Here is a 112,209-nt window from a genome sequence, read left to right on the forward strand (position 1 = left end):
TAACATAGGCCCATGAGAACGCAGAGAAGATATAGCCGAGTCCGACTGAATCCAGGCCAATATCTTTAGACATCGCCGAACCGGCAATGGAAATGGTGGCGCGGTCACCGTAGTTGAATGAGGTGACGATAAACAACATCACCACAATCCAGTAACGGGCATTAGTGCGTTTCTGCACCGTTTCCGCGGTCTGGCTGAAACTATTCATGATGCACTCCTGAAATATAGCGTGAGCTACATTCGCTCTGACTGCATACACATCGCGTTGGGTATCAGAGAGAAGTTGGGTTAAACACGGCGATTTTTTGTTCTGGCAAACCTTTATTTATCCATCCGGAGTCTGGCGAATGCGGCGATTCAGGCACCCTGTCGCCTTTTCCGGATGAGTAATACGTCGTGACAGATAACCTGACTTTGGCTAACGGGACTCAGTATATGAACAGCCTGCGGCCAGCACATTGGCGCATTGCCCTGGAATAAAGAGGGTATAAGAGTGATTCTCTTGCGGATGCACAAAAGTCTGCGGGATAGCTCACGAAAGTGCGTTTTTCATCGTCTGTCGGTGCCTCGGGCGACGCTTTCACCCACGGTTTGTGAGGATCTTCGCTTGCTTTTGGATAACCGACTTAAAACGGCAGGATGAAGCGCCTTAATGGTGGACATTTGCACAATGCGCGCGCCGGCCCGGCTCCTTATACTGAAGCTGGCAAACCACGGTGTGACAGGTCAGATCACTACAGCGTGCCGCATAACGCTGGCGCGACAGAGGTAAAAGTAAGCGATGAATTCTAAAACAGATGAACAACCGCTCTATATCAAAGTCCATGAGCATGACAACGTGGCCATTGTGGTTAACAGCCAGGGTCTGCCCGCCGGAACCCGGTTTGCAGACGGGCTGACGCTGACCGAGCATGTTCCACAGGGCCACAAGGTGGCGCTGAGTGCGATTCGCCAGGGCGAGGCGATCCTGCGCTATGGCGAAGTGATTGGCTATGCGCTGCGGGATATCGCGCAGGGCAGCTGGATTGATGAGTCGCTGGTCGCGCTGCCGGACGCCCCGCCGCTGGCCAGCCTGCCGCTAGCCACGCAGGTGCCACCCGCGCTGCCGCCGCTGGAGGGCTATACCTTCGAAGGCTATCGCAATGCGGATGGCAGTGTCGGCACGCGCAATCTGCTCGGCATTACCACCAGTGTGCACTGCGTGGCGGGTGTGGTCGATTATGTCGTACAGATTATCGAGCGGGATCTGCTGCCGCGTTATCCTAATGTGGATGGCGTGGTCGCCCTGAATCATCTCTATGGCTGCGGCGTCGCGATCAATGCGCCTGCGGCGGTGGTGCCGATTCGCACTATTCACAACCTGGCGCTGAATGCCAATTTCGGCGGCGAAGTGATGGTCGTCGGTTTGGGCTGCGAGAAGTTACAGCCGGAGCGTCTGCTCACCGGCACCGCTGACGTGCAGGCGATCTCGCTGGATGACGGCGACATCGTGCGGTTGCAGGATGAAAAACTGGTGGGATTCGGCGCGATGGTGCAGGAGATTCTGCAGGTCGCGGAGCGGCATCTTCAGCGGCTGAATCAGCGCCAGCGCGAAACCTGCTCCGCAGCCGAGCTGATTGTCGGCATGCAGTGTGGCGGCAGTGATGCGTTCTCCGGCGTGACCGCCAATCCGGCGGTGGGCTTCGCCTCCGATCTGCTGGTGCGCTGTGGCGCGACGGTCATGTTCTCGGAAGTGACCGAGGTCCGCGATGCCATTCATCTGCTGACGCCGCGGGTGATTAATCAGGAGGTTGGTAAGCGTTTACTGGAGGAGATGGCCTGGTACGATGACTATCTCGACCAGGGCCAGACCGATCGCAGTGCCAACCCGTCGCCGGGGAATAAAAAAGGCGGGCTGGCCAACGTGGTGGAAAAGGCACTTGGCTCAATCGCCAAGTCGGGCCGCAGCGCCATTGTCGAAGTGCTCTCCCCCGGCCAGCGCCCCACGCGACGCGGGTTGATCTATGCGGCGACGCCCGCCAGCGATTTTGTCTGCGGCACGCAGCAGCTGGCCTCTGGCATCACTCTGCAGGTCTTTACCACGGGCCGCGGCACGCCCTATGGCCTGGCGGCGATCCCGGTGATCAAGATGGCGACACGAAATGCCCTGGCCGAGCGGTGGCACGATCTGATGGATATCAATGCCGGAACGATTGCCACTGGCGAAGAGAGTATTGAACAGGTGGGCTGGCGACTGTTTGAACTGATTCTGGATATCGCCAGCGGCCGGAAACAGACCTGGTCCGATCGCTGGGGGATCCGTAACCAGCTGGCCGTGTTTAATCCGGCCCCGGTCACCTGATCGTGCGGCGCCCGGGCCAGGCTTATCTTAAGATGGTTACGCCGCGATAAGCCTGGCGGCGGCGTCAGAGCTGTGCGCCCCAGGCTTCAACCCAGGGAGAGGTGACCGCTTCCGGCTCCGGATTCTCGGTGGCATCTACCAGCAGCGTCTCACCGACCCGCTGTGCACCCTGCTCCTGTAGCAGCGCATCAAAAGCTTTGCCCGCGCCACAAAAATGGTCGTAGCTGCTGTCACCCAATGCAATCACGCCATAGCGCAGCGCGGGCTGATGCCCCAGCTTATCTTTTATCGCATGGTACAGACCTGAAAGGGTGTCGGGAAAATCGCCCTGACCGGTCGTTGAGGTGATGATCAACGCCACATCGCTGGTAAACGCCTGCCAGTCGGCCAGCGTCGGATCGTCAAACAGCGTCACGCTGTGACCCTGCTGCTGCAGAATCGGCTCCGCCTCTTCTGCCGCCAGCAGCGCATTGCCGTATACCGTGCCTACAAAAATGCCAATCTTTGCCATCTGCTTTCTCCCTTATTCTGAAACCTTATCCTCGCCTGGCGCGGCAGCAAACTCAACCCGCGGCACCTCCGGCAGTGCATCCTGCCAGCCAAACTGACGCATCAGATTCTGCCAGACGCTATCCAGCCCGGCGCGTATCAGCAAAGGCTCACCGGTTACCGGATGGGTCAGCGCCAGACTGCTGGCGTGCAGCATCAGCCGGTTAGCACCAAAGTGCTGCGCGGCGCCCCGGTTCTGCCGCAGATCGCCGTGCGCCGAATCGCCAATAATCGGATGGCGCAGGTGTGACATGTGGCGACGCAACTGATGCTTGCGACCGGTACGGGGTGAGAGTTCGACCAGGCTGTAACGCGAAGTGGGATAACGGCCAATGCTGACCGGCATCTCGGCGGTCGCCAGCGCCTGATAATCCGTGATCGCCGACTGGGCGGTAAGCGGTTCGCTGGCGTGCTTATCCGCAATTTTATCCCGCTCTTCTACCAGCGGATAGTCGAGCGTCCCGCTGCTCTCCAGCCAGCCGCGCAGGACGGCGTGGTAGGTTTTCTGCATCTGATGCTGTTCAAACTGCTGGGACAGCAGACGACCGACTTCGCTGGAAAGTCCCATCAGCAGTACGCCTGAGGTCGGTTTATCCAGGCGATGCGCGGTAAAGACATGCTGGCCAATCTGATCGCGCACGGTCTGCATCACAAACACCGTTTCATGCCGATCCAGCCAGCTGCGATGAACCAGCCAGCCGCTGGGTTTGTTGACCGCCACCAGCCACTCATCCTGATAAACTATTTCCAGCATCAGTGATCCGCATCCTGCAGCAGTGCATCAAGCTGACGCAGGGTCCGCAGCAGGGGCGCAATACCCGGCTGATCAGGCACCAGCGCGATTTCGTAATAGGGAGCAACGGCAAAGTTCTGTGGTAACGGATGCCGGGCCGCAATCAGGGCGTGCATCCGCGGGACCAGCACCCACTGCAGCCACTGCAGCGGCGCCAGCGTATCCATGCAGAAAGGTTCACGACTGTCGAGCGCGCCTTCCGGCGGCGGCGTACTCTGCCAGAGTTGATGTTCACGCATCACCGCTTCCAGCTGTTCCAGCCTTTGCGTAATCAGTTGTTCGGGCGTCATACGCCACCTCCAGCGAGCCGTTAAAAATGGGCGGCAAGCATATCACTTGTTGGCACAGGCACAAAAAAAGGGAGCACTGTATAAACAGTGCTCCCGGTTCGTTTGCAGCCATCCCGCTACGTTAGTGCTCCCTGCTCTTCCATGACAACTTGTCCAGTGCGAACTCCTGTCGCGCATCGTCCTGATGTATCCTTAGCATCCAGGCCCGCCACCTCTTCTGAGGGGCTCTCATTCTCCATCCTGGAGGTGTCCCTTGCTCAATCCTGAGCGTTCCTGTTTCATCCTGAAACCTTCCGTGTGCCGTAAACTCCGTTACGTTCCTGCCTCATGGCTTATCATAGTCCTGACGATTCCGTTTCCTGAGCGTCCTGCAGCGAGAAACATTTTGACAGAATGCGTAAAGCGCACAAGGGACTTACAGCAAAACTTTACGAAATGTGCGGTGCAAATTCAGATAATCGCCATTAAGTTTATGATTCACAATATTTTTACATTCTGGTCTTCGGAATGTCTCAGAAATGATAGAGCGATCTCTCACAGAAGATGTAAGAGATCTCTTACAAGCGCAGCGGCAAATCACTGTAATTCAGTTGATAACCGGTTGTAATGACTTAAGAAATATCTCAAGGCTTTCAGCTAAAACCGTGCGCTGTTTCCGGCCCGGCTGCTCCAGGATCACCTCGCCTGTCAGATTAGAGATCGAAACGATCTCCTCCTCTGAATCCGTGGTGGCAATGAACAGCGTCGGCGACTGCCTGAGCCGACGCTGCATCACCAGATGCCCAATCAGATTCTCCTGCAACCGCAAAAAGTCCTCTTCACTCCAGACCTGCAGCAGGGTCAGCGACTGCTCGCCCAGCGTGGCCCGCATGTCGCCCGCTAACTGCGTGGTGTAGAACGCCGTCACTGACGGCTGAAGCTGAAGATCGATGGCGCGCTCAATAGCCTCCAGCGTCGGCGGCAGCGTAAAAGGCTGCGGCTGCCACAGTACCTGCTGGTCGCGATCTTCCCGCGCACAGGGCGACGGCACACCGTAAAGATCGCTGCTGGCCGGTGCGTGACCGGTCTGCTGAAGCCAGAGCTGGCAGTAGCGCTGGGTAAAGTCGCGCAACGCGGCGGCAGTTTGCTGCATCATTCATATTCTCACTTCTGATGGGTTACACTTAGCCACTTTGATTAATTTTGGTGGTAACCGCAATGACTACTCACGAACAGGATCAGGCGCTCAGCAACCTGACGCTGGGCAAACCCACAGCCTATCACGATCGCTATGACAAAGACCTGCTGCAGGCCGTGCCGCGCAGCCTGAACCGTGAACCTCTTGGCCTGTTTCCCGACAGCCTGCCCTTTTCCGGCGGCGATATCTGGACCCTGTATGAGCTGTCATGGCTTAACAGCAAAGGCCTGCCGCAGGTCGCCGTGGGTGAAGTGGTGCTGGACGCACAGAGCCGCAACCTTATCGAATCAAAGAGTTTCAAACTCTACCTGAACAGCTTTAATCAGACCCGCTTTGCCGACTGGGGCGACGTCCGGCAGACGCTGGAGCGTGATCTGAGCGCCTGCGCAGAAGGTGAGGTGCGGGTTGCCCTGTTCCGGCTCAGTGAGGTGGAAGGCCAGCCAATCGGACATTTCGGCGGCTGCTGTATTGATGAGCAGGACATCACCATTGAGGATTATCGCTTCAATGCTGACTATCTGGCCAATGCCGCAGGCAGCGAAATTGTTGAAGAGACGCTGGTCAGCCATCTGCTTAAGTCTAACTGCCTGATCACTAATCAGCCGGACTGGGGCTCAGTGATGATCCGCTATAAAGGCCCACGCATCGATCGTGAAGCTCTGCTGCGCTATCTGATCTCATTCCGCCAGCACAACGAGTTTCATGAGCAGTGTGTCGAGCGCATCTTTAATGATGTGATGCGTTTCTGTCATCCGGAGGCCCTGACGGTGTATGCGCGTTACACCCGGCGTGGCGGACTGGACATCAACCCGTGGCGCACCAATGTGCCCTTCACGCCCGGCTTTTCACGGCTGGTTCGTCAGTAGTTTGCGAGATTTCTCGCAGGCTGCATGCTGCGCACGCAGTTCCGCTTGAGCTGTACGGGCTGACAAGGCTACTCTGGTGCTGGCGGCAACGTATGGATGCCGCCCCGGGATTTTCGTCACTGCCGTTGCAGTGCCAACACGCACCCAGGCGGGTGTAAAGGAGCTCATTTGATTACCCACATCAGCCCTCTTGGCTCAATGGATCTGCTCTCGCAGCTGGAAGTCGATATGCTCAAGCGCACAGCCAGCAGCGACCTCTACCAGCTTTTTCGCAACTGCTCTCTGGCCGTACTGAATTCCGGCAGCCAGACCGACAGCAGCCACGAACTGCTCTCCCGCTTTGAAAATTTCGACATCAATGTGCTGCGCCAGGAGCGCGGCGTTAAACTGGAACTGATCAATCCGCCGGAAGAGGCGTTCGTGGATGGCCGCATTATCCGCTCGCTGCAGGCGAACCTGTTTGCCGTGTTGCGTGACATTCTGTTTGTCAGCGGACAGCTCAACTCACCAGGGCGGCTTACCGCAGCCGACGAAAACGATTCTGTCACGATCACCAATACCGTGTTTTCTATTCTGCGCAATGCGCGGGCCCTGCATATCGGTGAAGACCCCAACACAGTGGTCTGCTGGGGTGGTCACTCCATCAACGCTGTTGAGTATCAATACTGCCGCAATGTCGGGACGCAGCTCGGACTGCGCGAGCTGAACATCTGTACCGGCTGCGGGCCGGGTGTGATGGAAGCGCCGATGAAAGGGGCGGCGGTCGGCCATGCGCAACAGCGCTACCGTGACAGCCGCTTTATTGGCCTGACCGAACCGTCAATCATTGCGGCAGAACCGCCGAACCCGCTGGTGAACGAGCTGATCATCATGCCGGATATCGAAAAACGTCTGGAAGCGTTCGTGCGCATCGCGCATGGCATCATCATTTTCCCGGGCGGCGTCGGCACCGCAGAGGAGCTGCTCTACCTGCTGGGCATTCTGATGAATCCGCAGAACAATGACCAGCTGCTGCCGCTGATTCTGACCGGCCCCGAAGAGAGTGCCGACTACTTCCGCGTGCTGGATGATTTCATCGTCAACACACTGGGCGAACAGGCGCGTAAGCATTATCAGATCATCATCAACGATGCGGCGGAAGTCGCCCGTCTGATGAAGAAAGCGATGCCGCAGGTCAAAGAGAATCGTCGTGAAACCGGTGACGCCTATAGTTTTAACTGGTCGATTCGCATTGAACCCGATCTGCAGGTGCCCTTCCTCCCGACCCATGAGAATATGGCTAACCTCAATCTCTATACGAATCAGTCACCTGAAAAACTGGCTGCCGACCTGCGTCGCGCCTTCTCAGGCATCGTCGCCGGTAACGTTAAAGAGATGGGGATCCGCGAGATCCGTGAGAAGGGCCGCTATAAGCTGCATGGCGATCCCGACATCATGCACCGGATGGATGAACTGCTGCAGGGATTTGTGGCGCAGCAACGTATGAAACTGCCTGGCACCGCCTACATCCCCTGCTACGAAATTATCAAATAAACAGGAGGCAGCCCCCGGGCTGCCCATACGCTCATGGCTTTTCATCTTGTTATTATCGATGCCCTGAACCTGATTCGACGCCTGCACGCGGTTCAGGGTTCACCCTGCGTGGAGGGTTGTGTGGTCGCGCTGCGTCAGGTACTGGGTCACACCCGACCGACGCACGCGGTGGCCGTGTTTGATGGTGAAGCGCGTCATCAGGGCTGGCGTCATCAGCTGCTGCCCGATTACAAAAGCGGCCGTCCTCCTATGCCGGATGACCTGCAGGCGGAAATACCGGCATTGCAGAACGCCTTTCGCGCGGCGGGCGTCAGCTGCTGGATCGCGGGTGAGGATGAAGCGGATGACCTTGCTGCCACGCTGGCGGTGAAAATGGCTCAGGCGGGGCACCAGGCCACGATTGTTTCCACTGACAAAGGATACTGTCAGTTGCTGGCTCCCGACATCCGTATCCGCGACTACTTTCAGAAACGATGGCTCGATCTGCCCTTCATCGACGCGGAATTTGGCGTGGCACCCGAGCGACTTCCCGACTACTGGGGATTGTGTGGGATCAGCAGCAGTAAAATCCCGGGCATAGCCGGCATCGGCCCAAAAAGCGCGAAACAGCTGCTGGCAGAGTTTCAGACGCTTGAGGGGATCTATCAGCAACTGGAGCAGGTTCCCGCAAAGTGGCGGGAAAAGCTCGCGGAAGGCCAGCGAATGGCGGAGATCAGCCGTGAGGTGGCCACGCTGAAGCGGGATCTGGTATTACAGGGGAACCTGAATACGCTGCGTTATACCGGCTGAGTGCGGCTGCACTCAGCCCGACAATTAGCGTTCGTCGCGACGACCGCCGATAGCCGCCCAGATCCGGCGTACATGAACCGTAACTTCTTCACGATCGTGATAGAGTTGACGGGCACGGATCTGCACGTTGATGCCCTCATTATCGAAACGTTCCTGCATCATCGCCAGATTCTGCGTCACCTCTTCGTAACGCTTCTTCATCGGCAACTTCAGGTTGAAGATCGCCTCACGGCACCAGCCGTTAACCAGCCAGTCGGTCATCAGGTTAGCCACGCGTACCGGCTTCTCCACCATGTCACACACCAGCCAGCTGATGTTGTTACGGGGCGGCCGGTATTTAAAGCCATCGGCTTTTTCGTGCATGACCTGACCAGTATCCATCAGGCTCGGCGCCATCGGCCCATTGTCCACCGCATAGACCATCATACTGCGCTGCACCAGCTGCCAGGTCCAGCCGCCCGGACAGGCGCCGAGATCCACCGCGTACATGCCACTGGCTAAACGCTCATCCCACTCATCTTCCGGGATAAAGACGTGAAACGCCTCTTCCAGCTTCAGCGTGGAGCGGCTCGGGGCATCGGCGGGGAACTTCAGCCGGGGGATCCCCATGTACAGCGGTGAGCTGTTTTCGCGGAGGGAGTAGCCGACGTAACAGGTGCCTGGCGCGATGAAAAACACATGCACCACCGGGCGTTTCAGACTCTCATAATTGAGCAGGATCTTACTTTCACGCAGTGCCGCGCGCAGCGGGACGGTGAACTTACGGCAGAATTTCGTCAGCTCTTTCGCTTCGTTGGTGTCCGGCACCTCAACACGCAGCTCACCGCCCTTCTCCACCACACCTGTCAGCATGCCGACAATCGGGGTAATGCGGTCTTCCTGCGGCAGGTCACGCAGCAGTTCGCCGACGACCAGCATCTGCCGGGCAAAAATCAGTTCATCAAACGGCAGCTCACGCGCCAGACGCTCGGCATCTTCAAACTGATAACACTCAAACAACACGTAGCCGGCGTTATCTTTAACCCGCGGGAAACCGTAGATCTCACGTTCAGCGGCTCTGGCGCTGATCTCTGCCGCGCACTCTTTTTCAAAACCGGGACGACAATAGAGTAAAACTTTATTCATGGCGTTCTGCCTTTCGTTTAAGACGCAGCGCGCCAATCAACATCAATACCCAACCGGCGAGGAAACAAACCCCGCCCACTGGCGTGATAAAAACCCAAAACTTCAGATGTGACAGCGCCAGACAATAGAGGCTGCCACTGAACAACACGGTGCCGAGCGCCATCAGCGCACTGCTCCAGTAAAACCAGATATTGGCGCGACGTAACATCGCGGCCCCCAGCCCCATCACCGCTAGGGTGTGATAAGCCTGATACTCCAGCCCGGTATGAATCCAGGCCATTTCAGCGGCGCCAAGTGACCGACTCAGCACGTGGGCACCAAATGCGCCAAACGCCACCAGCAGGAACCCGCTGATTGCGGCAAAAATAAACATGGCACGACTGGACATTCAACGATCCTCAGGATGCTTTTGCAATGTAATCCCATTAAATCAGGACGTTATTGTTGGTAACGAAAGCGGAATTTTTCTTGTTCTGTTGCGGCTTTTGCCAGTATCCACTGTCGGAAGGCGGCTATTTTACCCAGTTCTGCCTGACTGTCATGACAAACCAGATAAAAAGCATTTTTACTGACCAGTACATCATTAAACGGACAGATTAATCGTCCGGCCTCAATTTCGCTCTGCGCCATGACATTGTTCGCCAACGCCACCCCCTGCCCATGGATCGCCGCCTGCAGCACCATCGCGCTGTGGCTGAAGATCGGGCCCTGCTGCACATTGATATGCTGCACCCCCAGCTGACGGATATAGGATTGCCAGTCCCGCCGTGAGGCATCGTGCAGGAGGGTAAAGCGCGACAGATCCATTGGCGTTTTTAGCGGATTATCGCCGGTCATCAGCGACGGTGAGCAGACCGGCAGCAGGTATTCGGCATAGAGTTTTTCGACCCGCAGCCCTGGCCAGTTACCGCGCCCATAAAAAATCGCCACGTCAACATCATCGGCCAGCTTCTCTTCGTCACGGTCCACAGCCTGGATGCGCACATCAATCCCCGGATAAGCCACATTAAAGCTGGAGAGGCGCGGAACCAGCCACTGAATGGCGAAACTTGGCAGCAGACTGACGGTCAGTGCCCCTTTGGCACTGCGCGCCTGCAGTTTGCGGGTCGCTTCATTGATAGCAGAGAAGATCTCTTTGATATCGAGATAGTAACTTTGTCCTTCCTCAGTCAGTAACAGCGAACGATTCCTCCGCCGAAACAGCTTTAAACCCAGAAAATCTTCCAGAGATTTAATCTGATGGCTTACAGCAGCCTGGGTGACAAACAGCTCTTCAGCGGCTTTGGTAAAGCTTAAATGGCGTGCGGCTGCGTCAAAAACACGCAGTGCGTTGAGGGGAGGAAGGCGTTTCGACATGGTTTTCCGTATCCGGCGCGGCGAAAAATACGCGAGCTTATACAAAGCGTTTACGTATTAGAATTTTTAATCCGAGGCATTATAATTTGTCCGTTGAGGAACCACCAGCAAATACCTATAGTTGCCGCACTTCCAGAGCCGGAACGAAAAGTTTTTAGATTTGTGAGTGAGTTCGCAGATTTTCTGAAAGCTTTTGGCTTGTGGTCGTGATGTTGTGTTTGCAATTTTTGATCCGACGATTGCGGATCGAGCTCTTAATTCCTGTAGATTTACCCTGTCTGTCCATAGTGATTTTAAATAGCACCGCAAATTGCGGTGCTTTTTTTTTGCTCTTACTGGCCTGATTCAACCATCTCTTTCACATCAGAACGGTTGATCTGCTGCTCGTTGCCATTCGCATCTTTATAGCTGATCATACCGGTGTCACTATCGACCTTAGGCTTGCCAACCGCCACAATAGTGCGGCCGTCATTTGTGTGCATGACGTAGTTGCTTGAACAGGCGCTCAGGGTAAAAGCCAGAGTACACACGGCCAGTACTGCGGTAAGTTTATTCATCTGCTATCTCCTTGTAGATTGATTGCATTAAACCGCCCGCGTTACGCTAATCAGAGGCAGCCGAAAAGTGAGATCGACTACGAAATATTCCGTCGTTATGCGGGTCTGGTTCAAACCTTGCAATATTCAGCATAACGCGCTTTTTCAGCTTTGCCAGACGCAGACCATTCTTTCAGTTTGGTCCTAATTATTCTCATCACGGACCCGGCATGACCGCTTTTAATCCCACCGTTTTTCGCCAGCAGTTTCCCGCGCTCACTGACGCCGGGGTTTATCTCGACAGCGCAGCCACCACGCTGAAACCTCACGCAGTCATTGAGAGCACGCAGCAGTTCTACAGCCTTAGCGCCGGTACGGTGCATCGCAGCCAGTTTGCCGCCGCGCAGGCCCTGACGCACCGCTATGAGCAGGCGCGCAGTCAGGTGGCCCGCTGGCTTAACGCTGCTGACGATCGTGAAATTGTCTGGACACGCGGCACGACCGAAGCGATAAACCTGGTAGCCAACAGCTGGCTGCGTCCGCGCCTGCAGCCCGGTGATGAAATTGTCGTCAGCGAAGCAGAGCATCACGCTAATCTGGTTCCGTGGCTGATGGCTGCCAGGGCCTGCGGTGCTCGCGTCGTAAAATGGCCATTAGGTCCGGATCGCCTGCCAGATATCAGCCAGTTACCTGCCCTGCTCAATAGCCGGACGCGTCTGCTGGCTGTGAGTCAGATGTCAAACGTCACCGGCGGCTGTCCCGATCTCGGCCAGGCGATAACGCTGGCCCATGGCGTAGGCGCGAAGGTCATGGTCGATGGTGCGCAGGGCGTGGTGCATTGCCCGCCGGATCTCCAGGCGCTCGACATCGATTTTTACGCCTTTTCAGCGCACAAAATTTATGGCCCGATGGGGATTGGCGCGCTGTATGGCAAAGCGGCGCTGCTGGAGGCGATGGCACCGTGGCAGGGCGGCGGCAAAATGCTGACCCAGGTCGATTTCAGTGACTTCACACCGCAGCCGGTGCCCTGGCGTTTTGAGGCAGGCACGCCAAATGTAGCGGGCGTCGTCGGATTAAGTGCCGCGCTGAGCTGGCTGTCGCAGTACGACCTGCCGCAGGCGGAGCGCTGGAGTCAGCAGCTTGCCACCCGGGCTGAGGAGCAGCTAGCGGAACTGCCTGGCTTTCGCAGTTTCCGCTGTAGCAACGCCAGCCTGCTGGCGTTTGAGTTTGCCGGTCTGCACCACAGCGACCTGGTCACCCTGCTGGCGGAACAGGGTATCGCCCTGCGCGCCGGTCAGCACTGTGCGCAGCCGCTGATGGCTGCACTGGGCGTCAGTGGTACGCTGCGTGCCTCTTTTGCCCCCTATAATAATCTGCAGGATGTTGATGCGCTGGTGCGCGCCATGAAGAGCGCCATCTCGCTGTTATCGGAGTTTTAACTATGCATTCATCGCCGTTAGCGCCACACCCTTTTGGCGCAGAGATCACTGTCGCTACGCTGAAGGAGAACTTCGGTCGTTTTCATCAGTGGGAAGATCGTTATCGCCAGCTGATTCAGCTGAGCCGCCAGCTGCCCGCGATGCCGGAAGAACTGAAGCGCGCGGAGATTGAACTGAGCGGGTGTGAGAATCGGGTCTGGCTGGGCAGCCAGTTGCAGGATGCGGGAACGCTGCATTTCTATGGCGACAGCGAAGGACGGATTGTGCGTGGCCTGCTGGCGGTGCTGCTGACCGCCGTTGAGGGACAGACGCCACAGCAGCTGCTGGCCAGCGATCCTCTGCAACTCTTTGATGAACTGGGTCTGCGCGCCCAGCTCAGCGCATCGCGCAGCAGCGGCCTGCAGGCGCTGGCCGCTGCGGTAGAGCACGCCGCGCGTCAGGCGCTGGCGGCGTCCTGACGAACGGCGCGCGCCAGAAACTTCTTCAGCGCGTGCGAAACGGCCACAAAACCAAAGGTTGCCGTTACCATGGTGGCGGCACCAAAGCCGGATGCGCAGTCCATTCGCTTCGGCCCCTCCGCCGTGCTGCGTGAGGCACAGACGCTGCCATCAGCCTGCGGATAGACCAGCGCCTCGGTGGAAAAGACGCAGTCGATTCCCAGTTTACCCTTACTGTTTTTCACCACGCCCAGGCTTTTGAGCCGTTCGCGCAGTTTCGCCGCCAGGGGATCCTGGATAGTTTTCGCCAGATCGGCGATCTGGATCTGTGTCGGATCGATCTGCCCGCCGGCACCGCCGGTGGTAATCAGCGGGATCTTATTCCGGCGACACCAGGCGATCAGCGCCGCTTTAGGCCGCACGCTGTCGATGGCGTCGATCACATAATCGAAACCAGCGGCCATCAGGTCTGCGGTATTCTCTGGCGTGATAAAGTCATCGATGCAGATCACCTCACAGTCAGGGTTAATGGCACGCAACCGCTCTGCCATAACCTCCGTTTTAGCTTTGCCGACGTTGCCCTGCAGCGCGTGCAGCTGACGGTTGGTATTGGTGATACAGACATCATCCATATCAATCAGGGTGATTTTACCAATGCCGGTGCGCGCCAGCGCCTCCGCCGCCCAGGAGCCGACGCCGCCGATGCCGATGACGCAGAAATGGGCGTCAGCAAACCGTTGCAGCGCATCCTGACCATAGAGACGCGCCGTGCCGCCAAAGCGCTGATGCCAGGCGTCATTTAACACTTTCATAGTTGAACCTGTAACGTCGTGCGGGCCCGCAGGCCCGCAGAGAAGAAATTAGTTAGCGCCGAGAAGCAGTGAACCATTATTACCGTTTTGCGGACTGGAGAACAGCGGCTGTCCGGCACCCGGCGCGGCTTTCAATACCCAGACGCGGCCATAGTGATTATAGAAGCCCGCCAGATGCGCAGCGTCCGGACCGATACCCTGATAGATATCAAAGTGCTGTCCTTTAATCGCGCCGCCCACGTCAAGGGCGACCATCAGGCGCATCTCATATTTACCGTTGAACTTGCCCTTCTCATTGAGCTGCGGCACTTCCGCCAGTAGCACCGTACCCGGCGGAATGATCGAGCGGTCAGAGGCCACAGAAGCTTTCGCGACCAGCGGCACCGCGCTGGCGCCACGCACCGGCGTAAAAGGCTCGGCCTTAAAGAAAACGAATGATGGGTTGGTTTCCAGCAGCGCACGCACTTCCTGTGGCGAGTGCTCCTGCGCCCACTGCCGGATTGCCTGCATCGACATATCTTCGCGCTTCACTTCGCCGCGGTCGATTAGCTCTTTGCCGATGCTGTGGTAGCCCCAGCCATTCTTGCCGGCGTAACCAAAGAAGGTCATCGGACGGCCATCGCCAAAATCGACGTACCCACTGCCCTGCACATCCATCATGAAGTTATCGATCAGTGAGTTGCTGTAGGCAATGACGTAGCGGTCATCGAGCCCGCCACTGTAGATAGAGGCACGGCTCGGTAATTTCGCACCCCGTTTGCGTGGTGGCATACGATAGATCGGATACTGGAATTCGCCCTGACGGGTGTAACGCGCCTCCACTACCGGCGTGTAATATCCGGTAAACTGCACGTTACCGTAGTTATCTGTGCCCTCCATCTGCCAGGCATTCAGACCATACTGGCGAAGCTGTCGGGTATCGGCCCCCGCCATCAGCCAGCTCTCAATCGCACTATAAGTGCCACTCTGACGGCCATAGAGCGCCGATGAGGCGGACTGGATCTGGCGCACCTGCTCACCAAAGTCCCGGCCATTTACCGGTGCGCCTTTGGCGTTGGGCTGATTCACCAGCGCCAGCGGCTGTTCCAGTTTGCCATCTTTATATTGCTGACCGCGATCGGTCGGTTTAGAGCTACAGGCCGCCAGCAGCGTAATCAACGCGCCAGTGAGTGCATACTTCACCCAATGTGATTTCATTCTCTTCTCTTTTTATAACTGTTCGCCCCGCGACGATAGCAAAGCGCCCGACAGAATGAAATGCATCCGCTTTCACGCTGTGCGGATCAGTTCAATAATTAATCAGATGGGGGAATCCTTCAGCAACTGGCTGTTAATTTGGCTTTTATTTGTAAAAAGGGGTTGCATCAATCAGCGCGGAGAGTATAGTGCGCTTCCACGGACGCGGGGTGGAGCAGCTTGGTAGCTCGTCGGGCTCATAACCCGAAGGTCGTCGGTTCAAATCCGGCCCCCGCAACCAATACTTCTGACGCAGTTTTCAGAAGTCACAATGTGAAAAGTCGCAATGCGCAATACGGACGCGGGGTGGAGCAGCCTGGTAGCTCGTCGGGCTCATAACCCGAAGGTCGTCGGTTCAAATCCGGCCCCCGCAACCAATACTTCTGACGCAGTTTTCAGAAGTCACAATGTGAAAAGTCGCAATGCGCAATACGGACGCGGGGTGGAGCAGCCTGGTAGCTCGTCGGGCTCATAACCCGAAGGTCGTCGGTTCAAATCCGGCCCCCGCAACCAATCATTTAAACACCTGAAAGGGTGTTTTTTTGTTTCTGACATTCCTGATTTTCTTTTACGCCCTCTCCGGTTCGAAAAGTGTGCGGATAGCCCGGGCTACCCGCTCTGCGTTACCGATGTGCCAGCGCCGCCCCACTCTCGACATAGGCTTTAATGCCGTTCAGAATCGCCTCCGCGACCTGATGCTGATAGCGGGTGGTTCGCAGTTTACGCTCCTCCTCCACATTACTGATAAAGGCTGTCTCTACCAGGATAGAGGGGATATCGGGCGCTTTGAGAACCGCAAATCCGGCCTGATCCACCGTGCGTTTATGCAGATGGTTAATGCGCCCCATGCGATGCAGCACCTCTTTACCAAATTTCAGGCTGTCGTGAATCGTCTGCCGCTGCACCATATCGAACATGGTGTGATCGAGGTAACGGTCACCGCTTTTGCTGACGCCGCCTATCAGATCAGATTCGTTTTGTGTCTGTGCCAGGAAGCGGGCAGCCGCAGAGGTCGCGCCGCTGGTGGATAAGGCAAATACCGAGGATCCCCGTGCTGCCCGGCTGGTAAACGCATCTGCATGAATGGAGACAAAGAGATCGGCGCGCTGCTTGCGGGCTTTGGCGACCCTGACCCGCAGCGGAATAAAGACATCTTCGTTGCGTGTCATGTAGGCTTTCATGTTGGGCTGTTTGTCGATCAACGCTTTCAGTCGCCGGCCAATCTTCAGCACAATATCCTTCTCGCGGGTCTTATATTTGCCGTGCGCACCGGGATCTTCGCCGCCATGACCGGGATCGATCATAATGATAATCGGCCGGTCGCGTCCTGCTTTGCCCGGCAGCGGCGCCTGCACCCCTTCATCCTTTTCAAGTTCGCCCTGGTTATAATCTTTCAGCAGCGCCAGCAGTGGATCATCTTCGACATGATCCTGACTCGGGTAGAGGTCGACCACCAGCCGGTGATTGATCCCGGCGACCGGTGCCAGGTTAAAGATTTTCGGCGCGACGTTGCGCTTTAACTCCAGTACCACGCGCACCGTATTGCTGTCGAACTGGCCGACCCGGGCATTTTTGATAAAAGGATCGTCGACCCGGACCTGCTTGTTCACCCCTTTCAGGACCGGATTAAGGTGCAGGCCCTCAATATCGATCACCAGACGATCGGGATGGGTCAGGGCAAACTGTTTGTACTTCAGCGCGACGCTGGACTCCAGCGTCATCCTTGAATAGGTGGATGAGGGCCAGATCCGTACCGCCACAATGTGATTTTTAGCCGCCAGCCCTGTGCGGCTGACGCTTAACAGCAGTAAGGCGCCTGTCCCCTGTAAAAATCGTCTGCGTGAAAAATGGGAATTACCGTCTGACATGCCGCTCCAGCTGCTGTGTTATGTCTGAAAAAGCGCCAGTTAATAAAATGGCGGCGAAAACTTTATCCAATCCACAGGATGATGTCACCCCGGAAACCCTAAATAATGCAGGCTGTTAGCGGCTTTGACACCCGGAAAAACGTAAATTTTCGTCAGGATTAAGGCTTGCAAATTCGCCCGTAAAAGCATAAAAATACAAAAAATACGAATAAACATTCATTGAGGGTTGGCCGTGAAGGAACGTAGTACCGAGCTGGTTCAGGGTTTTCGCCATACCGTTCCCTATATCAATGCCCACCGTGGCAAAACCTTTGTCATCATGTTGGGTGGCGAAGCGATTGAGCATGAGAACTTCTCTGGCATCGTTAACGATATCGGCCTGCTACACAGTCTGGGCATCCGGCTGGTGGTCGTATATGGCGCACGGCCGCAGATTGATGCCAGCCTCGCTCAGCAGCAGCTGGAGCCGGTTTATCACAAGTTCACACGGGTCACCGATGCGCAGTCACTGGAACTGGTCAAGCAGGCGGCTGGCCGGTTGCAGCTGGATATCACCGCCCGCCTCTCAATGAGTCTCAACAATACGCCGCTGCAGGGCGCGCATATTAATGTTGTCAGCGGCAACTTTATTATTTCGCAGCCGCTGGGCGTGGATGATGGCGTCGATTACTGCCACAGCGGGCGTATCCGTCGTATTGATGAAGAGGCGATTCATCGTCAGCTGGATAACGACGCCATTGTGCTGCTGGGCCCGGTGGCGGTTTCCGTGACCGGCGAGAGCTTTAATCTGACGTCAGAAGAGGTGGCCACCCAGCTGGCGATCAAGCTTAAAGCGGAAAAGATGATCGGCTTCTGCTCTGAACAGGGCGTGCTGAACAGCGAAGGCGAGATTATCTCCGAGCTGTTCCCGAATGACGCCCAGGCCCGTATCGATGAAATTGAAAAAGAGGGCGACTACCTCTCCGGCACCGTCCGTTTCCTGCGTGGCGCCGTAAAAGCGTGCCGCAGTGGTGTGCGCCGCAGCCACCTGATTAGCTATCAGGAAGATGGTGCGCTGCTGCAGGAGCTTTTCTCTCGCGACGGTATCGGCACGCAGATCGTAATGGAGTCGGCAGAGCAGATCCGCCGCGCCAACATCAACGATATCGGCGGTATTCTTGAACTGATTCGCCCGCTGGAGCAGCAGGGCATTCTGGTGCGTCGCTCCCGCGAGCAGCTGGAGATGGAGATCGATAAATTCACCATTATTCAGCGCGATAATCTGACGATCGCCTGTGCCGCACTTTATCCATTTATGGACGAGAAGATCGGTGAAATGGCCTGTGTGGCGGTGCATCCGGACTATCGCAGCTCCTCACGCGGTGAGATGCTGTTGCAGCGTGTGGCGCTGCAGGCGAAGCAGATGGGACTGGAAAAGCTGTTTGTGTTAACCACCCGCAGCATCCACTGGTTCCAGGAGCGCGGCTTTACCCCGGTCGATATCGAATCGCTGCCGGAGAGTAAAAAAGAGATGTACAACTATCAGCGCCGCTCAAAAGTGCTGATGGCCGACCTGACCTGACGGACGCGGTAAGAAACAGGCGGCCTCCGGGCCCCCTGTCTCCTGCCCTCTTCAGCCGCCTGCGGCCAGTCGTTCGACCAGACCGCTGCGTCGCTGCGTCTGCTGCTGAACCGCGCGCTGAAACACCCCACGTTCGCTGTAGATCGTCAGCTGCTGCCGCGCACGGGTGATCGCGGTGTAGACCAGTTCCCGCGTCAGCACCGGCAGAAACTGCGTCGGCATGACCAGCGCAGTATGATCAAACTCCGACCCCTGCGATTTGTGCACTGTCATGACCCAGGCCGTTTCGTGTGACGGCAACCGGCTCGGCTGAATCGCCTTGATCGACCCATCGGGCAGCGGGAAGAAGACCCGGAGATTGCCCTCCTCATCGCGCAGCGTAATACCGATATCACCATTGAACAGGCCAAGCGCGCTGTCATTGCGGCTGATCATAACCGGCCGTCCGGCATACCAGCGGCTGCCGACGCCGGGACGCCGGATGCGCTGTAACTGCATCAGTCGCTGTTCGATGCGCTGATTCAGACCCTGCACGCCAAAGGGCCCTTCACGTAAGGCGCACAGCAGCTGATACCGTCCAAATGCGGCGATCACCTCCGCCGGGGGCGCCTGCTCTCTGATGAGCTGCAGAAACGGCTGATACCCCTGCGCGACCTCATCCAGCATCGTCTGATAAGCTTCGGCGCTGTTCAGCGTCTGATAGCTGACATCCGCGCAGGCCGAGGTGAACAGAGTATTGACCTGTGCAGCATCCCCCCGATTGATTGCTTTCGCGAGCTGACCAATGCCGGATGTGGCGTCAAAGCGGTAACTCTTCTGCAGCAGGCAGATGCTGTCGCGCACGGAGGGCGCCTGTGCATCCTCACTGCCCTCGAGGGCGCAGCCCGTCAGCCGTGCGAGCTGCTCTGCCCGGGCCAGACTGTAACCGCCCTCGGTGCAGCGGCAGATATCGCCCAGCACGGCTCCTGCCTCAACTGAGGCGAGCTGGTCGCGATCGCCCAGAAAGATCACACGTGCATGGCCAGGCAGTGCGGCAATCAGTTTTGCCATCATCGGCAGGTCAACCATCGATGCCTCATCCACGACCAGTACATCCAGATGCAGCGGATTCCCGGCGTGGTAGCGCATCCGCTGGGTATCGGGCTGGGCGCCCAGCAGACGATGCAGCGTGGTGGCTTCAGCCGGAAAACGCCGCCGCTCTTCGTCGCTGACGGCCAGATCCTGCAGGGCTTTGCCCAGTGATTCAGTCAGCCGCGCGGCAGCTTTGCCGGTTGGTGCGGCCAGCTGGATCCGCAGTGCGCCCGGATGCAGCCGGATCAGCGCAGCGAGGAGCTTCGCCACGGTGGTGGTTTTACCGGTGCCCGGCCCGCCAGAGATCACCGCCGTCTTACGGGTCAGCGCCACGGCCGCCGCAATCTTCTGCCAGTCCTCTGGCTGGTCACCAAACAGCGTGTTCAGCACCTCGCCTGCGGCCTGGATATCAAACGCGTTTTTTACCTCCTGGGCAGCAAAGAAGTCGGCGACCCGGCCTTCACTCTGCCACAGCCGGTGCAGATACAAACGCTGGTGGCTCAGCACCAGCGGGGTTACCCGACTGCCGTCGCTGACGGCCGGCCAGTCAGCCAGACGTGCAGGCCAGTCATCCGGCGCGCCCGCCGCCTGCCAGATCGCTTGGGCCAGCGCAGGCTGACGCCCGGCAAACAGGTTTGCTTCGCAGAGGTTGCTGAGTGGCAGACAGACATGTCCCTCACCGGCTTCCGCACTGACGCAGGCCGCCGCCAGCAGCAGTGCAGGCTGTGATTCCGGCGCGATCAGTCGCGCAAACTGAATATCCAGCGGTCGCAGGAGGCGCTTCTCTGCCGCCTGCAGCAGCAGGCTCAGCATCTCATTCATTCCCCCTCCCCGGGTTCACCAAACAGTGCATCAATCTCTTCCACAAAAGCGTCGTCAGGACGGGTGGCAAAGATGCCGTTGTCAGGCGAACTGCCATCCATCCCGCGTAAAAACAGATAAAAAACGCCGCCAAAATGGTTCTCATAGCGGTAGCCCGGCAGACGATGCTGCAGATAGCGATGCAGCGCCAGCGTATAGAGCTGATACTGCAGATCGTAGCGGTGGCCGATCATCGCCTGTGCCATCGCCTCTGGAGTGTAAGCGGCGTGACTCTCCCCGAGCCAGTTCGATTTATAGTCGAGCAGATAATATTTGCCCTGCCAGCGGAAGACCAGGTCGATAAAACCTTTCAGCATTCCGCGCACCTGGCGAAAATCCAGAGGCGCGGCCTGACGGGAAAGCGGATCGTGCCGCCGCAGCAGCGCGTCAAGATCGGCCGCCGTCAGCAGGTTGTTGATTGGCAGATAGAACTCCATCTCAATCAGGCGTTCGCTGCTCTTTATCGCCGACAGCGTCATCCCCTCCGCGTTAAGCGGTGTACGCAGGACGCGTTCGATCCACTGCTCCAGTACCGGTAACCAGCTGAGCGGATAGCCATTGTGCTGCAGCTGATCTTCAAGCCAGATGCGGTCCGGCGATTCGGTAAAGTCGATTGATTCAAACAGACCATGCAAAAACGTGCCGGGTGCCGCGCCGCGCGGAAAGTGGTGAGGCGTCAGAGCCGCCTCTTCGTTCGTCTCCTCCTCACCTGCCGCGTCAATATCGAAGCTGGGCAGCGCATCCAGCAGCGGCGAACTATGATGCTGTTGCAGGCCAGAGTAGCTGGTTACGCGCCAGAGATCGGTCAGCGTGCGCGTCATGTCGCGGCTGCTTAATGCCTCATCGCCCTGCCGTGCATCCTGCCACATCTCGCCTGGCAGCAGATCATCGTCTGTCAGCGCAATGCCCTCACCGCATAGGGCATTCAGCCGCTGGCTGAGCTGCCGGGCATCGGCCGCCTCGCCCTGCTGCACCAGATAGCCCAGCGCGCTCTTGTGCAGATCGCTTTCGCCCTCTTTTTTGCGGGTGCCTTTGATCAGCGGCGCAATACCGACGCTGCAGTGATAGACCGAACGGGTCAGCGCCACATACAGCAGTCGCAAATCTTCCGCCAGACGCTCCTCTTCGGCCAGCGCCAGGCTTTGTGCATCCCCCTGCACATCCAGCAGCGCCGTAAAGGTGTCGCGGTCGTGGTAGAGCGCGCTGGCGGCCTCGCGGAATCCGGCAGCAAACGGCAGCCAGACCAGCGGATACTGCAGCCCTTTCGATTTATGGATCGTGATGATCTGCACCAGATGCCGATCGCTTTCCAGACGCAACTGCTGGCTGGCGGCCTGGCTGTTTGGCCGGGCGATCTGCTGCGCCAGGAAGCGCACCAGCGCATGCGGACTCTCCAGCTGCACCGACGCCTCCTGCAGCAGTTCACCCAGATGCATCAGGTCCGTCAGCCGCCGCTCACCATTTTCCGAGGCCAGCATATTCTCCGCCAGCTGCCGTTTAATCATCACGTCCCGCAGCATTGGCAGCACACCGCGCTGATGCCACAGCTGCTGCCAGGTGGCGAACTGCTCTACCAGCGCATCCCATTCGCGTTCGTTCTGCGTCAGCGCGTCAAGCGTCGCCGCATCAATGGCAAAAATGGAGGTTGCCAGCGCGCTGCGTAGCAGACGTTCCTGTTCCGGTGCCTGTATCGCCTGCAGCAGCCAGAGTAACTCACGCGCTTCCGGCGTGGTGTAGACGCTGTCCCGGCTGGAAAGATAGACCGACGGAATGGCCAGCGCATTCAGCGCATCGCGGATTAAACCGGCCTCATTGCGGCTGCGCACCAGTACGGTGATGTCGGATGCCCGCACCGGCTGGAGAGCCTCACCTTTACCCAGCAGTGCGCGTCCCTGCTGACCTGCAACCAGCCAGCGGCTGATGTCGGCCGCGCACTGCTGCGCCATAAACTGCTGGTAGTCACTGCTGCCGACGCCCTCGCCAGGCTGCAGCCAGAAGCGCAGCGCCGGTTGCTGCTGCTGATCAAACGTCAGCGTCAGCGACTGATTTGATGTTGCAGGCTTCACCGGCTGGAAGGGGATCGCCGAAAAGAGAAAGGGCGAATCGACCTGGGAAAAAAGCCGGTTCACGCTCGCGACCATCTCGGGAGAGGAGCGCCAGTTGGTGTCCAGGGTGTAGTGAGCACTAACTTCGCTTCTGGCCCGCAGATAGGTAAAGATATCCGCGCCGCGAAACGCATAAATTGCCTGCTTGGGATCGCCAATCAGAAACAGTGCCTGTTCCGGCTGATTAATGTAGAGCGCGCGGAAGATACGATACTGCTGTGGATCGGTATCCTGAAACTCATCAATCAGGGCAACCGGGAAGCGTGCCCGGATGGTGTCGGCCAGCAGGACGCCGCCCGGCTGTTGCAACGCCTCATCCAGCTTACTGAGCAGATCGTCAAAGCCTAACAGCGCACGTAGCCGTTTCTCACGCTGCACCGTGGCACGCACATCGGACAGCGCCTGAGCAATGATCACATCGCGCAGCGACAGGGGTTCTGCCAGGAACTGATCGATCGCCTCAAACAGCGCATGACGGGGCGCTTCACCCTTTTTGGTTTTCTCCTCCAGCACCTGCTGCCCGAAACGCTCCAGCTCTTTAGGCAACTGATAATCCAGCGTCTCGCTGCTGGCCCACTGCGTGACGCGGACCACCCAGTTGGGCAGATGTTTACTGCTGTAGCTGCGTTTATCAACGCCTGATGCGCTGATAATCCCCTCTACATCTGCGCTCAGCGCCTGCCACTGCTGCTTGATAGCACTGATACGCGCCAGGTTACGGGCGTGGCGGTTCTCCAGTGTCTCACCGGCTTCGGGCGGACGTTTCAGCCCCGGCGACTCCCCCTGCAGCCAGGGGCGCAGCGTTGCCAGCAGACTGTCAGGCCCGTTCCACTCTGCGGCGATGATCCGTGCCACATCAAGACTCAGCGGGTAGCACTGGCGACGCCAGAAATCAGCGGTTGACTGTTTCAGCAGCGCCTGCTCATCTTCAATTAACTCCTGCTCGAACAGCATCCCCGATTCAAAAGCATTGAGATTGAGCATCCGCTGACAGAAGCCGTGAATGGTGAAGATGGCGGCTTCGTCCATCTGTCGTTCAGCCGCCAGCAGTTGTGCGGCTGCCTGACTCAGATCCGGCATCTGCGCCAGCAGTAACTGGTGCATCGGATTACTGCTTTTGCCGCGAATGCAGGCCAGACGCAGCTGATGAATATTGTCGCGGATACGTCCGCGCAGTTCAGCGGTAGCGGCCTCGGTAAAGGTCACGACTAAAATCTCTTCCACCGAGAGTGGCCGGCTGTAAGCATTTTCACCGCCCAGCCCCAGCAGCAGCCGCAGATAGAGCAGACCAATGGTAAAGGTTTTGCCGGTACCGGCGGACGCCTCAATCAGCCGCTCGCCCCTGAGCGGCAGTGTCAGAGGATTCAGCGAAATGGCAGGTAACAGTGTCATGGGGTTTCACTCTTTACCGGCAGCGACTGCTGCAGTTTTGCTACTTCAGCCCAGGTCTTCCAGCCCGGCTGCCGGGCAAAGTCGGTTTTGCCGCTGCCTGCAATCTGTGAAGTCATCACCATACCTTTGTGTTCAATCACGGCGCGACGGAAAAAGTCCGCCAGGCTGACCGGGGTCAGCTGCTGAACCTGCTCAATCATTTTCTGTCGGGTATCGAAGCGGTCGTTGTGACGATCGAAGTCGCGGCCGAAACGATCGGCTTCTTCATACAGCGTCTGAGGACGCTTCTGCAGATCGTTAATCATCGCCTGCTGATACTGCACAAAATCGGCCTGACTCATACTACGCAATCTTTTTTCTGCCTGAGAATAGAACGCCTGATACCGCTGCAACAGCCAGCCGGGCTGCTTACTGTTACTTTGCAACAGAAAGCCAACGCCCCACTGCCGTCCCACGGGCATCTGGAAGGCAAACACCGCATAGCCGAGCTGCTCTTTAGTACGCAGCTGATTGTAGAACCACGGCTGTACGATCTGGCTCAGCATCGCGCTGTTCGCCATGCTCTGATATTCACTGTATCCCAGTGGCACGTAGAGGGCGGCCAGCGCAGAGTCCGTGCTGCTGCCCTGCTGTTGCAGATTAGCTTTCAGCGGTTTGTTGATGGTGACGAACTTGCTGGGCCAGTGACGCGGTGCATGACTCTGCATCTGCTCCCTGAGCTCATGCCCGAGCCGGACCACACTGTCTGCACTGAGATTGCCCACCACCATCATCTCCGGCGTGGCATCACGAAACAGCGTATCGCGGTAGTCGGTAACATCCTGAAGTGAGATACCACTCACCAGCCTGCGACGGGTTTCGCGCTGGGTGTAGGGCAGCTGCGACAGCAGCTGCATCGGCTGAATAGCCTGCTCAAATGCCTTGCCTTTTTCCGCCGCGTCGAGCCGCTCCAGATACCAGGATTTGGCCTGCGCCAGCTGCTGTTCTGTTGGCCGGAAAGTCGCATACCCTTCCACCAGCTTTTTCAGCAGCATTGGCAGCCGCTGAGTAAATCCACTGGCGCTGAATACCAGCCCCTCATCTTCGCCGGTTGAGAAACTGATGCCGCCGACCGACGCCTGTGCGTTCAGTTCATCCAGCGCCAGGCTGGAAAGGTAATCATTCAGCCCGAACAGCACCTGCTGGCGGGCGTCACTGATGGCGTGCTGACTGCGCAGCGCCAGCGTTATTGCCGCTTTCGGCTCGCTGGCATAGTAACGGCTGGGCATCCAGTAAATACGCATCCCGTCTTTGTTTTCCAGCCTGACCGGGTGGGTGTAAGTTTTGCCATCTGACGGCAACAGGGTGAAATCATCCGGGATATAGGGATTCAGCACCGGCATCGCCAGGGTGATCTGGCTGGCGCGCTGCTGCCAGTCAGCGAAGGTGGCTGGCGTGATTTTCTCCACCTGATAGGGCGCTTCAACGAAATAGGCCTTTTTATCGTGTGGCTCCTGCGGGCTGATATACCAGATGCGCGCATGCTGCGGCGTCATCTCATCCAGCCGGGCGTGTATCGCGGCCGCGTCATACTCGTCCGCCAGATAGGGAGCATCCAGCGTATGTTCAACCGGGACGCGCAGCATGGTATCCACCAGCCACTCGATGTAATCCATGTCGCGGGTGATGGAGGGATAGCGGAAGTCCAGCGCCAGCACGTGCGATACCTCATCGAAGTAGCGCTTATCATCACTCTGCTGACGCAGCAGATTGATATAGCTGAAGATCGCCGCCACGACCTCGTCACGCTGCGCCAGACCTTTGTCGGTCAGGGAGGCGGTAATGGCAAAGACGCCGCTGTTACGCTCGGTCATCGGGTCAGCGCCCGCGTTGACGCCGTCGGCCAGCCCCTGTTTCTGCAGCCAGTCGGTAAGCGTATTTTTACTGCGGTTGCTGATCAGATAGCTGATGAGCGTGTCGGTTTTACTGCGGAAGCGATCGCTGTTGTTGGCAATGCGGAACTCAATTTTCAGCTGTTTGCGCGGCTGAGCCGGAACGTAGTGAATGATGATGCCCTGCTGCGCATCGGTCACTACCGGCACCGTTATCTCTGGCACGCTGGCATCATGATTCTGTACCCGGCCAAAGGTTCTCGCCGCAATCGCCGCCATCTCGGGTAACGGTTTGTTGCTGTAGATGACCGCCTTCATCAGGTTGGCGGAGTAATAGGTGTGGTAGAAATCCAGCAGCGCCTGATGCAGCTTGCTGCCCGGTTTATCTTTCAGGGTGTCGAGATTACCGCCTGAGAAGCGTGACGCCGGATGCGCCGGGTTCAGGGTTTCCGCGCCGACCTGCGCCATGCGCAGTCCGTCGCGCGAACGTGCCATTGTCAGCTCGGCATTGACGGCATGGCGTTCGCGATCGGCGTTAACCGGATCCAGCAGCGGCTCAGCCACCGCATCGGCCAGCCGATCAACCGCTGGCTCCAGCGAATCATTTTCCACTTCCAGATAGAAAGCGGTGCGATACGCCGCGGTACTGGCGTTATGGCTGCCGCCATGCTTTTTCAGGAATTCAGCCAGATTGTCCGGCTGCGGGTAGTGCTTTGAGCCCATCAGCACCATGTGTTCCAGATAGTGCGCCAGTCCTGCCTGCTGATCGGGATCGTCCAGCGATCCGATCGGCAGCGTCAGCGCGGCCAGGGATTCAGGCGCGTCTGGATCGGACACTAACAACACGGTCATGCCGTTATCCAGCCGGATTGCCTGATAATGGCGTGGATCCTGTTCACTCTTGCGAATGGTTTCATTCACCGGCTGCCAGCCTGATGAGGCCTCCGCCAGAGCCGTGCAGGCCGTCAGGCCGAACATCAGCGCCGCTATCCAGCGTGCGTATACCCGCATGTAAACTCCTCTCATTTCCCGATGAGCCGCCCGTTTCTGACCCGGCGGCTCAAAGCAGAGCAAAATTGCTGTGTAAAAATTCAACAGGCAAAAGCGCGTGCTGAGCGGTTATTCATCGTCCTGATGCGCTATCAGCACCGGCAGATACCAGTGCTGTGCTGCCTCAGTGATCTGCTGCAGCTGCGTCTCATCCAGCACCCGGCAAAGACGCTGCAGATAGGGGTCGCCCCCCTCACCTTCCACCTGATAGTTGCCCTGCCAGGCGGTCAGCAGGCGATTACGCGCTTTAAGCTGCGTCGTCTCATCGCTAAGCAGCTGCTGACTTTTTTTGTCGTAGCTGGCGGTAAGCCAGGCGCCTCCGCTTTTATTGAGCAGCATCAGCGGCTCGCGCATACCGGCCAGATAACCCGCGACATACTCATTCAGCGCCGCGATCGCCTCTGTCTGCGGCAGCGAAAGAAACGTCCAGCGGCTCTTCTGGCGGCCGAACATCCGGCTGCTGCCGGTGCCGCCCAGTGCGCAGTAGACCAGGTGCTCCAGCCAGAGTAACAGTCCGTCGTTCATGTTAAGCACGCCGGGCCGCCAGCGCAGCAGTCCATCATCCTGCACCTGCGTCAGCCAGCCGGTTAAACTGACCTGCTCCAGTTGCAGATTGACCTCCCAGCTCTCGCCGTCGCTGCGCTGCGTGATCACTTCCGTGGCCACTTCCTGCATCTCATCGCGCTGTGCCTGCCAGAACAGTTCACCGAACGCCCCATAGGGCAGATTGCCGGCCGCGCGATGATGCGCGTAGAGCCGCTGCGTATCTTCACCTTCGACCAGCGCATTCAGCAGCTGCGCATTAATCTGATAACGTTCGAGATTGTCGAGCGCAAAAGGCTCGCTGTCGGGCAGTTCGTTCTCCTCCAGCCAGAAGCTGACGCCGAGCCGCTGGTGGAACCAGGCACGCACCGGATGCCGCCAGAAGCGCAGAAACGCTTCCAGCGTCAGCGTCTCAATCACCGGGGCCGCCAGCGGCTGCACAAAGTCGGGCTGAGCCTGCCCCGCTTTCTGCGCGGCAGGCAGCCACTCACGGGCAAAACTCTGCACCCGGGCAGCCGGCTGAAAGTTCTCCGCATCAAACGGCATCCGGCTGTGCAGATGCTGCAGGTGCATCCGCACCCGTTCTGCACTTTCATCCAGCTCCAGATGGCCGTCCCCCTCCAGATAGAAACTCTGTCCGATGTAATCCAGCAACTCTGTGACCAGAACAGAGGGATAGCGTTCCGTATTATCCTGAATCGCCCGGCCGATGTAGCTGATATAGAGCTGCCGCTGCGCAGAGATCATCGCCTCCAGAAAGAGATAACGGTCATCATCGCGGCGACTGCGGTCGCCTTTGCGGGACTGCTGCTGCATTAAATCGAAACCCAGCGGGGCGAGCGTGCGCGGATAGACGCCATCGTTCATCCCTAGCAGGCAGACCAGCTGGAAAGGAATGGATCGCATCGGCATCAGGGTACAGAAGTTAATCTGCCCGGCCAGGAAACGCTGACTGATGCGCTGCTGGTCAAGCCGGCTGCGCAGATCGTCGCGCAACAGCGATACCGGAATCGCCTCGTCAAACCGCGCTGCCATGCCGTAGTCGATCAGCGTCTGCCACTGCTCTTCGACCAGCAGCAGTGCGGCCTCGGTTTCTGCATCGGGGCTGAAAAAGGCGTTCAGCAGTTCACGGCACAGTGGCAGCCATTCGGCCAGTGGCCTGGATTCAGCCAGCCGCTGTCGCCAGTCATTAAGCCGGGAGAGCAGCTCTGCCAGATGGCCCGCCAGTTCTCCCACCAGACCACTCGATTCGTCATAGGGCAGGATCCCTTCCCAGTCACCGTTGTGGCTCTCCATCGCATAACCCAGCAGCATACGCTGCAGGCCAAAACGCCAGGTGTGCTGGCCGGTAATCGGCAGGGAGAGCGCTTCCACGCTGGCATCATCCAGCCCCCAGCGTACCCCCGATTCGCTGACCCAGCGCCGCAGCAAACGCAGGCCGCTTTCATCAATTGAGAAGTGAGCAGCCAGCGCCGGGACATCCAGCAGCGCCAGCACATCCTCCGAGACAAACCGGCTGTCCGGCAGCGCCAGCAACTGCAAAAACGCCACAATGGCCGGATGCGCCTGACTGGCGCGACGGTCTGAAATGGCAAAAGGCAGATAGCGATCGGCTGGTGCATTGGCAAATACCGCCTGGATGAAAGGCGCATAGGCGTCGATATCGGCCACCATGACGATGATGTCACGTGCTTTTAAATCCGGATCGACCTCCATCATCGCCAGCAGATGATCCTGCAGAACTTCGACCTCACGCTGGGCGCTGTGGCAGACCTGAACGGCAATAGAGCGATCGTCCGGATCCAGACAACGCTTTCGATCGCTGTGTGCCAGTTCCGCAGCATTCAGACCAATAATGGCGTTGTCCTGCAGATTTAGAAGATCGTGTTGCATAGAGTGCAGCAGATTATCCGGCTCAACATCCACAAAGGCATCGATATCGTCGTTTGACTCCATCTGACTGAGCAGGAACAGATTGTCACGCCCCAGCTTGCCCCAGGAGGCGAGCAATGGATTCGTCAGCTGCTGCTCCCCGGCGTCGTTAAACAGCGCCGGAGCCTGCTCTGCATCACGGAAAAGCGCCCGTGTTTCATCCGCGCCGTGACGCCGGCGCTGACGACTCTGCAGTTTCGCCAGAAACGCGTAATCCTGAATATCGCCCCAGTAATCACGACAGGGGTTGGTGAACAGCAGGTGGATATCGATGTGACGGCCCAGGGCCTGCAGCGCCTGCAGATAGACCGGCGGCAGCGCCGAGATGCCACAGATGAACACCCGCTTTGGCAGATTCTCTGGTGTGCTTTTCGCCTGCTCCAGCGTCTGGATAAAGCGCGCATAGAGGTTGGCACGGTGCCATTCCGGCTGGCGCAGGGCCTGAGTATAACTCACCAGATCGCGCCAGAGGGCGGCCTGCCAGCGCTGCGCTTCCCCCAGCCCCTCGATCGTTTCACCACGCTCCCAGCTGTTAAGCCAGTCGGCACGATAAACCAGATACTGGTCAAAGAGGTCGGCTATACGGGTACTGAGCTGAAAAAGCTTACGTTTGTCGCCGTCGTCATGGAGGTAGTGCCGTAATGAGGTGAACTCCTCCTGCTCCAGCATGACCGGCAGCCGGTGCATCAGTTTCCAGCCCATGCTGGCCTTGCTGAAGGCACTTTCTACCGGGATATCCGGCAGGACGCGGACAAACATCTCCCAGATAAAACTGGCGGGCAGCGGAAAATCGATGTTGGCCGCGATACCAAAGGTTTGCGCCAGCTCCATCTGCAGCCATTGCGCCATGCCAGGGCTCTGCACCAGGATCATCTCGGCGGCAAACGGGTCATCAAGAGGATCATGTTTAATCACCGCAGCCGCCAGAATTTTCAGCACATCGAGCTGATTTGAGTGATAGACATGAAACATGAAAACTCCTGTGATAACTCAGAACATAACTGCGGTATTGCGGCCCTGTCACTTTACCGCGTATCGCCGTTGAAACCCATCAAAAGGGCGACCTGTTGCGCTTAACATCGCAGTCGCGTGAGCGTGGCACGGCGCTGCCAGGGGCCCGTGACGTCAGCCTGTTCAAAGGTACAGCCTGATGGACCGCTTTTTTGTTGCAGGCTGGATGCCCAGCCCGCCACGTCATGCCCGTTCAGTCGCTGCTCAGCGACCCGCCAGGCCTCGCGCTGCGCCCACTGCTGGCTGAAGTTCAGCGCCAGAGCGCGGTGATAGTGCAGCAGTGTGCTAGTGCTTAACGCCATAAGCAGCAGCGCAAACAGGAGTTCCGGCAGGCTGAATCCGTGACAGTTACAGGCAGGCGGCCGGAGGCGTGAGCGGACAATAGTCGATCCAGCCGTGCGGCAGCGCGATAACCTGACTACCCTGTAGCCTGACCCAGTGCCAGACGGCCATGCCGCTGTCGCTGGCCTCCCCTTTAAGCAGCGCATCATCTTTTTCACCTCGCTGTAAACAACTGCGCCAGCCCTGACGGTTGTCCTGCTGACAGCGCCCGGCCTCGCTGCCTGACCAGCGCAGGGAGAACCCCCACTGCAGCGCAGACTGTGCCCGCCAGAAATCGTTGATGTAGTGCTGCTCATCCGCCAGCAGCCGCATCCCCTGCTCAGACAGTTTGCGGCTGGCGTGCAGCGTGACGCTGCCGATCAGCAGCATCATCAGGACCATGCCCAGTGCGCTGCTGCCTCGCTGCTTCACAGATTCTCTCCTTCGACCCAGCTCTCGATCGTTTCAAGCCAGCGTCCGGCCCGCCCCTGCAGCACGATCCTGATCTGCGTACCCTGCCGACGGATACTGAACTGCTCCAGCGTCATAAAGGCGGGATCGGAGAGCCGCTCCCAGCCCGCGGACTGACACTCATCCACCCCTCGCTGCGTCTCAAGCTGCCGCTGTCGCAGGCGATAGCCGTAATAATCGCTGCCGGTATGGCCCACCGCCTCCCATCTCCCGTTGCTGTTCTCATCCCAGCGCAGCAGCAGGCAGTTCTCGCGGAGGGTCAGTGCGCCCGGCCCGCATTCGCCATGACAATAGCCAGCGCGCCGCACCGCTTTTTCCAGCGTGGCCATTATCTGCTGCAACTCCTGGCGCAGCTGCGCCCGCTGCAGCACGCTGGCACTCTCTGCCAGCAGGCGCGGCAGAAAACGTCCGACGCTGATCATTACAACGGCACTGATTGCCATTGCGATCAGCATCTCCAGCAGGCTGAATCCGGTCGCTTTCATGAACAGCTCTCCTCATCCGTCATGCAGAGACGAATACGGGCCCTGGCTGAGATAATCAGCCTTATGCGCCCGGCGCGGTTGTCCAGCCCGATGCTGCCCGCAGTGGCAACGTTGCGACGACCATAGAAACCCGGTTCGCCCCGGATGCCGGTGAGTGCAACATCCGGGTGCGGGGCCAGGAAATGCAGCGGGTTACCGGGATGACATTCCCCGACAGGGGGGCCGACACCGATGCACCAGGGCGTGCCAGGCCGCGACCAGAGAACCAGATCGCTGTTGTGCCGGTTCGCCCGGGCGCGTATCCGCAGCAGAAATCCCTGCAGTTGCTGCGCACTGTCGCGCAGTTGCTGTCGCTGCTGCCAGCGCTGCCAGCCGTGCAATGCCGTGAGGCTTAATGCGCCGGCAATCACCATCACCAGCAGCAGTTCCGGCAGGGTAAAACCCCGCATGTATGCTGTTTTCATAGGGTGAGAATGCGGTTTGCAAATAGGTGAAACAAGGGGGAATGAGGCACGCCGGAACGGGGGTGGCAGAAAATCAGCCTGACCAACAGTGGCGCTCAAAAGCGTGCGGGGGGTGCCGCAGATTCCGCGCTCCGGGGGCAAAAAAAAGCCCCGGCGGCAAGCCAGGGCTTTCTCGTTTTTATCGATCAGATGGCGACGGGGGCTTTGATCGCAGGATGCGGATCGTAGCCTTCAATCTCAAAGTCATCGAACTGATAGTCAAACAGTGATGCCGGCTTGCGTTTAATGACCAGCTTTGGCAGCGGACGCGGTTCGCGGGTCAGCTGCAGGCGCGCCTGCTCCAGATGGTTACTGTAGAGATGCGTATCGCCGCCGGTCCAGACAAAGTCGCCGACCTGCAGATCGCACTGCTGCGCCACGATATGCACCAGCAGCGCATAGCTGGCGATGTTGAACGGCAGGCCCAGGAAGATGTCGCACGAACGCTGATAGAGCTGGCAGGAGAGCTTGCCATCCGCCACGTAGAACTGGAAGAACGCGTGGCAGGGTGCCAGTGCCATCTCACTGAGTTCACCGACATTCCAGGCAGAGACGATAATCCGGCGAGAGTCGGGATCGCGCTTCAGCTGCTCCATCACCTGGCTCAACTGGTCAATCTCCTGACCGCTGGCGGTTCCCCAGCTGCGCCACTGCTTGCCATAGACCGGGCCAAGATCGCCGTTCTCATCTGCCCACTCATCCCAGATTGAGACCTTGTTCTCTTTGAGGTAGCCGATGTTGGTGTCACCCTTCAGGAACCACAGCAGCTCATGAATAATCGAGCGGATATGACATTTCTTGGTAGTGACCAGCGGAAACCCTTCCTGCAGATTGAAACGCATCTGGTGACCAAAAATTGAAAGCGTACCGGTGCCGGTACGGTCAGCTTTTGGTGTGCCTTCGTTCAGCACATGCTGCATTAAATCCAGATACTGTTTCATTTTTCCTCACGAAATTGGGGCTGCGGGCGACGACGATACGCCCAGATCATCATAATAATGCCGGCAACAATCATCGGCACAGAAAGAATCTGTCCCATGCTGATGCCGCCTTCAAACAGGCCAAGCTGGGCATCCGGCTGGCGGAAGAACTCCACGATAATGCGGAACGCGCCATAGCCAATCAGGAACAGGCCAGAGACGCTGCCCATCGGGCGTGGCTTGCGAATAAACAGGTTGAGGATGATAAAGAGTACGATACCTTCCAGCGCCAGTTCATAGAGCTGCGACGCGTGACGTGGCAGCACGCCGTAGGTGTTCAGCAGGGCCTGATACTGCGGATTGTTGGCGGCCAGCGCCACATCCTCGCTGCGTGAGCCCGGAAAGAGCATGGCATAGCGGAAGTTCGGATCGACACGGCCCCAGAGTTCGCCGTTGATGAAGTTACCGAGACGGCCGGCACCCAGACCAAACGGGATCAGCGGCGCAATAAAATCAGAGACCTGGAAGAAGGTACGTTTGGTGCGGCGGGCGAAGATCAGCATCACCACAATCACCCCAATCAGGCCACCGTGGAACGACATACCGCCATCCCAGACCTTGAAGAGATAGAGAGGGTTTTCCAGGAACAGCGGCAGGTTGTAGAACAGCACATAACCGATACGTCCGCCCAGGAATACCCCCAGGAAACCGGCGTACAGCAGGTTCTCAACTTCCTCTTTTTTCCAGCCGCTGCCAGGTTTATTTGCCCGGCGTACCGCCAGCCACATGGCGAAAACAAAGCCCACCAGATACATAAGACCGTACCAGTGAAGCGAAACCGGTCCGATCGAAAAGATCACCGGATCGAACTGCGGAAATGCAATATAGCCGTTATTCATCATTCACCGTCTATTTTTCAGCCCTGAAAAGGGGTGTTGTCAGGCACATAAATTAAGGCTGCGCATCATAGCACAGCCGGTTTTGTGAAATGTCCCGCAAATGTAAACGCGGATAACCCGTTTAGCCTGACCCGTCAGGCGTACATTGTTGCAGCCAGTCCGGCTAGGGACAGTGCGGAACAACCGGCGCATACCCAGAGTACGTGAGGATTGTGAGCACTGCCCGGGGCCGGCATGGCAAATAAAATAGCCTGACGGGTCTGGCGGTTAGCGACCGCCGCGGATTAACCCCCCCAGACCACGCCGCTCCATAAACGCTGAAACCAGATGGCGGACTTCCGTGGCGGTATGGGCATGCATCCCCTGTTCGCTGAGCGTCTGCGCCTCTTCATAATCCAGATGACGCAGCAGATATTTTACGCGCGGAACATTTCTGCCGTTCATGCTGAGGTGGTGATAACCCAGACCGACCAGCAGAGCGACACACATCGGATCGCCCGCCATTTCACCACACAGGCACAATTCCAGATTAGCCAGACGGGCTTCCTGCGCGATGGCATTCAGCGCGCGCAGCATCGCCGGATGCAGCGAATCATAGAGATTGGCGACGCGCGTATTATTGCGGTCCACTGCCAGCAGATACTGTGTCAGGTCGTTGGTGCCGACTGAAATGAAATCGACCCGCGCAGCCAGATGCGGGATCATAAACAGCATCGACGGCACTTCGATCATGATACCGATGCGCGGCGTGGGGATGGCGTAACCCAGCATCTCTTCCACTTCACGTCCGGCGCGATCGATTAGCTGTTTTGCATCGTCGATCTCATCGATATGACTGATCATGGGCAGCAGGATACTGAGGTTGCCGGAGGCGGCGTTGGCACGCAGCATCGCGCGCACCTGCACCAGAAAAATTTCCGGCTGGTCGAGTGTCAGGCGGATGCCGCGCCAGCCCAGGCAGGGATTCTCTTCACTGATCGGCATGTAAGGCAGCTGTTTGTCTGCCCCGACATCAAGGGTACGCAGCGTGACCGGCTTATCGTGAAACAGCTGCAACATGCCCTGATACTGCGCGACCTGCTCCTCTTCTGAAGGAAAGCCGTTCTGCAGCATAAAGGGAATTTCAGTGCGGTAAAGGCCGATGCCATCCACCCAGCTGCCCAGCGCCTGCTCATGTTCCGGGCTTAATCCGGCATTCAGCATGACCTGCACGCGCTCGCCACTTTTCAGCTCACCTGGCTGGTCGACAACCCCTTCCGCCATTTTGCTCAGCGCATTCTCTTCGCTGATCAGTCGCTGATACTCCTGCACCAGCACCGGCTCGGGATCGATCAGCAGCTCGCCGCGATAGCCATCGACGATCAGCAGGCGCTTATTGAGCTGATGAGGCTGAATGTCCGCCCCCATTACCGTCGGGATGCCCATGGCGCGTGTTAAAATCGCGGCGTGCGAGTTGGCCGCACCATCGCGCACGACGACGCCCGCCAGCCGCTCCTGCGGCAGCTCCGCCAGGGTGGTGGCGGTCAGCTCATCGGCCACCAGCACAAAACGCTCCGGCCAGGCGTTGGTGCCGACCAGCGTATCATCAAGATGAAACAGCAGGCGCTGGCCCAGTACCCGCAGGTCGCCTGCGCGTTCACGCAGATAGCTGTCACTCAGGCTGGCGAACTGCTTAGCAAACTTCCCGATCACCTGTTTTACCGCCCACTCGGCGACGGATCCGCGCTCGATCTCCGCGAACAGATCCTTTTTCAGCCGGGCATCCGTTAACAGGTGAGAGTAGAGATCGAAGATGGCCGCGCTCTCTTTCTGGGCGCTGGCGCTGAAACGTTTGCTGAAGCGACGAAATTCATTGGCTGCTTCGCTCATGGCGAGCGACAGACGTTCGCGCTCACGCTGTACATCCAGCGTTGAGGCGGCCGAAACCTGGTCGAGCAGGGGCTGAGTCTCATCGACCCAGCCTGGCGCCACGGCAACGCCCGGCGCTGCCGCAATGGCGCGCACCCGCGTCTGCCGGAACTGACCAAATAACTGTCCCATCTGAGACTGTGACAGGAGTGTCGCCATCTGCGTGGCCAGGGTGACCAGAAATGACTCTTCGCTTTCATCAAACTGACGGTGTTCGCGCTGCTGCACCACCAGTACGCCAAGCAGCTGGCGACGACTGATAATAGGAACGCCGAGGAAGGAGCGATACTGCTCCTCTTTCACTGAGGGAATATATTTAAAGCTGGGGTGACTCTGCGCATCAGCCAGGTTGATCGGCTCGGCCAGACGGCCCACTAAACCGACAATCCCTTCATCAAACGCCAGCGTCACCGTGCGACCACGCGGCTTTTTAAGTCCGCGCGTCGCCATCAGGTAATAGCAGCGACGATCGTGGTCGGCGAGGTAAACGGAACAGACTTCCGTTTCCATCGCCAGACAGATCTCATTGACCAGAATGTCGAGTGCTTCATTGAGACGCGGCGCACTCGCCACTTTTTCTACAATTTCGCGCAACTGAGTGAGCATAAAGGGCGTGGCCTATCCTCTCTTACGTCGATGGGCAGAATTGTTTCGCTGCCCCGCACTCTCCTGCATAGTCATTACCACGCCAGCGAATTCCTTCATCACCCGACGGTAAACGTCGCGCTTGAAGGAGACAACCTGACGCACCGGATACCAGAAACTGACCCAGCGCCAGCCGTCAAACTCCGGCGTGCTGCTGTGCTGCACGTTGATATCCGCGTCATTACACATTAACTGCAAGAGAAACCACTTCTGTTTCTGGCCGATACATACCGGCTTTGTGTCCCAACGCACCAAACGTTTTGGCAACTTGTAACGCAACCAGTTACGGGTAGAAGCAAGTATACGTACATCCTTCCGGTGTAATCCGACCTCTTCGAACAGTTCACGATACATCGCCTGTTCTGCGGTTTCACCGGGATTGATGCCTCCCTGAGGAAATTGCCAGGAGTGCTGTCCAAAACGCCTGGCCCATAATACTTGTCCCTGCCGGTTACAGATCACGATACCAACATTCGGGCGGTAGCCATCATCATCGATCACCGGACTACCTCAAAACAAAAATTTGAATGCGCTGATTGTTTCACACTCCTTACAGGCGGTAAACCACTGGATTCATGAGGGGTTGAGCGCTGTTTTCCGGGATAACTCACAGAAAAGCGGAAAGTTATAAACAAAAAACGCCAAAAAAATCGATCTTATTCACTATTTCTGTGGATAGCTTTGTGTAGAACGCGGGAGTTAACTGAATAACCTGGCTGTATGACGTTAAAGAGTCCTCGTACAGACCCGCAATATCTTTATGATTATATTGATATTAAATCCGCAACGCCCATCAGCACACTTTTTATAATCAGCGAATAATTTTGCGCCAGCTGACAAAAGACTAAAATTTAACCACTGGCTTTTTTATCCACAGATAATTGCTCACAGCCAGGTCAGAACGATGAAAATATGCGCAGAAGGGAAAAAGTCAAGGCTGTAAATGGAACCAGTACCCTGCATAAACGGGTGTTATCCCATTTTTCTGTGGATAACCGGACTGGAGATCCTGTTCATTGTTGCGGGTAAACCGGGATAACCCGGACGACCTGTGGATGAACGCAGGCAGCCATAGTAAAAAAAGCATGATCTATCATGTTATTATCGATCCTCGTAGCGGTTTATTATTGTCAGGCGCTCTGCCTGTCCACTTCTGTATGATTTTTAACCACCCTAAGTGAGCAACATGCGTAACCAGCCCGGACCACCCCAAGATGAAGCCAGCCTGCTGGCACGCGCCCAGGATTTAGCCGGATTCACTCTGGAGACGCTGGCTGCGCGCGCGGGCCTGCCGATGCCTGCCGATCTGAAACGCGATAAAGGCTGGGTCGGTATGCTGCTGGAGTGGCACCTTGGCGCCAGCGCCGGCAGCAAAGCGGAACAGGATTTTGCGCATCTCGGCATCGAACTGAAAACCATTCCGATTGATGCGCAGGGTAAACCGCTGGAAACCACCTTTGTCTGCGTCGCCCCGCTGACCGGCAACAGTGGTGTCACCTGGCTTACCAGTCATGTCCGCCATAAGCTGGCCCGTGTACTGTGGATCCCGGTAGAAGGCGAACGGACCATCCCGCTGCGGGAACGGCGTGTCGGCGCGCCGCTGCTGTGGAGCCCGGACGAGAAAGAAGATGAGATGCTGCGCCAGGACTGGGAAGAGCTGATGGATATGATCGTGCTGGGACGCGTCGAGCAGATCACGGCACGACACGGCGCCTGGCTGCAGATCCGTCCTAAAGCCGCCAACAGTAAAGCGCTGACCGAAGGGATCGGCGACCAGGGCCAGCCGATCCTGACCCTGCCGCGTGGGTTCTACCTCAAAAAGAGTTTCACCGGCCCGCTGCTGGCGCGCCATTTTCTTCTCTGAACCGCCTTCCACACCAACAGGGCCGCAATTTTGCGGGAGATCGGCCAACCGAATGCGTATAATCGCCGTTTACTTTTCGTTTAGGATTGAATGTCGGTATGTTTGAGTGGATTTCTGATCCCAACGCCTGGCTGGCGCTGGGTACCCTGACCATCCTTGAGGTGGTGCTGGGTATTGATAACATCATTTTCCTGTCACTGGTGGTCGCGAAACTGCCAAAACATCAGCAAGCCAGCGCACGCCGCATCGGTCTGATGGGCGCAATGTTAATGCGTCTGGGTCTGCTGGCTTCGATTGCGTGGGTCGCGCGTCTGACTAACCCGCTCTTTACGCTGATGGATCACCCCTTCTCTGCGCGCGATCTGATCCTGCTGTTCGGTGGCCTGTTCCTGCTGTGGAAATCGAGTATGGAGATCCATGAGACGATCGAGGGCAGCGAAGGCGAACACAACACCCGCGTACATTCTTTCCTGGGCGCGATTGTGCAGATCATGATGCTCGACATCATTTTCAGCCTTGACTCCGTTATCACCGCTATCGGCCTCTCCGATCATCTGTTCATTATGATGGCGGCGGTCGTGATTGCCGTGATGATGATGATGTTCGCCGCGCGCGCCATTGGCGAGTTCGTCGATCGCCATCCGTCTGTCAAAATGCTGGCGCTCTCTTTCCTGATTCTGGTCGGTTTTACCCTGATTCTGGAGAGTTTTGCGGTGCACGTACCAAAAGGTTACATTTATTTCGCCATGTTCTTCTCAATGGCGGTTGAGTGCCTTAATCTGATGCGCAGTAAGAAAAAGCACGCCTGAGAAAGTCAAGGGCGAGCCTGCTCGCCCGGTTATTTTCAGATTCCTTCGATTAACCCCGCCGGCAAAACCATTTATTACTACACTTTTTGCAATTGACGATTTGTGAGGATAAGGCGTGATGAGAGGGTTGGCTGGCGCAGCACTGATAGTAATGACCGCAGCATGTTTGAGTGGCTGCAGTTCTGATTATGTTATGGCGACCAAAGATGGCCGGATGATCATGACTGAAGGCAAACCCAGCATCGATAAAGAGACGGGCCTGGTGGAATACACCGATCAGACGGGCCACGCGGTACAGATTAACAGCGACGAGGTCTCAACGATCATTGAACGTTAAGTGCCTGATTTAACCACCTGTCATCGATTCCCCGCTGACAGGTGATTTCCCCGACTTTTCCCCCTTCCTTCCCCGCTGTTGCTCGCGCTATAGTCCCTGAGGACACAACATTCCGTTCCATAAAGAAAAGGACGCTGGCAATGCACTATCATCGTATTCCCCACAGCACGCTGGAAGTGAGTCAGCTGGGACTGGGCACTATGACGTTTGGCGAACAGAACAGCGAAGCCGACGCGCATGCTCAGCTGGATTTGGCTATCCGTTCCGGCATCAACCTGATTGATACTGCCGAAATGTATCCGGTGCCACCGCGCCCGGAAACTCAGGGTCTGACTGAACGCTATATTGGCAGCTGGCTTAAAGCGCGTGGCTGCCGCGATAAAATCATTCTGGCCAGCAAAGTCGCCGGGCCAACGCGCGGCAGCGATGCCTCCATTCGTCCGGATATGGCGCTGGATCGTAAAAATATCCGCGCCGCGCTCGACGCCAGCCTGAAACGTCTGAATACCGACTATCTGGATCTTTACCAGCTGCACTGGCCGCAGCGTCAGACTAACTTTTTTGGCAAGCTCGGCTATCAATACAGCGAAACCACTGCGCAGGTCACGCTGCTGGAAACGCTGGAAGCACTTACCGAACAGGTGCGCGCCGGTAAAATTCGCTATATCGGGGTGTCGAACGAAACCGCGTGGGGCGTTATGCGCTACCTGCAGCTGGCGGAGAAACATGAGCTGCCGCGTATCGTCAGCATCCAGAACCCCTACAGCCTGCTGAACCGCAGCTTTGAGGTGGGTCTGGCCGAGATCAGCCAGCATGAAGGGGTTGAGCTGCTCGCCTATTCCAGCCTGGCCTTTGGCACACTGAGCGGCAAATATCTTAATGGCGCACAGCCTGCGGGCGCGCGTAATACGCTGTTCAGCCGCTTTACCCGCTACAGCGGCGAGCAGTCCCAGCAGGCGATTGCCGAATATGTGGCCCTGGCACAGCAGCATCAGATCGATCCGTCGCAGATGGCGCTTGCTTATGTGCGACAGCAGCCGTTTGTGGCCAGCACGCTGCTGGGTGCCACCACGCCTGAGCAGCTGCAGATGAATATCGACAGTTTTAATCTGACCTTAAACGCAGAGATCCTGGAAGGTATTGAGGCGATCCACCGCCGTTATACCTATCCGGCGCCCTGATCGTGCCTGCCGGCTACCGCCATGGTAGCTGGCTTCTTTACAGGTCACGGCAGTAGAGCCTGACCGGCTTGTCAGGATACTCCAGCGCTTCTCCCTGCGGCAGCCAGCCAAACCGTTCGTAGTAGCCTGTAAAGGTGGACCATAACCACAATCGCGGATAGCCCTGTTCCTGTGCCCATGCAATGACATGCTGCTGCAGCGCCTCACTCACGCCTTTGCCCCGTGCCACGTCATCCACATAGAGAGCTGCCAGCCAGGGAAAGAGATCCTGACGGCTGATAAGGTCGCAGCGCCAGAAGCCGACGGTGCCAATCGGCCTGCCCGCCTCGATCGCGACAAACGTAATCGGAAATTCAGCACCGTTCAGGCTGCTGTTGACGACGCTTGCAAAAAACGCCCGGCTGCTGGCGTCACCAAATGCGCGCCACTGCCAGTCAGTTATCTGATCGGCAAACTGCGGGACTTCGCTAAGCGAAACGATCTTCATCACATTCACATCCTTTAAAGGCATCACTGTCCGGATAACGATATCGCTGTAACCCGCGCCAGAAAAGGCAATCTTTTCAGTCTCCGGACGCAAACGTGAAAGCGCCCGCTAAAGCAGAGCGGGCGTGTCTGAGGTGGCACAGAGGCGGCACGCTGGCCACTGGGGGAGATTAGCCGATTTCCAGTGCCAGCAATGACTGGATTGTCTGCGCACGGCGGATTTCGCGCGGCTGGCCCTGCTCAAACAGCACTTCAGGGATCAGCGGACGGCTGTTGTAGTTTGAGGACATTGAGGCGCCATAAGCTCCGGTGTCATGGAACACCAGATAATCGCCCACCTTTGCCGCCGGAAGCGCGCGTGGCTCGACCATGCCGCCTTCCAGCTGGGTGAAGACATCGCCCGATTCGCACAGTGGGCCTGCCACCACCGTATCGACAGTCTGCTGCTCATCAATCGCCCGTTCATCGCCCGTCATCAGCGAAATATGGTGATAGCTGCCGTACATTGAAGGACGCATCAGGTCACTGAAACCGGCGTCGACCAGCACGAAGTGACGGCTGCCCATCGACTTCACCGCCCGCACCTGCGATACCAGCACACCCGCCTCGGCCACCAGGAAGCGGCCCGGTTCGATCTCCAGCTTGATTGGGTGACCCAGATGCTGCGCAATGCGCTGCCGCGCCGCATCCCAGAGTCCGAAGTAGTGCGCGGTATCGATCGCCTCTTCGCCATAACGGTACGGCACAGAGAGGCCACCGCCTGCGGAGATGGCCGTCAGATCCTGACCTGATGCCATCACCAGTTCCACCATCGCATCGCACACCTGCTGCAGATGCCCATAGTCCACGCCTGAACCGATGTGTACATGAATGCCCACCAGCTTCAGACCATGCTGCGCAATCGCGGTCAGCGCCTCTTGCAGGTCGCCGTGCCAGATGCCGTGCTTGCTGTTTTCACCGCCGGTATTGGTTTTCTGGCTGTGACCGTGACCAAAGCCAGGATTAACCCGCAGCCACACCGCATGTCCCGGCGACACCGCGCCCAGCTGATGCAGCATATCGATCGATCCGGCATTCACCGGCACCTTCAGCGCCGCGACCCGTTCCAGCGTCGGCTGGTCAAACAGATCGGCGGTAAAGACAATTTCATCACCACCGGGCTGATAACCGGCGGCCAGCGCACGCTCGATCTCGCCCAGAGAGACTGAATCCACCTTTACGCCTGCCGCGCGCATCAGGCGCAGAATATGGGTATTCGAGCAGGCTTTCTGCGCGAAGCGCACCACATCAAACGCCTGCAGCTGGGCAATTCGCGCCTGAATAATCTGCGCATCGTAAGCCCAGAAAGGCCCGGCATAACGGCGTGCCAGTGGCAGCAGGTGCGCGGCGTTGAGCGCGGTTTCGGTATTCTGTAAAGGACGTGGCATAGCAATTCTCCTGTGGCGATACCCGCATTAAGCCAGAAACATGCCATAGCGAAAAATATCTGTTTTAATAGCATCTATGCAGAATGGATATAGACGGCGACTGTGGCAAACATAAACTGGCGGCATATTGAGGTCTTTCACGCGGTAATGACCAGCGGCAACCTGACCCAGGCGGCCACACTCCTGCACACGTCGCAGCCGACGGTCAGCCGGGAGCTGGCCCGTCTGGAGCAGCAGCTGGGACTGGCGCTGTTCGCCCGGGTGCGCGGTCGCCTGCAGCCTACGGTGCAGGGCCTGCGACTGTTTGAAGAGGTGCAGCGATCCTGGTATGGGCTGGACCGCATCATGGAGGCTGCAGAGGGGCTGCGCCAGTTTCGCCAGGGTGAGCTGTCGATCGCCTGCCTGCCCGTATTTTCGCAGTCACTACTGCCGCCGCTGTGTCAGCCTTTTTTACAGCGCTACCCGGATGTCAGCCTCAACGTCATTCCGCAGGAGTCGCCGCTGCTGGAAGAGTGGCTCTCCGCGCAGCGTTACGACATCGGCTTAACCGAGACGCAGCACGCCCCGGCCGGAACGGATCGCCTTGCCCTGCTGACCTGCGATGAGGTGTGTGTGTTGCCGCAGCATCATCCCCTCTGTGAGCGTGACGAGCTGACGCCACACGATTTTGCGGGCGAACAGTATGTCAGCCTGTCGCGCAGCGACAGCTATCGCCAGCTGCTGGATACGCTGTTTCAGGAACAGGGCGTCGAACGACGGCTGGTGATGGAGACGCACAGCGCGGCCTCTGTGTGCGCAATGGTCAGAGCGGGCGTAGGAATTTCGATCGTCAATCCGCTGACGGCGCTGGATTACGCTGACAGCGGTGTAGTGATGCGTAAGTTCAGCGTGGCGGTGCCGTTTACCGTCAGTCTGGTCAGGCCGTGTCACCGCCCCGCCTCGGCGCTGGTAGACGCTTTTGTCACTCACCTGCAGCAGCAGGTGAGTGACTTTCCGGCCCGTATCGCCGCACGCCTGACTTAAGCGCGGACGCTGGCGGTCGCACGATCCGATTTACGGAAGGTGAACAGGCAGATCAGCAGGCCGATAACGGCCAGCGCAGCCGCGGCAACCGGCACCGCCGTCAGGCCAAATCCTTCGCCAATCACGGCGCCGCCTACCCAGGCACCCAGCGCATTACCGACGTTAAATGCCGAAATGTTCAGGGTAGACACCAGATTAGGCGCCTCTTTCCCATGACGCACCACGTTGATTTGCAGACCGGGCACGGTAGCAAAGGTGGCCATCGCCCACAGGAACAGCGTAATCTCGGCCAGCCACAACGCTTGACTGGTCCAGCTGAACAGCAGCGAGAAGATGGCGATCAGGGAGAAGCTGAGGATCAGGCTGAAGGAGACTTTCCGGTCGGCCAGCCGGCCGCCGAGAATATTGCCGACCGTCAGGCCCGCGCCAATCAGGAACAGCGTCCAGCTTACCCCACGACCGCTGATGCCGGTTACCTCTGTCAGCAGCGGCGCAATGTAGCTGAACAGCGCGAACATCGCCGCAGCAAAAAACACCGTCATCAGCAGGGAGAGCCACAGTTTGCCGTTAGCCAGCGCGCCAATTTCACTCGCCAGGTGAACCGGTTTTTCCTGTCTGTTCTGCGGCAGACTCACGATCAGGGCGATAAATGCCAGTACACCAATTATTGCCACGCCCCAGAAGGTCGCGCGCCAGCCAAACATCTGTCCGAAGCTGGTACCCAGCGGCACGCCGAGCACGTTGGCTAAGGTAAGTCCGGTAAACATCAGCGCCACGGCGGAGGCCTGACGATCGGCTGGTACCAGACTGGCTGCGACCACCGCGCCGATACCAAAGAACGCACCGTGACAGAGCGCGGTAACGATCCGCGCCAGCATCAACAGATGATAGTTATAAGCCAGCGCGCACAGCAGGTTGCCGATGATGAAGATGACCATTAGCAGAATCAGCGTTTTTTTGCGCGGCAGCCGCGCGGTCAGCAGCGCCATAATCGGCGCACCGATCGCCACGCCCAGCGCATAGCCGCTGATCAGCCACCCCGCCGACGGAATCGACACCTGAAGGTCGCGCGCTACCTCCGGCAGCAGCCCCATAATAACAAACTCCGTGGTTCCGATGGCGAACGCACTCAGCGCCAGCGCCAGTAATGCTACAGGCATACCCCTCTCCCGGTCTTATTTGCAGGTGAACCGCGCTGTCGCGCAGTGCCACGACGCGCAATATTTGATCTGCGTCACACGATGTATTACAGCATAGCCCCGGCGCGCGACATAGCCTGCCCGTCGCAAAGGATTATTGCCTGCGCCGCAATAATCATGCTGACCCGCTGCCACCCGGCGCATTGCCCGGCTGGCTGGACCTGGTTGTGATTTTCCGGTAAGCGTTTACGCTTTTTAGTGCGGAACTTATTAATTAATCTGCAACCTTGCCGATATATCTCTTAGTAAATGCCAGCTGATGGTATCCGCTTATGACGCAGGGAGAGAGAATGCAACGACTTATAGCCTTGCTGGTTTTTGGCTTAACGGGGTGTTCAGTCGGTCATTATGAGTACAGTCGGGAAGCCGAAAAACGGGTAGATATGACGGTGACCGGTATTCCTACCATACTGGGATTAGGCACGCTTGGCACCACGATCCCGCTGACACCCGAATACAGCCTGACTGCCGCGCACGTCGCGAAATTTTCGCTCTACCGGGTCAAAGCCTGGCATCCGGAATGCGATCTGGCGGTGGTCTACCATAAAAACAGCGAAATGAATCTGCCCCCCAGCTTCCGCAACAGCCATATCGGTGACCAGGTGAATCTCTACGGCTACAGTTTTATTTCCGCAATGCCGGTCAGCTCCAGTGGACAGAACCTGATCAATACCACACTGGCGAACAGCTGGAATAAACCTGCGTGCGTCGTGGTCGCGGCGAATGCGGGGGTGGTAAAGGGCATGTCGGGCGGCGCGGTGTATAACGCTTCGGATGATACGCTGGCAGGTGTGATTATTGGCTACAGCAATAACATCGATGACAACGCGACCGGCAAAACGCTTTATAAAAATGTGGCGCTTTATGTGCCCTACGCGCGTTTCGAAACCTGGCTGCATCAGGCGATTAAATCCTGACATTGATGCATCCTGAGCAGCCGGTTGAATCAGAACGACCCGTTGTATCAGATTTCGGTCACGATAAGCGTGGCTGAAGCCGTGAAGTCACCGGTTGCAATATTGCTGGCAGGTATCGACGGGTTTTTTAACAGGCTGAAGACCAGATTAGCGACATCTGAGCCTCCCGCTGGCACGTTCATGATGAAAGCGGAACTGGAGTGTATGGGAACGCCATCTTTACTCATGCTGACGCCCAATGCCGGGTTACTGGTGACCATCTGGGAAGGTGACCAGGAGACAGGTGTCATATTCAGCGTCACCAGAAAATTATGCGCGCTGCCGCCTGTACAATTCAGTGTAAAGCTTTTGGTTTTGTCATAGATACCGCCAGCCTGAGTGGAGATTTCAGCGCGTTCAATCTCACCAAAAGCGACATCAATACTCGGGGTTGTTGCGCTACAGGTATCCGCCGCCACGCGATTGATGGGCACAGAACATCTGACGGTATTCATGGGAACGCCGTAATCCAGTCCCAGATATACCATGTCGTGGTGTAGTTAACTACGGTAATACTCAGACAAAGATTGGCATAATCCCAGTAGGTTGTCTGATCGAAAGCACTTGCTGGCGAAAAAGTGCCGCGAAGCCTGTTCACCCCGTCCAGAAACAGTTTTGAGGCGTTGCCCCACGTCCTAAGGCTGACATTTTGCACACCTAAAGGTTTTTGATAAATAATACCACTTGCTAATTCGCAACTGGTATCAGAAGTACAACTTGCCAGATACAGATAAAGGTAACTGCCACCCACATGGTAAGACAATGGCAGAGGAATTGTCACACCATCATGCGCATCTGAAGTTTTCGTCAGTACAAAATTCTGATTTTTTCCGCACTTACCCTCGTGTCCCCCATTCGGCCCATAACAGGTCAGAGTGAAATCATAGGCGCTGGCACTGGTGCTCCACAGCCAGATTAAAAAAACGGCCATCACTATTTTCTGCAAAAACAAGCACGCTAACTTTATTAACTTCATGATCACTTTCTCTCGCTGAACTTATTACATTCCTGTCAGAAATGGCTATCCGGATACAGATTCAGCCTGGCTGAGCCAGAAGGTCGATAGCCACTGACATGGCTGATGCGATAACCCGCCTGCTATTCATAATTAAGCGTGAAGTTCGCTACTGCATTAAATGGCCCTCTGACAATAGTGCGATTTTTTAAAGCCGTTGGTTTAGCCTGTACATAGCCTTTTAATATCAGTTCGGTGGTGCCTGACGTCAGCCTGAACGCTGGCGTGGCTTTTTTAAAAGGAATTGCCGTCCCCTCTATGGTTTCCAGACCGATTGCAATGCCGCTCGCTGTACCTGATACGGCTAACATATCGGTCAGCTCGCTGTCCGTGGAGCCGCTAAACGTCAGGGAGACTGTCGAACCCAGTGATAAATCGCAGTCAAGTAACCGCACGGTAAATGGCTGGCTGTGAATTCGCTGATTGATATAAAGATATTTATCAATAATGGTTCCAAAATCGAGTTCAATGCTTTCCGTCGCAGGGTCAAGCACGCAGGGTTCAGCAACAAGATTCCCCGAAAATGTCAGGTTATCTGTCACAGCAGCCGATTTGCCCTGAAAAAAGAGCGTTAAAAACAGGAGCAGAACTGGCACTGTTTTTTTTAATCTGTTTTGAAAAAGTACCCATCTATTTTTTACCATTATTCATACTCCGCCAGCAGTGTCGCTGTTGCGCTGAAAACACCTTCGGTCAATGCCTGCCCCGAGGTAACGGGAACAGCCTGCAGTACAGGAGGATGATGATAATCAATGATGAAAGGCTGATTAATTACGATAGCGGAGCCATTTTGCAAAACCTTAATACCCAGGCCACTGACATTAGTGGTAATTGCACCTGTGTTATAGAGCGTCTGAGTGCCTTTAATAGTCATCTTTAACGTCGCCGCGTCATCAGGACTTTCACATTCAAGCTGATAATCGATGGGTTGGATGTAACGCTGGCCATCCACTTTTTTCACACCAACATTACCAAAAGCAACCTCAATGATCTTATCGTTGCTGATATGACAGGGCTTGCGCTTCAATGTACCGTGAAGCGTTACCTTGAGCGTATCGCCTTTCTCAACGGCGCAGGCGAAGGAAGGAAATAAAAGCTGCAGGGCTGCCAAAGTCAGCAGCTTCAGGCTTAATAGCGTTTGCAGAGGGACTTTCATCGTTATTAATCCTTAATTATAGGCCACTTCCAGCGTTGCGGAGGCCGTAAACTCTTGTCCGTTAACCAAAGAGGCGCCTGCTTTTTTTACTATCACCAGATCGAGTTGCGGGGGTGAGGCGGCGTCAATTGTAAACCAGGTATTCGGTCTGACCTGTTTATTGTTCTGACGCAGTTCAATACCCAGACCTTTATTATCTGTTTTTAGCAGTGTCCAGTTAAAAATCGCTGAGGTTCCTACCCACCGCATCTGGATACTTTTCCCGTTCGCATCACCTTCACATTTTAATGTGTAAGGCAGCGTCCTCTTATAGTTATCGCCGGTAATTTCATCGATCCAGACCTCACCAAACTCGATATTAATCTCTTTGTCACTGTTGAACGTACAGGCAGCATTAGCCACTACCGTCCCCGTTATATTAATGGCAAGGGGATCCACATTAATGGCGCTGTTCGCATAAAAAGGCTGAAACGCAAGATAACTTAAAATAATGAAAAGTATTTTCATGAATCCAGACAGGCCAAAGCATTTCAGACAATGTGCGCTGGTTTTTACCGGCATAATCGTAGCCTCAGTCGTCGTTCAGGCGAAAATAAGTGACGCACTGCGATTGCCCAAACGGATATCACGCAAGCGGCTCTCCTGCATAGCGCATGCGAGGTCGGATCCTCTGACGTGCAGAGGAGTATTCGTCATGGCGGGTGCCAGAAAAGCCGCATAAATAACAGCCTGCCGCTTGTCCGGTACTTCCCGGTTGATGGAAGCATTCAGACGTCCGCCAGCAGGTACCTGTGAGCCTCTCTTCCTGCTTTCCAGGCGTTGCCGCATGCGAGCATCAGCCATCTTTATATTCACCCACTCTGCACTCTGCGCCGCTGCAGCGAAAAACCAGCTTTGGCCGTCCGCCATAATCATTGATAAAAGAAAGCTCTGGTGCGTTGCCCAATTTCTCAGCACTGACAGGCATCACTATGCTGCTTTGTGGCGCTATCATTACAGGCTTCATTTCAGCAATGTCTTTGTTAGCAACACTGACAGTCGCAATGGTAAAGAAATAGGGTGTAGGGTTGTTTACCCGGTATTTTCCCCCTTCCCGCGTCAGCGTGATGTTATCCTTCCATATATTTATCATTTCCACCGAATTTTTCATCAGGGCGTGAGGACGGTAAAACATTTTTATCCGCGTCTGCAGGGCAATCTGCAGGGTATTTGGCTTGTTACTTTTCGGTGGAATCTCACGCAGGTTAAAGTAAAAGAGCGTTTCTTTATCCTGCTTCAGCAGGTTTACGCCACCCACCGACTGAATTTTTAACTGACTTTTCGCTGAAGGCTCAATACGCTGCAAGGGTGGCAGCAGAATAAACGGGGAGTCAATTTTCTTCCCTTCCGCATCTTCTATCCATCCCTGTGCCAGATAAGGCAGCTCTTTATTTTTATTTGTGATGCTTACGCTCATTGATTTATTGCCGCCATCATAGACGATGCGTGTACGATCCAGTGCGATGGCAGCATTGGCCTGATGCATAAACGCCGTCCCGACAAACAGGCTGATAAAAAAAGAGGATACAAGTTTACATTTCATTCCAAACCTCACTCAATAATGCCAGAGGAAATCTCATTCCCGACGACTGTTTCACAGGGTAAAAGCAAAGCGTTAGTTAAAGAAGGCAAAGGTCTGGGCAAAACAATATTGCATTGTTCTTTCCCGTCCCACTTAACGTTCATTTTTTCACCCGCATTGATTCCGGTTAACCAGACACTGCCATCTTCATTAACAATACCGGTCTGGTAACCATGACTGTTTTCAATAATCGCGCCCAAAGGAGGAGATTTCCCATCTGAGAGCCTGACAATAGCCATTGCTTTTTCACCCGCAATAACACCCATTTTTCTGTAGCCAATTGCACCTTCTGTCAGCGAACTTTGTACCACTGAACGTGTTGCATCGACATTATCAGCCAGCCTGTCAAGATCGATGCGAACAGTGCTACGGTAATAATTATTTAAATCGCCAATTACCCCTTTACCCGCGAAATTACTGTGGCTCACCCCGCCATTACCGACGAGCGGAACGCCAGACACGCCGTCTGTGTCGATCATCATCCGGGTGCCTCCCAGTGTCGTAACACGGTGCAATGCCACGCCTTTTGCCGTCGCTGTAACCCCGCCCTGCAATGACAATCCGACCGCACTGTAATGACTGTCGTTATAGCTGGCAGTTGCCGTTACACTGCTTAAGTCGCCATCGCGTGTATAAAAACCGCCCGCGCCAGCTCTGCCATCAGAACCGATACTCGCACTGATCTGATAATTACTGTTGTTATCGATTCTCTGACTGTAATTAATATTATGAGAATCACGGCCTTTAAAGTATTGGTTACTGTAACTGACTGAAGCGTTATTTCCCCAGGGAACACTCAGCATCATATAAGCGCCGTCATCATGCGTACCGTTGTAGACTGAACGGTACGCAGTGACGTTTACGCTAAGATTCTTCAAGCGCATAAAATCAAAATACTTCGCCAGCGAGAACGTGTAGTTATCGTTTTCTGGCCGATCCCAATAGGTCTGATGACTGTAGTTTAAATAACTGCTCAGGCCTGCCGATTCAAATTGCTTATTTAAGGTTACGGTATAGAGTTCTTTACCCTGGCCAATATTGGTGCCCAGATAACGTAATTCCAGATACTGGGACATGCTGAGATAGTCTCGTTCTGAAAAGCGATAGCCGGCAAAAGTCACCTGACTGTTCAACTCCTCAAAACGCTTGGAATAACTCATTCTGTAAGATTCGCCTGCTTTACTGCTTCGGTCAGGAAAACGGGCGCGCGACTGCGTCACGTCAACTGAGAGTGCGCCAAGCGCCAGTAAGTCCCGCCCAATTCCCAGAGAGAGTGCATTGTAATTACCGCCCAGGATTGAGCCGCCATAGAGTGACCAGCCGTTATTGATACCCCATGAAAATTCACTACTCGCGAATCCCGGGCCACGGGTCTGCCGTAAATAATCAGATGGCTGGCCAATGGCCATTTTGTACCGTACAAGACCAGGCCGCGTCAGATAAGGGATATTGGACGTGTTGATCTGAAACGTACGAACAGTGCCGTCCTGCTCTTTAATCTGGACGTCTAACGTACCGGAGACGGCTGAACTTAAATCCTGTATGCGAAACGGGCCTGCGGCAACCTGAGTTTCATAAATGACCCGCCCCTCCTGCCTGACTGTCACTTTTGCATCTGTTTTGGCTACACCGCTGACTTCAGGCGCATAGCCACGCAGATTAGGCGGCAGCATACCGTCATCTGAAATCAGGCTGGCACCCATAAACCGAAAACTATCGAAGATATCAGAAAAGAAGTAGTTCTCACCCAGTGTCAGTCTGGCGCCCAGATCGCCAAGAGCACGATACATATAGTACCGGCTCATTCTCAGGCTATGCTGCGACGGTTTTCCAGACCCGGTGCGATGGTTATAATTTCCCTGCCAGTCACCACGTAATCGCCAGGGTCCGGCATTGATACCGACCACACCATTGCCGCTGAGATCCTGTTCGTTTGTATTGTTTTCACCATGCGTTTTGTTGAGTGCGTTCAGGCTATAGTCAAAAATCCCGCCAGCGATGCCCTGATCCCAGCGCGAAGGTGGATCCCAGCTGTCAGAAATGTATTCGATATAAACCTGCGGAATAGAAATATCCAGCGCGTTTTCAGCCAGATTTCCTTTTGCCTGCGCGCCAGGTAACGAAGCGAGGTCAACACATTGTCCGCCCCTTTGCCAGGCTAACTGTTTTTCCGCACTCTTTTTCAGGCCGATCTGCTCTGCAATCGCCGCAGTGATGCAGGGTTCACTGCCACTGGGATCATCCTCGGGAGCCTTAAATTCCACATCAATTTCATTTAACTGGTGATGGTTTACACGTAGCACCATGTGATATTTTCCTGGCATCAGATAGCCTGCCCGTGAAAAATGGCTCAGATCAATATGCTGACGATCCCGGACATCCAGCACGTCAGTGTTAAACTGAATATCCTGTTCGCTTAAAGACTCTGCTGCTTCGACATTAAAATTACTGCCTAAAACGAACAGTGCACTGATAAATAAAGGGTGAACTTTACTGTTTGCTTTTTGCAACTCTGTTTTTTTACGCTTTACATTCATCAGTAATAATCCATTTTAAACGAATGGTAATCTGAACAATCCCTGGTCAGAATTATCATCTGCTACCAATCGAAAATTAAATTAAAGAATCATACTGCCGGGTTCGGGATCCTGGTAAAAAATCATCTTTCGTGCTCTGACAGATTCCCTGTACTGCTGGATATCTGACTCGCATTATCTTCTTCTGGTATGCAAAAAAATCTGTTGGTTATAATTTCATTAAAATTCTTCAGACGGCGCATCCGTTAGCTGTATGACAGCTGTATCAAATACCTGATAACACCATTCTGAATGATTTTCACGTTTCCAGCTCATCATGGGTTACTGCGGTTAACGGAAGAGTTAAATGCTTTGACGTTTATAACGCCTGTTAATACCAATAATCCTGCTAAAATCCATGATCTGTCTGCAGACTGAACATGCCCCCTGTTCAGCGTCACTGGCAGACGAATAAACCAGAATGACTAAAAATCCCGCTGACAAGAAATATTTTCTTTTCACTGGTCACCGGATAACCGATGCGCATATTGCACGTTAAAAAAGCAGGCGACTTAACGCCTGCTTGCAAGGGTCAGATTTTACTCGTAGGCCAGCGTAAAGTTAGCGACGCTGGTGAACTGACCTGCAATGATAGGGTTCTGCGTATTATCAGCAGCCCCCTGCAGGTAGGCAGCATATTGCAGAGTAGCACTTTGCAGAGTATCGCTAGTGGACGCATTGTTGAACGTGAAAGGCGTGCTGGCCATGCCCAGCTTAATAGGTTTTTTGCCATCATCAGTGATAGCAATCCCTGCGCCTGAAGCCGTACCGCTCAGCGCCAGTAATGAAGAGGTAGAATCAAAACTTGCGGCTTTACCGGTAAAAGTCGCCGTGACCGTTTTTTTGGCCAGCGAAGAGACATCACAGTCCTGCAGTTTAATTGAGAAAGCTACCGGAGAAGATGATTTACCGCCTTTCAGCGTTGAACTTGTCACCTGACCCAGGTCAACGGTCTGCTCAACGGAGTCAGCAGAGATTGAGCAAGGCGCTTCAATAATTTCGCCTTTGAAGTTAACCACGCCGTGGCCCTGGTCGGCTGCAAATACGGTGCCGCTTGCCAGGGTCATACCCATAATCATCGCCAGTTTAATCTTTTTCATTTCTCTCATCCTTAAAGTAAATTCTGCCATTTGATAAAGCAGAGATTGCCACATAAAAAACTGACCCATTAATAATGGGTCGCTTTTTTATAGTTAATACTAAGATAAAGGCCCCCTGCCTTTATCGTCATACGGACGTGCTTATGACGGACGTATTTATACCTTCAGCCCGTGAAAAAATGAAACAGCATGTGAATAGGAATTATCCAGACAGGATGGCTCTGATAAGCCATTTTCATTGTCAAACTGGAATGAACAGGCGTCACTCTATTATTTCCGCCCTTTTAAACGTTAAGGATTTATTAAATCCGGCCAGGATAATTTAGGATATTTCCTGGGGTTTGATGCGCACAGAACGGGGTGGCAGGATAGACTCAACGTTACAGGTATCAGTAGGAAAGCTGTTCTGTTCCCAAAATGGACTGTGCTTCAGTGCGGATAAGAATGATTAACGCGCTGCATCAGGCTTATTCTGACCTCGCATCTCACATTAAGACGATAAAGGATGAAACATTTGCGTTTCTGTCTGCAGGGCTAACCCGGAGGGAAAACGCTGCGATTAGTGCCTTTGAGTGTTACTGAATGCTAATCGTTCCGTTCAGCCCGCTAAATAGCGGCAGCCCCTTCCCGATATCAATGATGTGAAGCCTGACAGCCTGAACCCGCTCATTAAGCTCTTCAGAATATCTTTTCCGCAGTCTGTCTCATTTTATGCTTCGCGACAGAAATAGCGCGTGAAGGCATCACAGGAAAGGCGAAAAGAGGTTGTCAGCCAGGCCCGGATAATGAAAAGGACGTAAACAGAGAGTGAAGTTCCTGTTTATCACGTTATGAGGGACAATAAATCAGCAATGAAAACGGGAGGGTTATTCTGAATGTACCAGGCTTTCATTCTGACTGATGTTGCAGGCGCAATCGATGATGTTAAGAAGTTTCTGGCAGTCCTGACCAGGCTTCGCCGTGGTTTTTCTTTGCAGATAAAAGATACCGACCGGCTGAACGCAGGATAATCCCCCCGTTGTCCAGCCGGATCTTTCAAAAAACTAACGAATTTACGCAATACCGGACTCACCATGCAGGCTGTCTTTATCGCTGTAAAAGTAGGTTACGGTTTTATAAAAATCCAGACTATTTTTGCATTGCCATTTTGACATAATTTTCCTTTTCAGATAGCTGACATTCTTCTCTGTGCACTGAAAATAACGGGCAATTTTTTTATTAGATATGCCTCTGAATACCATATAGCAGTAGCGCCTTTCTTTAGCAGTCAGGCAGAGCTGGTGACGGATATTTACCCAGCCCGAATGCGAACCTGAAATGGCAACATCATGAAGTAAAGCCGCCATTGTCGCTATACTGACACTGGCGGGCACCATTTTTATCTGTTCCATGCCTGCAAAGATGCTCAGTGTTTCGTATCGATTCTCAGGGACAATAGCAATACTGTGTTTTTTTAATGCTTTATATCTGCCATCAATATTCATCAACTCAATGAGGCTAACCTGCCTGATTAGTATGCTCTTATTACTGATTGAAAAATCAGCCTTCATAATCTCTCTTAATCCGTTTATTAAATAGATATCATTATCCAGAATAAAGATTTCGCTATTCATTATCAGCAACCCAATAGATTATTTTTCGTTTGAAGAGCTACAGCATGCACTTTGCCTCTCTGTTGAGTCGGCGAGCTATTTTATAATCAATACTTTCAAATTTTGAGCTAAAAATGCCAGGGAAAATTTAACACCAACTCCCAATTAATAACCTGTGTAATTAAAACTGAAATTATAAACAGCAGGCAGAGAAAAACGAGCCACAAAAAATACTAAATTCAAAGATTTATTTACAAAAGCAAAACGTTTAAATCAGAGTGTGAACATACTTTACATAACATTAAACATCATATTGCACTAAAATTCTGGCAGATGCCTGGATGGGAATCTTCCTTATTTTTTTAACCTGAGGTTTTTTGATGACTTTTTACTTATTATTTTTAATTAAACAATTAATCTATCAGCGCCAGAAAACAGGCACTTCATTTAATTCTGGCCACTCACTCTCATTTCAAATGTTGATCAATTCTCTTTTAATCTTTTAACCTGTGCCCTCACGTGTTATTACCGGTACGGGAGGCGTAACCTTAAGCGTTCTGACGTCACAGCTGCTTTTCAGAAAGGTACACGCGGGATGGAACAGCGGTATAAACAGACGCATTATCACCCGATTTAAGACAAAAAAAATGCACCCTAATCAGCCTTTGCAGGCCTTTCAGGTGCAGCGTTACGGGCGCCTGTGCGCTGAGTTTATTTGCTGCCTGGGCGCAGTGCCGGGAACAGAATGACGTCGCGGATAGTGTGGCTGTTGGTAAACAGCATTACCATGCGATCAATCCCGATACCCAGACCCGCCGTTGGCGGCAGACCATGTTCCAGTGCGGTCACATAGTCTTCATCATAGAACATCGCTTCATCGTCACCCGCATCTTTGGCATTCACCTGCTGCAGGAAACGTTCCGCCTGATCTTCAGCATCATTCAGCTCGGAGAAGCCGTTACCGATTTCGCGACCACCAATAAAGAACTCAAAGCGATCGGTAATTTCAGGGTTCACATCGTTACGACGCGCCAGCGGGGAGACTTCAGCCGGATATTCGGTGATAAAGGTCGGCTGGATCAGATGCGCTTCTGCGGTCTCTTCGAAGATCTCCGTGACGACGCGGCCCAGGCCCCAGCTCTTCTCGACTTTGATATGCAGTGATTGAGCAATCGCGACCGCTTTGTCGAAATCTTCCAGATCGGTCAGGTCCGTTTCCGGACGATATTTCTTGATCGCTTCGCGCATGGTCAGTTTTTCAAACGGCTTACCGAAGTCAAACACCTGCTCGCCATAAGGCACGACCGTGCTGCCCAGCACATCCTGCGCCAGGGTACGGAACAGGCTTTCGGTCAGCTCGATCAGATCTTTGTAATCCGCGTAGGCCATATAGAGTTCCATCATGGTGAACTCAGGGTTATGGCGCGGCGAAATGCCTTCGTTACGGAAGTTACGGTTGATCTCGAACACACGATCGAATCCGCCCACCACCAGACGCTTCAGGTAAAGCTCTGGCGCAATACGCAGATACATATCGATATCCAGCGCATTGTGATGGGTGATGAAAGGACGCGCAGACGCCCCGCCCGGGATCACCTGCATCATAGGCGTTTCCACTTCCATAAAGTCGCGGCCCACCATGAACTGACGAATGCCAGCCATGATCTGCGAACGAATTTTGAAAGTGTTGCGCGACTCATCATTGGCGATGAGATCGAGGTAACGCTGACGGTAACGGGTTTCCTGATCGGCCAGGCCGTGGAACTTGTCTGGCAGCGGACGCAGGGCTTTGGTCAGCAGGCGCAGTTCAGAACAGTGAATCGACAGTTCGCCGGTTTTCGTTTTGAACAGTTTACCGCGCGCGCCGAGAATATCGCCGAGATCCCACTTTTTGAACTGCTCGTTGTAGATGCCTTCGGCCAGATCGTCACGCGCAACGTAGAGCTGAATGCGGCCACCCACATCCTGCAGGGTCACGAACGAGGCTTTACCCATAATACGGCGGGTCATCATGCGCCCGGCAACACTGACTTCAATACCGAGATCGTCGAGCTCTTCATTGCTCTTCTCGTCATACTGCTCATGCAGCTGATTTGACAGGCTGTCGCGACGGAAGTCATTAGGGAACGCCACGCCATTAGCACGCAGTACGCCGAGCTTTTCGCGACGCGTTTTCAGTTCATTATTTAACTCTACGGCGGCATCAGCGCTCTGCGGTTCTTGTTCAGACATGTCGGTTCCTTATAACCCTGCTTTTAAACTAGCTTCAATGAATCGATCCAGATCGCCGTCCAGCACCGCCTGGGTGTTACGTGTTTCTACGCCAGTGCGCAGATCCTTGATGCGTGCATCATCAAGAACGTAAGAACGGATCTGACTTCCCCAACCGATGTCGGACTTATTGTCTTCCAGTGCCTGTTTCTCAGCGTTTTTCTTCTGCATCTCAAGCTCATACAGCTTCGCTTTCATCTGCTTCATTGCCTGATCTTTATTCTTGTGCTGAGAGCGGTCGTTCTGACACTGGGTCACTGTGCCGGTTGGAATATGGGTAATACGTACGGCGGACTCTGTCCGGTTTACGTGCTGGCCGCCCGCACCGGATGCGCGGTAGACGTCAATACGCAGGTCAGCAGGGTTGATATCGATGTCGATATCATCATCCACTTCCGGATAGATAAAGGCGGAGCTAAAAGAGGTGTGACGACGGCCGCCAGAGTCGAACGGGCTTTTACGCACCAAGCGATGCACGCCCGTTTCGGTCCGTAACCAGCCAAAGGCGTAGTCGCCTGACACGCGAATGGTCACAGATTTAATGCCCGCGACTTCACCTTCAGACTCTTCGATAATTTCGGTCTTGAAGCCTTTGGCTTCTGCCCAACGCAGATACATACGCATCAGCATGCTGGCCCAGTCCTGCGCTTCGGTGCCGCCGGAACCGGCCTGCAGATCGATGTAACAGTCGGCGCTGTCATACTGACCGGAGAACATGCGGCGGAATTCCAGCTCGCCCAGCTTGCTTTCAAGGCCATCCAGCTCGGCAACGGCTTCGTTGAAGGTCTCTTCATCTTCGGCTTCAACGGCCAGCTCAAGCAGGCCCTGCACATCTTCCAGACCCTGAGACATCTGCTCCAGCGTCTGTACGATCGCTTCCAGCGAGGATCGCTCTTTGCCCAGCGCCTGCGCTCGCTCAGGCTCGTTCCAGACATCGGGCTGTTCCAGCTCCGCGTTTACTTCTTCGAGGCGTTCTTTCTTGGCATCGTAGTCAAAGATACCCCCGAAGAACGTCGCTGCGCTCACTGAGGTCCTGAATACGGTTTTTGACCGGGTTGATTTCAAACATGGCTTTGGCGTCTTTCTTATGTTCGATGGGACAGGAAAATTAACCTGTAAGTTTACCCGAAACTGTCGGCAGATTGTAGCGTTGAGACAGCGGGCAGATGCCGTGGCTGCATGACCTGTTCCCGATGCCTGCAGGTCATGACGCCATTCTGGTTTTTGCTGGGGCTGAAGGAAGAGTCATCGCCCTGACGCGCGTCCGCCATTTCCGCTGACGCCGCGTCTGGCTGATTCAGTTCAGCGGCCTGAGATGGTCAATGATCAGCTGCACCGAGCGGTTGCCGCGATACTCATTGATATCCAGTTTGTAGGCCAGTTCGACCTGCCGGACGCTGCTGTCAGGCCACAGCGTCGTATCGACATTGAAAGCGATACCGTCGATCAGCGGCCCGCCCTCAAGCGGCTCGACCATCACTTTCAGATGCCGCTCGCCCACCAGCCGCTGTTGCAGCAGCTTAAATTTGCCGTCAAATGCGGGTTCCGGGAAGGCCTGGCCCCAGGGACCCGCTTCGCGCAGCATCTCCGCCGTCTGCAGTGAGAACTCCTGCGGCTGCAGCGCGCCATCTGACCAGATGATGCCCTGGAGGGATTCACCATCCAGCCACTCACCCACCAGTTCGGCAAAGCGCTGACGAAATTCCTCATAGCGTTCCGTCTCCAGCGACAGGCCTGCCGCCATCGCGTGGCCGCCAAACTTCAGCATCAGGCCCGGATTCAGCGTATCCAGCCGCTCCAGCGCATCGCGCAGATGCAGACCAGCAATCGAGCGGCCCGACCCTTTCAGTGTGCCATCGCCCGCTGGCGCAAAAGCAATCACCGGGCGGTGAAAACGCTCTTTCAGGCGTGACGCGAGGATCCCCACCACGCCCTGATGCCATTCGGGATGATAGAAAGCCAGCCCCAGCGGCAGGTCACGCTGTTCACGCTCCAGCGCCTGACAGAGCGCCAGTGCTTCGCTCTGCATGCCCTGCTCGATCTCTTTCCGGGTTTGATTGAGCGCATCCAGCTCGCTGGCCAGCATCCGCGCCTGGCTGAGATCGTCTGTCATGAGCAGCGCCACGCCTACCGACATATCGTCAAGGCGACCTGCAGCGTTGAGCCGGGGACCCAGCGCAAACCCGAGATCGCTGGCCGCTAACTGGCGGGCATCGCGATTGGCAATCTCCAGCAGCGCACGGATGCCTGGCCGGCATTTTCCGGCCCGAATCCGGCTGAGTCCCTGCCACACCAGAATGCGGTTATTCACGTCGAGCGGCACCACATCAGCGACCGTGCCGAGCGCCACCAGATCCAGCATCTCTGCCAGGTTGGGTTCCGCGCGGGTGGCCCCAAACCAGCCCTGAGTACGCAAGTGGGCGCGCAGGGCCAGCATCAGATAGAACGCGACACCAACACCGGCAAGGGCGCGTGAGGGGAAGTCGCAGTCAGGCAGATTGGGATTGACGATCGCCTCTGCGGCGGGCAGCGTTTCGCCCGGCAGATGGTGGTCGGTAATCAGAACCGGAATGCCGTACTGATGCGCGCACTCAACGCCTGCGTGGGAGGAGATGCCATTGTCGACCGTCAGGATCAGCGCGGCACCGCGCGCGCGCGCCTGTTCAACCACTTCCGGGCTGAGGCCATAGCCATCTTCAAAGCGATTGGGCACCAGATACTGCACATTGCTGCCGCCCATACTGCGCAGCGCCATTACCGTCAGCGCGGTACTGGTTGCGCCATCGGCATCGAAGTCGCCTACTACCATAATGCGACGGCCATCCAGCAGCGCCGCATGCAGCAGCGCCACCGCGTCATCAATCCCGCTCAGGGACTGAAACGGCAGCAGATTTCTGGCGCCGCGTTCCAGCTCAGCGGCGTCACGCACGCCGCGTTGCAGGTAGAGGCGTTTCAGCAACGGCGGCAGGCTGGCCGGAAGCGCATCGTCAACGGCCACCTCCCGGCGACGAAGTTCTACATCCTGTTTTACCACCGATTACCCACCACGTTTCTGATTGTCCAGCACCTGCTTCAGCTCCTGCGGCGACTGGTAGCCCGGGATCATCATGCCGGTGTCAGTGAGCATTGCAGGCGTGCCCTGAATACCGAACAGCACACCCAGTTTATAGTGCCGGGCAATGTCGATTTTGCAGCTGTCCGGCGCGGCCATTTTCGGCGCATTGCCTTTCATCGCCTCATCGAACGCTTTATTGCGATCGGCGCTACACCAGATCGCTTTCATTGCCGGCTCAGTCTGACCGTTCAGACCTTCACGCGGGAACGCCAGGTAGCGCACGGTAATGCCCAGCGCATTGTAGTCGGCCATCTGCTCGTGCAGCTTGTGGCAGTAGCCACAGGTGATATCGGTGAAGACCGTTATCACATGCTGCTCTTTCGGCGCTTTATAGACGATCATTTCCGGCACCAGCGCCTCAACCTTTTTGTCCAGTAGCTGGTTTGTAACGTTAACCGGCTGTTTGCCGCTGACATCATAGAGCGGCCCCTGAATCATGTGCTTGCCGTCATCGGTGACGTAAAGCACACCGCTTTCCGAGAGCACAGTTTTAAAACCAGGCAGCGGTGAGGGGCCGATCTCTGTCTGGTTCAGACCGAGCTTTTTAAGTGATTGCTGAATAGCGCTGTCATCGGCATGGGCCAGACCGGAAAAGGCGCTGGCTAACAGGGCCAGCATCGCGAAATGCTTGTTCATTTTTGTCCTTATGGCCGCGGTTCAGGCCCGCGGATGGTGTTGTTGATGCAACTGTCGCAGACGCTCAGTCGCAACGTGCGTATAAATCTGGGTAGTGGAGAGATCGCTGTGTCCCAGCAACATCTGTACGACACGCAGATCGGCACCATGGTTCAGCAGATGGGTCGCAAAGGCATGGCGCAACACATGCGGCGATAGCTTTTCGCCGTCGATGCCTGCCAGCGTGGCGTAATGCTTGATGCGATGCCAGAAGGTCTGCCGTGTCATCTGCTGTGCCCGATTGCTGGGAAACAGCACGTCCAGCGTCTGACCGTTAAGCAGCCAGGGCCGGCCATGTTCCATATATTGCTCCAGCCAGTAAACCGCTTCTTCACCTAAAGGCACCAGGCGCTCTTTATCCCCTTTACCGATGACGCGGACGACACCCTGGCGCAGGCTGATATCGCTGAGCGTCAGGCCGGTCAGCTCGGAGACGCGCAATCCGGTGGCGTAGAGCAGTTCCAGCATCGCCTTGTCGCGCAGCTCCAGCGGGATGTGTGTATCGGGAGCCTGCAATAGCCGCTCAACCTGCGCCTCAGTGAGATCTTTCGGCAGCCGCTGCGGCAGTTTAGGCGCGGAAAGCAGCGCGCTCGGGTCGTCCGGCCGCAGCTTTTCGCGGTAAAGATACTGAAACAGACGACGCATCGCGCTCAACAGCCGCGCTGAGCTGGTCGCCTTGTAGCCGCCCTCCAGCCGTTCGGCCAGAAACTGCTGCAGATCCAGCGGCGTCACGCTGAGTAATGTCAGCCCGTGATGCGTCAGCCAGCCGGTCAGCGTCTGCAGATCCTGACGATAGGAGGCGAGCGTGTTCTGCGCCAGATTGCGTTCAATCCAGAGCGCATCAAGAAACTGTTCTGTCAGTTCGCTGTCCTGCACGTTATCTCCGCCGTCTGGTGTAAAATCATGCTCATTATGCCTGATTCAGCAGCGCTTCTGGTACAATTGCGCCAGAGTCAGTATTTACAGAGTGTTATCTGCATGAAAATCGGTCTATTTTGAATGCAATTAAAAAAAACAAATAAATACATAAAGTTAAATGCAGGATTTTTTCTAAATGGCGGCAAGTTGGCGGCATAATTTATTATCTGCAGGCAAAAAAATACCCGCTTGAGCGGGTGATTTTTTTTTGCCTTCGCGGTCATAACCAAAGTAACTGCTGATGGTCACGGCCTGGATGTGGTGGCACTGGCTTCACCTCCCCAGGCATCATAATGATTGATGACACTGTTTCTAATGACTTAAAAGTACAACTGCAGTTGATGTTCTGGCACTGGTTGTAACGTTCTTTTGTCTCTTTGGAAATTTGAGTGCTGCTGCGAGTATGAGCCGCATTACCGCATATTGGACAATTCATCATTATTTTATACACCTCGCAGTTGAACTCTTTTACGAACTTTTCGATGAATTGTATCTCTTTTGAGAACTTTTGTAAGTCTTATTCCATTTCTAATGAGTCAATCTTCACTTCCAGTTCGATACTGGTAGTAAATCCATTATCAGCGCTCAGGCTGTGCGTCAGCGTTGTAATGATCCATTCCCCGGCATCTACCTGCTGTTTGAAGCCGCTGACCTTCACCGGCATTTCCGTGTATAGCTCCGCGCGCCCCTTTGCCAGCTGAATGGAAAATGTTGCCACACCGCGCTGCAGGCGTTCCCACTGCATTTTTGCCGCTCGTTCGGCGTTGCCACGGTTCGCGTAAGTGCGGCTAAGCACCAGTACGTTTTCATCCGTGCCGATCAGGTAATCCCCCTGCTTCGCCTCCGGCTCTTTCTTTTTCTTCGTCGTGGTTTTACGTCGCCTGCGCTTCACCTTCGCTACAGGCTTCTTTACCGGTTCGCGGGTGTGCAGCCAGCTGGCGATCACGCCGGTGTATGAGTCGCGGTCCGCCAGGGTGAAGCGGTGGCTGTCCCCGTCCCTGCGCTGAAGGGTAATCACCGGCAGCGCCTTACCGCTTGCCGTCTTCCCCTGTCCCTGGCGGATAAACAGCAAATTGCCGTCCTTGACACAGGCCACTGCGCCGCACTGTTTAGCCAGCCGCATCAGAAAGCTGGCGTCTGATTCGTTGGTTTGATCAAGGTGGTCAATTTCTGTGGCCGCCATGTCCTCACCCATTGCCGCCTTCAGCTTATGGCGCCCGGCAATATCCCGGACAATTTCGCCTGCTGTGGTTTTGTGCCAGGACTTCTCGCGCTTAGTGTTGAGCGTCTGCCGGAAGTCGGCGCTGCGCGCCCGCAGCGTCAGCCGGTCAGGTGTGCCGCTGTGCTCGATTTCGTCAACGGTATAACTGCCTTTCGGGAAAAGTGGCCCATCCTGCCAGCCCAGCGACAGCGACAGCACAACGCCCCGGCGCGGCAGCTGCAGCTGGCCGTCCGCGTCGTCCAGCTCGATATCCAGCTGATCCGCTTCAAAGCCCCGGTTATCAGTGAGCGTCAGGCTCAGCAGGCGCTTTTCCAGCTTCTGCGTGATGTCTGCACCGTCCATCGTCAGGCGGAACGCGGGGGAATTCTGCTGGCCGTTAATCCACGGGGTTGTCATCATGAGAATAATCCTCCCGCAGCGGCGCTGACCTTACCGGCGGTGGTAACTGCTGCGCCCTGCATGGCAGAAAGCTGATCGCTGAGGCTGCCGAACATCTCGCCCAGCGATTCATCGGTGCGCTTCAGCGTCAGCGTGAATTCAATGCGGCGGCACACGCCGCTGCTGAAGAACTCCGCTTTGGTCTGACTCAGGCTTTCAATCACGAACATGCCGTAAATTGTCCCGCTGCCCTCAATCAGCGGCCACGCGCGGCCCAGCTCTGCAATCTGCTCCAGCGCGAACAGGGACATCCTGCCGCCGGTAATCTCCGGCAGCAGCACGCCGGAAAGCGTCAGCGTGTCATTGTCAGGACCTAAGAACTGCAGCGATGGCCGCACGCCTACCCGGCTGTTAGACGGGAAACGCCAGCTGCGCTGATACTGCAGTTCCTGATAAGGCACCGTCCTCAGCATGAAAACAAATAAGCCCAGCGTCATCATCATCCCTCAAATCCTCCCCTGTCACTGTAACTACTGCGGGCACGGGCCTGCGCCTGCCGTTCTTTTGCTTCCAGCCTGCGCATCACCTCATCAACCAGATCCTGCTGGCTCTGTCCCGGCTGCTGCACGATGGTGAAGGAGGCATGAATTTGTGGCGCAGTTCCCTGTGTAGCATTGCCACTCATGCGCGGCGCTTCCTGCCGGTACGCCTGAACCGGCAGGCTGAGCGGGTGCAGCGGTTTCGCCTCTGCCGTCGCCCCGGCACCACCCAGCGTCAGCGCCGCCAGTGCTGCCAGCCGTGCAGTGCTCCGGCGGCTGGTCACGTTCGCCGGACCACTGACCAGTTCCGGCCCATTTTCACCGGCCACGCCGAACTGCCCGGATGGGATAAAGCCGCCACTGTCGTACATGCCAGCAAATCCGGGAAATCCGCCCGGCAGCAGGGATACACCGCCGCCCGTGTTTACTGTTGCCGGTCGCGGCAGCTGCGGCCCGCCGGACTTATCGCCACCCGGCTTGAGGAAATCCGGCAGGTAGTCGGTCAGGGACGACAGCTTGTTTTTAATCGCATCCCATTTCTGGCTGATACCCGCAATCAGGCCGTCAATCATCTGTGAACCTGCTTCCTGAAAACGCGCGGGCAGCGCCTTCGCGTCGGAAACAATCTCCCCCCACTTTGTGCTGATGTAGGTGCGGATCGCTGTCCAGATGCTGCTGATCTTTGTGCTGATAGCGTCCCACATGGCGGCAAGTTTCGGGCCCAGCGTGTCCCAGTTCTGCCAGATCAGCAGCGCCCCGGCGGCAATCAGCCCGATAATGGCCAGAATCGGGTTTGCGAACATCAGCCGCCCCAGCCACAGCACACTTTTCCCCACGATGCCGATGGCGCTTTTAATCAGCCCGAATGAGCTAAATGCTTTTATCCCCAGCACGTTAAAGCTGAGTCGTAGCAGCGCCATCGGCCCCAGCACAGCTGCAAGGCCGATCATGAGCGTACCCAGCGCCAGCACAATCACCGATATAACTGCTGCAGCTTTTACCAGTGTTCCCGCCAGCTCCTTGTTATTTTCCACCCAGCGGCGGGTCACGCCGGTGACTTTCTTCACCATATTCATGATGTCCATCAGCGGCGTGCGCAGGGAGTCGCCCAGGCCGCTCATGGTGTTAGATACGCCGGTTTTGGTCAGCATCCACTGTGCAGAAAGCGAGTCCTTATTGATGTCCGACTCTTTCTGCATGGAGCCTTTCGCCCCGTCGCCCTGCGTCAGCTGCAGCTGTCGCCTCAGCTCCGGCATGTTGTTAGCGAGTTTGGCCGCGTCCTTGCCGTACTCCTTGCCGAATACCATCGTCATAGCCGTCAGGCGTTTGTCTTTAGGCAGGTTGTTGACCTTTTCCAGCACGCGCTGGATGGTGCCCATTGCGTCCGTGGTCATCTGCTTTTCAATCTTCGCCGGGTCCAGTTTCAGCAGATCCATGCCGTCCATAAACCGGTCGCTCTGCATGGTGGCTACGGACAGCTCGCGCACCATTGCATTCGCTGCACTGGCGGCGGTTTCCGACGTCGCGCCCAGGCTGAGGAAGGTCGAACCAAGCGCGGCCGCTTTGCGGTAGTCCAGCCTGTCAGCCACGCCGCCCATGCGCTGCAGCACGTCGATGATGTCTGAACCTTTGGACATGGCGTTATCGTCCAGGTAGTTCAGCGCGTCGCCCAGCTGCTCGATGTTGCGGGTGGGGATTTTGTACAGCTGCGCAATCTTGCCCAGCCCTTCAGCCAGCTCACCGGCGGGCAGCTCAAACGCGGTCGAGGCCTTCGCCGCCGTGGTGGCAAAGGCCATCAGGTCGCGTTTCTGGTCCTCATAGGAGTCGTTCTGGTTCGTCACGCCCATGCGCGCGCCGCCCTCAACCAGCGCGGCGTAGTCAATCGCGCCGTTTTCCATCGGCAGCTGCTCACTGGCGGCCTTGATGGCGGCCTGCATGTCATAGAACTGTTTTGTGCGGTTTCCTTTGTCGTCGCGCAGTCCGTTAACCTGCTTTGCCACGCCCTTCATGGCGTCTTCCATTGCCGCTGAAGACTTCACGGCGGCCAGCACCGGCGCACCCATCGCCAGCCCGGCGGCAGACGTTGCCGCTCCGGCACCGGCTACGCGGTCGCGTACCTCAAGCGAACGGGAATATCGCTCACGAACCGCGCTCAGTTTTGCCTGCCGCTCTCCCAGCTTTTTAAGCGACAGCTGCTGCCGGTCAATGGCGGCGCGCGCCTCGTCAGCCTGACTTTTCAGCTCGCGCTGTGCCTGGCTCAGTTTCTTCGTGTCGATACCGGCAGCGCCCAGCGCCTCACGCTGACGCTGCACCGAAAGACGCAGCCCGTTGTAGGTCTGCTGCAGCTGGCTGGCGCGGTTTTTCGCCTGCTCCAGCACGCGGGCCTGCGCGGCGGTCGGTCTGTTGGTTTCCGTGAACTGCACGGCCAGCCGCGCCGCTTCTTCGCGGGCGGCCTTAAGATTGTTAGCGGTGATGGCAAGCTGTGAGCGGGTTTTACGGAAGCCGTCAATACGCCCGGCCTGTGCGTCCAGCTCTTTGAGGGTGTTACGGGTATCGCGCAGGGTGCCAGCCAGCTCGCGGGTGCTGTCCCGGGCGCTGCGGAAGGGGCGGGTCAGCTTATCGACCGCGCCCAGCACAACCTGCAGACGCAGATTTTTATCACTCATCGCTGGCCCTGTGTCGCAGGATTGCTTTGTGCCGCCACTCCAGAACCTCCGTCAGCGTCATGGACTCGGTAACGGAGGGCGGCCAGTGAAAGACGGTGGCGATGTCCGCCACCAGATCGTCTACCGTCAGGCCGTCGCTAAATCCGACAGCACCGACTTCTTCAGCAAAAAAGTGACCACCTCTACCGACAGGCTGACCAGATCGGCGGGGTCCATTTCGTTAATTTCCTGCGTGGTCAGTGCCGGGGTGGTAATGCGCGGCAGCACTGTCATCAGTGCGTTCACGTCCATGTCCAGCAGCGCCTGCAGGCGGATGCCGCGCAGCGCACCGGACTGCGGCTTGCGCACGGTGACGGAGGTGATTTCTGTTTTGCCGCGCAGGATTGGGGTGTCCAGTTCAACGGCCTTTTCGTTTGGTGCAGTTTTGTCTGTCATGATGTGATTCCGTTTAAAAAGCGAGATAAGCGGCAGGCTCAGCGCCTGCCGGTGTGATTACAGGCCCAGCGCGTTGCGGTGCTCTTCCATCAGGTCCTTGCCGTCCACAATGTGGATCATGTTCACGATGTCGATCTCGTAAACCACTTCACCATTGATGGTCAGCTTTGCGTAGCTGTTGGTTGCGGACACTTTGGTGGTACTGGATTCGCCGGTTTTCCATTCGCCGGAATCCAGCTCTTTATAGCGTCCGCGCGTGACCAGCTCGACCGCCTGCACTTCGCCGGTGTCGTCACGCTGAATGGAGCCGGTAAAGCGCAGCTGAATGCCGTCCACCGTGGTGGCACCCATCTGCTTAAACAGCTGCGATTCAGTGCCGCCCACGGTGAATTCCGTATCCAGCGCGCCATCGTCCAGGCCCATGTCGATATCCACCGCACCGGCCATGCCGCCGCCGCGATACTTCTCAAATTTGCGGGTAAATTTCGGCAGCGTCACGGACTCAACCAGCCCCTGCCAGTTGTTGCCTGCGTTGAACAGGTTCAGATGCTTGAGTTTGCGGGGTAATGCCATCTTTCCGTCTCCTTATGCGCTGACGCGGCTGCTGAAGTCGACCAGATACTGGTCAGTGATGCGCTGGCGCAGCAGCAGGTTTTCCAGTGGCGGCACCGGCGTATAGTCGTAATCGATCAGCAGCTTGCCCGCCTTGAGCGTGTCCTTGTCGTTCACGCTCTCGTCCAGCCAGCAGTCCGCGCCAATCAGATAGCCCTGATTCACCAGGCTGCGCAGCTTCGCGCGGATGCTCTCAATAATGTCGCGGGCCAGCGACGGGTTCAGCGCGCCGTCAACAGACCACATCTGCGCTTCTGCCATCGTGTCCATGAGCACCTGCGCGGTGCGGGTGTAGCACTCAAACTGAAACAGCGGGTCATCGCTCAGGCAGCGGGAACCCCAGAAGCGGAAGCCGTCTTTGCGGATCAGCGTGGTCACGTCGTTCTGGTTCAGCAGGCCCGCATCGGTGGCCGGGTCCTGCAGGTCCCAGAAAACGTCTTTTGAAATGCCGGTGACGCCGTTCACGCCAACGTTTGACAGGGACTTATGCCAGCCGGTCTGCTGGTCAATTTTGGCGCGCAGGCCCAGCGCGCGTGCGGTGGCGTAGGCCGTCGCGTCCGCCTTCAGCACAGTGTCAAAACTGATGAAGTCAGGCCAGATCAGCATCCCTTCCCGCTGGCTGAAGTTGGCGCGGTAGGCAATCGCCTCTTCAACGCTCTTACAGCCATACGCGGACAGGTAGGCAAAGCCGCGCAGGCTCTGCGCCACGCTCAGCAGTTCGGTGGCGACGGCTTTGTTATCGTGGCCTGGCACGCCCAGAATACGGGGGTTAACGCCGCACTGAGACTGCGCAGCCAGCAAAGCCTTCATGCCGGTGCGCTGGCCGTCGGTCACGCCGCCGATGATGTTGGCGGTGGTTTCCGCTTCGGTCTGGCCCTGCGGCACGCGCACAACGACGGTGACGGGCTTTGACTGGTCCGCGATGGCGTCCAGTGAGCGGGCCAGCGTGCCGGATTCCCCGGCTTTGCCGCTGGCGGTGAGTACGTCGGTTAACAACACCGGGCGGTTCAGCGGGAAGGTGGCCGCGTCGGCGTCGTCGCCGGTGCAGACAAGCCCCACAATCGCGGTGCTGATGGTGGTGATGGTTCGGGTGCCCTCGTTGATTTCCTCAACGCGCACGCCGTGGTGATAATCATCTGCCATGTGGCGGTTCTCCTGTGAAGGGGTTCCGCTATGGTGAAAGGTCGCGGGCGCGGGCGCACCCTGATGGCTTTGTGTGGAAAACCATACAATGAAAAAAGGCCCGTTATGGGCCTGATGGTTACTGCGGTTTTGCGGGCCAGCTTATATCCGGCGCACCCGACACGTCGGTGGCCTGTACCGCCTGCACGTACTTCATCCAGGCGGTAAGCATGGCCTTGTCCTCATCGGTGATGATGCCTAACAGCAACTGCGTCTGCCACGCCTGGGTGATGTCGTTTGCCTCGCTCACGCGCGCCGCCTTTTCGCTGGCCGCTGCGTCAGTCAGCGACTGCTGCTGCGCTGCGCTGTCAGTCACCCATTTTTCACCGTCCCACTTATCAAACGCGGTTGCCGGAGCCTGAGTTGTGGTGTCTGCGGGATAGTCACCCAGCGCCGAAATCTCTACCGGCATACCGCCGGAAACCGGATAAACCGTTTCGCCGCGATGGTCCGGCACGCTCAGCCAGCTGCCGTCCTGATATACGGCTGCAAAACCCGGCTGCGCGTCAGGCGGCGGCGACAGGCAGGCGCAGGCAGGCAGGCCAACCCCCTGAGCCAGAAACTCATCACTGGCGCCGGTAAATTCCCCGCTTACCGCGTCAAAATTATAAATCGTCAGTGTGCCGGCCGATTTAGCCAGGCCGTTTTTATCAAGCGTAACCTTTGCCATTAAGCAGCCCTCACGATGTAGTTAAACGCAATGTTGCGCGGGCGCGTCTCCGCTGCGGAGCGAAAAACAGAGCGCGAAACGGAGTCGCTTGTACCAAAACTATTCCCTTCACTAAGGCCGTTCAGCGCATCTGTTGCCGGATATGCAGCTGAACGGGCCGTGCTGACAAAAAGCGCCTGCACGTTTTTACCGTTTGTACCTGTATTAACCCCGATTGCATCCGCCTGCCCGGACAGCAGCGCGCGGCCTGAATCTACTCCGCGCGCGTCATCCCAGCCGCGAATAAACTCGCCGCGAAGGTCGGCCAGCTTCAGTCCCGGATAAGCCAGCGCCAGCTTTGGGTAGAGCGTGCTGCTGAACGTCGCGCCGTTACTTTTCAGAAAGACCATGCCTGACATTGATGCAAAGAGTTCATTCGGCATTTTCGCGTGCGGCCACGGGAACGGCGAACCGATAAGCGGCGCACCTTCGCCACAGCCGAGGTTTTTGAGAACGTCAGCAACCAGCGCGGCATCTTTAATTTCTGCCAGAGCATTGGCGATCTGCAGGTACTGGCTGTGCGGGTTTTTATCATCGGCGTGAGTTTTCATTACGCTGTCAGCGTAGGCTTTCACCTCGATCACAGCATCATCAACATATTTGCGCGTTGCCAGCACCACGGAAGGGTCAATCTTAAGGGTGATGGCGTCGGTGCTGTTGACGATCAGAATCATGCGCACAGTCTGCGTGCGCCCGCTGCCTTCCTGCAGCGCGGGCTTGTAAGTTTCCGGCGTGTTACACACGGCAATCAGCGTGCCGTCCGCATCAAACAGTCCCATTTCCCTGATCCAGAATCCTCCCGACGTTTCGGGGATCACCTGCTCGGCAATCATCTGGCTGGCGTTGGCCGGGTCAATGCTCAGCGTATTGATGGCTGCGCGGCGCACCTCGTTTACCAGCTTTGTCTGGCTGGCGTTCGGCGTTGGCAGCGTGCCGCCGCCATCACCCACGGCCATCTGCGTAATATTCAGTTTTGTGCCGAGCGCGGCAGCGTTGGCAATTTTCGCCGCGCCCAGGTTGGTTACGATTGCATAGTATTTTTGTGTCATGGTCCCACTTCCATCAGATCGATAACGTGAACCGCCGCGCCGCCATAAACTGCGCCACTGACGGAGATAAGTTCCGGGGTATACGGGTAAACGGTAAGATCGTCACCGTCGTAGCTGGCCGCCGCTATCCGCGTTTCGCCGCTGACCTGCAGGTTGATTGACATTCCCAAAAGGTGGCGGCTGCAGGGCTTCGCATCGCTTATCAGCCGCTCAAGTTCCTGATAGGTTTCTTCTGTAATGCCCTGGTCCTGCACGCCGATGTCCAGCCGGAACGTGCCAGGCGGCTCGCTGGTTTTCCACCACTCAATAACCCGGATCAAAAAGCCGAACGGCTCCACCACGCGGCGGATGGCGCTGATGGTGCCCTTGTGCTGATGGATGTAAAACGCATCGCTCACCACCTGCCGCTTGACGCTTTCCGCCCAGCTTTCGTCCCAGCGGTCCACCGAAAACGCCCAGGCCAGATACGGCAGAAAGCTCACCGGGCAGGTGGTCGGGTTCCACAGGTGACGCAGCGGTACGTCCAGCCCGGAAATACCGCTGCAGGCTTCTGCCAGTCGGCGCTCCAGTACAGACGAGCCGGGCGGCATCAGGCTGCTGTTGCTCATGTCACCCCCTGATCATTTGCCACGGAAATATCCGTGCCGGTGCAGTAACCCGCCTGCGTGCGGTCCATGATGATGTCCTGCGCCGGTTCAGTGATTTCCACCCAGTCCACACCGGCCACGCGCAGCACTGCCCCGTAGGACTCACGCCGCACGCTGCGCCCCAGCTTTTTCTGCTCGATCAGGTAAGCGGTCAGCTTCGCGTTTGCCGCCTCAAGGCAGGGACCGGCGGCCACGCCGTCAAACAGATGCAGCCTGGCCTTCACGCTGTAGCTGCGGATAGCCGCCCCCTGAACCGTCACGCGGTCGGCTACCGGGCGCACGCTTTCAGCACTCAGCGCGGTGTTCACTGTGGTCAGTAAATCTTCTGCTGCCGTGCCGTCACCCTCACGGCTCAGGACGGTGATCAGCACCGTCGCCGGTGACGGGCTGATGGCGGACACGTCCTGCACCCGGCCATCGGCGCTTTTTGCGTGAAACTCATAGGCGCCCGTCGGTCCGGCCACGCTCAGCCCCTCAAAAGCCTCCGGCACGCGCACGCGCAGCGCGTCGTCCGATTCCATCTCCGCATCCACCGGCGGCACCGCATCGGGATTAGCAGGCGTAATGGTCAGGCGCTCCACGTTGTTGCGGGCGGCCAGCTGCTCCAGATCGCTGCCGATGGCGTAGGCCACCATTACCGCCTGCGCCGCCTCGTTAATGCGCTGGCGCAGCAGGATTTCCCGGTAGACGTTCTCCTGAAGGCTTTTCACAATCGGCTCAGACTCCAGCGCCAGCACGCGGCGCATGGCGGCCTGTTCATCCGCCGGATAAAGCGCAATCAGTGCCTCTTTGCGCTCAGCCAGCAGGGCCTCAAAGTCAGGCACCTCAATAATCTGCGGCGCGGGCAGCTGGGAAAGGTCAATTACCGCCACTGTTCACCCCCACTGGCACAGACATAGCAACCGGCGAGCCGTCAGCGCGCTGGCCGGTCAGCTCAATCACCATAGAGCCGTCAAAGTCGCTGGTAAGGCTGACAGTGCTCAGCCTCACGCGCGGCTCCCAGCGGCTGATGGCGACATACACTGCCGCCATCACCTGCAGGCGGATCGCGTCGTTCTGGGTCTGGTCAATCAGCACTGACAGCAGCGAGCCGTAGTCACGCCGGGCAATGCGACTGCCTTCCGGGGTGATCAGGATGTCGCGTATGCTCTGGCGTATGTGGTCAATGTCGGTAATGGCCCTGCCGGTGTCGCGGTTCATGCCGAGATACATCATTTCGGTCCTCCTGACATATCGGTGCCGGTCTTCACTTTTTCGTGTAAGTGCTTGTCAGCAATCACGCCGTTTGAACTCATTGCGCCACCGCCGTGGGTCACGTCGCCGTTCATCGTGGTGTCACTGTTGATCCGCGTCTTGCTGGCTTCTATTCCCAGCGCGTCGGTTATCAGCTGAATGCCGTCCGATGCTTCAATGCGCACGCTTCTGATGTTCTTTATCAGCAGCTGGCCGTTTTCCGGTTCGTACTGAAACCAGCCGCCGTCTTTAAACACGGTCGTGGTGCCGTCTTCTGAATAGTCAGGCGGCGGAAAGGCTTCGGAATAAATGGCGGGCAGCGCAAAGGCGGTTTCAAGATTGCCGCCCAGGCTCAGCAGCACAACCTGTTCCCCGACGGTGGGCTGCCACCATGTGCGGGTGTTACCGGCACGAAGGGTGAGCCAGTTAATCCAGTTGGTTTCAAGGTCGCCCGTTTTCACCCGGCATAGCCAGTTCACCGGGTCCACTTCGGACACGGTGCCGGTGCGGATCAGGTTGGTGATAAGGCGCATAATTTCGGTGAGTTGAGTATTCATGTGCAGAGCGTGCCACGGCGGAGAAGCAGAGAGCAGAACTTGCGGTTGTGTAAGACATGATACAAACGATAACCAAATTCGCACTTGCGCACTGTGCAGCAGTGCATTACAATGTGTGCAGGTTAAAACGCGGAGGCACCGATGGAATGACATTAAGAAGCATCGAGAGTTTTCGGGACGATTGGCTTAAAGATTTTTTTCTGTATGGAAAAACACATAAAAAAATCCCGGCCACTATCGCATCAGCACTAGCCCGAAAGCTCGACATAATAAATGCGGCGATAAACTATAAGGATTTACGATCGCCACCTGGAAACCGTTACGAAGAATTAAACCCTCCTTTAGAGGAATACTCTTCGATTCGGGTTAACGAGCAATACCGACTAATATTTAAATGGATCGATGGTAAGGCTGTTGACCTATACTTAGATGCACATAGCTATAAAGCACATAAGTAAGTGATGAGGGTTTAGAGTTGCAGCTCTAAACCCTCTTAAAACAGGAAAGTGAAGTTAGTTTTTGGACCGTTAGAACTTAGACCTTAGAGAGTAGAGATATGACCCAAGCAACCCGCAAGCCGACTACTGTAGGAGACGTATTACTTTACGAATACCTGGAACCTCTTGGCCTGAAAATCTTGGACTTAGCTGAAATTTTGAATGTACACCGTAATACTGTCAGTGCGCTGGTTAACAACAACCGCAAGTTAACTCCAGATATGGCTTTTAGGCTTTCCGCTGCTTTTGAAACCAGCGTTGGGTTCTGGTTAAACCTTCAAAATAGTGTAGATATTTGGGAAGTAATGAACGATGCCCGCACGCAGGAAGAAATCAGCCGTGTGACACCTGTTGAAAATTTTCTGGCACAAAAAGAAAAGCAAGTAGCATAATTTTCCAATGAAAAACTAGTTTTTCCTTGAAAGAACGGCCCGCAATCGCGGGCCGTTCTCATTCTGCAATCCAGCGCAGCAAAGCCGCCTGTACAGTGTTTTCTACCTCACTATTTACGCCTAACAGAGGGCGTTCCGCATATTTAACCATCGGGCCGCGACGGCTTACCCGGTCCCGCAGGCCGTAGTGATGGACGCGGGCCAGCTTCTGTACCGCCGGAATAAAGGCAACCTCTGCGGCGTCTGCGTCTGCCTGCGCCTTCAGATACTTTGCCGTTTTCATTTTTGCGAACATGCCGCGACGGATGCGGCCCTTTTTGCTGCGGGCGGTTACGCGGCGCGGCTCCCATGCGGCCCCGTCCGGAGAACGTTGTGCTGTGATATTTGCCTGCTGAATGCGGCGCACGTCGCGCGCCACTTCGCGCAGCATCTTTTTCCGGGCCGCCGGTTCCAGTTGCGACAGCAGCGCCGCCAGCCAGGCATCCACTTCATGCAGTTCAGCCACGTTTCACCGTCCAGACTTCCTCCGGCCCGTCCGGTTCCGGCACCGCCTCAACGCTGATTTTCCCGTCCACCGTCGTTGCCACAATGCGCTCTGTCAGCTTCAGATCCATGCTGATGTCACAGCGGTCGTTTGCCAGAATATCCACCTCAAACGAAAACAGCTTTTCGCGCGCCTCACTGTTTTGCAGCGCGTCGGGCTGGTTTTCCCGCAGCCACAAAAGCACCGGGGCCATCAGCAGGTTCTGATCGCCGGTGAAGTCGGTGATCACCACGTTCAGCGTGTAGCGATATTCCCACGACAGGGACGGGGCAGACGTGGCAACCACCTGCCCGCTGTCCACGAACAGGTGCAGGCGATCCGGGTTGTCGGCCACGTAAGGGACCGACTTATTCAGGGCGCTGCGTAAGGACTGCGGCTTGTTCATCGTCTTTTTCCTGACAGCTGATGATGGTATCGACTTTACCGGCGCACGCCGCCCAGGCGGCCTCCGTTTCGTTCAGCAGGGCCAGAAGGTCGCCGTTAGTGCGCGGCGCTGCCGGGTCCAGCTGGCAGCGGGTGATTTTCGGACAGCCACTCACGGTAAGATTCACCTCCTGAGAGGGCCGGTCGCTGCCGCAGCCGGATAACAGGATCAGGCAGAGCGGCATCAGCCCAGCGGCGAAGGTCTTCATTTTCACGTTTCAGTTCCTCAATCTTTCGCTGCCGGTCGCGCAGCAGCTGGCCGTTGCGTTCGGCGGCGGCGTAAAGCTGCGTCTGCGCCTGGCTGCTGGTCTGCGTCAGGATATTCAGGGCAATCAGCTGGCTGTTTTTCTGGCTCAGCTTTTTGCCCTGGCCCGCAATGGTGGTCTGCTGCGCATCGATCCTGCCGTGGGCGCTGCTCAGCCGGTAAGACTGCACGCCAGCGAATACCAGCAGGATCAGCACGATGGCGGCCAGTGCGCGCGTCATGCCGCTATCCGCTTCAGCTCTGGCCTGATCATCCAGCGGTAAAACAGAGCATTCAGGCTCACAAGAACCACCAGGTGCCATCCTGCTGTCCACATCACCACGGCGATAATCACGCGGTGATACCATCTGAGCGGCACACGGTCAGCCAGCTGCGCAAACCTCAGCAACCAGGCAAACGCCCGCTTATGCTCTCCGCCGCTCAGCGTGACGGCGCAGCACAGCCCGGAAAAAACGATGAATGCCCAGGCAAAGAACTCTGCCCAGAGCAGCGCCGCCAGCGGATAGCCCGCAAAGCTGCCGTGACTGATACTGACCAGCGTCAGCAGGACAGTGAGTAACGCCGTAAACCACCAATTTTTAATCATCTGCATCTCAGACTCCTTTAAGGCACCATGCCAGTTCACGTCCGCGCCGGTTATCCAGCCCCTGATTAAATACGCCTTTCACATACACCCAGCGCGGCAGCTGATAACACGCATCGCGCCATTTACCCCGTTTCAGCAGCGCCACCATCGTGGAGCCGCACACGTTGCCGGTTCCCACGTTGAACGCCAGCGACACCAGCGCGTCATAAACCTGCTGCGGCATGGAAACCGCCACGCAGCGCGCCAGTGCCGCCTCAGTGCGCAACACGTTGGTGATGAAATTCCCCGCCGCCTGCCGTTCCGTGATGGAATTACCCGGCACCACGCCGGACGTATTGCCGATCCCGTCGGTCCACTTTCCCGCGCTGCACTGGTACGGCTGCAGGCGGCAGCCCTCGTAATCAGCAATCAGCCGCAGCCCCTCCACCGATGTGTGCAGCTGCTGAAAGCCGGGCATTGATGCGGCCAGCGCCAGCACCACGCCCACAGCGCAGCGTTTAACGGTCTGCAGATTCATACTCCCCCCGCGTGATGCGCCCGCTTGCCAGAAGCTGATAGGTTTTGTGCTTGTAGTACCAGCTGATAAGCGCCATCAGCAGGCCGATAAGCACACCGGCCACGGTGGACACGTCCTTCAGGTCCATGCCGCCCAGCCATGCCATCACCACCGCAATGCACCAGGTCACAAAGGTGCTGATTTTTTCCCACATGATTCAGTCCCAAAGCTGGACGGCCTGCACGGTGGCCGTCGCTGTCACGTCCGGCAGCTCCACCTCCAGCCCGTGCGGTAAGAGGGGGCCGTGCTCCGCCAGCCCCGGATTTGCCTGCAGCACCTGTTCCGTCATGCCCTGCGTGCGCCCGTAGTGACGCCAGCAGAGTGCGTCCACCGTGTCATACTGCTGCGCACGCACTTTCATCAGATAAGCTCCACGGTGCAGTGCGGCATGTCCTGCACGCGGCTGACGGCCCAGCGCGCGTCCCGCCACAGGTCGCCGCTGGCATCAGTCAGTTCTTCGCCGCGCTTAACCGCTATCGCGGTTGCGTCAAAGTCCTGATAACGCTCGTTCAGTACTGCGCGCGTCCAGCACCACACCGCGTTAACGTAGTGATGCAGCCGCACGCTCTCACCGGCCAGACGCTCCGCCGGAACGTCAGCCAGGCTGTTGTGCCCAGCCAGCTCCTGCCGCTCACGCCACGGATAGAGCTCTGCGTTAACCTCCGCCATCGCGGTCAGCACCACCTGACGCAGACGTTCCGGCGTCACGGTGCCGTCAACGCGCATGACGCTGCGGAACTTCGCCAGATCAACGTCGGGCCAGAATGAATTGTTGGGGATGATGTCCGGCGTTCCCGTCGCCTTCTGTGGCGCGATAAATTCCATTGCTCTGTTACTCCTGAATAGGTGGGCGGTGGACGGGGTTTTGATGCGGCGCTGCCTGTCGCCACCCCGTGCCGCCCCGCGCGTGGGCACGTCCGGTTATCAGCTGGCGTTACGGATTTTCCGCTCCAGCTGCTCAATGTCTTTTTTAACGCCGCACTTCTCGTCCAGCTGCAGGGCTCGCTTCAGATGGTTCAGCGCGGACGCCGGGCTGCTTTCCGTCAGCACCCAGCCGATGGACTTGTGCAGACGGGCGCGTGACTGATCGGGCATGTCGTGTGCATCCACCACCTCCAGCGCCTCAAGCAGCAGGACCGGATCAAAAGGCGTCTTCGCCAGCACGGCGGCCTTTGCCGCATCGGCAATTTCTTCAGCCAGCACCGTTGCGGTGGTGCGGTGTCCCAGCGGCATCGCCCAGCCGTGCTTCAGTGCGTGACGGCCAATCGCCAGCGCACCGGCATAATCACCGGCGTCAACGCGCCAGAGCATCACGTACATCAGTACGTCGTCCTGCTGCGCGCCGTCAGCACTCAGCACGCCCTCAGCCCAGGCGGCGTACTTCGGCAGCACCTCCACCTTGATTTCAGCTTTTCGGACGTTGGACTGAATGCCCTTGAGGCGGCGGCGGTCTTCGTTCAGCTGCAGCAGCATCAGGTCATAGCCCTTTGTGCTGCGGCCACTGCCGCCCGACCGGGCGGCCTCCTGTGCCTGAATAAAGCGCGTGTGCGCGCGGAAAGGGTTGGTCACGGGTTACGCTCCGCCTTTGCTGCCATCACCGGCATCACCGGTCTGCGTGGTGTCCGCGCTGGCGGCTGAACTGTCCGAGCCGCTCATGGACTTGACCACGCTGGCCGCCACGGCGGCGATACGTGCGATTTCCGCGTCGCTCATCTCACCCGGCGCTTTTTCCGGCTCCTGCTCCAGCAGCTCGATGTTTTCCACCAGGCAGGTGCAGTCGTAGTCCTCGACCACGTAGGCCTCGTTAACCGACTCAAGGTTTTCGATGCGGTCACGTTTCGGGTTATCGATGATGGAGCGGCGACGCGTCTCTTCCTGCCAGTAGATGGACAGGTTATCCAGGCGGGTGATCAACAGCGCATTCGCCGGGAAGTAAGGCGCGCGCACGGCCTGCAGGCCGCCGATGCGCTTCTGACTGATGATCAGATCAGCGGCCAGTGCTTCGGTGTTGGGCTGGCTCTGATTGACCAGCGGGAAATACTTGTCAGCCAGCAGCTGGCGTCCGCAGATCACCACCAGTTCGGTGTCGTCCTGGTACTGCACGCCGATTTTTTCTGACACCGCGCCCATCACCACGGCGTCCAGGTTACGGAACAGGCCGCCAATCCCGACGGTGATTTTGTCCGATACCACTTTGCCGTCGTCACCGATGTGCTGACCCAGCACCTGCGCCGGTTTTTCCTGGCGGATTTTCTCCAGCCAGCCGATATTCACGTCCTGCAGCAGCGGGTTCTGCACGCGGTTGGAGGTTTTCTCGCGCTTGATGCCGTTGAAGCCGATCATGATGCGGTCCAGCGCCTGACGCTTCACGATGGCGTCACGAATGCGCACCTGGAAATCGCTGAACTTCGCCCACATGTCCAGCTTTGAATAAGGCAGCGCCGTGTCAAAGTTGGTCTGCGTGCATTTGTAGCCGTCGCCGTCGATGTAAGTCGGGTCGGTCGGCTCACGCTCTTTCTGGGTGGTATCGGTGGTGCCCGCAATGGTGGTGCCGATCCCCAGCCCCAGCCGTTCGCCGCTCTGCTCACTGACCGGCATGATGTTGATGGCCTGCAGGAACGCGGAAGACTCCTGAATTTTGCTTTCCAGCGTCTGCGACACGGACGGCTCAATGGTGAATTTGCTGTTCAGCGCGGACAGGTCAATCTTGTTAATTTCTGCCAGCACCGACATGTAAGCATTCAGCTTAAAACGGGTAGTATTTTTCATCGCTCTGCTTTCTCTGTTCATTAAAAAGGTTTGCCGCCGCTGTATCAGCAGTCGGTGCGCACTTCGCCGCCGCTGCCGTTACCCGGCGTGCGCGGGCGGACCTGCTGGCGGCCATCTTCCCGGCTCAGCTGCTGCTGCAGTTCGCTGAAGTCCGCCTGCAGCTGTTCGCGCTTCAGCACTTCCTCACCCAGCGCACTGCTGAAATGTGATTTCAGGCTGTCAGCCTGTTCGCTCAGTGCCGTTTCAAGGCGCGCGCTCAGGTCCTGCTGCTCCGTGGCGATCAGCTCCACGGCCTGATGCACGTCGCTGAAGCGGGCCGCATCGGTCTGCTGCTGTCTGCTGAACATCGCCTTTATGCGGGCAAACAGGGCGGGCTTTTCGTCTGCCACGTCCTCAAACTCGATCAGGGTTTCTTCAGCGGCAGAGAAAAGGTTGTCAGGGTGCTGCTTGCGGTTTGCCAGCGGGTTCGTCCCGGCGCTGGCGCTGAACTGCAGCATTTCGGTGCCGAGGCTGGCCGGATCGTCGGTCACGGCCAGGCCAATCAGATAGGCCGCGCCGGTGTCCGCGAACTCCGGGCGGATTTCCATAGAGGTGAAGATTTTCTGCATGGCACCGGTCAGCGTGACCAGCTCATCCGTCGGGTTAATTACGGCATACAGCCCCAGCTTGCCCTTCAGCGGGCCGTCGCTGATTTCTTCTGCATCCAGCGCCTCTACTATGCCAAAGCGGCGAAACGGGCTGTCAGGCGTGTAGCCCTTGATGTGCTCCATGTTGATCAAGGCGGTGTACAGCTCAGGGCTGTAATTTGCCGCCATCTGTTCAAGCCAGCTGCGCTCGATGGTGCGCCCGTCCGTGGTGGCACCTTCCACCCCGATACGAAAACGCTTTGCTTTCTTTGCCATTGTCCAGGCTCCGGTCAGTAAAACTCTGTGAGGCCCTATGGTTGCGGCGGCAGGGGTATCGAAACAACGCGCGGACGTTGTGCGGGAAACCACACAATGAGGGATGGCGGAAAAGGCGGCGGCGGGGCCGTATTTTGGCTGCATGAACATGACACCCGCCCCCGACGACCTCGATCCCCGCAGGCAGGCTTTGCTGCTGTACTTTCAGGGATACCGCATCGCCCGCATTGCTGAAATGCTGGGAGAAAAACCCGCAACCGTTCACAGCTGGAAGAAGCGCGACAGGTGGGGCGACTACGGCCCGCTTGACCAGATGCAGCTGACCACCGCCGCACGTTACTGCCAGCTCATCATGAAGGAGCAGAAGGAAGGGAAAGACTTTAAGGAGATTGACCTGCTGGCGCGCCAGTCGGAGCGCCACGCCCGGATCGGCAAGTTCAGTAACGGCGGCAACGAAGCGGACCTGAACCCGAACGTGGAGAACCGGAATAAAGGCCCGCGTAAGCCTCCGGAAAAGAACCTGTTCAGCGACGAGCAGATTGAGAAGCTGCAGGAGGTTTTCCACGGCTCGATGTTCGGCTACCAGCGCCAGTGGTGGGAGGCCGGAAATAAATATTCGGTCCGTAACCTGCTGAAGTCGCGCCAGATCGGGGCGACCTTCTTTTTTGCCCGCGAGGCGCTGATCGATGCGCTGACCACCGGGCGAAATCAGATATTCCTGTCGGCCAGTAAGGCGCAGGCGCACGTCTTTAAGCAGTACATCATTGAGTTCGCAAAAGAGGCGGACGTTGAACTGAAGGGCGACCCGATGACGCTAAGTAACGGCGCGTGCCTGTACTTTTTAGGCACCAACGCCCGCACCGCACAGAGCTATCACGGCAATCTGTATCTGGATGAATATTTCTGGATCCCGAAATTTCAGGAACTGCGCAAGGTTGCATCCGGCATGGCGCTGCATAAAAAGTGGCGGCAGACCTATTTTTCCACACCGTCCAGCCTGACGCACAGCGCCTATCCGTTCTGGTCCGGCGCGCTTTTCAACCGGGGCCGTGCGAAGGCCGACCGCGTAGATATCGACCTGACGCACCCGAACTTGTCGCCGGGCCGCTTCTGCGATGACGGCCAGTTCCGCCAGATTGTGACCGTTGAGGACGCCGTGCGCGGCGGATGTAACCTGTTTGACCTCGATCAGCTGCGCCTGGAATACAGCCCGCCGGAATACCAGAACCTGCTGATGTGTGAATTTGTGGATGACCTCGCGTCCGTGTTCCCGCTGCAGCTGCTGCAGAAATGCATGGTGGACAGCTGGGAAGTGTGGAAAGACGATTTCGAAGCACTGGCGCTGCGTCCGTTCGGCTGGCGTGAAGTCTGGATCGGGTACGACCCGGCGAAGGGCACGCAGAACGGCGACAGCGCCGGGTGCGTAGTCATGGCTCCGCCCGCCGTGCCGGGCGGTAAGTTCCGCATCCTTGAGCGGCACCAGTGGCGCGGCATGGACTTCCGGGCGCAGGCTGAGTCCATCAAAAAACTGACGCAGCAGTATAACGTCACTTATATCGGCATCGACTCCACCGGCGTCGGCCTGGGCGTTTATGAGAACGTAAAAGCGTTTTTCCCCGCCGTGAAAGAGTTTGTCTACAACCCGACTGTGAAGAACGCCCTGGTGCTGAAAGCGTTCGACATCATCAGCGGTGGGCGGCTTGAGTTCGACGCCGGACACCTCGACATCGCGCAGTCATTTATGGCAATCCGCCGCGCCACCACGGCCAGCGGCAACCGCCCGACCTACGAAGCCAGCCGCAGTGAAGAAGCCAGCCACGCGGATTTAGCTTGGGCGGCCATGCACGCGCTGGCAAACGAACCGCTGCAGGGTGAATCTGCCCACACACGCAACATCATGGAGATTTTTTAAATGAGCAAACGCAGAAACCGCACGCGCACGCAGCCCGTACCGGAACAGATGACCGGCGGTCCGGCGGCGGAAGCGTTCACCTTTGGCGACCCGATCCCGGTACTGGATCGCCGCGAACTGCTGGACTATGTGGAATGCGTGGTGATGGACAGGTGGTATGAGCCGCCGGTGAGTTTTGACGGGCTGGCGCGCACGTTCCGCGCCGCCGTGCATCACAGCTCACCGCTGAACGTGAAGCGCAACATTCTGACCAGTACGTTTATCCCGCACCGGCTGCTGAGCGGGCAGGCGTTCAGCCGCTTTATCCAGGACTATCTGGTGTTCGGTAACGCCTACCTTGAGAAGCGGACCAACCGCCTTGGCGGCGTGATTGCACTGGAACCATCGCTGGCGAAATTCACCCGGCGCGGCACTGACCTGGACACCTACTGGTTTGCGCAGTACGGGCTGACCACGCAGCCTTACCAGTTCACGCCGGGCAGCGTATTTCATCTGATGGAGCCTGACCTTAATCAGGAGATTTACGGCCTGCCGGAGTACCTGTCCGCTATCCCGTCAACGCTGCTGAATGAGTCGGCGACGCTGTTCCGCCGCAAATATTACCTCAACGGCAGCCATGCCGGTTTCATCATGTACATGACCGACGCCGCGCAGAATCAGGAAGACGTGGACAACATCCGCAAAGCGATGAAAAGCGCGAAGGGCCCTGGCAACTTCCGCAACCTGTTTATGTATTCACCTAACGGAAAGAAAGACGGGATTCAGATCATCCCTCTGTCAGAGGTAGCAGCTAAGGATGAGTTCCTGAACATCAAGAACGTGAGCCGTGATGACATGATGGCGGCGCACCGCGTACCACCGCAGATGATGGGGATTATCCCGAACAACACCGGCGGATTCGGTGACGTGGAAAAGGCCAGCCGGGTATTTGTGCGCAACGAACTGATGCCATTGCAGAAGCGATTTGAAGAACTTAACAGTTGGCTGGGTGAGGATATAATTCAATTCTCTAAGTATGTGCTAGATTGATATCAAAAAAGCCTGCAACGCAGGCTTTTTTTCTTTTACTCTTCATCATTCTCTGTAGAGCTGTTTTTTTCTTTAGTTCCTACTTGTTCTGATTCCTGAGATAATTTTTCATTGTCTTTATTATTTTTTCTTTTCCAACCATACTTGTTCATGATCGCATCAACCGCATCATCACCTTTAGAGAAAATGTCCTTAAACTTATCTGATGAAAGCAATTCCATTAATGGGGAAGAGTGAGCGCTTTCCTCTACAAAACGTAGTGGTGGCTCTTCCAATCTAGTCAAAGCATTACCAAAAAGTCGTTGTGAAAAGTCACTATCTAAGCTCAATGCTTCTCTACGGTAACCCTCATAAGCTTTCGAAACTGAAGCCTTAAACTCGTAGTCTTCAGCCAACCTGAATCGCTGGCCAATTTGCTTAGTTGCTAACCACGCAAACCATAGTGGCGCACCCACACTAAATATTGATAAAGTAAGCTGAATAAATATTTTTACTCCAGATGAATTTGGATCTGCCAAAAATGCTTCTAATGCATGTAGGCGATAATATCCAACGCAAGCACCAGCTATCAAAGCGGCCACCAACCCCAAAACCCAACATTGTATACTACGATTTAATTTTTCTGCCTTATCTTGGAAAGCACCTGCTAAGCCTTTGGATGTAGTTGTTCGAAATGCCTCCTCACATTTATCAATATAATTTTGAGCAGCCAATTGATAATTTTTCATGTAGTCATCTATAGATTCCATCATGTTATCAGAGAGTTCTTTTAAATTCGTTGCTAATTTTTCAACTTCTTCTTTAGCAACTGATGATGCTTGAAGGTTTTTTACTACTGTTTCATTGCAAACCTGTGATTGTATTTTTAGTGTTTCAATCTCAGAGTTGGTATCTCTGAGACTTTGTAAGGTTGTTGGCAAAGTCTCTGCCGCATCATAGGCTTCAATTATAGTTGAGATTTTAGAATCGATATCCCCTGTTTTGCCTCCAATTTCATTGAGCTTACCCTCATAAAAGGAAAGTCTGTTAATAATTCTTTTTGGCAAAAGCTCTCTATTTGATAGCACTTCAAAAGAAAATAACCTGTTTAAACTATCACTTACAAAAAACATAGAAAGGAGATATGAATTTAAGGAGGCAACTGCTGCGGTAACATTACCGCTGGTTATTGATGACACGTGATCTTTTGTTTTTTCAATGATAGATATAATGGAATCAATAGTATAATTATCTTCAGTGCTGGGGACGTATTTATTTTGCAAACTCAATCTTTCCATTAACTCAGATGGAAAATAAACGATATCGTCTTTTGTTAAATACGGAAATTGATAACCACCCCAAGCCGTTAAATCTTCATATGGAAATACCAATTCTTCCATGATTTTATGTAGCTGATCTAATTTTTCCTTGATTGGTAAAAGCTTCTCATGCATAGGTCACCCAGCGATACAGTGTAGTTTTAGGATTTATCTCAATTTAACCCGGCATCAACAAAATGAAAAGCATTGCTTACTAGTCTGAGCGCGCGCTCGTACCCCCGCCACGCCTGCCCGCTTTATGCAATGGTTTTCATGCACCTGCATGACATAAGCAAAAGCCCGCCAGAACTGGCGGGCCGGAGGATAAACGATCCTATTGGGATCATGCGGATTCATGCAGCATAGTCATGCACTACCGGGTTTATCTTCTTTCGTAGGCTCAGGCGTTGAGAAATCATCGAAAGATTTGTAGGTTTCTGTGTCGAAAAGTGAAACGCCCTCAACCTGATCCATCGGCATTACGTGCCGGAAATGCCCGAAATTGAGTGGCACTGAATCAGCTGTAATGTCCTGGCTCAGGTAAAGCTCAAAATATCTGTGCTGTTCGTGATAGCGCAGCGTATCTTTATCACGGTAGCCGCTGATGTAAGGGATGATGGCAAGGTGCTGTGTATCGTGATGCTCCATGCGAGGCGCTGCTACATAACCGATATAAACTTTCCGTGATTTCAGAGTAACGAAAATCAGCTGTCCTTCATCAATCGCCTGGAGCAGCAATGACTCAATGCCATCCTGCGCTGCCATTTCCCGATATGCCCTTTGCCTCTCTTCATTGTTTTCCAGCGCACGCTTAGCGCTGTTTCCCTGCTCAACAGCAAGCCATACAGCCATTCCCATTGAAAGAACAAAGAAAAGTGGATAGGACATGACCTCAACATCCGTCAGCCATGAGTAATAATCAGCATGGAGGCTGGGCCATATCATGCCCAAGATGTTGACTACAGTACTGACCAGAAGGAGAAAAACGAAAAGAGCGGTGACAACAGCAAAACCCTGAATAGCGAACTTACATCCATGCATAGCCACATAAAAGTAAGCATTCCAGCCGTCACTTCGGGCTAATTTTATGCGGGATTGGTAATGATTTTGTGTGTACCAAAACCCGCATACCAGAACAACCATAATAATCAACGGACCCATCAACTATCCCTGACGTTTAGCAGCTAACTCTTCCATACGTGCACGCATTGAGTCGCGCACCTGCTGATTTTTCATGTTAACCGTCGCTGAGCCGTTCAGGTCGGTAATGATTTTACCGTTCGAATTGCTGACGTCATGACGGATAGCTTCCTGCATGATCTTACCCGGAGCGGATAACATCTTTCTGAGAAGTTCGGTCATATTACCTCCTGATGACACGAACGCCGCTGGCAGCGGCGTTTACAGTGTGCTGCCATGTAACTATAGGACAGCTGCAAAATAATAAAATTCGGTTGGAGCTACTTCTTAACCTACTTACCTGTAGCAATCAACAGATTTCAGGTGCAATGCTCATTACGGCCTAACGCCTCGGAATGCTCGTTGTTCAACCTTGCCAGCGCCAAAATTAAATTTTGCCGCCAGCAACGTTATCAATATGCTTGGCTGCGGACTCACGCTACTCCGCAGCGTAAAAAATCTCATCATCAGGGAATTTTTCGCAGCTCGAATGCGCTAGTTCAGCGATGATACTCATCGCCAACTTCATGTCAGTTTGCTTGCAATTTGCAATAAGCGATACCTCAGCAATGAACTGAACGCAAGCCATCTTACGGTTTATCGGTGCCAAATCTTGAGTGTCCATCTAACCCTCCCTTTACTCTAAAGACTGTATAACCATACAGTAGTAGATGCGTTGCGAAATGTGAAATGTTTTTTCATTCAATCGGACCTAATCTGAAAATGAAATGTAAGTCTATCAGTGGTTACAACCTGTTATTTTGATTAGATAAAACCTTGCTTTCTCCTGACTAACGACTTCGCTTATGGCAGCTGTCTTAGTTCAGATCCATTGACTCCATTTATCATCTTCCTGCAGCCGTCCGTTCTGGTAAAAAATGCGCATACCTGCACCAGAATCAAGGCTCCCACCGGACAGAAGCAGATTTGTTTCCCTTTCCTCCCCGGAAAACCCCCTCACCCGCAGTTCTGCAACCAAAAGCGCCCGCTGATCATCGTCAATTTCCTGCTTATAACTCTGTTTCTGGCGCAGCTTCACCACCCGGAGACGCGCCAGCAGATCACGGCGCTGTTTTCTGGTCATGTTGTTGAAATCTGCCGGACCATACACAGGCGTTCCGCCCGGCTCGACAGGTTCAACAGTTACCGGCTCACTTCCTGAAATGCTCAGTTTTTCATCAGGGGGACAGTTATTGCCACGAGTCCAAGGGGCGCTAGCGCCCTGGTCGGCTGTCGCCTCCTGAACGTCAACGGCCTTACGGACCATTTTCCACTTCGTTGCGTGCGTGCAGATGCGGCCCGCCACTAACGGGGACCAGATGCCATAAATGCGAGTGCCGTGATCACCGTAAGGGGTAGGCTCGTCGTTAAGCTCATAGGCCGTTCTAACGATGTGATGTTTGCGCGGAACCAGTACGCCGCCCTGCTTCATGATGTAGGTGGCAAAGCAGCCCACATCTGCAGCGGCCAGCACAGCGTCCAGCTGCGCGTTTTCAAGTACTGGCGCCCCGGCCTTTTTATCGCTCTGATTTCTCAGCGCCTGACCGGCAAGCAGGCGCAGTTCCCTGTAAGCCTGGCGGCCCGGAATGCCAAAGAAGCGGAACTGCTGGACACGATGAAGTGACGCCCACGCGCCCACGTTCTCCGCGCTGTCACGCAGTGATTTACCCGTTTCTGCGCTGATCTCATCCGACAGTCCGCGCCCGTCAATATTCTTGCTCACGTATTTAGCGATATAACTGGTCGGTGAACCTTTGCGCGGGTTGATCAGCTCAGCCTTAAAGCGCGGACCGGTATTGCTGCCAAGCTCTTCGCGGTCTTCACGAATGGCAAATTTCCGAAGCAGCGCAGTGACTGAACGGCGCTCTTTTTTGCGCATGAAGCACAGCAGGTGCCAGTGTACGGTTCCATCATGATGCGGCTCCGCAACCCGCACGCCATACCAGCGCATACCGGCTTTGTGCATGGCCTTGCGGAAGGCGGCAAACGTATCAACCAGATAATCACTGCTCTGGCGAACCGTGGCCGTGGTCCACTTAGGATTGGGCCTGCCGTTGTTCAGGGTAGCGTGGAAACGCGACGGGCAGGTGATGGTGTAAAACATGGCGCAGTCGCCGCGCATCTCCGCGATAAGCTCCAGCCCCTTAACGCAGGCCATCATTTCATTGCGGCGGTGTGCCGGATTGCTGTTACTGGAATTCACCACGTCTTCCATATCCAGCGTATCGCCGTCGTCGCTGACCAGCTCATGTGAGCGGAAGAACTCCAGAGACTTGCGGCGCTGTTCGCGCTTATGGATCACTGCCTCATAGCTGACGTAGGGGGAGGCTTTTTTGTTGACCAGGCACACAGCACGCAGCTGCTCTTCACGCCATTCACAACGCAGCTGCCATAACTTGCGATACCACCAATCCGCGCAGAGCATACGTGCCAGCGAGGGCGGGATCAGATCATAGGGCACTGGCTTGCGGCGGCGCTTTTTGCGGCGTAGCTGCTCAAAGGCCGGGGGGATTACGTCCAGACGCATCGCTTCCGCTGCAATAGCTTCCCATGCCTGGCGGACCTGCTCCGGCGTCACGTCGTCACTGACGAACAGATGACCGCTGGCTTTATCGAGACACACGCTCATGTGCGCAGCAACCAGCGTTGACAAACGCTTGACCTGATTCTGGTTCATTTCAGGCAAGGCCAGCAGGCCGTCCAGCCCGTCGTGACCGGCCATATACCGGAATGAGGCTGAAATCTGGCTATCACGCACGCGGGCCAGCCTTTCAAGGCAGGGGCGAATAGTTTCGCGCAGGTAACGGGAATAAGCGTGCGGCCTGCCTAGATTGTGGAAAAACTTAACGCGATCCATGAGAGGCTTGCTGATGTGCGAAGGCTGGGCGCTGACATCTGCCACGATGACCAGATCAGGATTGAACTGCTGCTGTTCTCGGGCCATCTTTGCCCGGCTGATGATTCTGTCCTGCAAAATTTCGCGCTGAACAGGATCGCGGGATTCGTTGAAAAAATAGCGGTCCCAGACCTGATCGCTCACTGCCTCACGGCGCAGCTGCTCCTGCTCGTTGTCCGCAGCATAGAGAGCGATCAGGTTTGAAAGCGCAGAAACCGGCGCAACTTCCGCCGGGTCCAGTTTTGGATTTATCGCCTTTTTAGCGGCATTCCACGGATATGCTAATAGCTCAGTCATAACGCTCAACTTCATGACCAGCCTCACGAATCGCATAAGCGATCATGTCTTTAGCAACGCGATATTTCACATTAGAGCCACAGTAGATACGGAAATCAGGGATTTTCACCGGTGCAGCAAGTGCTACTGGCGCGGCGAAAGTAAAAAGAGGCTGATAAACCGATTCATCCTCTGAGGCATTCGGCTGCTGCTCCAATGAAACACAGACATCGGAAAACTTATTCAGGTAACGCAGAGGCTCAGCCTCCAAAGCCGCCAGCGCAATTCTCTGAATCTGCAGTTCGCTTCTTACATCAACGATGAACTCCGCAAGCCCTTTTTCCCCGACATAAAAAAACTCTAGGCAATGCTCAAACTGAGCGATCTGCTTTTTGCAGCAGGCAATGAGCCTCTGCTTTTCCTCATGAGTCATGATGCAACCCTCTCCTGAAGTGTTGCGGGTGTACGGGTAGCGATGATTTCTGGCGCGCTCTTACCTTCCCCGGCGGCCACGCCAACAGAGCGGGCGGCAGTGATTTTGGTCAGGCCAAATTCGCGGTAGATACTGCGGGTAAACAGCGTGTCGCTGTTTGAAACAATGACCGGGTTACGCTCAGAGATACCCAGCAGAATGCAGGCCAGCGAGTGCTGATCGTCGTCGCTGAACCCTTCGGTGTGATAAGCGGAGAATGTGCCGTGGTACGGCGGATCGCAGTACACGACATCACCGGCACGGACCATGTTCAGGGTTTCGCTGTAGCCCAGGCATTCAAACGTTGCGCGCTGGGCCTTCAGGGCAAAAGCCTCAATTTCGGCCAGCGGGAAATATGGTTGTTTGTAATGCCCGTAAGGATTATTAAATTCGCCTTTCTTGTTATAGCGGCAAAGACCACGGTAGCCGTGGCGGTTCAGGTAGAGGAATTGCGCTGCACGTTCCAGCAGTGGCAGCGCCGCGTTGAAGTTAAAATCTTCGCGGACCTGATAATAACTCTCTTCCGTTTTGTTCTGATTAAAGAGCGACAACGCCACGATAATAAACGGGCGCGTATGCTCTTTAACCTGGCGATAGAGGTTAATCAGATCGGGATTCACGTCGGCCACCAGATAGGCCGGATAATCCGTATTCATCATGACTGCACAGGAACCGGCAAACGGCTCAACCAGACGATCACCGGCGGGCAGGTGCTTAGTCAGTTCAGGCATCAGTCCGGACTTGCTGCCGGCCCATTTCAGGATGGTTTTCATAATGCCGCCCCTTTGTAATGCACGCTTTTCAGCTCACTGATTTCTTTGCAGGTCACGCAGAGGGAAACGCCCGGCAGTGCGCGGCGCCGCTGCTCCGGGATTTCTTCGCCACACGACTGGCAGAAAAACTCACTCGCCCCTGCGGGGCGGTGAGTCGCGTTTGCCAGATTGCGCGCCAGCTCTTCATGCACGCGCTGCTGTACCATGTCCATTGAGTCAGCCATCAGTGCATCTCCTGCGCCTGGTTCTCAAAGCGATCAGCCTCTTTGTCCAGAAGTTCGATGATTTCCGCCGCAGACATTTCCTCTTTGCGTGCATGAATTGCCAGCGCGGCCAGGCGGATTGAAACTGACATAGCATCATCAGAACGCTGCTCTGATTTGGCCTTGCTCAGCAGGGCATTAAGCGCATCATCATCAGCTTTAAAATTACGGGTCTGGATATTTCGCATTTCTCATTCTCCTGAATTCGGGCAAAAGAATGCCCGGCGGGTTTACGCCATTTAATTTCTTAGGGTTAATTAATTAGGTAACGTCAGATTCTTTGGAAATAAACTCACGACTGCTTTTAAGTGATTCATCGCGCTAATCAGCGCCGTTTTTTCGTCACTCGTCAGTTCACTGAAATCAACGCCGTGACGTTCTTTGCTGATATTTGCCAGGAAGAAAATCGCGCTCAGTGCGCGGCCATTCCGTTCTGCCTGGTGATCGCGCTTATCACGCATGTCTGCGATAAAGCGTTTCAGTTCATTGCTGCAATCGCCGTACATCATGGTGCGTAGCGCAGAGATGTGATTAAGCGCACTGGCACGCTGCCCCGCGTTCATCTGAACAGTGATACTTTCAGCTTTGTAAGCCATGATTCTTTCCTCTTACCGGTTAATTCTGCCAGCAGTTCGGCCTGTGAAATTGCCGGATGCCAGAGATGGCCTGTCTTTGTCTCTAACCATCCATGCCCAGAAGCTGCTAACTGCTGTGGTGGTGACTGATTTTTTAAAAGCCTCACAAATACCGGCATAATTCGCTTTTTCCCTTTTTAATCTCTCTTACTTCTTCACCCCGAAAACGCTCACCATTTACAAGAGTAAAAAAACCACTACCGTCGCCAGATATTGACGGGTAATAGAGCGCGACATCCTTTGCATCCACCGACATATCGCTGCCGCGATAGCGAAAGTGATAAATAAACCCTTCGCCCATAGCCCTAGCTCATGCCTATTGATGAACCGATCGCGCCTGCAATATCAACCGTTGAGGCGATTGTGGGGTTTGCATGAATGCGGGCCTGTACAGTCAGAGCAGCCAGCATCATGCAGCGAATGCCGGTATTAGCTGCTTCAACGATCCCGCGACGGCATGAGGTTGTAATGCTGGCATGATTAGCAGCACTGGCAGCGAGTGTCCCCACCTGCGCGGAAGCACTGAGCACGTAATCGGAAAACTTTTCTGCCGCATGTTCATTTACAGGAACGCATGGCAGACAGTGCAGCTGCGCCAGCATCCCATCTATCAAAGTCGCGTCTTCGGTCAGGTCTGTGAGCAGCAGCACTTCAGGAACAGTCAGCTGATGGGCCTGTTCTGGGTTCAGCTTGTTGCGAAGGGTCTGCACTTTCACCCCCGCGCGCTGAGCCAGCTCAGTCATGTTATGAGTAAGCGCAAACTTGCGACACGCATCATCATATTCGTTATGTGTGGAAGTCTTAAAATCAAACATCGCTATATATATCCCTATTCCGATATTGTTTTTCAGGCGCTCTTTGAAGTTCTAGAACGCGAACCGGAATCCGAAATCGCGAACTTAACTTCATGTGACGCAATAGCATCGATCGCTAACGCAGCAACGTTGATAAGCACAAGTTCACGTTTGCCATCCTTGCGAAGACGATGGCGGTAGGAAGAAAGGCGACCATCCTTGAGCATGAGATCGATTGTTTCAGCATCAATCCCTGTCTCCTGGCTGTACCTCTCCTTAGTCATGTGCGGAACTGTGAGCGCAATTGAAATGTTTGGCTGCATAAGTCAGAATCCCCAGATTTGGCGGTGCAACGCCAATTAGCCCGATTTACCAGTAATGAACGGTATTGAACCCAATTTCGTACTTCTGCGGCGAACTTTAGATCCGAAATTGGGTACTTGTCAAAGGTATTTTAGAACCCGAGGGGAATCATGGAGTTTACAACTGGAGGCAAAGAGGTAGTCCATCGCTTGCTGGACGCCTATGGCTTCAAAACTAGGCAGGCGCTTTGTGACCAAATGGGTGTCTCAAAAAGCACCATGGCATCTCGCTATTCCAGAGACATTTTTCCGGCAGATTGGGTTATACAGGCTGTTATGGAAACGGGAGTGAATATTGAATGGCTTGCTTTTGGCAGAGGCGTTAAGTACTTAAATGAAAACCACGCCGCAAAAAAAATCCCAAGTATAAGCCTCGAAAATGGCGTTCTTTCCAATGGCGAACTTCTTTATATTGATGAAAAGTTATTCCCAGAAGCCTTACGTGATGCGCATGTTCTGTTTATTGGTAGTGGGCGCTATATCGTTGATTTAGAGCCTATCGATATTGTTGACGGCTTATGGCTTGTTGAAATCGATGACAAGGCATCATTACGCGAAATAATGCGTCTACCTCAGCAAAAGATCAGAGTAACCAACGAGAGCGGCACATTTGACTGTCACATAAATGACATCAAACTGAGGGGCCATGTGGCTCTCGTAATGCGCAAAGAGAGTGCTTAAGTAATGACCGTTCGTAAGTTAAACACCGGTAAATGGCTTTGTGAGTGCTACCCGCAAGGACGCGATAAAAAGCGAATCAGGAAGTCTTTCCCGACAAAGGGTGAGGCCGTTGCTTATGAACAATATGTAATGAATGAATCGGCAAGTAGGCCATGGATCATTGAAAAAACTGACAAGCGAACTCTTTTGGAATTAGCCCAGCTTTGGTACGACCTGCACGGGCAAACTTTATCTTCTGGCTTAATGATTTTTCGTAAACTTAAACTTATCTCTAACGCTGTGGGAAATCCCCGAGCCGCTGACTTTACAGCTAATGACTTTGCCCACTATCGCAAGATGCGTTTAAGTGGAGAAATTTATTTAGACAAACGCTTTCCATACGGGGCATCAAACACCACATTGAATATGGATCACTCTCATTTGAACAGCATGTTTAGGGAACTGATCAGGCTGGGTGAATGGTCCCTGCCAAATCCCCTTGAAAATCTGAGAAAGTTAAGCACGACTGAGCGAGAAATGGCCTGGTTAGACCTGGCTCAAATAGAACGGTTGCTAAAAAGCAGCCGCGCAGAAGCCGATTTGAATCGTGTTATCAGAATCTGCTTGTCTACCGGCGCAAGATGGAGTGAGGCCCAAAACCTACGCAAGTCACAATTGAGCCCAAACAAAATCACGTTCACCAATACTAAAAGCAAAAAGAATCGTACGGTGCCGATCACCAAAGAATTTTATAAAGAACTTAGCAGCATCAAGAAGGAAATCCTGTTTGACGACTGCCACTACAACTTTCTTAGGGCGATTAAAAATTCATCTATTCACCTACCCAAAGGCCAGATGACACACGTACTCAGACATACTTTTTCAGCACACTTTATGATGAACGGCGGCAACATTTTGGTGCTTCAAAAAATTTTAGGTCATCACGACATCAGCATGACAATGAAATATGCACACTTTGCGCCGGAACATTTAGAAACAGCAGTAAAACTAAACCCCATTGAAATGGGAAAGAGTGGCGGCAAACTGGCGGCAGAAGTTACCCCTTATTAACCCTCACTACCCTTCATCACGGGTTTAAGTTACTGTTAAACAAATAAATAACTGTTTTTAATGGGTGAATATGAAAATCGGTCTTTTTTACGGTTCAAGTACCTGTTACACCGAAATCGTAGCGGAGAAAATTCGCGATTTCATTGGCGAAGAGTTAGTGACGCTGCACAACGTTAAGGATGATGATCCACGCCTGATGGAGCAGTACGATTTGCTGATCATGGGTATCCCGACCTGGGATTTCGGTGAGTTGCAGGAGGACTGGGAAGCGATCTGGACGCAGCTGCCCTCGCTGAATCTGCAGAATAAGATCGTCGCGTTGTATGGCATGGGCGATCAGATTGGCTATGGCGAGTGGTTTTTAGATGCACTCGGTATGCTGCACGATCTGCTGAAACCGATGGGGGTGCGTTTTGTCGGTTACTGGCCGCTTGAAGGCTATGAGTTTACCAGTCCGAAACCGCTGAGTGCCGATGGCTCACAGTTTGTGGGTCTGGCGCTGGATGACGTCAATCAGTTTGAGATCACCGATGAGCGCGTGGAGCAGTGGTGCGAACAAGTGTTAACCGAGACCGCCGGACTGCTTTAGCGCCCTCTGCCGGACGCAGGCTGGTGAAAGATCTGAATCCTTTTTTCAGCCTGACTGCGTTCAGGGCTCCGCCCTGCTGAAGCAGCAGGCGCGTAACGCCCGCCATTCGCCAGGCTGCATACTGTCCTGCATCAGCCACCAGCGCAGTATCTCACCCTGTTCGCTCTTCGCCACCAGCAATACGCCGGTCGGCAGCCAGCGCAGTGGCTGCACTGGCCGGAAGCGTTTACCCTGCCAGACCCAGCAATGCGTGCTTTGCCGCTGCAGCACGCCGCGCCGCTGCGTCAGCCGCCGGTAACGTTGCCAGCCCTCCGCCAGCAACAGCAGTATTATTGCGCTTTTGAGAAGCCACGTTTCTGCAGGTAACCTCAGCAGCCCAACACCGGTAATCGCAGCCACCAGCCAGGCGCACAGTAATCCGTACGCCAGCCGGGAAGGTCGCAGTTCACATTGCCACGGGGCCGCGATCATGGTTGCGCTGCTGGATCAGATTAACCATTCGCTTAAACTCAGGATCTTTCGGCTCACCATGATTCATCAGCCAGTTGAACAGATCGGGATCGTCACTTTTCAGCAGAGCCACAAACACACGCTTATCGGTGTCGCTCAGCGTGTCATACTCAAATTTGAAGAACGGCATAATCGCCACATCCAGTTCCAGCATGCCGCGACGGCAGGCCCACTGAATACGTGATTTATCATTAATATCCATGCATCAGTTTCCACAGTTCACAACGTGGCGCTTAGTGTAACCTGGTTTAATACGGCTCGCAGGCGCGGCGTCTTATGCTGTGCAATCCGCCACATTTCAGCCCGGACCTTTTCAGGGTTATCACGCCTTTTGTGCGCCGTTTTCCGTAAACAGGTTGCATTGCCAGTCGGCTCTTTTAACATTGAAGAGACTGTTCCGGATGAACCTTCTTATACAGGATATCTCCATGCCCACTTTTACTTTACCGCCGCGCCAGCCTGCCGCGTCGTCACGTCTGCCGTTAACCCTGATGTCACTGGATAACTGGGCACTGGTTTCGATCACCGGTGCCGACAGCACCGCTTACCTGCAGGGTCAGCTGACACTGGATGTTGCGTCACTGGATGCCGATCACCATTCGCCCGCCGCGCACTGCGATGCTAAAGGCAAGATGTGGAGCAGCCTGCGCCTGTTCCATCGCGGAGAAGGCTATGCCTATCTGATTCGTCGTGCACTGCGCGATACCCAACTGACCGAGTTAAAGAAATATGCGGTCTTTTCAAAAGTCGCGATGGTCGCCGACGATGAGTCAGTCGTGCTGGGCGTGGCCGGTTTTCAGGCGCGCGCCGCGCTGACTAGTCTGTTTGACAGCCTGCCCGACAGCGAAAAGCCGGTGGTGCAGCAGGGCGAAACCACGCTGCTCTGGTTCGCGCATCCGGCCGAACGCTTCCTGATTGTCACCTCGCAGGCCGTGGCGGAGACGCTGAAGCAGAAGCTTAATGACGATGCACAATTCAATGACAGTCAGCAGTGGCTGGCACTGGATATCGAAGCGGGGATTCCGGTGATCGATCCGGCCACCAGCGTGCAGTTTATTCCGCAGGCCACAAACCTGCAGGCGCTGGATGCCATCAGCTTTAAAAAGGGCTGCTATGCAGGTCAGGAGATGGTGGCCCGGGCGAAATATCGCGGTGCCAACAAACGTGCTCTCTACTGGCTGGCGGGTCAGGCGAGTCATCTGCCCGACGCCAATGGCTCACTGGAGTTGCAGATGGGTGAGCGCTGGCGTCGTACCGGCAGCGTGCTGGCCGCGGTGCAGTTAGATGACGGCACCAGCTGGATCCAGGTGGTGCTGAATAACGATCTGGAGCCAGATAGCGTACTGCGGGTTGAAGGGGATGAAGCCGGACATCTGACGATTCAGCCGCTGCCCTACTCGCTGGATGAGAGCTGATTCCGCCTGCTGGCCCTGCCGTTCAGTGGACGGGCCAGCACCGCTTAACGGACCAGGCTGGAATCAGCGTACATAGAAGTAGATGGCGCAGAAATGGCAGAGGCTGCCACCCAGTACAAATCCATGCCAGATGGCGTGATTATAGGGAATGCGCCGGACCACATAGAAAATCACTCCCAGCGAATAGACAATTCCGCCCGCCGCCAGCAGCCAGACGCAGCCTGGCGGCAGGATCATCGCCAGCTGATAAACCACAATCAGCGACAGCCACCCCATGCAGAGATAGGTCACCAGTGAGAGCGCTTTGAAACGCCCGGCTATCATGAGTTTGAACAGCACCCCTGCCAGTGCCAGCAGCCAGATGACCGCCATCAATCCGTAGGCCAGCGGCGTCCGCAGAGCGACCAGCAGAAACGGCGTGTAGGTGCCGGCGATCAGCAGATAGATGGCGCAGTGATCCAGCTTTTTCAGCCAGGGCCTGACCGGGCCATCGGGGAACGCGTGATAAAGCGTCGAGGCAAGAAACAGCAGGATCATGCTGCCGCCATAGAGGCTGTAACTGATAAATGTCAGCGTGTCTGCCTGCCTTTCAGCGGCCTGATGCAGCATCAGCAGCAGCCCGACGATGCCGGAAAGGCAGCCAAGACCGTGACTGATACTGTTGGCGATTTCTTCTGCGAACCAGTCGCCCGCAGCGGTACGGCTTTTATGAGAGAGCGTCGTGGTCATTTCCATTTCCTGAGCAACAGTCGCGCGAGATCACGCTCTTCAGCGTAACCAACATTTTTTTCAGTGTGCAGTTGTACGCTAAAAATTTCTGATGCCATTCTCTGCGCCTGACCCGCACGCTAAATCTGATAAACTAGCCGCCGGTCAACTGTTCAATGAGTCATTCATGTTTTCGCATCGCGATCTCGCCCGCCTTAACGATCTGGAAATGCAGGTCTATCAGTTCATCATTAAGCACCGTGAAAGCGTCAGCTATATGACGATTCGCGAACTGGCTGAGCAGACGGGGGTATCTACCACCACCGTGCTGCGTTTCTGTCGCAGAATGGGCTGTGAAGGCTGGTCAGAATTCCGCATCCGTCTGCGCTTAAACGAGAAGAGTCCGCCTTTACTTAACACGGCGGGCGTCAGCGACATGCTGAGCTTCTTTAAAAGTATTAATAACCCGGAATTTGAGGAGCTCATTGCGCAGGTTGCACAGAAAATTAATCAGGCGGAGCAGGTTTTCTTTATTGGCGTTGGCACCTCGGGTAGCCTGGCAAAATATGGCGCGCGTTTCTTTTCTAATCTCGGTAAATTCAGCCACGCGATTGACGACCCTTATTATCCTGTCACCCCCGATCTTTATGAAAATGCGGTTGCGATTGTTCTTTCCGTTTCCGGCGAAACCGAAGAGATCCTGCGGATTGCCAGCCAGTTCAGCCTGAACAAGTGTAAGATCGTAGCCATTACCAACACGGAAAGCTGCTCGCTGGCAAAGCTGGGTGATTTTTCGCTCTGCTATCATGTGCCGATTATCCGCACGGCAGACCATTGTGACATCACGACCCAGGTGCCGGTCACCTATATTATTGAAGCCATTGGTCGCCAGCTGGGGAAATAAAACACCCTGTTTTTCAGATGTAACAAACGCAATATCCGGCGCACTGTTATATCGTGACTTTCTTTATTGCCTTGCTACACTCAGCTCAATTTCACTATCCGGAACGGAGTCGCGCATGAGTGCAGAATTGCAGTTACCAAAGGGCTTTCTCTGGGGCGGCGCCGTCGCCGCGCATCAGGTTGAAGGCGGCTGGGATCAGGGTGGCAAGGGCGTAAGCATTGCTGATGTCCTCACCGGCGGTTCACATGGCGTGGATCGGGTGATCACGGATGGCGTGCAGCCCGGCCACTTCTATCCTAACCATCAGGGCGTGGAGTTTTATTCCCATTACAGGGAGGATGTCGCGCTGTTTGCCGAGATGGGCTTCAAATGTTTCCGCACCTCCATCGCATGGACCCGCATCTTCCCCAACGGCGATGAACAGCAGCCCAACGAAGCCGGTCTGCAGTTTTATGACGATCTGTTTGATGAACTGCTGAAGTATGGCATTGAACCGGTCATCACCCTTTCGCACTTCGAGATGCCCTATCACCTGGTTAAAGAGTATGGCGGCTGGCACAACCGCAAAGTGGTCGACTTCTTTGTGCGCTTCAGCGAAGTCGTGCTGAACCGCTATAAGAACAAGGTGAAGTACTGGATGACCTTTAACGAGATCAATAACCAGCGCAACTGGCAGTATCCGCTGTTTGGCTACTGCTGTTCAGGCGTGATCTTCACCGAGCATGAGAAGCCGGAACAGGCGATGTATCAGGTCATGCATCATCAGTTTGTTGCCAGCGCCCGGGTGGTAAAGCTCGGCCACGCCATTAATCCTGAGTTTAAGATTGGCTGCATGATCGCCATGGTGCCGGTTTATCCTTTCTCCTGCCATCCGGACGATGTGGTGCTGGCTCAGGAAGCGATGCATCAGCGTTATGTCTTCAGTGACGTGCAGATGCGTGGTGCCTATCCGGCTTATACCCTGAAAGAGTGGGCGCGCAAAGGCTATGAGATTCAGATGGAAGCCGACGATGCCCGCACGCTGCGCGAGGGATGCGCAGATTATGTGGGCTTCAGCTACTACATGAGTAACGCCGTGAAGGCCGATGCCAGTGGTGTTGATGATCCTATTACCGGCTTTGAGGGTGTGGTGAAAAACCCACATGTGAAAGCCTCAGACTGGGGCTGGCAGATTGACCCGGCAGGTCTGCGCTATGTCCTGAACGATCTGTATGAACGCTATCAGAAACCGTTGTTTATTGTGGAGAATGGCTTTGGCGCTATCGATAAGCCCAACGCCGGGGGCGTGATCGAAGATGACTACCGCATCGACTACCTGCGTGCGCATATCGAAGAGATGAAGAAAGCCGTAGCCTGGGATGGCGTCGACCTGATGGGTTATACGCCGTGGGGCTGTCTGGACTGCGTCTCTTTCACCACCGGCCAGTACGACAAACGTTACGGTTTCATTCATGTGAATAAAAACGATGACGGCAGCGGCGATTTTTCCCGTGCAAAGAAAAAGAGCTTCGGCTGGTATCAGCAGGTTATCGCCAGCAACGGCGAAAACCTGTAACGCCCTGCGCCCGCTCCCGGGTAATGCAGATTAACGGCCACCGGCAGCGTCAATGATGCTGCCGGTGACGTAAGAGGCCGCCTCACTGGCCAGCCAGACGATGGCTTCCGCCACCTCTTCGGCTCTGCCGCCGCGTCCCATCGGGATCGCGCTGGCAAGCCGATCCACTCTGCCTGGCTCGCCACCATCGGCATGCATCTCTGTATAGATGAATCCCGGCCGGACACCGTTCACCCGAATCCCCTGCTGTGCCACTTCCAGTGACAGGCCTTTAGTCAGCGTATCCATCGCCCCTTTTGAGGCGGCGTAATCAACATATTCGCCTGGTGCACCGATACGGGACGCGGCTGATGAGACATTGACGATAGCCCCGCCCTGACCGCCATGATGGGTGCCCATCCGCTTCACCGCCTCACGGCAGCACAGAAAGGTGCCGATCACGTTAGTGGCAAAAACCCTTTGCAGGCGCGCCGCATCCAGATCTTCGGTGCGGCACTGCTGAAACAGAATGCCGGCATTATTCACCAGCACCGTCAGCGGTTCAGGCTGCTGGTCGAGCTGCGCAAACAGCGCCATCACCTCCGCTTCATCGCTGATGTCTGCCCGAATCGCAAAAGCGTCACCGCCCTGCTGCTGAATCTGTGCCACGACCTGTCGGGCTTCCTCTTCGCGCTGGCGATAGTTCACCGCGACCCGATACCCCTGCGCGGCCAGCAACCGCGCCGTGGCACGTCCGATACCGCGACTGCCGCCCGTGACCAGTGCCAGTTTCATGCCGCTTCTCCTGAAAAAAAGGGCCGATGAATCGGCCCTGTGGGGTGATGACGCTGCGCGTTACTGATAGTCGCTCATCGGTACGCAGGAACAGAACAGGTTACGGTCACCAAAGACATCATCCAGGCGCTTTACCGTCGGCCAGTATTTGTTGTGGCTGCCTGCCGGGAAGACCGCCAGTTCACGACTGTAAGGGTGCGACCACTCACTGACGATTTCCAGCTGGGTATGCGGCGCATTGACCAGCGGGTTATCATCCAGCGGCCACTCCCCTGCGGCTACCCGATCGATCTCCATGCGGATAGCCAGCATCGCGTCGATAAAGCGGTCCAGTTCAATCTTGCTCTCTGACTCTGTTGGCTCGACCATCAGGGTACCGGCAACCGGGAACGACATGGTCGGTGCGTGGAAGCCGTAATCGATCAGGCGTTTCGCAATATCCAGCTCACTGATGCCGGTCTGCTCTTTCAGCGGCCGGATGTCGAGAATACATTCGTGCGCCACACGCCCATCCCGACCGGTGTAGAGTACCGGATAGGCAGACTTCAGGCGGCTGGCGATATAGTTGGCGTTCAGAATCGCCACCGAACTGGCCTGTTTCAACCCTTCTGCGCCCATCATACGGATGTACATCCAGCTGATTGGCAGGATAGAGGCGCTGCCAAACGGCGCTGCGGAGACGGCCCCCTGCTGCGTCAGGATGTCGTCAATCTGCACGACGCTGTGTCCCGGAACAAAAGGCGCGAGGTGCGCTTTCACACCAATCGGCCCCATGCCCGGACCGCCGCCGCCGTGCGGGATGCAGAAGGTTTTATGCAGATTCAGGTGCGAGACATCCGCCCCGATATAGCCCGGCGTGGTGATGCCGACCTGCGCGTTCATGTTCGCGCCGTCCAGATAAACCTGGCCGCCATGCTGATGCACAATCTGGCACACTTCGCGGATCGTCTCTTCATAGACGCCGTGCGTAGACGGATACGTCACCATGATGCAGGAGAGCTTATCGCCCGCCTGCGCCGCTTTTTCACGCAGATCGTTGAGGTCAATGTTGCCCTGCTTATCACAGGCCACCACCACCACGTCCATGCCCGCCATCTGCGCGGAAGCCGGGTTGGTGCCATGCGCCGAACTCGGGATCAGGCAGAGATGGCGATCGCCCTCACCGCGGCTTTCGTGGTAACGACGGATGGCCAGCAGCCCGGCATATTCGCCCTGCGCGCCGGAGTTAGGCTGCATACAGAGCGCATCATAGCCGGTGAGCTGCACCAGCCACTGCGAAAGCTGGCCGATCATCTGCAGATAGCCGGTGGCCTGCTCAGCCGGGCAGAAGGGATGCAGTTCAGCAAATTCCGGCCAGGTGATTGGGATCATCTCGGCGGCGGCGTTGAGCTTCATGGTGCAGGAGCCGAGTGGGATCATCGCCTGGTTCAGCGCCAGATCCTTTTTCTCCAGGCTGTGCATATAACGCATCATCTCGGTTTCACTGTGATGACGGTTGAATACCGGATGGGTCAGAATCTCACTCTGACGCTGCAGCCCCGTCGGAATCGCCTGGCCTGCGTGGGCGACATCGCTGTCGAGCGCCTCCAGATCCTGACCGTGGTCATCGCCCAGCAGAATGGCGAACAGCGCCAGGATATCGTCGCGGCAGGTGGTTTCATCCAGCGTGATGCCGACCGCGTTGTGGATGTCGCTGCGCAGGTTCACGCCAAAACTCTGCGCGCGATTCAGCACGGCGGCTTTATCCGCCACATCGACCGTCAGCGTATCAAACCAGTGCTGATGACGCAGCGTCAGGCCGCCCTGCTGCAGTCCGGCCGCCAGAATGCTGGTGAAGCGGTGAATGCGCGTGGCGATGCGTTTCAGACCCGCCGGGCCATGAAACACCGCATAGAGACCGGCGATGTTAGCCAGCAGCACCTGCGAAGTACAGATGTTGGAATTAGCTTTTTCACGACGGATATGCTGTTCGCGGGTCTGCATCGCCATACGCAGCGCAGTGTTACCTGCGGCATCGCGCGACACGCCGATGATACGGCCAGGCATAGAACGCTTATGCTCATCGCGGCTGGCGAAGAACGCGGCGTGCGGACCGCCGTACCCCATTGGCACGCCAAAACGCTGGGCGGAACCAAAGACGATGTCTGCGCCCTGCCTGCCAGGTGCCTCCAGTAAGACCAGCGCCATAAAGTCCGCCGCCATGCTCACCACCACTTTGCGCGCTTTCAGGTCGCCGATCAGCGCGCTGTAATCGTGCGCGTCGCCGGTGGTACCGACCTGTTGCAGCAGCACACCAAACAGGTCGTCATGCTCAACCGCTTTTTCTGCACGATCGATAATCAGTTCAAAGCCAAAGGTCTCCGCACGGGTGCGGACCACATCCAGCGTCTGCGGATGAATATCATCAGCAATGAAGAATTTGTTGGCGTTTTTGAGCTTGCTGACACGTTTTGCCATCGCCATCGCTTCCGCCGCGGCGGTCGCCTCATCCAGCAAAGAGGCAGAGGCGATATCCATGCCGGTAAGGTCCAGCGTCAGCTGCTGGAAGTTCAGCAGTGCTTCCAGACGGCCCTGTGAAACTTCCGGCTGATAGGGAGTGTAGGCCGTGTACCAGCCTGGATTCTCCAGCATGTTACGCAGGATCACCGGTGGCGTGATCACCGCGCTGTATCCCATTCCAATCCAGGATTTATAGCGCAGGTTCTGGCTGGCAATCGCTTTCAGTTCCGCCAGCGCCTGCTGTTCTGTGACGGCATCGCCTACCGCGGGCGGGCCCGGAAGTTGAATGTCTGCCGGCACAATCGTACCGATCAGCGCCTCCAGCGAACGGGCGCCGATGGCTTCGAGCATTTGCGCCTGCTGCTCAGGTGAAGGACCAATATGGCGCTCAATGAAAGCACCGTTGTGTTCAAGCTGGCTGAGAGTCTGAGTCATTAGCAGTAAATCCTGAATCGGGCTGGGGGAACCGGAGATCAAACAGAAATCTGCGGCCTCGTGGCGAGGCCGCCTGACGACTACTCGTCGATAGAGGCTTTATACGCATCGGCATCCAGCAGCGCGTCGATTTCAGACTCGTCGCTGGCTTTGAGTTTAAATAACCAGCCGCCGTCATAGGGCTCGCTGTTGACCTGCTCAGGCGAGTCGGTCAGCGCGTCATTGACCGCGACCACTTCACCGCTGATCGGCGCATAGATATCTGAGGCGGCCTTAACGGACTCGGCAACCGCGCACTCTTCGCCGGCGGCAAAGGTCGCGCCCACTTCCGGCAGGTCGACGAACACCATATCGCCCAGTAACTCCTGCGCATGTTCCGTGATGCCCACGGTGTAACTGCCGTCAGCTTCTTTACGCACCCACTCGTGGCTGTCACGGTACTTCAACGTATTTGGCACATTGCTCATTGGCCATCTCTCCTGAATGAAATTTACTGAGCGACCGGTTTACCGGCGCGGACAAAAACGGGACGGGTTACCTGAACCGGCATCTCGCGGTTACGGATCTCAACGATGGCGCTGCTGCCGACGCTGGCGGGTACACGCGCCAGGGCGATGCTGCAGCCCAGAGTCGGTGAGAACGAGCCACTGGTGATGATCCCCTCCTGCAACTGCCCCTGACTATCGGTGAAGCGCACCGGCAGGCCGTTGCGCAGCACCCCTTTTTCCCTGAGGATCAGCCCCACCAGCTTGTCGGTACCCCGTTCGCGCTGCTCTTCCAGCGCTTCCCGGCCGATGAAATCGCGATCGGCGGGTTCCCAGCAGAGGGTCCAGCCCATATTCGCGGCCAGCGGTGACACGCTTTCATCCATCTCCTGACCATAGAGATTCATACCCGCTTCCAGGCGCAGCGTGTCACGCGCACCCAGTCCGGCGGGCTTCACACCTGCGGCCAGCAGACGCTGCCAGAACCCGGCCGCTTCCGTAGCGGGCAAGGCAATCTCATAGCCTGCTTCACCGGTATAGCCGGTGGTGGCGATAAACAGATTCTCCGACGCCACACCGAAGAAGGGTTTCATGCCCGCCACTGCCTCGCGTTGCGCCTCAGTAAACAGCGTCTGCGCTTTCTGCTGCGCCTGCGGCCCCTGCACGGCGATCAGTGCCAGGTCATCGCGTTCGGTCAGCGTGATGCCATAACCTTCGGCATGCTGCGCGATCCAGGCGAGATCCTTTTCACGGGTCGCGGAGTTAACCACCAGCCGGAAAAAATCCTCGCTCATAAAGTAAACAATTAAATCGTCAATGACGCCACCAGAGGCATTCAGCATGCCGGTGTAGAGTGCTTTGCCCGGCTGCGTCAGCTTTGCCACATCGTTTGCCAGCAGGTAACGCAGAAATTCGCGGGTGCGCGGGCCGGTCAGATCGATAATGGTCATGTGGGAGACGTCAAACATGCCGGCGTCAGTGCGCACCACATGATGCTCATCCATCTGTGAGCCATAGTGCAGCGGCATCATCCAGCCATGGAAATCTACCATGCGGGCACCGCAGGCTTGATGCTGTTCAAACAGAGGTGTTTGCTGAGTCATAACGATCCTGTGCAGAAGCGAGTGAGTGCAAAAGTGCGCCGGATTTCAGTGCCGACGCAAACGTTCTCTTACGGCTGACGTTACCACCGAATTTAAGGATTAACCATAAACAAAACGGGGGCGAAATCAGAAACTCAGCCTAACCAGAAAGGCGCAACCGCAGGATAAAAAACTGCAATTTTGTGATTTATCGCTCAATAAATGCAGGGCTTTTAAATATACGCAGCAAATTTATGCGGGACGGCGTCGAGGATGTTAAAAAAATGCCGACCGAAGAAATCTAAGAAATGAAAAAAACTAATGCGAAATGCGTGGCAAAATTAGAATAAATCAAATGAGGAACCCTGCTGGTGCAGCGTTGCCTTCTTGTGGTGCAGAGGAACTTTAGCGATAAAAAAAGCCAGCGCAGGCTGGCTTTCAGAGAGGGGTTTTAGCGGAGCCAGCCGGGCAAATCGTTCAGCCCCATCGCCTGCTTCAGCATCATCGGTTTGACGCCCGGCAGACGATCGGCCAGTTTCAGGCCCACGTCGCGCAGCAGTTTTTTGGCCGGATGATTGCCCGCAAACATTTCACGGAAGCCCTGCATGCCCGCCAGCATCATGGCCGCGCTGTGCTTGCGACTGCGCTCATAGCGGCGCAGATAGAGGTGCTGACCGATATCTTTGCCCTGCTGATGCAGGCGACGAATTTCACCGATCAGCTCGGCGGCATCCATGAAGCCCAGGTTCACGCCCTGACCGGCCAGCGGATGAATGGTGTGCGCCGCATCGCCCACTAATGCCAGACGATGTGCAGCGAACTGACGGGCATAGCGCGCCACCAGCGGGAACGATTTGCGTTCACTCTCCAGCTGACACAGACCAAGCCGCATATCAAACGCCACCGAGAGCTGCTGATTGAACAGCGCGTCCGGCATGGTTTCCAGACGAGTCGCCTCCTGCGGCGCGAGGGACCAGACAATCGAACTCAGGTGCGGGTCCTGCATCGGCAGGAAAGCCAGAATGCCGTCGCCGTGAAACACCTGGCGGGCCACCGCAGCATGCGGCTTTTCCGTGCGAATGTTGGCTACTAACGCGTGATGATCGTAATCCCAGAAGGTCAGCGGAATATCGGCCTTGTTGCGCAGCCAGGAGTGAGCCCCGTCCGCGGCAATCATCAGCCGCGCGCTCAGCATGGTGCCATCCTGCAGGGTAATAAAGGCTTCATTGTCACCAAAGGCCACCTGCTGCAACTGTGCAGGCGCCATGAGGGTGACGTCGCTGCAGCCGCTGGCACGCTGCCAGAGCGCATGATGAATAACCGGGTTTTCGATGATATGGCCCAGATGCGACAGGCCCTGCTGCTGATCATCAAAGGCGATGGTGCCAAAGCTGTCTCTGTCCCACACTTCCATGCCGTGATACGCGCTGGCACGCTGTGAGAGAATGGCCGACCAGACATCGAGCTTCTGCAACAGCCGTTCGCTGGCGGCATTGATGGCTGACACGCGAATGGAGGGTGACGTACTCAGCGCCATCGGCGGCTCCGGTGCTTTCTCCAGCACGGCGATACGCAGTCCGCTGCCCTGCAAGCCACAGGCCACCGCCAGTCCCACCATACCGCCACCGGCAATCACCACATCAAAAGTTTGCATCTGAGCCTCTTTATTAACGCTTAACCCAGCCTAGCGTGCGCTCGGCCAGTTGATTTCGTAGCCACGGCAGATGGTCCATCGCCAGCAGGCCCAGGTTACGTCCTGCCACCAGCGGTCCATAACGATTCGCGAAGACGCGTACCAGACCGTCGGTTATGCCGATGGTGGCGGCGCGGTCAGCCTGGCGACGCTGCTGATAGTGATGCAGCACCGGATAACTGCCGGGATCCTGCTGTTGCCGATGGGCGGCGGCCAGCGTTTCAGCCAGCGACATCACATCACGCAGCCCCAGGTTAAAGCCCTGCCCGGCAATCGGATGCAGCGTCTGGGCCGCATTGCCGACCACCGCCACGCGATGCGCGATCGGTGACACCGCCTGGTGCAGCGCCAGCGGATAATAGTCACGCCGGCCGGTGTAGGTAAACTTACCCAGTCGCCAGCCAAAGGCGCGCTGCAGCTGGCTGAGAAATTCGGCATCGCTCCACTGTGCAACCTGGTCGCGCTGCGTGTCCGGATGACACCAGACCAGCGACAGGCGGTTGTCAGACATCGGCAGCAGCGCCAGCGGGCCATGCTCGGTGAAACGCTCAAACGCCCGTCCCCGATGCGGTAGCGCCGCAGAGACATTCGCGATCACCGCAATCTGCTGATACGTCTCACTCTGCCACTGGATGCCGCACGAGGCGGCCAGCGCAGAGCGCGTCCCATCTGCCGCAATCAGCAGCTGACCGCTGAGACGCTCGTCATTATCCAGCGTTACCTCAACCTGCCGCGCAGTGCGCTCAGCCCGGACCACGCGGGCCGGACAGCGCAGGGTAACCCCCGGCGCTTTTTTCAGCTCCGCAAACAGCCGCTGCCCCACGTCGAACAGCCCGACCACCTGCCCCAGCGCCGGAATAGCGTAGTCCGCCGCCGTTAGCGAGACAAAACCAGCATGACCGCGATCGGAAACATGGATATCGCTAATCGGCGTGGCACAACCGGCAATAGTCTGCCAGAGGTTAATATCCGCCAGTTGCTTGCAGGTACCGGCAGAGAGCGCAATCGCGCGGCCATCAAAGCCCGGATGTGCACGGCTGCCCGGCTCACTGCTTTCAATCAGCGTAACCGGCAGTGTGCCCTGGGTCAGATGGGAGATCGCCAGCGCCAGCGTCGCCCCGGTCATGCCGCCACCGGCAATCAGAATCGTCATGCCTGTCGTGCCGCCGCCATCAGTGCTTCAATCTCATCGGCCTCTTTCACGACGCTGTCGGTGAGATTCTCAATGCCGGTTTCGGTGATCACGATATCATCTTCAATGCGGATACCAATACCGCGATAGCAGGCGGGCACATCCGCATCCGGCGCGATATAGAGACCAGGCTCAACGGTTAACACCATGCCCGGCTCCAGAATCCGGTCGCGGCTCGGCGTACCGTAGTGACCGACATCATGCACATCCAGGCCCAGCCAGTGGCTCAGGCCATGCATGAAGAATGCACGGTGCGCCTCTTCAGCAATCAGGGTATCAACATCACCCTCCAGGATCTCCAGCTCCACCAGCCCTGTGACCATGATGCGTACTACTTCATCATTCACTTCACGGATGCTGACGCCAGGCCGGAACAGCTCGAGTGAGCGATTCAGGGAGGCCAGAACGATGTCATAGATGGCGCGCTGGGCCGGGCTGAATTTGCCGTTCACCGGGAAGGTTCGGGTGATATCGCCTGCATAGCCCTGGAACTCGCAGCCTGCGTCAATCAGCACCAGATCGCCGTCGCGCATCTCGCTTTCGTTTTCGGTGTAGTGCAGGATGCAGCCGTTTTCGCCCGCGCCCACGATGGTGTTGTAGGAAGGATAACGTGCGCCGTGACGGGTAAATTCGTGATGAATTTCGCCTTCGAGTTGATACTCGAACATGCCTGGCTGACAGGCCTGCATCGCACGGGTATGCGCCAGCGCAGTGATTTCTCCGGCACGGCGTAACAGCGCGATCTCATCCTCATCTTTAAACAGGCGCATCTCATGCACCCAGGGACGCCAGTCTGTGACGGTAGCTGGCGCGCTAAGATTCTGGCGGAAACCGCGGCGCAGCTTATCCAGCGCGCCGGACACCAGCGCATCCGCATAGGTATATTCGCCCTGCGCATGGTAGATCACATCCAGGCCGTTGAGCAGCAGGTGAAGCTGTTCACCGATGTCATTCCAGGGTAACGCACGATCGACGCCCAGTTTTTCCGGTGCCGCCTGCTGGCCCAGCCGGCGGCCAGACCAGATTTCTGCATTGAGATCACGTACCCGGTTAAACAGCACACTGTGGTTATGATTTTCGTCGCTTTTAATCAAAACCAGCAGCGCCTGCGGTTCATTAAACCCGGTGAAATACCAGAAATCGCTGCTCTGGCGGAACGGATACTCGCTGTCATTACTGCGCGTAACTTCAGGCGCAGCAAAAATCAACGCTGCGCTTCCTGATGCCATCTTCGCCAGCAGCGCCTGACGACGCTTCTGGAAGCGTTCCAGTGAAATCATCTCTGCACTCCCTGTAAACTGACCGGTTAAACTTGTTGCCCTGAACTTAGTGTAGCGTTGGCTTCTGAACTTCGGGCGCAGTGGGCTGCGGGCGGGTAAAGGTGTCGTGACACAGCAGTGCTGCCACACGCACATATTCGATCACCTCTTCAAGCGACTGCTCCAGCTCCTCCTGGTCTTCATCTTCTTCATAACCAAGCTGTGCAATCGTACGCAAATCGTCAATCGCTTCGCCGGTTTCGCCCGTGACCTTATCCAGTTTAGGCTGTGTGACGCCCAGGCCGAGCAGAAAGTGGTTAACCCAGCCAGCCAGCGCGTCGGCGCGGTCAAAAACGGTGATGTCATCGTCAGCGGGCAGAAGCAACTGAAACAGAAAACCGTCATCTTCCAGCGTGGTCGCCGTCTGTTCGTGCAGCGCCGCCAGCGGCGCTGCAAGAGTGTGTGAAAACGCCATGCCTTCGTTAGCCAGATCGTGTACCAGCGTCTTCCAGCTGGTGTCCTGGTTACCGCCGCAGAGGATGCCGCTCAGAAGACCATGCATTTCTGCTGGCGTCATTCCCACACCCTGCTGTGAGAGTATGGCGGCAAGCGCGTTGTAATCGGGGGTTGCGTTCTGTAAGGACATAAGTTTTCATCGTCGTTGGCAGAATAAGTTCGTGTTATGCTACCACTAGCTGCCTCAAGGTTTCCAGAAAAGGGGTTGTATCTTATTTCGTGGGTCTATATAGTTGCCCGCCTCCCAGGCCATTGACCGCTAAGGGAGTGGCGAGCGAAGGAATCAGTCAGGAAGGTGGCATGTCTGCACAACCGGTAGATTTACAAATTTTTGGTCGTTCGTTGAGAGTGAATTGTCCGCCAGAGCAGCAAGATGCGCTCAATAGCGCGGCTGAAGATCTCAATCAGCGGTTGCAAGATCTGAAAGTTCGCACTAGAGTCACAAATACAGAACAACTGGTGTTCATCGCCGCGTTAAACGTCTGCCACGAGCTGGCGCAGGAGAAAGTGAAAACGCGCGATTATGCTGCTAATATGGAACAACGCATCCGTATGTTGCAGCAGACGATTGAACAGGCACTGGTTGAGCAGGGCCGCATCACCGAACGTGAGGGTGCGAAGTTCGAATAAAACTTCATGGTTGCTACACGTCAGGCAACGGTGAGGTAAACTTTCTCTGAGATGTTTGCAAGCGGGCCAGTCCCCTGAGCCGATATTTCGAAAAAACAGAATGTGACGCTCTGTAACCTGTGTGCATGCTCGGTTCGTCCGAGAAGCCTGATGGTTATGACGGCATGTTCACCTTGAACCAAGGGTTCAAGGGTTACAGCCTGCGGCGGCATCTCGGAGATCTCCCTTCTTTTCATCCTGCTTTTTTCCCCCGACTGCCATGTTATAGTGGCTGCTCAGCAGCTTATCCGGCGGAAAAATCATGTCAGAACCTTCCATGACGCAACGTCAGGCGATTCGTCAGCAGGTGCGCCATCTGCGACGTGCTCTGACCGATGAACAGCAGACCCAAGCGGCGGAACAGCTCGCTGACCTCGCTCTGAACTTTGCGCCACTCTCGGCGGCAGACACCGTAGCCCTGTTCCTCTCCGTAGATGGCGAACTTAATACCCGTCCCCTGATCGCACGGCTCTGGCACCTGAAAAAGACGGTCTGCCTGCCGGTTTTACACCCCTTCTCTCCCGGTCATTTACTGTTTTTACGCTATACGCCTGATACGCCCCTGATCACTAATAAACTGGGCATCCCGGAGCCGCCGCTGGATATCCGGCAGTTGATCACCCTGGATCAGCTGGATCTGATGCTGGTGCCGCTGGTCGCGTTTGATCACCACGGGCAGCGGCTGGGGATGGGCGGCGGCTTCTACGATCGCACGTTGCAGAACTGGCGGCAGCACGGCTTTCTGCCTGTGGGTGTGGCGCACGACTGTCAGCAGGTTGAGGGTTTACCGGTGGCAGAATGGGATGTGCCTCTGCCCGCGATCATCACGCCATCAAGGCTCTGGCAGTGGGAGTAGCAGCGCCCGGTGTCAGACGGCTGAAAAATCAGATTTGGCAGCAAAGAAGAGTGAAGCGTTAATGGAGCAGGCTCAGCCGCAAAGCAGCCCGAGCCTGACATTGCTGACAACAAGAAGTGGCGCGACCTGGCGCCACCTCCTGTCTGAAGTGCTTAGTAAAGCAGACGGGCGCGGATAGTGCCCGGAATGGCCTTCATCAGCTGCAGGGCTTTATCTGCCACTTCAGGCTCCGCATCAATGTCGATAACCACGTAACCCATAAATGGCGACGTCTGCAGATACTGAGCAGCAATGTTGATGCCCTGCTCCGCAAAAATCTGGTTAATGGCCGTCAGCACACCTGGACGGTTTTCATGGATGTGCAGCAGGCGGCTGGCGCTGATGCCGTGAATCGGCAACGAGACTTCCGGGAAATTCACTGCTGACAGTGTCGACCCGTTGTCGGAGTATTTCGCCAGCTTGCCCGCCACTTCAATGCCGATGTTCTCCTGCGCTTCTTCCGTTGAGCCGCCAATGTGTGGCGTCAGGATCACGTTATCGAACTCACTCAGTGGTGAAATAAAGGGATCGCTGTTGGTTGCCGGTTCTACCGGGAAGACGTCAATGGCTGCGCCACCGACCTGCTTACTGGCCAGCGCGTCGCACAGTGCCGGGATATCGACCACTGTACCGCGAGAGGCGTTAATCAGCAGTGCGCCAGGCTTCATCTGCGCCAGTTGCTCTGCACCGATCATATCCTGCGTCGAAACGGTTTCCGGTACGTGCAGGCTGACGACATCGCTCATATTGAGCAGCTCGTTCAGATGGCGAACCTGGGTAGCATTACCCAGCGGCAGTTTGTTTTCGATGTCGTAAAAGAAAACATGCATCCCCAGGCTTTCCGCCAGCACACCCAGCTGCATACCGATGTGGCCGTAACCGATGATTCCCAGTTTCTTGCCACGCGCTTCAAACGAGCCTTTGGCATTCTTGTTCCAGATGCCACGGTGAGCTTTCGCATTTGCTTCCGGGATGCCACGCAGCATCAGCAGCATCTCACCAATCACCAGCTCCGCTACCGAGCGGGTATTCGAGAACGGTGCGTTGAATACCGGAATACCCCGGCTGGCCGCAGCGTTCAGATCAACCTGGTTCGTACCGATACAGAAGCAGCCTACGGCAACCAGCTTTTCAGCCGCAGCAAAAATTTCTTCAGTGAGCTGGGAGCGGGAACGGATACCAATGAAATGTGCATCGCGGATCGATGCTTTTAATGCGTCAGAGTCCAG

118 protein-coding genes, 3 tRNA genes and 1 other RNA gene (2 of these 122 cut by a window edge) are annotated in these 112,209 nt (G+C 55.9%); 29 read left to right on the forward strand and 93 right to left on the reverse strand.

All coding sequences use genetic code 11. The annotated features are described in order from the left end of the window. Positions 1-208: the beginning of an MFS transporter gene (locus RT657_RS12005; RefSeq protein WP_313654720.1), read on the reverse strand. Its footprint begins 1,154 nt before the window's first position; 208 of the gene's 1,362 nt are visible here — the first part of the coding sequence; it begins with the start codon at positions 206-208; its stop codon lies off the left edge, out of view. Between the two features lie 573 nt (positions 209-781). Here RT657_RS12005 and garD point away from each other — a divergent pair. Beyond that, on the forward strand, positions 782-2,341 hold the full coding sequence (garD, locus tag RT657_RS12010; protein WP_313654721.1) for a galactarate dehydratase: 1,560 nt from the start codon (positions 782-784) through the stop codon (positions 2,339-2,341). Between the two features lie 64 nt (positions 2,342-2,405). Here the strand turns inward: garD and RT657_RS12015 are convergent, their stop codons facing one another. From RT657_RS12015 to syd, 4 genes are all read right to left on the reverse strand, one after another. Beyond that, complete coding sequence (locus tag RT657_RS12015; RefSeq protein ID WP_313654722.1) at positions 2,406-2,852, reverse strand: flavodoxin; 447 nt, start codon at positions 2,850-2,852, stop codon at positions 2,406-2,408. A 12-nt stretch (positions 2,853-2,864) separates the two neighbouring features. After that, complete coding sequence (gene truC / locus RT657_RS12020) at positions 2,865-3,644, reverse strand: tRNA pseudouridine(65) synthase TruC (protein ID WP_313654724.1); 780 nt, start codon at positions 3,642-3,644, stop codon at positions 2,865-2,867. Continuing rightward, positions 3,644-3,973, reverse strand: coding sequence for a YqcC family protein (locus RT657_RS12025; RefSeq protein WP_313654725.1), 330 nt, complete (start codon positions 3,971-3,973; stop codon positions 3,644-3,646). The genes truC and RT657_RS12025 overlap by 1 nt, the downstream gene beginning before the upstream one ends. A 586-nt stretch (positions 3,974-4,559) precedes the next feature. Further along, positions 4,560-5,108 carry a SecY-interacting protein gene (gene syd / locus RT657_RS12030; protein WP_313654727.1) on the reverse strand — a complete coding sequence of 183 codons (549 nt, stop codon included), beginning with the start codon at positions 5,106-5,108 and terminating at the stop codon, positions 4,560-4,562. A 62-nt stretch (positions 5,109-5,170) separates the two neighbouring features. Between syd and queF the strand changes: the two genes are divergently transcribed. From queF to xni, 3 genes are all read left to right on the forward strand, one after another. Beyond that, positions 5,171-6,016 carry an NADPH-dependent 7-cyano-7-deazaguanine reductase QueF gene (gene queF / locus RT657_RS12035; RefSeq protein WP_313654728.1) on the forward strand — a complete coding sequence of 282 codons (846 nt, stop codon included), beginning with the start codon at positions 5,171-5,173 and terminating at the stop codon, positions 6,014-6,016. Positions 6,017-6,184: 168 nt separating this feature from the next. Further along, positions 6,185-7,549 (forward strand): nucleotide 5'-monophosphate nucleosidase PpnN, encoded by a 1,365-nt coding sequence (ppnN, locus tag RT657_RS12040; protein ID WP_313654730.1) that lies wholly within the window; start codon positions 6,185-6,187, stop codon positions 7,547-7,549. 33 nt (positions 7,550-7,582) lie between these two features. Next, complete coding sequence (xni, locus tag RT657_RS12045; RefSeq protein WP_313654732.1) at positions 7,583-8,338, forward strand: flap endonuclease Xni; 756 nt, start codon at positions 7,583-7,585, stop codon at positions 8,336-8,338. A 24-nt stretch (positions 8,339-8,362) separates the two neighbouring features. Here the strand turns inward: xni and rlmM are convergent, their stop codons facing one another. From rlmM to RT657_RS12065, 4 genes are all read right to left on the reverse strand, one after another. Then, positions 8,363-9,463 (reverse strand): 23S rRNA (cytidine(2498)-2'-O)-methyltransferase RlmM, encoded by a 1,101-nt coding sequence (gene rlmM / locus RT657_RS12050; RefSeq protein WP_313654733.1) that lies wholly within the window; start codon positions 9,461-9,463, stop codon positions 8,363-8,365. Next, complete coding sequence (locus tag RT657_RS12055; RefSeq protein WP_111141923.1) at positions 9,456-9,851, reverse strand: DUF423 domain-containing protein; 396 nt, start codon at positions 9,849-9,851, stop codon at positions 9,456-9,458. The genes rlmM and RT657_RS12055 overlap by 8 nt, the downstream gene beginning before the upstream one ends. A 50-nt stretch (positions 9,852-9,901) precedes the next feature. Next, positions 9,902-10,819, reverse strand: coding sequence for a transcriptional regulator GcvA (locus RT657_RS12060; RefSeq protein ID WP_313654735.1), 918 nt, complete (start codon positions 10,817-10,819; stop codon positions 9,902-9,904). A 332-nt stretch (positions 10,820-11,151) separates the two neighbouring features. Then, positions 11,152-11,376, reverse strand: a complete 225-nt coding sequence (locus RT657_RS12065) for a YgdI/YgdR family lipoprotein (RefSeq protein ID WP_313654736.1) — start codon at positions 11,374-11,376, stop codon at positions 11,152-11,154. 209 nt (positions 11,377-11,585) lie between these two features. Here RT657_RS12065 and csdA point away from each other — a divergent pair, with 209 nt between their 5' ends. After that, entirely contained in the window at positions 11,586-12,794 is a 1,209-nt protein-coding gene (gene csdA / locus RT657_RS12070; RefSeq protein ID WP_313654737.1) for a cysteine desulfurase CsdA, read from the forward strand. Between the two features lie 2 nt (positions 12,795-12,796). Beyond that, entirely contained in the window at positions 12,797-13,252 is a 456-nt protein-coding gene (csdE, locus tag RT657_RS12075) for a cysteine desulfurase sulfur acceptor subunit CsdE (RefSeq protein ID WP_313654739.1), read from the forward strand. Here csdE and tcdA read toward each other — a convergent pair. Continuing rightward, on the reverse strand, positions 13,231-14,043 hold the full coding sequence (tcdA, locus tag RT657_RS12080) for a tRNA cyclic N6-threonylcarbamoyladenosine(37) synthase TcdA (RefSeq protein WP_313654740.1): 813 nt from the start codon (positions 14,041-14,043) through the stop codon (positions 13,231-13,233). The two genes, csdE and tcdA, sit on opposite strands and share 22 nt — an antisense overlap. 48 nt (positions 14,044-14,091) lie before the next feature. Beyond that, positions 14,092-15,240, reverse strand: coding sequence for a murein transglycosylase A (gene mltA / locus RT657_RS12085; protein ID WP_313654741.1), 1,149 nt, complete (start codon positions 15,238-15,240; stop codon positions 14,092-14,094). Positions 15,241-15,443: 203 nt separating this feature from the next. On the opposite strand from mltA, the gene RT657_RS12090 reads away from it, so the two are divergent. From RT657_RS12090 to RT657_RS12100, 3 genes are all read left to right on the forward strand, one after another. Further along, positions 15,444-15,520: transfer RNA gene (locus tag RT657_RS12090), tRNA-Met, on the forward strand. A gap of 59 nt (positions 15,521-15,579) precedes the next feature. Beyond that, positions 15,580-15,656: transfer RNA gene (locus tag RT657_RS12095), tRNA-Met, on the forward strand. A 59-nt stretch (positions 15,657-15,715) separates the two neighbouring features. Then, positions 15,716-15,792: transfer RNA gene (locus RT657_RS12100), tRNA-Met, on the forward strand. Positions 15,793-15,902: 110 nt separating this feature from the next. Here RT657_RS12100 and amiC read toward each other — a convergent pair. Beyond that, positions 15,903-17,147, reverse strand: coding sequence for an N-acetylmuramoyl-L-alanine amidase AmiC (amiC, locus tag RT657_RS12105; RefSeq protein ID WP_313654742.1), 1,245 nt, complete (start codon positions 17,145-17,147; stop codon positions 15,903-15,905). A 232-nt stretch (positions 17,148-17,379) separates the two neighbouring features. On the opposite strand from amiC, the gene argA reads away from it, so the two are divergent. Further along, positions 17,380-18,708 (forward strand): amino-acid N-acetyltransferase, encoded by a 1,329-nt coding sequence (gene argA / locus RT657_RS12110; RefSeq protein ID WP_313654743.1) that lies wholly within the window; start codon positions 17,380-17,382, stop codon positions 18,706-18,708. Between the two features lie 51 nt (positions 18,709-18,759). On the opposite strand, the gene recD is transcribed toward argA, so the two are convergent. From recD to rppH, 12 genes are all read right to left on the reverse strand, one after another. Continuing rightward, positions 18,760-20,601 carry an exodeoxyribonuclease V subunit alpha gene (gene recD / locus RT657_RS12115; protein WP_313654744.1) on the reverse strand — a complete coding sequence of 614 codons (1,842 nt, stop codon included), beginning with the start codon at positions 20,599-20,601 and terminating at the stop codon, positions 18,760-18,762. Then, positions 20,598-24,137, reverse strand: a complete 3,540-nt coding sequence (recB, locus tag RT657_RS12120; protein WP_313654745.1) for an exodeoxyribonuclease V subunit beta — start codon at positions 24,135-24,137, stop codon at positions 20,598-20,600. The genes recD and recB overlap by 4 nt, the downstream gene beginning before the upstream one ends. Then, positions 24,134-27,019: a pitrilysin gene (ptrA, locus tag RT657_RS12125; protein ID WP_313654746.1), complete on the reverse strand. Its 2,886-nt coding sequence runs from the start codon at positions 27,017-27,019 to the stop codon at positions 24,134-24,136. The genes recB and ptrA overlap by 4 nt, the downstream gene beginning before the upstream one ends. Before the next feature lie 108 nt (positions 27,020-27,127). After that, the gene (gene recC, locus RT657_RS12130; RefSeq protein WP_313654747.1) at positions 27,128-30,505 is read right to left on the reverse strand and encodes an exodeoxyribonuclease V subunit gamma; all 3,378 of its coding nucleotides are present in this window, start codon (positions 30,503-30,505) and stop codon (positions 27,128-27,130) included. Positions 30,506-30,606: 101 nt separating this feature from the next. Then, positions 30,607-30,846 (reverse strand): prepilin-type N-terminal cleavage/methylation domain-containing protein, encoded by a 240-nt coding sequence (locus RT657_RS12135; RefSeq protein ID WP_313654748.1) that lies wholly within the window; start codon positions 30,844-30,846, stop codon positions 30,607-30,609. A 46-nt stretch (positions 30,847-30,892) separates the two neighbouring features. After that, a complete protein-coding gene (locus RT657_RS12140; protein WP_313654749.1) occupies positions 30,893-31,297 on the reverse strand; it encodes a DUF2509 family protein in 405 nt (134 codons plus the stop codon). Continuing rightward, positions 31,294-31,821: a prepilin peptidase-dependent protein gene (locus RT657_RS12145; RefSeq protein WP_313654750.1), complete on the reverse strand. Its 528-nt coding sequence runs from the start codon at positions 31,819-31,821 to the stop codon at positions 31,294-31,296. The genes RT657_RS12140 and RT657_RS12145 overlap by 4 nt, the downstream gene beginning before the upstream one ends. Beyond that, the gene (locus tag RT657_RS12150; RefSeq protein WP_313654751.1) at positions 31,818-32,285 is read right to left on the reverse strand and encodes a prepilin-type N-terminal cleavage/methylation domain-containing protein; all 468 of its coding nucleotides are present in this window, start codon (positions 32,283-32,285) and stop codon (positions 31,818-31,820) included. The genes RT657_RS12145 and RT657_RS12150 overlap by 4 nt, the downstream gene beginning before the upstream one ends. A 185-nt stretch (positions 32,286-32,470) precedes the next feature. After that, positions 32,471-33,265: a thymidylate synthase gene (gene thyA / locus RT657_RS12155; RefSeq protein WP_313654752.1), complete on the reverse strand. Its 795-nt coding sequence runs from the start codon at positions 33,263-33,265 to the stop codon at positions 32,471-32,473. After that, positions 33,262-34,143 (reverse strand): prolipoprotein diacylglyceryl transferase, encoded by an 882-nt coding sequence (lgt, locus tag RT657_RS12160; RefSeq protein ID WP_313654753.1) that lies wholly within the window; start codon positions 34,141-34,143, stop codon positions 33,262-33,264. Before lgt ends, thyA begins: the two co-directional genes overlap by 4 nt. A gap of 267 nt (positions 34,144-34,410) precedes the next feature. After that, positions 34,411-36,657, reverse strand: a complete 2,247-nt coding sequence (gene ptsP / locus RT657_RS12165; RefSeq protein WP_313654755.1) for a phosphoenolpyruvate--protein phosphotransferase — start codon at positions 36,655-36,657, stop codon at positions 34,411-34,413. 12 nt (positions 36,658-36,669) lie between these two features. After that, positions 36,670-37,197 (reverse strand): RNA pyrophosphohydrolase, encoded by a 528-nt coding sequence (gene rppH / locus RT657_RS12170; protein ID WP_313654756.1) that lies wholly within the window; start codon positions 37,195-37,197, stop codon positions 36,670-36,672. A 685-nt stretch (positions 37,198-37,882) separates the two neighbouring features. On the opposite strand from rppH, the gene mutH reads away from it, so the two are divergent. The 4 genes from mutH to RT657_RS12190 all read left to right on the forward strand — a co-directional run bounded on the left by mutH (position 37,883) and on the right by RT657_RS12190 (position 40,887). Then, positions 37,883-38,560: a DNA mismatch repair endonuclease MutH gene (gene mutH / locus RT657_RS12175; protein WP_313654757.1), complete on the forward strand. Its 678-nt coding sequence runs from the start codon at positions 37,883-37,885 to the stop codon at positions 38,558-38,560. A gap of 98 nt (positions 38,561-38,658) precedes the next feature. Continuing rightward, positions 38,659-39,369: a TerC family protein gene (locus RT657_RS12180; protein WP_128083953.1), complete on the forward strand. Its 711-nt coding sequence runs from the start codon at positions 38,659-38,661 to the stop codon at positions 39,367-39,369. Positions 39,370-39,487: 118 nt separating this feature from the next. After that, positions 39,488-39,706, forward strand: coding sequence for a YgdI/YgdR family lipoprotein (locus RT657_RS12185; RefSeq protein WP_111141762.1), 219 nt, complete (start codon positions 39,488-39,490; stop codon positions 39,704-39,706). A 140-nt stretch (positions 39,707-39,846) separates the two neighbouring features. After that, on the forward strand, positions 39,847-40,887 hold the full coding sequence (locus RT657_RS12190) for an NADP(H)-dependent aldo-keto reductase (protein WP_313654758.1): 1,041 nt from the start codon (positions 39,847-39,849) through the stop codon (positions 40,885-40,887). Positions 40,888-40,924: 37 nt separating this feature from the next. Here the strand turns inward: RT657_RS12190 and RT657_RS12195 are convergent, their stop codons facing one another. Beyond that, positions 40,925-41,377 carry a GNAT family N-acetyltransferase gene (locus RT657_RS12195; RefSeq protein WP_313654759.1) on the reverse strand — a complete coding sequence of 151 codons (453 nt, stop codon included), beginning with the start codon at positions 41,375-41,377 and terminating at the stop codon, positions 40,925-40,927. 166 nt (positions 41,378-41,543) lie between these two features. Further along, entirely contained in the window at positions 41,544-42,800 is a 1,257-nt protein-coding gene (gene lysA / locus RT657_RS12200) for a diaminopimelate decarboxylase (protein ID WP_313654760.1), read from the reverse strand. A gap of 102 nt (positions 42,801-42,902) precedes the next feature. Between lysA and RT657_RS12205 the strand changes: the two genes are divergently transcribed. Next, the gene (locus RT657_RS12205; protein WP_313654761.1) at positions 42,903-43,823 is read left to right on the forward strand and encodes a LysR family transcriptional regulator; all 921 of its coding nucleotides are present in this window, start codon (positions 42,903-42,905) and stop codon (positions 43,821-43,823) included. Here RT657_RS12205 and RT657_RS12210 read toward each other — a convergent pair. Next, positions 43,820-44,983 (reverse strand): MFS transporter, encoded by a 1,164-nt coding sequence (locus tag RT657_RS12210; protein WP_313654763.1) that lies wholly within the window; start codon positions 44,981-44,983, stop codon positions 43,820-43,822. The genes RT657_RS12205 and RT657_RS12210 overlap by 4 nt on opposite strands. Positions 44,984-45,312: 329 nt before the next feature. On the opposite strand from RT657_RS12210, the gene RT657_RS12215 reads away from it, so the two are divergent. Further along, the gene (locus RT657_RS12215; RefSeq protein ID WP_313654764.1) at positions 45,313-45,939 is read left to right on the forward strand and encodes a serine protease; all 627 of its coding nucleotides are present in this window, start codon (positions 45,313-45,315) and stop codon (positions 45,937-45,939) included. Between the two features lie 47 nt (positions 45,940-45,986). Here RT657_RS12215 and RT657_RS12220 read toward each other — a convergent pair whose 3' ends face one another. From RT657_RS12220 to RT657_RS12355, 28 genes are all read right to left on the reverse strand, one after another. After that, the gene (locus RT657_RS12220; RefSeq protein ID WP_313654766.1) at positions 45,987-46,433 is read right to left on the reverse strand and encodes a fimbrial protein; all 447 of its coding nucleotides are present in this window, start codon (positions 46,431-46,433) and stop codon (positions 45,987-45,989) included. After that, positions 46,430-46,954 carry a hypothetical protein gene (locus RT657_RS12225; protein ID WP_313654768.1) on the reverse strand — a complete coding sequence of 175 codons (525 nt, stop codon included), beginning with the start codon at positions 46,952-46,954 and terminating at the stop codon, positions 46,430-46,432. The genes RT657_RS12220 and RT657_RS12225 overlap by 4 nt, the downstream gene beginning before the upstream one ends. 122 nt (positions 46,955-47,076) lie before the next feature. Then, the gene (locus RT657_RS12230; RefSeq protein ID WP_313654770.1) at positions 47,077-47,637 is read right to left on the reverse strand and encodes a fimbrial protein; all 561 of its coding nucleotides are present in this window, start codon (positions 47,635-47,637) and stop codon (positions 47,077-47,079) included. Further along, the gene (locus tag RT657_RS12235) at positions 47,637-48,149 is read right to left on the reverse strand and encodes a fimbrial protein (protein ID WP_313654772.1); all 513 of its coding nucleotides are present in this window, start codon (positions 48,147-48,149) and stop codon (positions 47,637-47,639) included. Before RT657_RS12235 ends, RT657_RS12230 begins: the two co-directional genes overlap by 1 nt. 12 nt (positions 48,150-48,161) lie before the next feature. Further along, complete coding sequence (locus tag RT657_RS12240; RefSeq protein ID WP_313654773.1) at positions 48,162-48,710, reverse strand: fimbrial protein; 549 nt, start codon at positions 48,708-48,710, stop codon at positions 48,162-48,164. A gap of 274 nt (positions 48,711-48,984) precedes the next feature. Further along, the gene (locus RT657_RS12245) at positions 48,985-49,731 is read right to left on the reverse strand and encodes a fimbria/pilus periplasmic chaperone (protein ID WP_409520997.1); all 747 of its coding nucleotides are present in this window, start codon (positions 49,729-49,731) and stop codon (positions 48,985-48,987) included. Positions 49,732-49,739: 8 nt separating this feature from the next. Continuing rightward, a complete protein-coding gene (locus RT657_RS12250) occupies positions 49,740-52,307 on the reverse strand; it encodes an outer membrane usher protein (protein WP_313654775.1) in 2,568 nt (855 codons plus the stop codon). Positions 52,308-52,885: 578 nt separating this feature from the next. Next, entirely contained in the window at positions 52,886-53,446 is a 561-nt protein-coding gene (locus RT657_RS12255; RefSeq protein ID WP_313654776.1) for a fimbrial protein, read from the reverse strand. A 1,052-nt stretch (positions 53,447-54,498) separates the two neighbouring features. After that, entirely contained in the window at positions 54,499-55,059 is a 561-nt protein-coding gene (locus RT657_RS12260) for a LuxR C-terminal-related transcriptional regulator (protein WP_313654777.1), read from the reverse strand. A 690-nt stretch (positions 55,060-55,749) separates the two neighbouring features. Continuing rightward, positions 55,750-57,270, reverse strand: coding sequence for a lysine--tRNA ligase (gene lysS / locus RT657_RS12265; protein WP_313654778.1), 1,521 nt, complete (start codon positions 57,268-57,270; stop codon positions 55,750-55,752). A 9-nt stretch (positions 57,271-57,279) separates the two neighbouring features. Beyond that, positions 57,280-58,378, reverse strand: a protein-coding gene (gene prfB / locus RT657_RS12270) for a peptide chain release factor 2 (RefSeq protein WP_111142219.1) whose coding sequence is annotated in 2 segments (ribosomal slippage) — positions 57,280-58,302 and positions 58,304-58,378 — 1,098 coding nt in all. Because the reading frame shifts where the segments join, the coding sequence is not laid out codon by codon here. Positions 58,379-58,606: 228 nt separating this feature from the next. Further along, positions 58,607-60,343 carry a single-stranded-DNA-specific exonuclease RecJ gene (recJ, locus tag RT657_RS12275; protein ID WP_313654779.1) on the reverse strand — a complete coding sequence of 579 codons (1,737 nt, stop codon included), beginning with the start codon at positions 60,341-60,343 and terminating at the stop codon, positions 58,607-58,609. Between the two features lie 3 nt (positions 60,344-60,346). Next, the gene (gene dsbC, locus RT657_RS12280; protein ID WP_313654780.1) at positions 60,347-61,060 is read right to left on the reverse strand and encodes a bifunctional protein-disulfide isomerase/oxidoreductase DsbC; all 714 of its coding nucleotides are present in this window, start codon (positions 61,058-61,060) and stop codon (positions 60,347-60,349) included. Positions 61,061-61,081: 21 nt separating this feature from the next. Continuing rightward, positions 61,082-61,975 (reverse strand): site-specific tyrosine recombinase XerD, encoded by an 894-nt coding sequence (xerD, locus tag RT657_RS12285; RefSeq protein ID WP_313654781.1) that lies wholly within the window; start codon positions 61,973-61,975, stop codon positions 61,082-61,084. 262 nt (positions 61,976-62,237) lie between these two features. After that, on the reverse strand, positions 62,238-62,456 hold the full coding sequence (locus RT657_RS12290) for an ogr/Delta-like zinc finger family protein (protein ID WP_313654782.1): 219 nt from the start codon (positions 62,454-62,456) through the stop codon (positions 62,238-62,240). Positions 62,457-62,534: 78 nt separating this feature from the next. Beyond that, positions 62,535-63,638 carry a phage late control D family protein gene (locus RT657_RS12295; protein WP_313654783.1) on the reverse strand — a complete coding sequence of 368 codons (1,104 nt, stop codon included), beginning with the start codon at positions 63,636-63,638 and terminating at the stop codon, positions 62,535-62,537. Further along, a complete protein-coding gene (locus RT657_RS12300) occupies positions 63,635-64,120 on the reverse strand; it encodes a phage tail protein (RefSeq protein WP_313654784.1) in 486 nt (161 codons plus the stop codon). The genes RT657_RS12295 and RT657_RS12300 overlap by 4 nt, the downstream gene beginning before the upstream one ends. Beyond that, positions 64,117-66,822 carry a phage tail tape measure protein gene (locus tag RT657_RS12305; protein ID WP_313654785.1) on the reverse strand — a complete coding sequence of 902 codons (2,706 nt, stop codon included), beginning with the start codon at positions 66,820-66,822 and terminating at the stop codon, positions 64,117-64,119. Before RT657_RS12305 ends, RT657_RS12300 begins: the two co-directional genes overlap by 4 nt. Continuing rightward, positions 66,815-66,934: a GpE family phage tail protein gene (locus tag RT657_RS12310; RefSeq protein ID WP_033786692.1), complete on the reverse strand. Its 120-nt coding sequence runs from the start codon at positions 66,932-66,934 to the stop codon at positions 66,815-66,817. The genes RT657_RS12305 and RT657_RS12310 overlap by 8 nt, the downstream gene beginning before the upstream one ends. Before the next feature lie 14 nt (positions 66,935-66,948). Then, positions 66,949-67,257, reverse strand: coding sequence for a phage tail assembly protein (locus tag RT657_RS12315; protein WP_313654786.1), 309 nt, complete (start codon positions 67,255-67,257; stop codon positions 66,949-66,951). Between the two features lie 57 nt (positions 67,258-67,314). Further along, positions 67,315-67,830: a phage major tail tube protein gene (locus RT657_RS12320; RefSeq protein ID WP_313654787.1), complete on the reverse strand. Its 516-nt coding sequence runs from the start codon at positions 67,828-67,830 to the stop codon at positions 67,315-67,317. Between the two features lie 12 nt (positions 67,831-67,842). Further along, on the reverse strand, positions 67,843-69,012 hold the full coding sequence (locus RT657_RS12325) for a phage tail sheath protein (protein ID WP_313654788.1): 1,170 nt from the start codon (positions 69,010-69,012) through the stop codon (positions 67,843-67,845). 118 nt (positions 69,013-69,130) lie between these two features. Continuing rightward, positions 69,131-69,721, reverse strand: a complete 591-nt coding sequence (locus RT657_RS12330) for a tail fiber assembly protein (RefSeq protein ID WP_313654789.1) — start codon at positions 69,719-69,721, stop codon at positions 69,131-69,133. After that, the gene (locus RT657_RS12335) at positions 69,721-70,809 is read right to left on the reverse strand and encodes a phage tail protein (RefSeq protein ID WP_313654790.1); all 1,089 of its coding nucleotides are present in this window, start codon (positions 70,807-70,809) and stop codon (positions 69,721-69,723) included. The genes RT657_RS12330 and RT657_RS12335 overlap by 1 nt, the downstream gene beginning before the upstream one ends. Then, on the reverse strand, positions 70,806-71,417 hold the full coding sequence (locus tag RT657_RS12340) for a phage tail protein I (RefSeq protein WP_313654791.1): 612 nt from the start codon (positions 71,415-71,417) through the stop codon (positions 70,806-70,808). Before RT657_RS12340 ends, RT657_RS12335 begins: the two co-directional genes overlap by 4 nt. After that, positions 71,414-72,328, reverse strand: coding sequence for a baseplate J/gp47 family protein (locus tag RT657_RS12345; RefSeq protein ID WP_313654793.1), 915 nt, complete (start codon positions 72,326-72,328; stop codon positions 71,414-71,416). The genes RT657_RS12340 and RT657_RS12345 overlap by 4 nt, the downstream gene beginning before the upstream one ends. Then, positions 72,315-72,671 (reverse strand): GPW/gp25 family protein, encoded by a 357-nt coding sequence (locus RT657_RS12350; protein ID WP_313654795.1) that lies wholly within the window; start codon positions 72,669-72,671, stop codon positions 72,315-72,317. The genes RT657_RS12345 and RT657_RS12350 overlap by 14 nt, the downstream gene beginning before the upstream one ends. Further along, a complete protein-coding gene (locus tag RT657_RS12355) occupies positions 72,668-73,246 on the reverse strand; it encodes a phage baseplate assembly protein V (protein ID WP_313654797.1) in 579 nt (192 codons plus the stop codon). Before RT657_RS12355 ends, RT657_RS12350 begins: the two co-directional genes overlap by 4 nt. Positions 73,247-73,392: 146 nt before the next feature. On the opposite strand from RT657_RS12355, the gene RT657_RS12360 reads away from it, so the two are divergent. Together RT657_RS12360 and RT657_RS12365 are read left to right on the forward strand one after the other, a co-directional pair. Next, positions 73,393-73,704, forward strand: a complete 312-nt coding sequence (locus RT657_RS12360) for a type II toxin-antitoxin system RelE/ParE family toxin (RefSeq protein WP_313654798.1) — start codon at positions 73,393-73,395, stop codon at positions 73,702-73,704. 98 nt (positions 73,705-73,802) lie between these two features. Further along, positions 73,803-74,135, forward strand: a complete 333-nt coding sequence (locus RT657_RS12365) for a HigA family addiction module antitoxin (protein ID WP_313654799.1) — start codon at positions 73,803-73,805, stop codon at positions 74,133-74,135. A 58-nt stretch (positions 74,136-74,193) separates the two neighbouring features. Here the strand turns inward: RT657_RS12365 and RT657_RS12370 are convergent, their stop codons facing one another. The 12 genes from RT657_RS12370 to RT657_RS12425 all read right to left on the reverse strand — a co-directional run bounded on the left by RT657_RS12370 (position 74,194) and on the right by RT657_RS12425 (position 80,180). Then, a complete protein-coding gene (locus RT657_RS12370; RefSeq protein ID WP_313654800.1) occupies positions 74,194-74,640 on the reverse strand; it encodes a phage virion morphogenesis protein in 447 nt (148 codons plus the stop codon). Next, positions 74,633-75,064 carry a phage tail protein gene (locus RT657_RS12375; protein ID WP_313654801.1) on the reverse strand — a complete coding sequence of 144 codons (432 nt, stop codon included), beginning with the start codon at positions 75,062-75,064 and terminating at the stop codon, positions 74,633-74,635. The genes RT657_RS12370 and RT657_RS12375 overlap by 8 nt, the downstream gene beginning before the upstream one ends. Beyond that, the gene (lysC, locus tag RT657_RS12380; RefSeq protein WP_313654898.1) at positions 75,027-75,275 is read right to left on the reverse strand and encodes an Rz1-like lysis system protein LysC; all 249 of its coding nucleotides are present in this window, start codon (positions 75,273-75,275) and stop codon (positions 75,027-75,029) included. The genes RT657_RS12375 and lysC overlap by 38 nt, the downstream gene beginning before the upstream one ends. Then, positions 75,160-75,588 (reverse strand): Rz-like lysis system protein LysB, encoded by a 429-nt coding sequence (gene lysB, locus RT657_RS12385; protein WP_313654803.1) that lies wholly within the window; start codon positions 75,586-75,588, stop codon positions 75,160-75,162. The genes lysC and lysB overlap by 116 nt, the downstream gene beginning before the upstream one ends. After that, positions 75,585-75,953, reverse strand: a complete 369-nt coding sequence (locus RT657_RS12390; RefSeq protein WP_313654805.1) for a DNZ54_00345 family protein — start codon at positions 75,951-75,953, stop codon at positions 75,585-75,587. The genes lysB and RT657_RS12390 overlap by 4 nt, the downstream gene beginning before the upstream one ends. Positions 75,954-75,960: 7 nt before the next feature. Next, positions 75,961-76,470, reverse strand: coding sequence for a lysozyme (locus RT657_RS12395; protein ID WP_313654807.1), 510 nt, complete (start codon positions 76,468-76,470; stop codon positions 75,961-75,963). Beyond that, positions 76,451-76,663, reverse strand: coding sequence for an HP1 family phage holin (locus RT657_RS12400; RefSeq protein ID WP_409520995.1), 213 nt, complete (start codon positions 76,661-76,663; stop codon positions 76,451-76,453). The genes RT657_RS12395 and RT657_RS12400 overlap by 20 nt, the downstream gene beginning before the upstream one ends. Positions 76,664-76,666: 3 nt before the next feature. After that, positions 76,667-76,870: a tail protein X gene (locus tag RT657_RS12405; protein ID WP_033786650.1), complete on the reverse strand. Its 204-nt coding sequence runs from the start codon at positions 76,868-76,870 to the stop codon at positions 76,667-76,669. Continuing rightward, the gene (locus RT657_RS12410; protein ID WP_313654809.1) at positions 76,870-77,334 is read right to left on the reverse strand and encodes a head completion/stabilization protein; all 465 of its coding nucleotides are present in this window, start codon (positions 77,332-77,334) and stop codon (positions 76,870-76,872) included. Before RT657_RS12410 ends, RT657_RS12405 begins: the two co-directional genes overlap by 1 nt. A 99-nt stretch (positions 77,335-77,433) precedes the next feature. Continuing rightward, the gene (gpM, locus tag RT657_RS12415; RefSeq protein ID WP_313654811.1) at positions 77,434-78,078 is read right to left on the reverse strand and encodes a phage terminase small subunit; all 645 of its coding nucleotides are present in this window, start codon (positions 78,076-78,078) and stop codon (positions 77,434-77,436) included. A gap of 3 nt (positions 78,079-78,081) precedes the next feature. Then, positions 78,082-79,278: a phage major capsid protein, P2 family gene (locus tag RT657_RS12420; RefSeq protein ID WP_313654813.1), complete on the reverse strand. Its 1,197-nt coding sequence runs from the start codon at positions 79,276-79,278 to the stop codon at positions 78,082-78,084. Positions 79,279-79,322: 44 nt separating this feature from the next. Continuing rightward, positions 79,323-80,180, reverse strand: a complete 858-nt coding sequence (locus RT657_RS12425) for a GPO family capsid scaffolding protein (RefSeq protein ID WP_313654815.1) — start codon at positions 80,178-80,180, stop codon at positions 79,323-79,325. Positions 80,181-80,322: 142 nt separating this feature from the next. Here RT657_RS12425 and RT657_RS12430 point away from each other — a divergent pair, with 142 nt between their 5' ends. Both RT657_RS12430 and RT657_RS12435 read left to right on the forward strand, forming a co-directional pair. Further along, positions 80,323-82,092: a terminase ATPase subunit family protein gene (locus RT657_RS12430; RefSeq protein ID WP_313654817.1), complete on the forward strand. Its 1,770-nt coding sequence runs from the start codon at positions 80,323-80,325 to the stop codon at positions 82,090-82,092. Next, positions 82,093-83,121 (forward strand): phage portal protein, encoded by a 1,029-nt coding sequence (locus RT657_RS12435; RefSeq protein ID WP_313654818.1) that lies wholly within the window; start codon positions 82,093-82,095, stop codon positions 83,119-83,121. A 35-nt stretch (positions 83,122-83,156) separates the two neighbouring features. Here RT657_RS12435 and RT657_RS12440 read toward each other — a convergent pair whose 3' ends face one another. The 14 genes from RT657_RS12440 to RT657_RS12505 form a co-directional block, all read right to left on the reverse strand. Next, positions 83,157-84,554 (reverse strand): hypothetical protein, encoded by a 1,398-nt coding sequence (locus tag RT657_RS12440; protein ID WP_313654819.1) that lies wholly within the window; start codon positions 84,552-84,554, stop codon positions 83,157-83,159. 231 nt (positions 84,555-84,785) lie between these two features. Beyond that, entirely contained in the window at positions 84,786-85,580 is a 795-nt protein-coding gene (locus tag RT657_RS12445) for a hypothetical protein (protein WP_313654820.1), read from the reverse strand. 3 nt (positions 85,581-85,583) lie between these two features. After that, positions 85,584-85,781, reverse strand: coding sequence for a hypothetical protein (locus RT657_RS12450; protein WP_022549167.1), 198 nt, complete (start codon positions 85,779-85,781; stop codon positions 85,584-85,586). A gap of 256 nt (positions 85,782-86,037) precedes the next feature. Beyond that, complete coding sequence (locus tag RT657_RS12455; protein ID WP_313654821.1) at positions 86,038-86,223, reverse strand: hypothetical protein; 186 nt, start codon at positions 86,221-86,223, stop codon at positions 86,038-86,040. 198 nt (positions 86,224-86,421) lie between these two features. Next, positions 86,422-88,791 (reverse strand): replication endonuclease, encoded by a 2,370-nt coding sequence (locus RT657_RS12460; protein WP_313654822.1) that lies wholly within the window; start codon positions 88,789-88,791, stop codon positions 86,422-86,424. Then, positions 88,784-89,203: a hypothetical protein gene (locus RT657_RS12465; protein WP_313654824.1), complete on the reverse strand. Its 420-nt coding sequence runs from the start codon at positions 89,201-89,203 to the stop codon at positions 88,784-88,786. Before RT657_RS12465 ends, RT657_RS12460 begins: the two co-directional genes overlap by 8 nt. Beyond that, positions 89,200-90,015: a DNA adenine methylase gene (locus RT657_RS12470; RefSeq protein ID WP_313654825.1), complete on the reverse strand. Its 816-nt coding sequence runs from the start codon at positions 90,013-90,015 to the stop codon at positions 89,200-89,202. Before RT657_RS12470 ends, RT657_RS12465 begins: the two co-directional genes overlap by 4 nt. Continuing rightward, complete coding sequence (locus RT657_RS12475; protein WP_313654826.1) at positions 90,012-90,239, reverse strand: TraR/DksA family transcriptional regulator; 228 nt, start codon at positions 90,237-90,239, stop codon at positions 90,012-90,014. The genes RT657_RS12470 and RT657_RS12475 overlap by 4 nt, the downstream gene beginning before the upstream one ends. Continuing rightward, positions 90,239-90,466, reverse strand: coding sequence for a DUF2732 family protein (locus tag RT657_RS12480; RefSeq protein WP_275102776.1), 228 nt, complete (start codon positions 90,464-90,466; stop codon positions 90,239-90,241). The genes RT657_RS12475 and RT657_RS12480 overlap by 1 nt, the downstream gene beginning before the upstream one ends. 69 nt (positions 90,467-90,535) lie before the next feature. Then, positions 90,536-90,874, reverse strand: coding sequence for a DUF5347 family protein (locus RT657_RS12485; protein WP_313654827.1), 339 nt, complete (start codon positions 90,872-90,874; stop codon positions 90,536-90,538). Beyond that, a complete protein-coding gene (locus tag RT657_RS12490) occupies positions 90,838-91,032 on the reverse strand; it encodes a phage filamentation protein Fil family protein (RefSeq protein ID WP_313654828.1) in 195 nt (64 codons plus the stop codon). The genes RT657_RS12485 and RT657_RS12490 overlap by 37 nt, the downstream gene beginning before the upstream one ends. Next, positions 91,017-91,214 (reverse strand): hypothetical protein, encoded by a 198-nt coding sequence (locus tag RT657_RS12495; RefSeq protein ID WP_313654830.1) that lies wholly within the window; start codon positions 91,212-91,214, stop codon positions 91,017-91,019. Before RT657_RS12495 ends, RT657_RS12490 begins: the two co-directional genes overlap by 16 nt. Before the next feature lie 4 nt (positions 91,215-91,218). Continuing rightward, entirely contained in the window at positions 91,219-91,728 is a 510-nt protein-coding gene (locus tag RT657_RS12500; RefSeq protein WP_313654831.1) for a phage regulatory CII family protein, read from the reverse strand. Positions 91,729-91,760: 32 nt separating this feature from the next. After that, positions 91,761-92,030 carry a hypothetical protein gene (locus RT657_RS12505; RefSeq protein ID WP_313654832.1) on the reverse strand — a complete coding sequence of 90 codons (270 nt, stop codon included), beginning with the start codon at positions 92,028-92,030 and terminating at the stop codon, positions 91,761-91,763. Between the two features lie 150 nt (positions 92,031-92,180). On the opposite strand from RT657_RS12505, the gene RT657_RS12510 reads away from it, so the two are divergent. The 3 genes from RT657_RS12510 to fldB all read left to right on the forward strand — a co-directional run bounded on the left by RT657_RS12510 (position 92,181) and on the right by fldB (position 94,389). Then, positions 92,181-92,750, forward strand: coding sequence for a phage repressor protein CI (locus RT657_RS12510; RefSeq protein ID WP_313654833.1), 570 nt, complete (start codon positions 92,181-92,183; stop codon positions 92,748-92,750). Positions 92,751-92,753: 3 nt separating this feature from the next. Next, the gene (locus tag RT657_RS12515; RefSeq protein WP_313654835.1) at positions 92,754-93,800 is read left to right on the forward strand and encodes a tyrosine-type recombinase/integrase; all 1,047 of its coding nucleotides are present in this window, start codon (positions 92,754-92,756) and stop codon (positions 93,798-93,800) included. A gap of 70 nt (positions 93,801-93,870) precedes the next feature. Then, a complete protein-coding gene (fldB, locus tag RT657_RS12520; RefSeq protein WP_313654836.1) occupies positions 93,871-94,389 on the forward strand; it encodes a flavodoxin FldB in 519 nt (172 codons plus the stop codon). Positions 94,390-94,449: 60 nt separating this feature from the next. Here the strand turns inward: fldB and RT657_RS12525 are convergent, their stop codons facing one another. Both RT657_RS12525 and sdhE read right to left on the reverse strand, forming a co-directional pair. Further along, on the reverse strand, positions 94,450-94,860 hold the full coding sequence (locus tag RT657_RS12525) for a protein YgfX (RefSeq protein WP_313654838.1): 411 nt from the start codon (positions 94,858-94,860) through the stop codon (positions 94,450-94,452). Continuing rightward, a complete protein-coding gene (sdhE, locus tag RT657_RS12530; protein WP_313654839.1) occupies positions 94,835-95,101 on the reverse strand; it encodes an FAD assembly factor SdhE in 267 nt (88 codons plus the stop codon). The genes RT657_RS12525 and sdhE overlap by 26 nt, the downstream gene beginning before the upstream one ends. Before the next feature lie 226 nt (positions 95,102-95,327). Between sdhE and ygfZ the strand changes: the two genes are divergently transcribed. Beyond that, positions 95,328-96,314, forward strand: coding sequence for a tRNA-modifying protein YgfZ (ygfZ, locus tag RT657_RS12535; RefSeq protein ID WP_313654840.1), 987 nt, complete (start codon positions 95,328-95,330; stop codon positions 96,312-96,314). A gap of 63 nt (positions 96,315-96,377) precedes the next feature. On the opposite strand, the gene trhA is transcribed toward ygfZ, so the two are convergent. Beyond that, complete coding sequence (gene trhA, locus RT657_RS12540) at positions 96,378-97,043, reverse strand: PAQR family membrane homeostasis protein TrhA (protein ID WP_313654841.1); 666 nt, start codon at positions 97,041-97,043, stop codon at positions 96,378-96,380. A 166-nt stretch (positions 97,044-97,209) separates the two neighbouring features. Between trhA and RT657_RS12545 the strand changes: the two genes are divergently transcribed. Further along, positions 97,210-97,926 (forward strand): MurR/RpiR family transcriptional regulator, encoded by a 717-nt coding sequence (locus tag RT657_RS12545; protein WP_313654842.1) that lies wholly within the window; start codon positions 97,210-97,212, stop codon positions 97,924-97,926. Positions 97,927-98,041: 115 nt separating this feature from the next. Continuing rightward, positions 98,042-99,481 carry a 6-phospho-beta-glucosidase gene (locus RT657_RS12550; RefSeq protein ID WP_313654843.1) on the forward strand — a complete coding sequence of 480 codons (1,440 nt, stop codon included), beginning with the start codon at positions 98,042-98,044 and terminating at the stop codon, positions 99,479-99,481. 30 nt (positions 99,482-99,511) lie between these two features. On the opposite strand, the gene RT657_RS12555 is transcribed toward RT657_RS12550, so the two are convergent. The 8 genes from RT657_RS12555 to RT657_RS12590 all read right to left on the reverse strand — a co-directional run bounded on the left by RT657_RS12555 (position 99,512) and on the right by RT657_RS12590 (position 109,546). Continuing rightward, positions 99,512-100,255: an SDR family oxidoreductase gene (locus RT657_RS12555; RefSeq protein WP_313654844.1), complete on the reverse strand. Its 744-nt coding sequence runs from the start codon at positions 100,253-100,255 to the stop codon at positions 99,512-99,514. Between the two features lie 60 nt (positions 100,256-100,315). Then, entirely contained in the window at positions 100,316-103,189 is a 2,874-nt protein-coding gene (gene gcvP, locus RT657_RS12560) for an aminomethyl-transferring glycine dehydrogenase (protein WP_313654845.1), read from the reverse strand. 80 nt (positions 103,190-103,269) lie between these two features. Further along, a complete protein-coding gene (gcvH, locus tag RT657_RS12565) occupies positions 103,270-103,656 on the reverse strand; it encodes a glycine cleavage system protein GcvH (RefSeq protein ID WP_128083932.1) in 387 nt (128 codons plus the stop codon). Positions 103,657-103,679: 23 nt separating this feature from the next. Then, positions 103,680-104,777: a glycine cleavage system aminomethyltransferase GcvT gene (gcvT, locus tag RT657_RS12570; RefSeq protein WP_313654846.1), complete on the reverse strand. Its 1,098-nt coding sequence runs from the start codon at positions 104,775-104,777 to the stop codon at positions 103,680-103,682. 430 nt (positions 104,778-105,207) lie between these two features. Further along, complete coding sequence (gene ubiI, locus RT657_RS12575) at positions 105,208-106,410, reverse strand: FAD-dependent 2-octaprenylphenol hydroxylase (RefSeq protein WP_313654847.1); 1,203 nt, start codon at positions 106,408-106,410, stop codon at positions 105,208-105,210. A gap of 13 nt (positions 106,411-106,423) precedes the next feature. Next, positions 106,424-107,602, reverse strand: coding sequence for a 2-octaprenyl-6-methoxyphenyl hydroxylase (ubiH, locus tag RT657_RS12580; RefSeq protein WP_313654848.1), 1,179 nt, complete (start codon positions 107,600-107,602; stop codon positions 106,424-106,426). Beyond that, positions 107,599-108,921 carry a Xaa-Pro aminopeptidase gene (gene pepP, locus RT657_RS12585; protein WP_313654849.1) on the reverse strand — a complete coding sequence of 441 codons (1,323 nt, stop codon included), beginning with the start codon at positions 108,919-108,921 and terminating at the stop codon, positions 107,599-107,601. The genes ubiH and pepP overlap by 4 nt, the downstream gene beginning before the upstream one ends. A gap of 46 nt (positions 108,922-108,967) precedes the next feature. After that, positions 108,968-109,546 (reverse strand): YecA family protein, encoded by a 579-nt coding sequence (locus RT657_RS12590; protein ID WP_313654850.1) that lies wholly within the window; start codon positions 109,544-109,546, stop codon positions 108,968-108,970. Positions 109,547-109,716: 170 nt separating this feature from the next. Between RT657_RS12590 and zapA the strand changes: the two genes are divergently transcribed. From zapA to RT657_RS12605, 3 genes are all read left to right on the forward strand, one after another. Continuing rightward, the gene (gene zapA / locus RT657_RS12595; protein WP_313654851.1) at positions 109,717-110,046 is read left to right on the forward strand and encodes a cell division protein ZapA; all 330 of its coding nucleotides are present in this window, start codon (positions 109,717-109,719) and stop codon (positions 110,044-110,046) included. A 40-nt stretch (positions 110,047-110,086) separates the two neighbouring features. Beyond that, a non-coding RNA gene (gene ssrS, locus RT657_RS12600) (6S RNA) lies at positions 110,087-110,270 on the forward strand. A 77-nt stretch (positions 110,271-110,347) separates the two neighbouring features. Continuing rightward, the gene (locus RT657_RS12605) at positions 110,348-110,941 is read left to right on the forward strand and encodes a 5-formyltetrahydrofolate cyclo-ligase (protein WP_313654852.1); all 594 of its coding nucleotides are present in this window, start codon (positions 110,348-110,350) and stop codon (positions 110,939-110,941) included. Between the two features lie 152 nt (positions 110,942-111,093). On the opposite strand, the gene serA is transcribed toward RT657_RS12605, so the two are convergent. Next, positions 111,094-112,209 carry the 3' portion of a phosphoglycerate dehydrogenase gene (gene serA / locus RT657_RS12610; RefSeq protein WP_313654853.1) on the reverse strand. Its footprint extends 123 nt past the window's final position, so 1,116 of the gene's 1,239 nt are visible here — the last part of the coding sequence; its start codon lies off the right edge, out of view; the stop codon is at positions 111,094-111,096.

It is taken from the genome of Pantoea sp. (assembly GCF_032114055.1).
GTDB lineage: Bacteria > Pseudomonadota > Gammaproteobacteria > Enterobacterales > Enterobacteriaceae > Pantoea.

Bases quoted from the DNA above. Each gene is read 5' to 3' on its own strand.
- RT657_RS12065 (WP_313654736.1), bottom strand. From the start codon at position 11,376: ATGAATAAACTTACCGCAGTACTGGCCGTGTGTACTCTGGCTTTTACC.
- RT657_RS12495 (WP_313654830.1), bottom strand. From the start codon at position 91,214: ATGGGCGAAGGGTTTATTTATCACTTTCGCTATCGCGGCAGCGATATG.
- ptrA (WP_313654746.1), bottom strand. From the start codon at position 27,019: ATGCGGGTATACGCACGCTGGATAGCGGCGCTGATGTTCGGCCTGACG.
- RT657_RS12390 (WP_313654805.1), bottom strand. From the start codon at position 75,953: ATGATTAAAAATTGGTGGTTTACGGCGTTACTCACTGTCCTGCTGACG.
- RT657_RS12500 (WP_313654831.1), bottom strand. From the start codon at position 91,728: ATGTTTGATTTTAAGACTTCCACACATAACGAATATGATGATGCGTGT.
- RT657_RS12215 (WP_313654764.1), top strand. From the start codon at position 45,313: ATGCAACGACTTATAGCCTTGCTGGTTTTTGGCTTAACGGGGTGTTCA.
- truC (WP_313654724.1), bottom strand. From the start codon at position 3,644: ATGCTGGAAATAGTTTATCAGGATGAGTGGCTGGTGGCGGTCAACAAA.
- csdE (WP_313654739.1), top strand. From the start codon at position 12,797: ATGCATTCATCGCCGTTAGCGCCACACCCTTTTGGCGCAGAGATCACT.
- gcvT (WP_313654846.1), bottom strand. From the start codon at position 104,777: ATGACTCAGCAAACACCTCTGTTTGAACAGCATCAAGCCTGCGGTGCC.
- RT657_RS12550 (WP_313654843.1), top strand. From the start codon at position 98,042: ATGAGTGCAGAATTGCAGTTACCAAAGGGCTTTCTCTGGGGCGGCGCC.
- RT657_RS12250 (WP_313654775.1), bottom strand. From the start codon at position 52,307: ATGAATGTAAAGCGTAAAAAAACAGAGTTGCAAAAAGCAAACAGTAAA.
- RT657_RS12505 (WP_313654832.1), bottom strand. From the start codon at position 92,030: ATGCAGCCAAACATTTCAATTGCGCTCACAGTTCCGCACATGACTAAG.
- RT657_RS12440 (WP_313654819.1), bottom strand. From the start codon at position 84,554: ATGCATGAGAAGCTTTTACCAATCAAGGAAAAATTAGATCAGCTACAT.
- RT657_RS12375 (WP_313654801.1), bottom strand. From the start codon at position 75,064: ATGAACAAGCCGCAGTCCTTACGCAGCGCCCTGAATAAGTCGGTCCCT.
- RT657_RS12465 (WP_313654824.1), bottom strand. From the start codon at position 89,203: ATGACTCATGAGGAAAAGCAGAGGCTCATTGCCTGCTGCAAAAAGCAG.
- thyA (WP_313654752.1), bottom strand. From the start codon at position 33,265: ATGAAACAGTATCTGGATTTAATGCAGCATGTGCTGAACGAAGGCACA.
- lysS (WP_313654778.1), bottom strand. From the start codon at position 57,270: ATGTCTGAACAAGAACCGCAGAGCGCTGATGCCGCCGTAGAGTTAAAT.
- RT657_RS12455 (WP_313654821.1), bottom strand. From the start codon at position 86,223: ATGGACACTCAAGATTTGGCACCGATAAACCGTAAGATGGCTTGCGTT.
- RT657_RS12590 (WP_313654850.1), bottom strand. From the start codon at position 109,546: ATGTCCTTACAGAACGCAACCCCCGATTACAACGCGCTTGCCGCCATA.
- RT657_RS12260 (WP_313654777.1), bottom strand. From the start codon at position 55,059: ATGAATAGCGAAATCTTTATTCTGGATAATGATATCTATTTAATAAAC.
- RT657_RS12185 (WP_111141762.1), top strand. From the start codon at position 39,488: ATGAGAGGGTTGGCTGGCGCAGCACTGATAGTAATGACCGCAGCATGT.
- RT657_RS12225 (WP_313654768.1), bottom strand. From the start codon at position 46,954: ATGAAGTTAATAAAGTTAGCGTGCTTGTTTTTGCAGAAAATAGTGATG.
- lgt (WP_313654753.1), bottom strand. From the start codon at position 34,143: ATGAATAACGGCTATATTGCATTTCCGCAGTTCGATCCGGTGATCTTT.
- lysB (WP_313654803.1), bottom strand. From the start codon at position 75,588: ATGACGCGCGCACTGGCCGCCATCGTGCTGATCCTGCTGGTATTCGCT.
- RT657_RS12150 (WP_313654751.1), bottom strand. From the start codon at position 32,285: ATGAAAACAGCATACATGCGGGGTTTTACCCTGCCGGAACTGCTGCTG.
- fldB (WP_313654836.1), top strand. From the start codon at position 93,871: ATGAAAATCGGTCTTTTTTACGGTTCAAGTACCTGTTACACCGAAATC.
- recB (WP_313654745.1), bottom strand. From the start codon at position 24,137: ATGACACTGTTACCTGCCATTTCGCTGAATCCTCTGACACTGCCGCTC.
- queF (WP_313654728.1), top strand. From the start codon at position 5,171: ATGACTACTCACGAACAGGATCAGGCGCTCAGCAACCTGACGCTGGGC.
- RT657_RS12055 (WP_111141923.1), bottom strand. From the start codon at position 9,851: ATGTCCAGTCGTGCCATGTTTATTTTTGCCGCAATCAGCGGGTTCCTG.
- RT657_RS12410 (WP_313654809.1), bottom strand. From the start codon at position 77,334: ATGGAATTTATCGCGCCACAGAAGGCGACGGGAACGCCGGACATCATC.
- mltA (WP_313654741.1), bottom strand. From the start codon at position 15,240: ATGAAATCACATTGGGTGAAGTATGCACTCACTGGCGCGTTGATTACG.
- RT657_RS12330 (WP_313654789.1), bottom strand. From the start codon at position 69,721: ATGGCAAAGGTTACGCTTGATAAAAACGGCCTGGCTAAATCGGCCGGC.
- RT657_RS12420 (WP_313654813.1), bottom strand. From the start codon at position 79,278: ATGAAAAATACTACCCGTTTTAAGCTGAATGCTTACATGTCGGTGCTG.
- recD (WP_313654744.1), bottom strand. From the start codon at position 20,601: ATGAATGAGATGCTGAGCCTGCTGCTGCAGGCGGCAGAGAAGCGCCTC.
- RT657_RS12425 (WP_313654815.1), bottom strand. From the start codon at position 80,180: ATGGCAAAGAAAGCAAAGCGTTTTCGTATCGGGGTGGAAGGTGCCACC.
- RT657_RS12305 (WP_313654785.1), bottom strand. From the start codon at position 66,822: ATGAGTGATAAAAATCTGCGTCTGCAGGTTGTGCTGGGCGCGGTCGAT.
- RT657_RS12360 (WP_313654798.1), top strand. From the start codon at position 73,393: ATGACATTAAGAAGCATCGAGAGTTTTCGGGACGATTGGCTTAAAGAT.
- RT657_RS12190 (WP_313654758.1), top strand. From the start codon at position 39,847: ATGCACTATCATCGTATTCCCCACAGCACGCTGGAAGTGAGTCAGCTG.
- RT657_RS12475 (WP_313654826.1), bottom strand. From the start codon at position 90,239: ATGGCTGACTCAATGGACATGGTACAGCAGCGCGTGCATGAAGAGCTG.
- amiC (WP_313654742.1), bottom strand. From the start codon at position 17,147: ATGTCAGACGGTAATTCCCATTTTTCACGCAGACGATTTTTACAGGGG.
- recC (WP_313654747.1), bottom strand. From the start codon at position 30,505: ATGTTTCATGTCTATCACTCAAATCAGCTCGATGTGCTGAAAATTCTG.
- RT657_RS12320 (WP_313654787.1), bottom strand. From the start codon at position 67,830: ATGGCATTACCCCGCAAACTCAAGCATCTGAACCTGTTCAACGCAGGC.
- csdA (WP_313654737.1), top strand. From the start codon at position 11,586: ATGACCGCTTTTAATCCCACCGTTTTTCGCCAGCAGTTTCCCGCGCTC.
- syd (WP_313654727.1), bottom strand. From the start codon at position 5,108: ATGATGCAGCAAACTGCCGCCGCGTTGCGCGACTTTACCCAGCGCTAC.
- RT657_RS12545 (WP_313654842.1), top strand. From the start codon at position 97,210: ATGTTTTCGCATCGCGATCTCGCCCGCCTTAACGATCTGGAAATGCAG.
- rlmM (WP_313654733.1), bottom strand. From the start codon at position 9,463: ATGAATAAAGTTTTACTCTATTGTCGTCCCGGTTTTGAAAAAGAGTGC.
- RT657_RS12145 (WP_313654750.1), bottom strand. From the start codon at position 31,821: ATGAAAGCGACCGGATTCAGCCTGCTGGAGATGCTGATCGCAATGGCA.
- RT657_RS12395 (WP_313654807.1), bottom strand. From the start codon at position 76,470: ATGAATCTGCAGACCGTTAAACGCTGCGCTGTGGGCGTGGTGCTGGCG.
- RT657_RS12460 (WP_313654822.1), bottom strand. From the start codon at position 88,791: ATGACTGAGCTATTAGCATATCCGTGGAATGCCGCTAAAAAGGCGATA.
- RT657_RS12355 (WP_313654797.1), bottom strand. From the start codon at position 73,246: ATGAATACTCAACTCACCGAAATTATGCGCCTTATCACCAACCTGATC.
- RT657_RS12235 (WP_313654772.1), bottom strand. From the start codon at position 48,149: ATGAAAGTCCCTCTGCAAACGCTATTAAGCCTGAAGCTGCTGACTTTG.
- RT657_RS12405 (WP_033786650.1), bottom strand. From the start codon at position 76,870: ATGAAAGTGCGTGCGCAGCAGTATGACACGGTGGACGCACTCTGCTGG.
- RT657_RS12605 (WP_313654852.1), top strand. From the start codon at position 110,348: ATGTCAGAACCTTCCATGACGCAACGTCAGGCGATTCGTCAGCAGGTG.
- RT657_RS12230 (WP_313654770.1), bottom strand. From the start codon at position 47,637: ATGGTAAAAAATAGATGGGTACTTTTTCAAAACAGATTAAAAAAAACA.
- xni (WP_313654732.1), top strand. From the start codon at position 7,583: ATGGCTTTTCATCTTGTTATTATCGATGCCCTGAACCTGATTCGACGC.
- RT657_RS12555 (WP_313654844.1), bottom strand. From the start codon at position 100,255: ATGAAACTGGCACTGGTCACGGGCGGCAGTCGCGGTATCGGACGTGCC.
- tcdA (WP_313654740.1), bottom strand. From the start codon at position 14,043: ATGAAAGTGTTAAATGACGCCTGGCATCAGCGCTTTGGCGGCACGGCG.
- zapA (WP_313654851.1), top strand. From the start codon at position 109,717: ATGTCTGCACAACCGGTAGATTTACAAATTTTTGGTCGTTCGTTGAGA.
- RT657_RS12470 (WP_313654825.1), bottom strand. From the start codon at position 90,015: ATGAAAACCATCCTGAAATGGGCCGGCAGCAAGTCCGGACTGATGCCT.
- RT657_RS12510 (WP_313654833.1), top strand. From the start codon at position 92,181: ATGGAGTTTACAACTGGAGGCAAAGAGGTAGTCCATCGCTTGCTGGAC.
- RT657_RS12210 (WP_313654763.1), bottom strand. From the start codon at position 44,983: ATGCCTGTAGCATTACTGGCGCTGGCGCTGAGTGCGTTCGCCATCGGA.
- mutH (WP_313654757.1), top strand. From the start codon at position 37,883: ATGCGTAACCAGCCCGGACCACCCCAAGATGAAGCCAGCCTGCTGGCA.
- ptsP (WP_313654755.1), bottom strand. From the start codon at position 36,657: ATGCTCACTCAGTTGCGCGAAATTGTAGAAAAAGTGGCGAGTGCGCCG.
- ubiI (WP_313654847.1), bottom strand. From the start codon at position 106,410: ATGCAAACTTTTGATGTGGTGATTGCCGGTGGCGGTATGGTGGGACTG.
- RT657_RS12365 (WP_313654799.1), top strand. From the start codon at position 73,803: ATGACCCAAGCAACCCGCAAGCCGACTACTGTAGGAGACGTATTACTT.
- RT657_RS12290 (WP_313654782.1), bottom strand. From the start codon at position 62,456: ATGATGAATTGTCCAATATGCGGTAATGCGGCTCATACTCGCAGCAGC.
- RT657_RS12450 (WP_022549167.1), bottom strand. From the start codon at position 85,781: ATGACCGAACTTCTCAGAAAGATGTTATCCGCTCCGGGTAAGATCATG.
- RT657_RS12340 (WP_313654791.1), bottom strand. From the start codon at position 71,417: ATGAGCAACAGCAGCCTGATGCCGCCCGGCTCGTCTGTACTGGAGCGC.
- RT657_RS12485 (WP_313654827.1), bottom strand. From the start codon at position 90,874: ATGGCTTACAAAGCTGAAAGTATCACTGTTCAGATGAACGCGGGGCAG.
- lysA (WP_313654760.1), bottom strand. From the start codon at position 42,800: ATGCCACGTCCTTTACAGAATACCGAAACCGCGCTCAACGCCGCGCAC.
- sdhE (WP_313654839.1), bottom strand. From the start codon at position 95,101: ATGGATATTAATGATAAATCACGTATTCAGTGGGCCTGCCGTCGCGGC.
- ubiH (WP_313654848.1), bottom strand. From the start codon at position 107,602: ATGACGATTCTGATTGCCGGTGGCGGCATGACCGGGGCGACGCTGGCG.
- RT657_RS12135 (WP_313654748.1), bottom strand. From the start codon at position 30,846: ATGGCGTTAAGCACTAGCACACTGCTGCACTATCACCGCGCTCTGGCG.
- RT657_RS12400 (WP_409520995.1), bottom strand. From the start codon at position 76,663: ATGTGGGAAAAAATCAGCACCTTTGTGACCTGGTGCATTGCGGTGGTG.
- RT657_RS12350 (WP_313654795.1), bottom strand. From the start codon at position 72,671: ATGATGTATCTCGGCATGAACCGCGACACCGGCAGGGCCATTACCGAC.
- RT657_RS12220 (WP_313654766.1), bottom strand. From the start codon at position 46,433: ATGAATACCGTCAGATGTTCTGTGCCCATCAATCGCGTGGCGGCGGAT.
- gcvP (WP_313654845.1), bottom strand. From the start codon at position 103,189: ATGACTCAGACTCTCAGCCAGCTTGAACACAACGGTGCTTTCATTGAG.
- trhA (WP_313654841.1), bottom strand. From the start codon at position 97,043: ATGACCACGACGCTCTCTCATAAAAGCCGTACCGCTGCGGGCGACTGG.
- RT657_RS12430 (WP_313654817.1), top strand. From the start codon at position 80,323: ATGAACATGACACCCGCCCCCGACGACCTCGATCCCCGCAGGCAGGCT.
- RT657_RS12060 (WP_313654735.1), bottom strand. From the start codon at position 10,819: ATGTCGAAACGCCTTCCTCCCCTCAACGCACTGCGTGTTTTTGACGCA.
- RT657_RS12515 (WP_313654835.1), top strand. From the start codon at position 92,754: ATGACCGTTCGTAAGTTAAACACCGGTAAATGGCTTTGTGAGTGCTAC.
- RT657_RS12025 (WP_313654725.1), bottom strand. From the start codon at position 3,973: ATGACGCCCGAACAACTGATTACGCAAAGGCTGGAACAGCTGGAAGCG.
- RT657_RS12490 (WP_313654828.1), bottom strand. From the start codon at position 91,032: ATGCCGGTATTTGTGAGGCTTTTAAAAAATCAGTCACCACCACAGCAG.
- RT657_RS12325 (WP_313654788.1), bottom strand. From the start codon at position 69,012: ATGGCAGATGATTATCACCACGGCGTGCGCGTTGAGGAAATCAACGAG.
- RT657_RS12295 (WP_313654783.1), bottom strand. From the start codon at position 63,638: ATGATGACAACCCCGTGGATTAACGGCCAGCAGAATTCCCCCGCGTTC.
- RT657_RS12300 (WP_313654784.1), bottom strand. From the start codon at position 64,120: ATGATGATGACGCTGGGCTTATTTGTTTTCATGCTGAGGACGGTGCCT.
- RT657_RS12255 (WP_313654776.1), bottom strand. From the start codon at position 53,446: ATGAAAAAGATTAAACTGGCGATGATTATGGGTATGACCCTGGCAAGC.
- RT657_RS12245 (WP_409520997.1), bottom strand. From the start codon at position 49,731: ATGAAATGTAAACTTGTATCCTCTTTTTTTATCAGCCTGTTTGTCGGG.
- RT657_RS12525 (WP_313654838.1), bottom strand. From the start codon at position 94,860: ATGATCGCGGCCCCGTGGCAATGTGAACTGCGACCTTCCCGGCTGGCG.
- gcvH (WP_128083932.1), bottom strand. From the start codon at position 103,656: ATGAGCAATGTGCCAAATACGTTGAAGTACCGTGACAGCCACGAGTGG.
- pepP (WP_313654849.1), bottom strand. From the start codon at position 108,921: ATGATTTCACTGGAACGCTTCCAGAAGCGTCGTCAGGCGCTGCTGGCG.
- garD (WP_313654721.1), top strand. From the start codon at position 782: ATGAATTCTAAAACAGATGAACAACCGCTCTATATCAAAGTCCATGAG.
- RT657_RS12015 (WP_313654722.1), bottom strand. From the start codon at position 2,852: ATGGCAAAGATTGGCATTTTTGTAGGCACGGTATACGGCAATGCGCTG.
- RT657_RS12445 (WP_313654820.1), bottom strand. From the start codon at position 85,580: ATGGGTCCGTTGATTATTATGGTTGTTCTGGTATGCGGGTTTTGGTAC.
- RT657_RS12335 (WP_313654790.1), bottom strand. From the start codon at position 70,809: ATGACACAAAAATACTATGCAATCGTAACCAACCTGGGCGCGGCGAAA.
- dsbC (WP_313654780.1), bottom strand. From the start codon at position 61,060: ATGAACAAGCATTTCGCGATGCTGGCCCTGTTAGCCAGCGCCTTTTCC.
- RT657_RS12435 (WP_313654818.1), top strand. From the start codon at position 82,093: ATGAGCAAACGCAGAAACCGCACGCGCACGCAGCCCGTACCGGAACAG.
- RT657_RS12180 (WP_128083953.1), top strand. From the start codon at position 38,659: ATGTTTGAGTGGATTTCTGATCCCAACGCCTGGCTGGCGCTGGGTACC.
- ygfZ (WP_313654840.1), top strand. From the start codon at position 95,328: ATGCCCACTTTTACTTTACCGCCGCGCCAGCCTGCCGCGTCGTCACGT.
- RT657_RS12240 (WP_313654773.1), bottom strand. From the start codon at position 48,710: ATGCCGGTAAAAACCAGCGCACATTGTCTGAAATGCTTTGGCCTGTCT.
- RT657_RS12480 (WP_275102776.1), bottom strand. From the start codon at position 90,466: ATGCGAAATATCCAGACCCGTAATTTTAAAGCTGATGATGATGCGCTT.
- RT657_RS12315 (WP_313654786.1), bottom strand. From the start codon at position 67,257: ATGACAGACAAAACTGCACCAAACGAAAAGGCCGTTGAACTGGACACC.